78 protein-coding genes and 1 tRNA gene (1 of these 79 cut by a window edge) are annotated in these 92153 nt (G+C 64.1%); 43 read left to right on the top strand and 36 right to left on the bottom strand.

Translation table 11 applies throughout. The features are described from left to right. The 5 genes from B5V03_RS30675 to B5V03_RS30655 form a co-directional block, all read left to right on the top strand. Positions 1–280: chemotaxis protein CheW (locus B5V03_RS30675; protein ID WP_206736207.1), on the top strand; the 280-nt coding region annotated here is incomplete at its 5' end. 31 nt (positions 281–311) lie between these two features. Further along, positions 312–698: a response regulator gene (locus B5V03_RS30670; protein WP_129274121.1), complete on the top strand. Its 387-nt coding sequence runs from the start codon at positions 312–314 to the stop codon at positions 696–698. Positions 699–757: 59 nt separating this feature from the next. Beyond that, positions 758–1636 carry a CheR family methyltransferase gene (locus B5V03_RS30665; protein ID WP_129274120.1) on the top strand — a complete coding sequence of 293 codons (879 nt, stop codon included), beginning with the start codon at positions 758–760 and terminating at the stop codon, positions 1634–1636. 2 nt (positions 1637–1638) lie between these two features. Next, entirely contained in the window at positions 1639–1956 is a 318-nt protein-coding gene (locus B5V03_RS30660) for a hypothetical protein (RefSeq protein WP_008565131.1), read from the top strand. 140 nt (positions 1957–2096) lie between these two features. Next, positions 2097–2600, top strand: coding sequence for a response regulator (locus B5V03_RS30655; RefSeq protein ID WP_129274119.1), 504 nt, complete (start codon positions 2097–2099; stop codon positions 2598–2600). Between the two features lie 54 nt (positions 2601–2654). Here B5V03_RS30655 and B5V03_RS30650 read toward each other — a convergent pair whose 3' ends face one another. Continuing rightward, positions 2655–2975, bottom strand: coding sequence for a hypothetical protein (locus tag B5V03_RS30650; protein ID WP_129274118.1), 321 nt, complete (start codon positions 2973–2975; stop codon positions 2655–2657). 149 nt (positions 2976–3124) lie between these two features. Between B5V03_RS30650 and B5V03_RS30645 the strand changes: the two genes are divergently transcribed. Further along, positions 3125–3760 carry a response regulator transcription factor gene (locus B5V03_RS30645; RefSeq protein ID WP_129274117.1) on the top strand — a complete coding sequence of 212 codons (636 nt, stop codon included), beginning with the start codon at positions 3125–3127 and terminating at the stop codon, positions 3758–3760. Positions 3761–3943: 183 nt separating this feature from the next. Here the strand turns inward: B5V03_RS30645 and B5V03_RS30640 are convergent, their stop codons facing one another. After that, positions 3944–7540: a PAS domain S-box protein gene (locus B5V03_RS30640; RefSeq protein WP_129274116.1), complete on the bottom strand. Its 3597-nt coding sequence runs from the start codon at positions 7538–7540 to the stop codon at positions 3944–3946. Beyond that, on the bottom strand, positions 7518–7946 hold the full coding sequence (locus tag B5V03_RS30635; protein WP_129274115.1) for a response regulator: 429 nt from the start codon (positions 7944–7946) through the stop codon (positions 7518–7520). Before B5V03_RS30635 ends, B5V03_RS30640 begins: the two co-directional genes overlap by 23 nt. Before the next feature lie 341 nt (positions 7947–8287). On the opposite strand from B5V03_RS30635, the gene B5V03_RS30630 reads away from it, so the two are divergent. After that, positions 8288–10459 carry a HAMP domain-containing methyl-accepting chemotaxis protein gene (locus B5V03_RS30630; RefSeq protein WP_129274114.1) on the top strand — a complete coding sequence of 724 codons (2172 nt, stop codon included), beginning with the start codon at positions 8288–8290 and terminating at the stop codon, positions 10457–10459. 120 nt (positions 10460–10579) lie between these two features. Here the strand turns inward: B5V03_RS30630 and B5V03_RS30625 are convergent, their stop codons facing one another. Further along, complete coding sequence (locus B5V03_RS30625; protein WP_129274113.1) at positions 10580–11293, bottom strand: GntR family transcriptional regulator; 714 nt, start codon at positions 11291–11293, stop codon at positions 10580–10582. 94 nt (positions 11294–11387) lie between these two features. On the opposite strand from B5V03_RS30625, the gene B5V03_RS30620 reads away from it, so the two are divergent. The 6 genes from B5V03_RS30620 to B5V03_RS30595 all read left to right on the top strand — a co-directional run bounded on the left by B5V03_RS30620 (position 11388) and on the right by B5V03_RS30595 (position 17665). Further along, on the top strand, positions 11388–12407 hold the full coding sequence (locus B5V03_RS30620) for an ABC transporter substrate-binding protein (protein WP_129274112.1): 1020 nt from the start codon (positions 11388–11390) through the stop codon (positions 12405–12407). Next, positions 12407–13168 carry an ABC transporter ATP-binding protein gene (locus tag B5V03_RS30615; protein WP_129274111.1) on the top strand — a complete coding sequence of 254 codons (762 nt, stop codon included), beginning with the start codon at positions 12407–12409 and terminating at the stop codon, positions 13166–13168. The genes B5V03_RS30620 and B5V03_RS30615 overlap by 1 nt, the downstream gene beginning before the upstream one ends. An 11-nt stretch (positions 13169–13179) precedes the next feature. Beyond that, positions 13180–14034, top strand: a complete 855-nt coding sequence (locus B5V03_RS30610) for an ABC transporter permease (RefSeq protein ID WP_129274110.1) — start codon at positions 13180–13182, stop codon at positions 14032–14034. Then, the gene (gene araD / locus B5V03_RS30605) at positions 14031–15770 is read left to right on the top strand and encodes an L-arabinonate dehydratase (protein ID WP_129274109.1); all 1740 of its coding nucleotides are present in this window, start codon (positions 14031–14033) and stop codon (positions 15768–15770) included. Before B5V03_RS30610 ends, araD begins: the two co-directional genes overlap by 4 nt. Positions 15771–15780: 10 nt before the next feature. Then, entirely contained in the window at positions 15781–16500 is a 720-nt protein-coding gene (locus B5V03_RS30600; RefSeq protein ID WP_129274108.1) for a ribonuclease activity regulator RraA, read from the top strand. Between the two features lie 73 nt (positions 16501–16573). After that, on the top strand, positions 16574–17665 hold the full coding sequence (locus tag B5V03_RS30595; protein ID WP_129274107.1) for an SMP-30/gluconolactonase/LRE family protein: 1092 nt from the start codon (positions 16574–16576) through the stop codon (positions 17663–17665). A 162-nt stretch (positions 17666–17827) separates the two neighbouring features. On the opposite strand, the gene B5V03_RS30590 is transcribed toward B5V03_RS30595, so the two are convergent. After that, positions 17828–19927, bottom strand: coding sequence for a S9 family peptidase (locus B5V03_RS30590; protein WP_129274106.1), 2100 nt, complete (start codon positions 19925–19927; stop codon positions 17828–17830). A gap of 152 nt (positions 19928–20079) precedes the next feature. On the opposite strand from B5V03_RS30590, the gene B5V03_RS30585 reads away from it, so the two are divergent. Continuing rightward, entirely contained in the window at positions 20080–21516 is a 1437-nt protein-coding gene (locus tag B5V03_RS30585) for an MBOAT family O-acyltransferase (protein WP_129274105.1), read from the top strand. After that, the gene (locus tag B5V03_RS30580; protein ID WP_129274104.1) at positions 21516–22616 is read left to right on the top strand and encodes a hypothetical protein; all 1101 of its coding nucleotides are present in this window, start codon (positions 21516–21518) and stop codon (positions 22614–22616) included. The genes B5V03_RS30585 and B5V03_RS30580 overlap by 1 nt, the downstream gene beginning before the upstream one ends. Positions 22617–22772: 156 nt before the next feature. Here the strand turns inward: B5V03_RS30580 and B5V03_RS30575 are convergent, their stop codons facing one another. From B5V03_RS30575 to B5V03_RS30565, 3 genes are all read right to left on the bottom strand, one after another. Then, on the bottom strand, positions 22773–23960 hold the full coding sequence (locus tag B5V03_RS30575; protein ID WP_129274103.1) for a pyridoxal-phosphate-dependent aminotransferase family protein: 1188 nt from the start codon (positions 23958–23960) through the stop codon (positions 22773–22775). A gap of 107 nt (positions 23961–24067) precedes the next feature. After that, a complete protein-coding gene (locus tag B5V03_RS30570) occupies positions 24068–24808 on the bottom strand; it encodes a thermonuclease family protein (RefSeq protein ID WP_129274102.1) in 741 nt (246 codons plus the stop codon). 267 nt (positions 24809–25075) lie between these two features. After that, complete coding sequence (locus B5V03_RS30565) at positions 25076–26803, bottom strand: hypothetical protein (RefSeq protein WP_129274101.1); 1728 nt, start codon at positions 26801–26803, stop codon at positions 25076–25078. 412 nt (positions 26804–27215) lie between these two features. Here B5V03_RS30565 and B5V03_RS30560 point away from each other — a divergent pair, with 412 nt between their 5' ends. Beyond that, entirely contained in the window at positions 27216–28064 is an 849-nt protein-coding gene (locus B5V03_RS30560; RefSeq protein WP_129274100.1) for a caspase family protein, read from the top strand. Between the two features lie 163 nt (positions 28065–28227). On the opposite strand, the gene B5V03_RS30555 is transcribed toward B5V03_RS30560, so the two are convergent. The 3 genes from B5V03_RS30555 to B5V03_RS42080 all read right to left on the bottom strand — a co-directional run bounded on the left by B5V03_RS30555 (position 28228) and on the right by B5V03_RS42080 (position 30774). Next, entirely contained in the window at positions 28228–29115 is an 888-nt protein-coding gene (locus B5V03_RS30555) for an efflux RND transporter periplasmic adaptor subunit (RefSeq protein ID WP_129274099.1), read from the bottom strand. 282 nt (positions 29116–29397) lie between these two features. Then, positions 29398–30513 carry a lactonase family protein gene (locus B5V03_RS30550; RefSeq protein ID WP_129274098.1) on the bottom strand — a complete coding sequence of 372 codons (1116 nt, stop codon included), beginning with the start codon at positions 30511–30513 and terminating at the stop codon, positions 29398–29400. 123 nt (positions 30514–30636) lie between these two features. Next, entirely contained in the window at positions 30637–30774 is a 138-nt protein-coding gene (locus tag B5V03_RS42080) for a hypothetical protein (protein ID WP_206736206.1), read from the bottom strand. A gap of 133 nt (positions 30775–30907) precedes the next feature. Here B5V03_RS42080 and B5V03_RS41755 point away from each other — a divergent pair, with 133 nt between their 5' ends. Further along, positions 30908–31084 (top strand): hypothetical protein, encoded by a 177-nt coding sequence (locus B5V03_RS41755; RefSeq protein ID WP_164988364.1) that lies wholly within the window; start codon positions 30908–30910, stop codon positions 31082–31084. Between the two features lie 96 nt (positions 31085–31180). Then, complete coding sequence (locus tag B5V03_RS42795; RefSeq protein WP_283811550.1) at positions 31181–31303, top strand: hypothetical protein; 123 nt, start codon at positions 31181–31183, stop codon at positions 31301–31303. 153 nt (positions 31304–31456) lie between these two features. On the opposite strand, the gene B5V03_RS30540 is transcribed toward B5V03_RS42795, so the two are convergent. Both B5V03_RS30540 and B5V03_RS30535 read right to left on the bottom strand, forming a co-directional pair. Next, complete coding sequence (locus tag B5V03_RS30540) at positions 31457–33154, bottom strand: GMC family oxidoreductase (protein ID WP_129274097.1); 1698 nt, start codon at positions 33152–33154, stop codon at positions 31457–31459. 125 nt (positions 33155–33279) lie between these two features. Continuing rightward, on the bottom strand, positions 33280–34158 hold the full coding sequence (locus B5V03_RS30535; RefSeq protein ID WP_129274096.1) for an SDR family oxidoreductase: 879 nt from the start codon (positions 34156–34158) through the stop codon (positions 33280–33282). Positions 34159–34263: 105 nt separating this feature from the next. Here B5V03_RS30535 and B5V03_RS30530 point away from each other — a divergent pair, with 105 nt between their 5' ends. Beyond that, positions 34264–35154, top strand: a complete 891-nt coding sequence (locus tag B5V03_RS30530) for a LysR family transcriptional regulator (protein ID WP_129274095.1) — start codon at positions 34264–34266, stop codon at positions 35152–35154. A 3-nt stretch (positions 35155–35157) separates the two neighbouring features. Here B5V03_RS30530 and B5V03_RS30525 read toward each other — a convergent pair whose 3' ends face one another. From B5V03_RS30525 to B5V03_RS30505, 5 genes are all read right to left on the bottom strand, one after another. Continuing rightward, positions 35158–35463: a hypothetical protein gene (locus B5V03_RS30525; RefSeq protein ID WP_129274094.1), complete on the bottom strand. Its 306-nt coding sequence runs from the start codon at positions 35461–35463 to the stop codon at positions 35158–35160. A gap of 39 nt (positions 35464–35502) precedes the next feature. Beyond that, entirely contained in the window at positions 35503–35739 is a 237-nt protein-coding gene (locus B5V03_RS30520) for a hypothetical protein (protein ID WP_129274093.1), read from the bottom strand. 82 nt (positions 35740–35821) lie between these two features. Further along, positions 35822–36199, bottom strand: a complete 378-nt coding sequence (locus tag B5V03_RS30515; RefSeq protein WP_164988393.1) for a hypothetical protein — start codon at positions 36197–36199, stop codon at positions 35822–35824. 84 nt (positions 36200–36283) lie between these two features. Further along, positions 36284–39013: a bifunctional diguanylate cyclase/phosphodiesterase gene (locus tag B5V03_RS30510; protein WP_164988392.1), complete on the bottom strand. Its 2730-nt coding sequence runs from the start codon at positions 39011–39013 to the stop codon at positions 36284–36286. 123 nt (positions 39014–39136) lie between these two features. Then, a complete protein-coding gene (locus tag B5V03_RS30505; protein WP_433995351.1) occupies positions 39137–39835 on the bottom strand; it encodes a hypothetical protein in 699 nt (232 codons plus the stop codon). Between the two features lie 185 nt (positions 39836–40020). On the opposite strand from B5V03_RS30505, the gene B5V03_RS30500 reads away from it, so the two are divergent. Next, positions 40021–40983, top strand: a complete 963-nt coding sequence (locus B5V03_RS30500) for a LysM peptidoglycan-binding domain-containing protein (protein ID WP_129274091.1) — start codon at positions 40021–40023, stop codon at positions 40981–40983. Between the two features lie 267 nt (positions 40984–41250). After that, the gene (locus B5V03_RS30495; protein WP_164988391.1) at positions 41251–42534 is read left to right on the top strand and encodes a Spy/CpxP family protein refolding chaperone; all 1284 of its coding nucleotides are present in this window, start codon (positions 41251–41253) and stop codon (positions 42532–42534) included. Positions 42535–42596: 62 nt separating this feature from the next. On the opposite strand, the gene B5V03_RS30490 is transcribed toward B5V03_RS30495, so the two are convergent. The 3 genes from B5V03_RS30490 to B5V03_RS30480 form a co-directional block, all read right to left on the bottom strand. Next, positions 42597–43424 (bottom strand): hypothetical protein, encoded by an 828-nt coding sequence (locus tag B5V03_RS30490; protein WP_245502376.1) that lies wholly within the window; start codon positions 43422–43424, stop codon positions 42597–42599. Between the two features lie 264 nt (positions 43425–43688). Continuing rightward, complete coding sequence (locus tag B5V03_RS30485) at positions 43689–46136, bottom strand: adenylate/guanylate cyclase domain-containing protein (protein WP_129274088.1); 2448 nt, start codon at positions 46134–46136, stop codon at positions 43689–43691. A gap of 236 nt (positions 46137–46372) precedes the next feature. Beyond that, positions 46373–48466: an AsmA family protein gene (locus B5V03_RS30480; protein WP_129274087.1), complete on the bottom strand. Its 2094-nt coding sequence runs from the start codon at positions 48464–48466 to the stop codon at positions 46373–46375. 235 nt (positions 48467–48701) lie between these two features. On the opposite strand from B5V03_RS30480, the gene B5V03_RS30475 reads away from it, so the two are divergent. Next, a complete protein-coding gene (locus B5V03_RS30475; RefSeq protein ID WP_129274086.1) occupies positions 48702–49376 on the top strand; it encodes a Crp/Fnr family transcriptional regulator in 675 nt (224 codons plus the stop codon). Positions 49377–49450: 74 nt separating this feature from the next. Here the strand turns inward: B5V03_RS30475 and B5V03_RS30470 are convergent, their stop codons facing one another. The 4 genes from B5V03_RS30470 to B5V03_RS30455 all read right to left on the bottom strand — a co-directional run bounded on the left by B5V03_RS30470 (position 49451) and on the right by B5V03_RS30455 (position 56018). Beyond that, positions 49451–52594 (bottom strand): efflux RND transporter permease subunit, encoded by a 3144-nt coding sequence (locus tag B5V03_RS30470; RefSeq protein WP_129274085.1) that lies wholly within the window; start codon positions 52592–52594, stop codon positions 49451–49453. Continuing rightward, positions 52594–53523 carry an efflux RND transporter periplasmic adaptor subunit gene (locus tag B5V03_RS30465; protein WP_129274084.1) on the bottom strand — a complete coding sequence of 310 codons (930 nt, stop codon included), beginning with the start codon at positions 53521–53523 and terminating at the stop codon, positions 52594–52596. Before B5V03_RS30465 ends, B5V03_RS30470 begins: the two co-directional genes overlap by 1 nt. A gap of 158 nt (positions 53524–53681) precedes the next feature. Continuing rightward, positions 53682–54356 carry an OmpA family protein gene (locus B5V03_RS30460; protein WP_164988390.1) on the bottom strand — a complete coding sequence of 225 codons (675 nt, stop codon included), beginning with the start codon at positions 54354–54356 and terminating at the stop codon, positions 53682–53684. A gap of 147 nt (positions 54357–54503) precedes the next feature. Further along, entirely contained in the window at positions 54504–56018 is a 1515-nt protein-coding gene (locus B5V03_RS30455; RefSeq protein ID WP_129274082.1) for a caspase family protein, read from the bottom strand. Between the two features lie 370 nt (positions 56019–56388). On the opposite strand from B5V03_RS30455, the gene B5V03_RS30450 reads away from it, so the two are divergent. Continuing rightward, the gene (locus tag B5V03_RS30450) at positions 56389–57198 is read left to right on the top strand and encodes an N-acyl homoserine lactonase family protein (RefSeq protein WP_129274081.1); all 810 of its coding nucleotides are present in this window, start codon (positions 56389–56391) and stop codon (positions 57196–57198) included. Here B5V03_RS30450 and B5V03_RS30445 read toward each other — a convergent pair whose 3' ends face one another. Then, on the bottom strand, positions 57199–57741 hold the full coding sequence (locus B5V03_RS30445) for a MarR family winged helix-turn-helix transcriptional regulator (protein WP_129274080.1): 543 nt from the start codon (positions 57739–57741) through the stop codon (positions 57199–57201). A gap of 110 nt (positions 57742–57851) precedes the next feature. Here B5V03_RS30445 and B5V03_RS30440 point away from each other — a divergent pair, with 110 nt between their 5' ends. The 5 genes from B5V03_RS30440 to fahA all read left to right on the top strand — a co-directional run bounded on the left by B5V03_RS30440 (position 57852) and on the right by fahA (position 63510). Next, positions 57852–59468 carry an FAD-dependent oxidoreductase gene (locus B5V03_RS30440; protein WP_129274079.1) on the top strand — a complete coding sequence of 539 codons (1617 nt, stop codon included), beginning with the start codon at positions 57852–57854 and terminating at the stop codon, positions 59466–59468. 8 nt (positions 59469–59476) lie between these two features. Continuing rightward, on the top strand, positions 59477–59701 hold the full coding sequence (locus B5V03_RS30435; protein ID WP_129274078.1) for a DUF2783 domain-containing protein: 225 nt from the start codon (positions 59477–59479) through the stop codon (positions 59699–59701). A gap of 22 nt (positions 59702–59723) precedes the next feature. Continuing rightward, positions 59724–60680 (top strand): MBL fold metallo-hydrolase, encoded by a 957-nt coding sequence (locus B5V03_RS30430; protein WP_129274077.1) that lies wholly within the window; start codon positions 59724–59726, stop codon positions 60678–60680. Positions 60681–60682: 2 nt separating this feature from the next. Beyond that, positions 60683–62029: a homogentisate 1,2-dioxygenase gene (gene hmgA / locus B5V03_RS30425; protein WP_164988389.1), complete on the top strand. Its 1347-nt coding sequence runs from the start codon at positions 60683–60685 to the stop codon at positions 62027–62029. A 209-nt stretch (positions 62030–62238) separates the two neighbouring features. Then, positions 62239–63510: a fumarylacetoacetase gene (gene fahA, locus B5V03_RS30420; protein WP_129274075.1), complete on the top strand. Its 1272-nt coding sequence runs from the start codon at positions 62239–62241 to the stop codon at positions 63508–63510. A 119-nt stretch (positions 63511–63629) separates the two neighbouring features. On the opposite strand, the gene B5V03_RS30415 is transcribed toward fahA, so the two are convergent. Then, positions 63630–63941, bottom strand: coding sequence for a DUF1272 domain-containing protein (locus B5V03_RS30415; RefSeq protein WP_129274074.1), 312 nt, complete (start codon positions 63939–63941; stop codon positions 63630–63632). Positions 63942–64013: 72 nt separating this feature from the next. Beyond that, positions 64014–64493 (bottom strand): Lrp/AsnC family transcriptional regulator, encoded by a 480-nt coding sequence (locus B5V03_RS30410; RefSeq protein ID WP_129274073.1) that lies wholly within the window; start codon positions 64491–64493, stop codon positions 64014–64016. A 120-nt stretch (positions 64494–64613) separates the two neighbouring features. Between B5V03_RS30410 and hppD the strand changes: the two genes are divergently transcribed. Continuing rightward, a complete protein-coding gene (gene hppD, locus B5V03_RS30405; RefSeq protein WP_129274072.1) occupies positions 64614–65732 on the top strand; it encodes a 4-hydroxyphenylpyruvate dioxygenase in 1119 nt (372 codons plus the stop codon). Between the two features lie 126 nt (positions 65733–65858). Here the strand turns inward: hppD and B5V03_RS30400 are convergent, their stop codons facing one another. The 4 genes from B5V03_RS30400 to B5V03_RS30385 form a co-directional block, all read right to left on the bottom strand. Further along, the gene (locus B5V03_RS30400; protein WP_129274071.1) at positions 65859–66971 is read right to left on the bottom strand and encodes a CaiB/BaiF CoA transferase family protein; all 1113 of its coding nucleotides are present in this window, start codon (positions 66969–66971) and stop codon (positions 65859–65861) included. Between the two features lie 198 nt (positions 66972–67169). Continuing rightward, positions 67170–67970, bottom strand: a complete 801-nt coding sequence (locus tag B5V03_RS30395) for an FAD binding domain-containing protein (RefSeq protein WP_129274070.1) — start codon at positions 67968–67970, stop codon at positions 67170–67172. 13 nt (positions 67971–67983) lie between these two features. Next, the gene (locus B5V03_RS30390) at positions 67984–70326 is read right to left on the bottom strand and encodes a xanthine dehydrogenase family protein molybdopterin-binding subunit (protein WP_129274069.1); all 2343 of its coding nucleotides are present in this window, start codon (positions 70324–70326) and stop codon (positions 67984–67986) included. Positions 70327–70410: 84 nt separating this feature from the next. Next, on the bottom strand, positions 70411–70896 hold the full coding sequence (locus B5V03_RS30385) for a (2Fe-2S)-binding protein (RefSeq protein ID WP_129274068.1): 486 nt from the start codon (positions 70894–70896) through the stop codon (positions 70411–70413). A 359-nt stretch (positions 70897–71255) separates the two neighbouring features. On the opposite strand from B5V03_RS30385, the gene B5V03_RS30380 reads away from it, so the two are divergent. Together B5V03_RS30380 and B5V03_RS30375 are read left to right on the top strand one after the other, a co-directional pair. Next, positions 71256–73295 carry a methyl-accepting chemotaxis protein gene (locus tag B5V03_RS30380; protein WP_129274067.1) on the top strand — a complete coding sequence of 680 codons (2040 nt, stop codon included), beginning with the start codon at positions 71256–71258 and terminating at the stop codon, positions 73293–73295. 180 nt (positions 73296–73475) lie between these two features. Continuing rightward, positions 73476–75509: a methyl-accepting chemotaxis protein gene (locus B5V03_RS30375; RefSeq protein ID WP_129274066.1), complete on the top strand. Its 2034-nt coding sequence runs from the start codon at positions 73476–73478 to the stop codon at positions 75507–75509. 14 nt (positions 75510–75523) lie between these two features. On the opposite strand, the gene B5V03_RS30370 is transcribed toward B5V03_RS30375, so the two are convergent. Further along, positions 75524–75898 carry a DUF3175 domain-containing protein gene (locus B5V03_RS30370; RefSeq protein WP_129274065.1) on the bottom strand — a complete coding sequence of 125 codons (375 nt, stop codon included), beginning with the start codon at positions 75896–75898 and terminating at the stop codon, positions 75524–75526. 181 nt (positions 75899–76079) lie between these two features. On the opposite strand from B5V03_RS30370, the gene B5V03_RS30365 reads away from it, so the two are divergent. The 3 genes from B5V03_RS30365 to B5V03_RS30355 all read left to right on the top strand — a co-directional run bounded on the left by B5V03_RS30365 (position 76080) and on the right by B5V03_RS30355 (position 80089). Beyond that, positions 76080–77567 (top strand): MFS transporter, encoded by a 1488-nt coding sequence (locus B5V03_RS30365; RefSeq protein ID WP_164988398.1) that lies wholly within the window; start codon positions 76080–76082, stop codon positions 77565–77567. A 3-nt stretch (positions 77568–77570) separates the two neighbouring features. Then, entirely contained in the window at positions 77571–78392 is an 822-nt protein-coding gene (gene otsB / locus B5V03_RS30360; RefSeq protein ID WP_129274063.1) for a trehalose-phosphatase, read from the top strand. A gap of 233 nt (positions 78393–78625) precedes the next feature. Then, on the top strand, positions 78626–80089 hold the full coding sequence (locus B5V03_RS30355) for a trehalose-6-phosphate synthase (RefSeq protein WP_164988388.1): 1464 nt from the start codon (positions 78626–78628) through the stop codon (positions 80087–80089). A 178-nt stretch (positions 80090–80267) separates the two neighbouring features. Here the strand turns inward: B5V03_RS30355 and B5V03_RS30350 are convergent, their stop codons facing one another. Further along, positions 80268–80609, bottom strand: coding sequence for a hypothetical protein (locus B5V03_RS30350; protein WP_129274061.1), 342 nt, complete (start codon positions 80607–80609; stop codon positions 80268–80270). 196 nt (positions 80610–80805) lie between these two features. Between B5V03_RS30350 and B5V03_RS30345 the strand changes: the two genes are divergently transcribed. Beyond that, positions 80806–80895: transfer RNA gene (locus B5V03_RS30345), tRNA-Ser, on the top strand. Positions 80896–81087: 192 nt separating this feature from the next. Here B5V03_RS30345 and B5V03_RS30340 read toward each other — a convergent pair. Next, positions 81088–81900: a FadR/GntR family transcriptional regulator gene (locus tag B5V03_RS30340; RefSeq protein ID WP_206736205.1), complete on the bottom strand. Its 813-nt coding sequence runs from the start codon at positions 81898–81900 to the stop codon at positions 81088–81090. A 173-nt stretch (positions 81901–82073) separates the two neighbouring features. Between B5V03_RS30340 and B5V03_RS30335 the strand changes: the two genes are divergently transcribed. The 6 genes from B5V03_RS30335 to B5V03_RS30310 are packed head-to-tail and all read left to right on the top strand — an operon-like array spanning position 82074 to position 89285. Next, positions 82074–83039: a dihydrodipicolinate synthase family protein gene (locus tag B5V03_RS30335; protein ID WP_129274060.1), complete on the top strand. Its 966-nt coding sequence runs from the start codon at positions 82074–82076 to the stop codon at positions 83037–83039. A 23-nt stretch (positions 83040–83062) separates the two neighbouring features. Continuing rightward, the gene (locus B5V03_RS30330) at positions 83063–84175 is read left to right on the top strand and encodes a BMP family ABC transporter substrate-binding protein (RefSeq protein WP_129274059.1); all 1113 of its coding nucleotides are present in this window, start codon (positions 83063–83065) and stop codon (positions 84173–84175) included. A gap of 9 nt (positions 84176–84184) precedes the next feature. Next, the gene (locus B5V03_RS30325; protein ID WP_129274058.1) at positions 84185–85261 is read left to right on the top strand and encodes an ABC transporter permease; all 1077 of its coding nucleotides are present in this window, start codon (positions 84185–84187) and stop codon (positions 85259–85261) included. A gap of 3 nt (positions 85262–85264) precedes the next feature. Then, on the top strand, positions 85265–86191 hold the full coding sequence (locus B5V03_RS30320; protein ID WP_129274057.1) for an ABC transporter permease: 927 nt from the start codon (positions 85265–85267) through the stop codon (positions 86189–86191). 40 nt (positions 86192–86231) lie between these two features. Beyond that, complete coding sequence (locus B5V03_RS30315; protein ID WP_129274056.1) at positions 86232–87746, top strand: ABC transporter ATP-binding protein; 1515 nt, start codon at positions 86232–86234, stop codon at positions 87744–87746. A gap of 39 nt (positions 87747–87785) precedes the next feature. After that, positions 87786–89285, top strand: coding sequence for a CoA-acylating methylmalonate-semialdehyde dehydrogenase (locus tag B5V03_RS30310; RefSeq protein ID WP_129274055.1), 1500 nt, complete (start codon positions 87786–87788; stop codon positions 89283–89285). Positions 89286–89502: 217 nt separating this feature from the next. Here B5V03_RS30310 and B5V03_RS30305 read toward each other — a convergent pair whose 3' ends face one another. Then, positions 89503–90456: a LysR family transcriptional regulator gene (locus B5V03_RS30305; protein WP_129274054.1), complete on the bottom strand. Its 954-nt coding sequence runs from the start codon at positions 90454–90456 to the stop codon at positions 89503–89505. A gap of 98 nt (positions 90457–90554) precedes the next feature. Between B5V03_RS30305 and B5V03_RS30300 the strand changes: the two genes are divergently transcribed. Both B5V03_RS30300 and B5V03_RS30295 read left to right on the top strand, forming a co-directional pair. Next, a complete protein-coding gene (locus B5V03_RS30300) occupies positions 90555–91736 on the top strand; it encodes an MFS transporter (RefSeq protein WP_164988387.1) in 1182 nt (393 codons plus the stop codon). Positions 91737–91749: 13 nt separating this feature from the next. Then, positions 91750–92153: the 5' portion of an aldo/keto reductase gene (locus tag B5V03_RS30295; RefSeq protein WP_129274052.1), read on the top strand. It continues 631 nt past the right edge of the window; only the first 404 of its 1035 coding nucleotides appear in the window; its start codon is at positions 91750–91752; its stop codon lies off the right edge, out of view.

Raw genomic sequence — 92153 nt, 5'->3', positions numbered from 1 at the left:
CGACATGCGCGCCCGGCTCGGCCTGCCCAAGCCCGAGGACGGCAAGACCCCGATGGCGGTCGGCGTCGATTTGCGCGGTGAATCCTATGGCCTCTTGATCGACCAGATCGGCGAGGTGCTGCGGCTTTCCGAGGACGGCATGGAAGAGAACCCCGTCAACCTCGATCCCCGCATGGCCAAGCTCGCCGGCGGCGTCCATCGTCTCGACGGCCAGCTCATGGTCGTCCTCGACGTCGATCGTGTCCTCGAGCTCAAGACTGAAGTGCAGATGGCTGCGTGAGCCAACGAAACATCGAAGCCGGAGAACCAAAATGAAGACCTGTTTGGTGGTCGATGATTCCAGCGTCGTGCGCAAGATCGCGCGCCGGATCCTGGAAGGCCTGGAATTCCAAGTCACCGAGGCCGAGGACGGATCCAAGGCGCTCGAGATCTGCCAGCGCCAGCTCCCCGATGCGGTGCTGCTCGACTGGAATATGCCGGTCATGGACGGTTTCGAGTTCATGGGCCACATGCGCCGGCTGCCCGGTGGCGAACAGCCCAAGGTGGTGTTCTGCACCACCGAGAACAACGTGGCTCATATCGCTCAGGCGCTCAGTGGCGGCGCCAACGAGTACATCATGAAGCCCTTCGACAAAGACATCATCGCCGACAAGTTCGCTGAAGTTGGCTTGATCCCGGTCGGACAAGCCATGGTCTGAGTGTGTCTGGCCGCGTGCGTTGGCCAGAGTGTTCCAGTGCAGCTTCCGAGAGGCTATCCGTGACCCCGACCGAGTACGAGTATCTGCGCAAGTTCCTGAAGGCCAATTCCGGGCTCGACCTGTCCGCAGACAAGCAATATCTGATCGAAAGCCGTCTGCTGCCGCTGGCCCGCAAGGCCGGGCTCTCCGGCATTAGCGAGCTCGTGCAGAAGCTTCAGGGCGGCTCGCGACAGCTGATCACCAACGTGATCGAAGCCATGACCACCAACGAGACCTTCTTCTTCCGCGACAAGGTCCCGTTCGATCACTTCCGCGACCACATCATGCCTGAGATCATCAAGGCGCGGGCCGGCCGCCGCAGCGTGCGGATCTGGTGCGCTGCCGGCTCGACCGGGCAGGAGCCCTATTCGCTGGCGATGAGCCTGAAGGAGATGGGCGCAGCCCTCACCGGCTGGCGGGTCGAGATCATCGCGACCGACCTGTCGCAGGAGGTGCTGGAGAAGGCCAAGGCCGGCATCTACAGCCAGTTCGAAGTGCAGCGCGGCCTGCCGATCCAGATGCTGATGAAATATTTCAAGCAGACTGGCGAGACCTGGCAGGTCAATCCCGAACTGCGGGCGATGATCCAGCACCGCCAGCTCAATTTGCTGCACGATTTCGCCTCGCTCGGCACCTTCGACGTCATCTTCTGCCGCAACGTGCTGATCTATTTCGACCAGGACACCAAGATCAACATCTTCAACCGCCTGGCGCGCCAGATCGAGCCCGACGGCTTCCTGGTGCTGGGTGCCGCCGAGACCGTGGTCGGGTTGACCGACACGTTCAGGCCGATTCCGGAGCGTCGCGGCCTCTACAAGCCGAACGACCCGCGTGCGGCCGCAGCCAGGCCGGCTGTCGCCGGTGCCGCGCCGCGCGTCGCGGTGATGGCGGGACGGTAAGCATGGCCGAGGATGGAAAAGGCGCGGAGCGCGTCACGTTCAGTCGCGGCTATGATGTCTGCATCATGGCCATCGATGGCACCTGGCGCCGCGACTGCAAGCTCAACGCCATCTCCGACACCGACGCCATCCTCACGGTGGAAGGTTCGATTCAGGGATTGAACCTGAAGGAGTTCTTCCTGCTGTTGTCGTCCACCGGCCTTGCCTACCGCCGCTGCGAGCTGGTGCGGGTCAACGGTGCCGAGATGGACATCCAGTTCCTGCGCGGCAAGAACAGGAAGAAGCGCGGCGCGGCCGGAGGCCGTGACGAAGCGGCCTGACCGGCGCGTGGCGCAGCCCGCGCTTTCCGCCACGTTGCTTTATATTTGCTGAAACATCCAAACGAATTTGCCGTAGCGGTTTTACGTCGCCTAAGCGCGGCCCGTGTATCCATTGCCGGTCTCAATCTCAGGATACGGTAATGCCCAGAAGTTCCCTCTCCCCTGTCACGTCAAACCTGCCCGACGGCGCCGAGCGGCGTGCGCTTCAGCTTCTGGTGGTCGACGACGACGCCACGCAGCGCAGCCTGATCACGGTCGCCGCCAAGCAGGCCGGCCACGAGGTCACCGTGGCGCCGTCGGTGGCGGAAGCGATCGAAAAGCTGCGCGCCGCGCGCTTCGACTGCGTGACGCTCGATCTGGTGCTGGAGGATGGCGACGGCATCGACGTGTTGCGCGAGATGGCGGCGGCGAAATTCGCCGGCGCGGTGATCGTGATCAGCGGCATGGACGGCAAGCGCCGCAGCGCCGCCCGCAGCTTCGCCCGCTCGGTCGGGATCGAGCTCCAGAGCCTGCCGAAGCCGCTCGATCTGGCGGCCCTGCGCATCAGCCTCGCCAACCTCGGCAAGACCGCGATGGGGCTGCCGGCGATCCACACTTGGGGTGGTGTCGCCACCGACGCGATCGTGGAGCGGCACCGCACCTGACGCGCGGAGCTGCCATGCGACCGGATGCCGACGGTCGGCCGCGCTGGTCGCGGTCTATCTCGCGTTGCCAGATTCCGATAGACATTGCAGGGCGTGGCCAAGGCCCGCCCGACAGGCGTTGAGGGCGGCATTCGCTGTGGCATAACGCGGCGTGACATCGTCGAGAATGAAGACGTCGGCGGAACTTTCCGGATCGCCGCCGTGTTCTTGATCCAAGGCCGCATCCGAGGCTGCATCCGAGGCTGCATCCATGGCTATCCGGCGCATGCTGGTCTCGATTTGCGAGATCAGGCTGCGAAGGTCGGGCGCGATCAGCTGACGGCTATCGGCGTCGGGCATCGAGACGTGAGGTGGCGTACCGGCGAAATTTAGCATGGATATTCTCCGTCCCCTGCAATTAGGCGCCATGCCGCTACTTGTGCGTCAAGTCCATGTCCCGTACAAATACGGGTGGGCCGAATCCGCGCCGAACGCCATAAAGGTTGGCGCGGACGCGAGTCCGTAATGCCAACTGGATGTGGCACATGGCCGAGCAAACCTCTCGTGGTGAAATCTTTGTGGTCGATGACGACCCTGCCGTTCGCGACACCTTGTCGATGGTGTTGAAGGCGGCGGGCTATGAGGTGGTCTGTTTCGCGGACGGCGCAGCGCTGCTGTCCGTCGCGCGGAATCGCACACCGGCTGCGATCCTGCTCGACGTGAACATTCCCGGAAAGTCGGGCCTCGACATTCTGAAGGAACTGCAAGGCGAGGATTATCCGGCTCCGATCTTCATGATCTCCGGACAGGGCGACATCGCGATGGCGGTGGGCGCGATCAAGAGCGGTGCGCTCGACTTCATCGAGAAGCCGTTCCGCGGCAGCGAGATCGTCGGCCGCCTCGACGAGGCGATCGGAGCCTATGCACGCAGGCAGGCAGAGAGCGCATCGCCGAAATTCAACTCGCTGCACTTCCCCGGACGCGAGCCGTTGACCCGGCGCGAACGCGAGGTGCTCGAGCAGTTCGCCTCCGGTGCGTCCAACAAGGAAGCCGGCCGCACCCTCGGCATCAGCCCGCGCACCATCGAAGACCACCGCGCCAACATCATGAAGAAGCTCGGAGCGCGCAACGCCGCCGACCTGATCCGGATCGTGATGACCGCGGCCCAGCGCGCGTCGTAAAATGGTCGCGTGCCCCGGACGCGGTGCATCATGAAATGATGCACCGCTGAGCCGGGGCCCATCTCTCCAAATAAGCCCAAGCAGTTCTGGGTCCCGGCTCTGCGTCGCAGCCATAGCGCGTCGAAGACGCGCGTGAACGCGCTTATGGCATGCTGCGCCTTGTCCGGGACATGAGATGGCGCGCTATGCTTGCAGCGCCTTGCGGATGATCCGCGCCAGGTCCGACTTCCGATACGGCTTCGCCAGCAACAGCACGCCCGAATCCAGCCGGCCGTGATGGATGATCGCGTTCTCGGTATAGCCCGACGTGTAGACCACCCTGAGATCGGGGCGCGTCTTCATCAGCGCGTCGGCGAGCTGCCTTCCGTTCATCTTGCCGGGCATGATGACGTCGGTGAACAGCAGGTCGAACGGCTTTCCGGTGGCGACGATTGCGACGGCCTCTGCGGCGTTCGCGGCCTGCAAGGTGACGTAGCCGAGCGAATGCAGCTGCGCCAGCACGTAGTCGCGCACCAGACGGTCGTCCTCGACCACCAGGATCGTCTCGTGGCCGCCTTCGATCGGCGTCGGAGTCACGCCCTCGCTGATCGCCGTCGCGGTCTTGCCGGGCGGCAGGTACATCTTGATCGTGGTGCCGTGGCCTTCCTCGCTGTAGATCTTGATGTGTCCTGCGGACTGCTTGATGAAGCCGTAGATCATGGAGAGCCCGAGGCCGGTGCCCTTGCCCGGTCCCTTCGAGGTGAAGAAGGGATCGAACACCCTGGCCAGCATGTTGGCGGGAATGCCGGTGCCGGTATCGCTCACGGCGATCAGCACGTAATGGCCGGGCGGGACGTCATTGGCGCTGGCATAGGCTTCGTCGAGATAGGCCGCACCCGTCTCCACGATCAGCTTGCCGCCGCCGGGCATGGCGTCGCGGGCATTGAGCGCGAGGTTGAGGATCGCGGTGGTGAGCTGGTTGGGATCGACGATCGCAACGCAGTTCTCGTCCTCGAACACCGATTCGATCTGGATCTGCTCGCCCAATGTCGGCCGCAGCAGCTTTGCGGTGTCGACGATCAGCGAGTTGATGTCGATCTCGCGCGGCTGGAGCGGCTGTTTGCGCGCGAACGCGAGCAAATGCTGGGTGAGTTCGGCGCCGCGCCCGGCGGCCTCGTCGATCATCTTGGTGATCGCCACAAGCTCCGGCTCCCTGGCGACCGCATCGGCCAGGATCTCGATGGTTCCTGTGATGACCGTGAGGATGTTGTTGAAATCGTGCGCCACGCCGCCGGTGAGCTGGCCGACCGCCTCCATCTTCTCGGCGTGGCGGATGCGTTCCTCGGACGCGATCTTGTCGGTGAGGTCGCGGTAGAACACGTTGAACAGAATGCCCTCGCGGCGCCTCAGTGCCGTGACGCTCAACTCCGCCTTGAACTCCTTGCCGTCTTTGCGGCAGACCATCAACTCGCGGCGCCGATTGAGCGTCTGCACCTCTGCGGAGCCGAGAAAGCGCGCGAGGCCGGCCCTGACCCGTTCGCGCTCGCTCGGGGCGACGGTGAGGTCGACCGAGTTCTTGCCCAGCGCTTCGTCGCGCCGCCATCCGAACAGCTCCTCGGCCCGTGAACTCCATGCCAGGATCGTGCTGTGCTCGTCGGTCTGGACGAAGGCGTCGAGCGCGGTCTCGACGATGTTGCGCGCAAGCTGTTCGCTCTCGCGCAAGGATTCTTCCGCGAGCCGGGCCTCGGTCATATCGCGTCCGACGAAGAAGAAGCGCTTGGCGTGGTCGGACCAGTTGCCGAGCCAGGACAGCCAGACCTCGTGGCCGTTGCTGTGGAAGCACCTGGTGTCGGCGAGCTTGGGGTGTTCGCCGCGCCGCATCGCGCGCATCTCGTCGCGCGACCGGTCGAGATGGTCGGGGTGAATGAAATCCGCGCCGCTGCGGCCGACCATCTGCTCCGGCCGGTAGCCGAGAATGGTCTCGCTGCTCGGACTGATCTGCACGATATGGCCTCGCGCGTCCATGACCATGATCAGGTCCTGCGAGGTCTCGAAGATCTGCCGCCGCTCCTCGAGTTGCTGCTGCAGCGCCCGCTCGGCCCGCCGCGCGTCGGTCAGGCTGCGTGCGGAGCCGGAGACGCCGACGATCTCGCCTGACGGTCCCTTGATCGGGGACAGGCTGAGAGAGATCTCGACCGGCGAGCCGTCCTTGCGCAGGCGCACCGTCTCGAAGCGTTCGATTGGATCGCCTCGGGCGATCCGCCGCAGATAGTCCTTGCCCTGCTCGCGGCGGTCGGCCGGGACGATGATCGAGGTGGACTTCCCGATCGCCTCGTCCGCCGAATAGAGGTAGAGGCGCTCGGCGGCGGGATTCCATCCGGTGATGATGGCATCGAGCGACTGCATCACGATCGCATCGTCGGACGACTCGACTGCGGCGCTGAACAGGCGCTCGCGTGCCTCATGATGGATTCGCGCGGCCTCGGTTCGGCGATGCTCTTCGATCTCGCGTTCGAGAGCGGCCGTTTTGACCCGTGTCTCTTCGACCATCTGGGCAAAGGCCCGCGCCAGCACGCCCGTCTCGCCGCTGGCATCGACGGGAATGTCGACGAGACGCCCGCGGCCGATCGCCTCCACCGCCGCGGTCAGGCGTACAATCGGACGGGTCAATGAGCGCGCCAGCAACACCGCGAGCGCGGCTGCGGCGAGGACGGCAAGCACGCCGACGACCAAGGACGTCTTCTGAACGGCCGCAGGCACGCGGCCGAATACCGGCGGGGGAATGCTCTCGATGATGGCGATCCATTCCTTGCCCGCAAGCAGAGCCGGCGCCATCGCTGCCCCGCTCGGCTTACCGGACCGGTCGGTCGTGAGTTCCGTGGATCCATCCAGCGTGCCGGCCCGGGCCGCAAAAAAAGGAAAATCGTGGCGCCAGTCGGTTGGGTGGCCCCGCAATGAGCCGAATTCCTGCGCGCGATCGGGATGGACGAGATAGTCACCGCGCGAATTCACGACGTAAATTTCGCTCCCTGTGCCCGCGGTGGAACGGACACGGTCGAGTGCGGGACGCATGTCGATATTGGCGATGATAATGCCGAACGGCTTGCCGCCGGGCGTGAACAGAGGCGCCGCGACCCGCAATGTCGGACTATGAAGATCCGTCGTCCCGCCCTGGCGGGTGGCGAGCTCGATGGGAGAAACATAGATCTCGCCCGGCGGCAGTTGGATCGTGGCCTGGAAGTAGGTTCGCTCGCTCTTGCGCTCCAGCTCGCCATTGGGAACGATCCGTGCCGTTCCATTCGGGCCGGAGCGGTCGACGCGGACCAGCTCGCGCTGGTCGTCGTCAAGGCCGATGATTCGAAACTGCCCGTAGCTGGGCTTGGCGTCGATCTCGGCCGCGAGCCGAACTGCGATGCGCTCGCGCCAGGTTTGCTCCGAAACGCCGTCGAGAGCGTCGATGCCGCCCCCGATATGGGCGCGGATCAGGCCATTGATGGCTGCCGCGGAGCGATAGCCGAGCAGATCGCCGCGGGCTCCGGCAACGTAGGATTCGAGGTGGTTAGCCAGCAGCCGTGACTGGGCGTCCACGCGTTCCAGGACCCGCGGAATGACGGCTTGGGTGGTGTTGCGATAGGTCAGCCAACCGACTGCGGCCACAGTCACCGCGACCAGCAGAATCATTGCAATGGCCAGTCGGGTTGCGAGGGTCATGTTGGCCTTCGCGCCGCGTCGGGAATGCTCTCGACTGTTATGTGACTGCCCACCATGCATGGCTCTGTCATCGGCTGCCGGAGCCGGCATCGGGTTGCGGCAGGAATGATGATTGGGCAGATGTCAGGCAGCCATCAACCGCGGCGAGCAACACTTCAGGGCGGAACGGCTTCTGAAGGCTCGCCACTGCGCCGAGCTTGGTTGCCATCTTCAGGAAATCCGGTTCCGCATATGCGTCCGGCGTGATCGAACGGCCTGAAATCACGATGATCGGAATGGCAGGCTGGTGCGCCCGGATGTGGCGCATGGTCTCCAGGCCGTCCATGCCGGGCATGAAGATATCGAGGAATAGCAGGTCGAACTGGCTGGCCGCGAACAGCGCCAGCCCCTTGCGGCCATCACCGGCGACGGTGACATGATGACCGGCGCGCTCCAGGAGCAGCCGGATCGTGATCTGCACGGCCGGGTCGTCATCCACGATCAGGATGTTGGCCACGTCAAAAACCTCCGGATCGGGCAGGGACGTTCCCGGCGACCCAAATCAAAGCATTAAAGGTGAAATTGTTGCGCGGATTCCGTCCGGGCCGCAAGCGCTCTGCGTTTGGCGTCATTGCCTTTTTCGGGCGCCTGGCGAGGGCGGCGGGGTGTATGCACGCTTTCGTGCATATGAACATATAACTCTCGCCGTAGTTGTACGGTGAATGCATTTCACCAAGAGTTAAAGGCGACTGACCACAATCGCCGGCAGTTCCAGCACTCGTATTTTACCCATTGCATCGCTCGCGTTTCCACCCTCCGCGAGTCCAGCCGGTCGAAGCACCAGCCACGGGACGCCTGATGTTCAAATCGATAGCAAACACCGGAATTCGCACCCGGCTGCTCGGCGGCTTTGCGCTGATCTGCGCGTTGCTCGCGGCGACCGTCGTCTACACCGTCTTCGTCATCTCGGACATCTCGGCGCGTATCAAGCTTGTCGTCGACCGGCGGGCGCCGATTGCAATCGCAAGCACCGAACTCGTTGGCAATCTCTATTCGACGCTCGCGACCTTGCGCGGCTATCTGCTGACGGGCGATGAGCAGGCCAAGCGCGACCGAGCCGCGGTCTGGGCCGAGCTCAATCGCACCGCTGCCGCCATTGACGGCATGGCCGAAGGATTTTCCAGTTCGCAGAGCAAGGCCAATTGGCGCGAGGCCAAGGCGCTGATCGCGGAATTCCGTCAGGCCCAGGAGAAGGCGGAGAAAGCGGCCTTCACGCCGTCGGCCTATCCGGCGAGCGACCTGCTGGCGAAGGAGGCCGCGCCGCTGATCGCGACCATGTTCACGAAGATCACCGCGATGATCGACGAGGAGGAGGCGCTTGAGGCGACGCCGCAGCGCAAGCGCCTGCTCAAGACCTTTGCCGATGTCCGCGGCAATCTCGCCGCAGCGGGCTCGCAATTGCGGCTCTACCTGGCCTCGGGCGAAGGTGCCGACCGCGACAAGTTCGAAAAGCCGCTCGCGACCTTCAGCGCCGCGCTTGCATCGGTCGAAACGCAGGAGGAGCTGCTCACCGGCACGCAGAAGACAGCCTACCAGGCCATCATTCAGGCGAGCGATGCCTTCGCGCCGCTGCCGGAGCGGATCTTTGCGATCCGCCGGACGCCGCAGTGGAACGCGCCGGTCTTCATCCTGTCGACCGAGGCCGCGCCGCGCGCCGCGCGCATCCTCGATCTGCTCGACGGCCGGAAGGACGCGGAGGGCCGGCGCTCGGGTGGCCTCAAGAGCGACCAGCAGTCGCGGCTCGCCGGAGATGGCCGCAGCGTGGCCGAAGAGGTCGAGAAGTTGCTCCTGCTGCAATGGATCCTGCTCGCCGCGGGGCTCGCGCTCGGAATCGCAATCGCGATCCTGGTCGCACGTTCGATCACGCGCCCGATCGCCGAGCTGGTGGCGGACTCCGCGCGGCTTTCCGCCGGCGACACCAGTGTCGAATTCAGGACGGCGCAACGTGGCGACGAGATCGGGGGCGTCTCGCAGGCGGTGGCCAGATTCCGTGACAATGTGATCGCCCAGCAAGAGGCGGCGGCGTCTCTCGCGCGCGAAGCCGAGGCGCGCGAGGCGAGCAATCGCAACGTGGAGAGGGCGGTCGAGGAGTTTCGCGCGACCTCGGGCGATCTGCTAACCTTGGTCGCAGAGAACGCGGGCACGATGCGGCGGACCGCGGAGAGCCTTGGCGGCATCGCGCAGCATGCGACGAGCCAGGCCGCCTCCGCGGCATCCGCCTCGGAACAGACCGCGACCAACGTCCAGACCGTCGCGGCGGCGTCGGAAGAACTCGCCAGCTCCATCGTCGAGATCAGCCGGCAGATCGAGCTGTCGAACAGGACCGTGCGATCGGCGGGCGAGGTGACCGCGCGTTCCGAAGCCGAGATCGAGGGTCTCGCGCACGCCGCCCAGAGCATCAGTTCGGTCGTCGATCTGATCCAGGCAATTGCCGCCCAGACCAACCTGCTCGCGCTTAATGCCACGATCGAGGCGGCGCGGGCCGGTGAAGCCGGTCGCGGCTTCGCGGTGGTGGCGTCCGAGGTGAAGGCACTGGCCGACCAGACCCGCAATGCGACGCAGGAGATTGGCCAGCACATCGCGGCGATCCAGAGCTCGACCGGCAGCGCGGTCGCCTCCGTCAAGGAGGTCTCTGCGGCCATGCGCCGGATCGACGAGGTGACCGCCGCGATCGCGAGTGCAGTGGAAGAGCAGGGCGCGGCGACGCGGGAAATCTCACAGAACGTCCAGATGGCGGCCTCCGGGACCCGGACGCTCGCCTCCAGCATCGTCACGGTCTCCGGCGCGATTGACGAGACCAACCGATCGGCCGACCACGTGACGAGTGCGGCGAACCAGGTCTCGGGGGCAGCCGAGCGCCTCGCCGCCGAAGTCCAGAGCTTTTTCGTCAAGCTGCGCAGCGGCCCGACGGATCGGCGCAAGGCCGGCGATCCTCACTATCCCCGGCCGGAGCGGCGGAACGTCGCTTAGAGCAAGGTGGGCGCCGCGCCTAGAGCGTTTTCCAGCGAGTGGATACCGGTTCGCGTCAAGAAAACGCGTCAAAACAAAAAGCTAGAGCCCGGTTCTGATTTATCAGAACCGAAAAAGGCTCTAGTCGGTGAGGTACTCGGGATGGTGGCTTCGGATCGTGTCCAGTTCGCTGAGCGTCCCTGACAGATGCTTGCGCAGATGCTGTTGCGCGGCATCGGCGTCTCCGGCCTCGATCGCACGCGTAATCAGCTTGTGGTGGCGTACGATATTCTGGGCCTTGCCGGGCGAGGGCAAATGCAGCCGGCGCAGCCGGTCGATATGTCCGCTGCGGCTGCGCACGAGCGCCCACAAATCCTGCTTTCCGGCGGCGCTATAGAGCTGGGCGTGGAAGTCGTTGTCGCCGGCCATGAAGGCCTCGAAGTCACCGGCCTTGGCAGATTGTTGTTGCAGCGCAATGGCGTGATCGAGGCGGATTACCAGTGCGGCGTCGCTGTGGCCTGCGAGCAGGCGCACGATCTCCAGCTCCAGCGCTTGTCGCAGGAAATGCGCCTGCTCTGCGCGGCCGATGTCGATCCGGCTCACGACAGTCGCGTGCTGCGGAAAGACGTCGACCAGGCCCTCTTCCTCGAGCCGCATCAGGGCGTCGCGCACCGGCGTCGAGCTTACTCCGAACTGGCCGGCGAGCTCGGCGCGTGACAGCGGCGCGCCCGGCGGCAGCTCCAGGGCGATGATCGCATTGCGCAGTCGCTCGAACACCTGCGGCGCGGCTTGGCGGGCGCGGTCCAGCCGGGTGGCGGGTCGTGCCGCGCGCGGCGGGGTATGGGTTGCTTCCATGTCGGGTCCCGCGGGCTTGCCTTTGATGCACTAATATATTAGTGCATCAGCAGGGTCAACGCAGCTCGACGCTGGCCGGAGGAAACACACAACAATGATCAAGCATCTTCGTAGCCAGCTGGCGGCCGCCGCCCTGACCTCCGCGATCGCCATGACGGCGTTCGCCGCGCAGGCGCAGCAGAAATCCGAGATCTCGCTGTCGCGCCAGCCCGGCATTTTCTACATGCCGAGCCACATCATGGAGAAGCAGAAGCTGATCGAGAAGCACGCTGCCAGCCTCGGCGTCCCGGGCGTCACCACCAAATGGATCACCTTCTCCGGCGGCGGCGCGCAGACCGATGCGCTGCTCGCCGGCGGCGTCGACATCCTCAACACCGGCACCGGCAATCTACTGCTGCTGTGGGACCGCACCCGCGGCGGCGTGAAGGGCATCGTCGCGACGTCGGCGCAGCCGATGACGCTGATCAGCAGGGATCCCAACATCAAATCGATCAAGGATTTTGGGCCCAGCGACAAGATCGCGGTGCCGACGGTGAAGATCTCGACCCAGGCGATCGTGCTTCAGATTGCGGCGTCCGAGGCGTTTGGTGCCGACCAATGGTCGAAGCTGGATGCCAATACCGTGCAGCTCGGCCATCCCGACGCCTATGCGGCGCTCGCCAATCCCAAGCACGAGGTGCACAACCACTTCTCGATCCCGCCCTACACCTTCCTGGAACTGAAGAACGTGCCGGGCGCGCATGTCGTGCTGAATTCGCCTGACGTGATGGGCGGCCCGCTCAGCCAGGCGCAGTTCTTCACCACGACGAAATTCGCCGATGCCAATCCAAAGATTATCCAGGCGGTGCGCGACGCGACCAAGGAAGCGCAGGATCTGATTCGCAGCGATACGAAGCAGGCCGTCGAGATCTACAAGGAGATCACCGGCGACAAGACCTCGGTGGAGGAGTTGCTCGACCTGTTGAAGGAGCCGGGCATGATGGAGTGGAATCTCGAGCCGCAGGGCACTATGAAATTCGCCGCGCATCTGTTCAAGACCGGCACGCTGAAGAATCAGCCCAAGGTCTGGACGGACTATTATCTCCCCGTCGCGCACGACCTGAAGGGCAACTGATGGCCCTGCTCGATGTCAGTGGGGTGACGCTGCGCTACAAGACCTCCAGCGCCGTCGTCACTGCCACGGAAAGAGTGAGCTTTACGGTCGACAAGTCCGATCGCTTCGTGCTGCTCGGTCCCTCCGGCTGCGGCAAGTCGACTTTGCTCAAGGCGGTCGGCGGCTACATGAGCCCGAGCGAAGGCCGCATGACCATCGGCGATCGCGAGATCCGCGGTCCCGGCGCCGACCGCATGATGATTTTTCAGGAATTCGACCAGCTGCTGCCGTGGAAGAGCGTGCTCGCCAACGTCATGTTCCCGCTGCTGACCGCGCGAAAGCTGTCGCGCAAGGACGCTGAGGCCCGCGCGCGGGCCTATATCGAGAAGGTCGGCCTCACCCGCGTGGTCGATGCCTACCCGCATACGCTCTCGGGCGGCATGAAGCAGCGCGTGGCGATCGCGCGCGGCATGGCGATGGAGCCTGACATCCTGCTGATGGATGAGCCGTTCGCCGCGCTCGATGCGCTGACGCGCCGGACCTGCCAGGACGAATTGCTCCAGCTCTGGGGCGAGACCAAATTCACCGTGCTGTTCGTGACCCATTCGATTGCGGAGGCGATCCGCATCGGCAACCGCATCCTGCTGCTCTCGCCGCATCCCGGCCGCGTCAAGGCCGAGGTGGTCGACGTCGACAAGGTCTCAAACGAAGACGGTAGCGCCGGCCGGTTGGAGAAGGAGATCCACGATCTCCTGTTCGCCGGCGAAGCCACAGGGCATTGAGGGAGCCGGTCATGGCCGAAGCGAGAATATTGCTGCGTGATGCGCCGGTCGCCGCCGCTGCTGAGGTTGAGCGCAAGCTGAGCGTGCTCGAGCTGTTGTGGAACGACGGGTTTGTCCGCAAGACCGTCATCATCCTGTTCCTGGCCGCAATCTGGGAAGCTTACGGCGTCATCCTCGACAATCCGCTGCTGTTTCCGACGCTGCACGACACCATCGTCACCATGTATGATCGTGTGAAGGACGGCACCATCCCCATGCGCGCCTGGGCCTCGCTGAAGGTCCTGTTCATGGGCTATTCGGCCGGCATCGTGCTCGCCGCAATCTTCACGGTGCTCGCCATCTCGACCCGCATCGGCACCGATTTTCTTGAAACCGTGACGGCGATGTTCAACCCGTTGCCGGCGATCGCGCTGCTGCCGCTCGCTTTGATCTGGTTCGGCCTCGGCAATGGCAGCCTTGTTTTCGTGCTGATCCATTCGGTGCTGTGGCCGGTCGCGCTCAACACCCATTCCGGCTTCAAGAGCGTGTCCAACACGCTGCGCATGGTCGGCCGCAATTACGGCCTGCGTGGGCTGCCTTACGTCGCCAAAATCCTCATCCCGGCCGCCTTCGGCTCGATCCTCACGGGCCTCAAGATCGGCTGGGCGTTTGCCTGGCGCACGCTGATCGCGGCCGAGCTGGTGTTCGGCGTGTCCTCAGGCCAGGGCGGGCTCGGCTGGTTCATCTTCGAGAACCGCAACCTCCTCGACATACCTGCGGTCTTCGCAGGCCTCTTGACGGTGATTATCATCGGGCTCTTTGTCGAGAACCTGATCTTCCGCGCCATCGAGCGGAACACCGTCCAGAAATGGGGCACCCAATCATGACCAAGAAAAAAATCGCGCCCGACCAGCTCCGCAGTGCGCGCTGGTTCGCACCCGACGATCTCCGCTCGTTCGGCCACCGCTCCCGCACCATGCAGATGGGCTACGCGCCGGAGGAGTGGAAGGACCGCCCGATCATCGCGATCCTCAACACCTGGTCGGATGCGCAGCCCTGTCACATGCACTTCAAGTCGCGGGTTGACGACGTCAAGCGCGGCATCCTGATGGCCGGCGGCTTCCCGCTGGAGCTGCCGGCGCTGTCGCTGTCGGAATCGCTGCTCAAGCCGACCACCATGCTCTACCGCAATCTGCTGGCGATGGACGCGGAAGAGCTGTTGCGCAGCCATCCCGTCGACGGCGTGGTGCTGATGGGCGGCTGCGACAAGACCACGCCCGCGCTTCTTCTGGGCGCGACCTCGATGAACATCCCGGCAATCTATCTGCCGGCGGGTCCGATGCTGCGCGGCAACTGGAAGGGCAAGACGCTCGGCTCCGGCTCCGATGGTTGGAAATATTGGGACGAGCGGCGCGCCGGAAAAATCTCCGACAAGGACTGGCTCGATATCGAAGCCGGCATCGCTCGCAGCTATGGCACCTGCATGACCATGGGCACCGCCTCGACCATGACCGCGATCGCGGAAGCGATCGGCATGACGCTGCCGGGCGCCTCCTCGATTCCCGCCGCCGACGCCAACCACATCCGCATGGCCAGCGAATGCGGCCGCCGCATCGTCGAGATGGTGTGGGAGGATTTGACGCCGAAGACGATCCAGACCCGCAAGGCCTTCGAGAACGCGATTGCGGTCGCGATGGCGATGGGCTGCTCGACCAACGCGATCATTCATCTGATTGCGCAGGCCCGCCGCGCCGGCCAGGACATCGGGCTCGACGATTTCGAGATCGCCAGCCGCAAGGTGCCCGTGATTGCCAACGTGCGGCCGAGCGGCGATGCCTATCTGATGGAAGACTTCTTCTATGCCGGCGGCCTGCCGGCGCTGATGGGCGAGATCAAGCAGCATCTGCATCTCGACTGCATCACCGTCACCGGCAAGAGCGTTGGCGAGAACATCGACGGCGCCGAGGTCCACAATGCCGACGTGATCCGCTCGGTCGACAATCCCATTTACAAGGAGGGCGCGCTCGCCGTGCTCAAGGGCAATCTCGCGCCCGACGGCTGCGTCATCAAGCCTTCCGCCTGCGCGCCGCGCTTCCTCAAGCACACCGGGCCGGCGCTGGTGTTCGACGATTATCCGTCGATGAAGAAGGCGGTCGACGATCCCAATCTGGATGTCACCGAGGATCACATCCTCATTCTGCGCAATGCGGGGCCGCAGGGCGGGCCGGGCATGCCGGAATGGGGCATGCTGCCGATCCCGACCAAGCTCGTGAAGCAGGGCGTGCGCGACATGGTGCGCATTTCCGATGCGCGCATGAGCGGCACCAGCTACGGCGCCTGCATTTTGCACGTCTCGCCCGAATCCTACATCGGCGGCCCGCTGGCGCTGGTGCAGAACGGCGACCGTATCACCCTCGACGTTGCCGCGCGCACCATCAATCTCGATGTAAGTGAGGCCGAGTTGGAAAAACGCCGCGCCGCCTGGAAGCAGCCCGAGCGCCGCTTCGAACGCGGCTACGGCTGGATGTTCACCAAGCACATCAAGCAGGCCAATGACGGCTGCGACTTCGATTTCCTCGAGACCGACTTCGGCGCGCCGATCGGCGAGCCGTCGATTTACTAGAGAGTACACCATGACCAAACTCAGCGAAGCCACCCGCAACAAGCTCAAGACCGTCTCCACCGCCACGGTGGCCACCGCGCTGTTCAAGCGCGGTCTGCGCATCCAGATGATTCAGGACGTGCATCCGATCGGCCAGGACCAGCCGACCATGGTCGGCGAGGCCTTCACGCTGCGCTACATGCCGGCGCGCGAAGACCTCAACACCATCGACGTCTTCAAGGACCGCTCGCACCCGCAGCGCAAGGCGGTCGAGGATTGCCCGGCAGGCAACGTGCTGGTGATGGACAGCCGCAAGGACGCGCGCGCGGCTTCGGCCGGCGCGATCCTGGTGACGCGCTTGATGAAGCGCGGCGTCGCCGGCGTCGTCACCGACGGTGGCTTTCGCGATTCCGCCGAGATCGCCAAGCTCGGCATTCCCGCCTATCACCACCGTCCCTCGGCGCCGACCAATCTGACGCTGCATCATGCCATCGAGATCAACGTTCCCATCGGCTGCGGCGATGCGCCGGTGTTCCCCGGCGACGTCATTTTGGGCGACAGCGACGGCGTCATCGTGATCCCCGCGCATCTCGCCGACGAGATTGCCAACGAAACGTTCGAGATGACAGCGTTCGAGGATTTCGTCACCGAGGAAGTCAACAAAGGCCGCGGCATCTTTGGTCTCTATCCGGCGACCGATCGGCAGACGCTCACCGATTTTGCGGAATGGCGGAAGAAGAACGGCCGCTAGGCCGAGACTAAATCACGTCAACAAAGGCCGGCCACATCAAGAGCCGGCCTTTTATCAAGCAGGGAGGGCTACAATGAATTTCACGCGACGCAACCTCGTGGTTGGCGCTGGTGCAGCGGCGGTGTCTACACTTCTATCGCGCGCCGCTGGCGCCCAGTCGTTTCCGTTCACGCCGAACCAGCGCTACCCCGACCCCGCCGTCCAGATCCTCGATCCAAGCTTTGGCAAATACCGGCTCTATTCCTCGACGGTCGAGCAGGTCGCGTCGGGCATGCGCTGGGCCGAAGGCCCCGCCTATTTCCCCGAGGGCGGCTACCTGCTGTTCTCCGACATTCCCAACAACCGGATCATGAAGTTCGACGAGAAGACCGGCCAGACCAGCGTGTTCCGCGCCAACGCCAACTACGCCAACGGCAACGCACGCGACCGCCAGGGCTGTCTCGTCACCTGCGAGCACTCCGTCACCCGCCGCATTACCCGCACCGAGAAGGACGGCAAGATCACCGTGCTCGCCGATAAGTTCGAGGGCAAGCGGCTCAATTCGCCGAACGACATCGTGGTGAAATCGGATGACAGCATCTGGTTCACCGATCCCTTGTTCGGCATCAACGGCGAGTGGGAGGGCAAGAAGGAGAAGGCGGAGCAGGCCACCACCAACGTCTATCGCATCACCAAGGATGGCAAGATCACCGCCGTCCTCACCGATCTCGTCAATCCGAACGGCCTCGCGTTTTCGCCGGACGAGAAGAAGCTCTACATCGTCGAATGGAAGGGCACGCCCAACCGCAGCATCTGGAGCTACAATGTCGGCGACGACGGCTCGCTCAGCGGCAAGACCAAGCTGATCGATGCCGCCGACCAGGCCTCGCTTGACGGTTTTCGCGTCGACCGCGACGGCAATCTCTGGTGCGGCTGGGGCTCCAACGGCGCGCTGCAATCCGAGCCCGCCGACGTTGGCGGCCGCAAGGTGTTTCAGCTCAAGGGCAAGTCGGAAGATCTCGACGGCGTGATGGTGTTCAACGCGGACGGCAAGCCGCTCGCCTTCATCAAGCTGCCGGAACGTTGCGCCAATCTCTGCTTCGGCGGCCCGAAGAACAACCGGCTTTATATGGCCAGCAGCCATTCGGTCTATGCGCTGTACGTGGAGTCGCACGGGGCGGTGTGAGGTGCGCTCTTCGCCTCTCTCCGCTTGCGGGGAGAGGCCGTAATTCAAGGGCAGCTTGAATTACGGGTGAGGGGGAGTCTCCGCGAACTCTATGCCACCGTCTTTGCGGATAGAACCCCTCACCCCGACCCTCTCCCCGTAAGAACGGGGCGAGGGAGAGGATCACGCCTCCGCCATCCCCGCCGCCCACAGCGCGAACGCATACACGATCGCGACTTCATCAAGACGATCGAATCGCCCCGACGCGCCTCCATGGCCGGCGCCCATGTTGGTGCGCAGGAGAACCGGACCGCCGCCGCTCATGGTGGCGCGCAGGCGCGCGATCCATTTGGCGGGCTCCCAATAGGTGACGCGCGGGTCGGTCAATCCGCCCATCGCCAGAATCGCCGGATAGTCCTTTGCCGCGACGTTGTCGTAGGGCGAGTACGACAAAATGGTGCGAAAATCCTTTTCGCTCTCGATCGGATTGCCCCATTCCGGCCATTCCGGCGGCGTCAGCGGCAGCGTGTCGTCGAGCATGGTGTTGAGCACGTCCACGAACGGCACTTCGGCGACGATGCCGGCGAACAGCTCGCCGGCACGGTTGGCCACCGCGCCCATCAGCATGCCGCCGGCCGAGCCGCCATGGCCGACAATGCGCTTTGCGCTGGTGTATTTTGTATCGATCAGCGCGCGGGCGCTGGCCGAGAAATCGTCGAAGCTGTTCGTCTTCTTCTCGCGCTTGCCGTCGAGATACCAGCCCCAGCCCTTGTCGGCGCCGCCGCGGATATGGGCGATGGCGTAGACAAAACCGCGATCGACTAGCGACAGCCGGTTGGCGCTGAACGAGGCCGGCATCGCCATGCCGTAGGAGCCGTAGCCGTAGAGCAGCAGCGGCGCGGTGCCGTCCAGCTTGAGCCCGCGGCGGTACAGGATCGACACCGGCACTTCGGCGCCGTCCTGCGCCTTCGCCATGATGCGGGTGGTGACGTAGTCTGCCGCGTCATGGCCGGACGGGATCTCCTGGCGCTTGCGCAAGGTGCGCGTGCGCCTGACCATGTCATAGTCATAGACTTCCGACGGCGTTGTCATCGACGAATAGGCAAAACGCAAATTCGTCGTGTCGAATTCGTAGGAGCCCATCGTATCCAGCGAATAGGCGGCTTCGTCGAAGGCGATGGCGTGTTCTTCCCTGGTCGCGAGATCGCGGATAACGATCGACGGCAGCGCATTGGCGCGCTCCAGCCGGACCAGATGGCCGGCATAGAGATCGAGGTCGATGATGTAGATGCCGGGGCGATACGGGATCAAATCGCGCCAGTTCTTGCGCTCGGGTGAGGCAAGCGGTGCAGTAACGATCTTGAAGTCGATGGCGTCGTCGGCATTGGTGAGGATGAACAGCTCGTCGCCGCGGTCGGCGAGCGAATATTGCACGCCCTCTTCGCGCGCTGCCACTAGGCGTGGCGGAGCATCGGGATGCGCAAGGTCAATCAGCCGCTGCTCGCTTGTCTCGTGATCGCCGCCGGCGATCACGCAGAAGCGGCCGCTGGTGCTCTCGTGCAGATGGGTGAACCAGCCGGAATCCTGCTCCTCGTAGACCAGCGTGTCGTCGGCCTGCTTGGTGCCCAGCTTGTGTAGCCACACCTGCATCGGGCGATGGTTGTCGTCGAGCTTCACATAGAAGAAGGATTTTGCATCCGCGCTCCAGACCACGCCGCCATCGGTCTCCTCGACGAGGTCGTCAAGATCCGCGCCAGTTTCCCAGTCGCGCACACGGATCGAAAAATATTCCGAGCCCTTGGTATCTGCGCTCCAGGCTTGCAGCCTGTGATCGTTCGAGTGCCGGCTGCCGCCGAACTTGAAATATTTGTGATCCTTTGCGAGCGCGTCACCGTCGAGCACAATATGGCCCTCGCCGCCGTCGCGCGGTATGCGGCCGAACAGCTCGTGCTGCCCACCTTCGCGAAACCTGCGGAAATAGGCGAAGGGCCCATCCGGAGACGGCACGCTGGAATCGTCCTCCTTGATCCGCCCGCGCATCTCGCGCACCAGCGTCTTCTGCAAGCCAGCGGTGTGGCCGAGCAGGCTCTCGGTGTAGCCGTTCTCTTCATCCAGATATTTGCGGATGTCGGTATCGAGCACCGCGGGATCCCGCAGCACCTCCTGCCATTTCTCGTCCTTCAGCCAGGCATAGTCGTCGGTCACAGTGATGCCGTGGTGGGTGAAGGAATGCGGCCGGCGCGGGGCGACGGGGGGCTGGGAAGGGATTTTGGCCTGGGTCACTCGATCCTCGTCTTGATACGTGTTCCACCTTATATCGTCCCGATTCGGCGAATTGCCAGCGGGGCTGTGCCAAGGGCTGCGCCAACCCGCCGGGTTGTTGATCCGCCCCTTCTATGCTTTAGCCTCCATATTCCCGCCGCCGGTCCAGCCTGATGCTGTTCAATTCCTACCCGTTCATCCTGCTGTTCCTCCCCGTGGTGCTGGCCGGCTATTTCTGGCTCGGGCGGCGCAGCAATCTGACCCCGGTGATCTGGCTGGCGCTGGCCTCGCTCGCCTTTTATGCGATCGGCAGCTGGCAGTTCGTGGCCCTGCTGCTGCTATCGATCGCGTTCAACTATGGCGTCGGTCATCTCCTGATCGTGGCGGAGCTTGCTCCGCCGCAACGAAAGGCGGCGCTCGCGCTTGGCGTCGCCGGCGATCTCCTCGTGCTCGGGATTTTCAAATATGCAGGTTTCTTCACCGAGAACGTCAATGCGCTGTTCGGCACGCATGTCGCGGTCCATATCCTGCTGCCGGTCGGCATCTCCTTCTACACGTTCACGCAGATCGCGTTCCTGGTCGATGCGTATCGTGGCCAGGTCGCGCGTTACGCCCTGCCGCATTACGCACTGTTTGTGACCTACTTCCCGCATCTCATCGCGGGCCCGATCCTCCACCACAAGGACATGATCCCGCAATTCGAGCGGGAGGAAGCGAAGCATCCAGACGCGCACCTGATGCTGTGCGGAATCATCATCTTCGCCATCGGCCTGTTCAAGAAGACCTGTCTCGCCGACGGCATCCAGCCGCTGGTCGCGCTCGCCTTCGACGCGCGCTTCCCGAGTTTCGACCAGGCCTGGCTCGGCGCACTCGCCTACACCTTCCAGCTCTATTTCGACTTCTCCGGCTATTCCGACATGGCGATCGGGATATCGCTGATGTTCGGCATCTTCCTGCCGATCAATTTCAACTCGCCCTACAAGGCCACCAGCATCGTCGAGTTCTGGCGCCGCTGGCACATGACCTTGTCGCAATTCTTGCGCGACTATCTCTACATCTCGCTCGGCGGAAATCGTCGCGGCCGCGTGCTGCGCTACGTCAATCTGCTGATCACGATGCTGCTCGGCGGGCTCTGGCACGGCGCGGCCTGGACGTTTGTCGTGTGGGGCGCGCTGCACGGCGCTTATCTCTGCGTCAATCACGCTTTCAACGCGCTGGTGCCCAACATCCCTTCGGCTCTCGCGCGCCCGGTCCGCATTGCCGGCGCCGTGCTGACCTTCCTCGCCGTCGTCGTCGCCTGGGTGTTTTTTCGCGCGGAGCGGGTCGATTGGGCCATGCGGATCATCAGTGCCATGGCCGATCCCTCGACCATCGTCTCCGGCCGCGAAGAAATCGCGGCGCTGGTGCAGGTCTCGATCTATGCCGCGCTGGTGTGGTTCGCGCCAAACACGCAAGGCATCATGGGCTACGATCATGCCAATCGCAGCGTCGGCGAGGACTTGCGAGGCGGGCGGATGCGGCCGCTGTTTCTCTACGGGGCGTCGCTGGTGCTCGCGTTCGGGATTCTGGGCATCCAGAGCCACAGCGAATTCATCTATTTCCGGTTCTGATGCGCAGGCCGTTCACACATCTGAGGCGTCTTCTGCTCGCGAGCATCGTCTGCGTGCTGGGCGCGGCTGTGCTCACCTATGCCGTCGATCCCTTGCAGCTGTTCCGTCCCTCGCGTCTCGCCTTTTATTCCGACGACACGCGCGTGCAGAATGCCGGGCTGATCCGCAGCCAGTCGTTCGACACGGCCTTCATGGGCACCTCGCTCGCGATCCATTACCGCCAGAGCGACATTGACCGTGCGCTCGGCGTGCATTCACTCAAGCTGGCGATGACCGGCTCGAATTCGCGCCAGCAGGCTTTCGTGCTGGAGCAGGCGATCGATCGCGGCGCGCGGCGCGTGATCTGGGAGATGGACGATTTTATCTTCGTCGATGCGGCCGACATCGAGGCCGATCCTTATCTCTCCGTCGATCTCTATCGCAGGACGACGAAGGGCATCGCGTCCTATCTGTTCAGCGCGGCGATGGCGAAGGAATCCCTGTTCGCATTGCTGAGGTCGGTTCCACCATTGCGAGAGCCGCTGAAGCGCGCGGCGCCTTATCTGCCCGTCAAGTTCGCGCTGGCGGATGTCGACGACATCTACGCACTGCCGCGGGATTTCGACGTTGCGCGCGGTTACAACGCGGAGAAGACACTTGCCGCCTTCGCCTACATCACCAGCCCCGTGCGCAGCCGCTTTCTCGGCGAAGGCTATGGCTATGAGGCCATGGTGCGGCATTTCGAGCGCGATGCCGTCGCCCTGATCGCGCGCCACCCGGACGTGACCTTCGACATCTATTTCCCGCCCTATTCGATCCTGCAATTCGTCGCGATGCGCGATACCTCGCCTGAGACGCTGAAGATCGTCGCCGATCTCACGGCGGTGATTGCGCAGCGCCTGACGCCGCTTCCCAATGTGCGCCTTTATGACTTCCGCGCGATCAAGGCGGTGACGCACGACCTCAACAATTACGGTGATGTCATCCACCACTCGCCGGTGGTGGACGCGATGGTGCTGAAGTGGTTGGCTAGCGGGGAGTATCGGGTCGATCCGAAGCAGCCGACAGCATCGCTGGATCAACTGAAGGCCCAGGTGGAGTCTTATCGCGTAGCGCGCTGAACTTTTCTCCCTCTCCCCGTTTTTACGGGGAGAGGGTTGGGGTGAGGGGCTGCTTCCGCAAATGAATTGGCAATGAGACTCGCGGAGGCTCCCCCTCACCCGGATCGCTGCGCGATCCGACCTCTCCCCGCAAGCGGGGCGAGGTAAGCAAGCGCCTTACACCGCCACCTCTTCGCCGAGATACGCGACCGCCGCTTCGAGCCCGCCCTTGCCGTGCGGGATCTTCAACGCGTTCAGGGCGATCTCGACGACCCCTAACGTGCCGAGCAGCATCGGCGCATTGACATAGCCCATATGGGCGATGCGGAAGGCTTGGCCGGAGAGGTCGCCGATGCCGGTGCCGAGCACGACGCCGCATTTGTCCTTGCAATAGCGCTGCAGGATCGCCGGATCATGGCCGTTGCTCATGGTCACCGTGGTCACGGTGTTGGAGCGCTCGCTGGCTTCCGCAATATTGAAGCCGAGCACCTGGCCTTCCGACCAGGCGTTGACCGCGCGGCGCGCGGCCTCGCCGAGCAGGCTGTGGCGGCGGAAGGCGTTCTCCAGCCCTTCCTCATGCAGCATGTCGATCGCCTTGCGCAAAGCGAACAACAGGTGCACCGGCGCGGTGCCGGCATATTTGCGATAATTCTCGGTGCCCTCGCGCTCGCTCCAGCTCCAATAGGGCGTCGACATATTCGCCGTCTTTTGCACCTCGCGCGCGCGCGCGTTGGCGGCGACGAAACCGAGGCCGGGCGGCGTCATCAGGCCCTTCTGCGAGCCGGACATCGCGACGTCGACGCCCCATTTGTCCATCTCGAACGGCATGCAGCCGAGCGAGGCGACGGTGTCGACCATGTACAGCGCGGGATGGCCGCTCGCCTTGATCGCCTTGCCGATCGCCTCGATGTCGTTCTGCACGCCGGAGGCGGTGTCGACCTGGACGACGACGACGACCTTGATCTTGTGCTCCTTGTCGCGGCGCAGGCGCTCCTCGACCTCACTCGGCCGCACCGCGCGGCGCCAGTCGCCCTTGAGCACCTCGACCTCGGCGCCCATCAGGGCTGCCGCATTGCCCCAGCCGATCGCAAACCGTCCGCTCTCGAGCACCAGCACCTTGTCGCCGCGCGACAGCACGTTGCTCAAAGCGGCTTCCCAGGCGCCATGACCGTTGGCGATGTAGATGTAGGACTTGCCCTTGGTCGCAAACAGTTTTGAGATGTCCCCGAGCAGGCTGTCGGTCAGCTCGTGCATCTCCTTGGAATAGATGTCGATCGCTGGACGGTGCATGGCCCGCAGCACTTCGTCGGGCATCGTGGTGGGCCCGGGGATGGCCAGAAATTCCCGGCCCGCGCGAACGGTCATTGCTATCAGTCCTTGTTGGTTGAGAACAGGATGGTGGGTCGCTGATTCCTAGTTTTACGCGGCGCTGCGATGCAAGAAAAGCGCCTAAAACGCAGGCCAGACGGCCCCTATCGTTTGGTCTCCCGGCACCCGGCGGCCTCCGCCTCCTCGACCGAGCAGAACCAGCGGGTGCCCTTGCTGATCTTCATCTTGATCTGGGTGTACCAGCGGCTGGTCGGCTGGTGATAGATGCACTCGCCGGCTGTGTTGACATTGCCCTTGATGGTGCAGTCGGGCGAGGGGGCGACTGGGCCCGAGGCCGAGGCGAGCAGCACCGCATGCGCTCCCTCCGGCGGTTTGGTGGCACCCAATATCGTCGTCTTCTTGTTGCGGACGCGCCAGTCCCAGGGCGCGATGAAGGCGCCCTGCCACATCCCGGCCTTGGCCTCACGCGCGGCAGCTTCATCCGCGTCGTAATCATGGGAGACGCGGGTGTAGGACAGCGCCCAGCCGGCGCGCGCCAGCCATTTCTGGATGTCCTCGCCGCCGACGTCGCAGCGCGCCACGGTGCGGCCGCGGCGATCGATGGCGCGGGCATGGCAGACCCAGCTCTTGCCCTCGGTGTATTTGGCGAGCTCGTCGCGGGCCGCGATGCCGCAGGTCCAGCGCTCGCTCTTGGTGTTGAGGCAGAGCTGGTCGACCGCGGGCGCGTCGATGCCGCCGAGCCGGATGCGCGTGTTGCCGATCACGACGGAATCGCCGGAGCGGACTTTTGCCGTGCCGGTGATGTCGGCAGCCTCGGCCAGCGACGGAAGGGCGAGCCAGGACAAGCTGAGCAAAGACAGCGCAATCAGGAATTTCCGCAACATGCCGGTCCGCGTGTGATGAAAACCTCGATAGAGCCCGCAATTGTGGTCGGCTTTTGGCCTCCGGGCCAGCGTATGCCTAACGATTGAGCTTTCAACTTCCCGTCATTGCATGTCGCGCTGTCGGCTCGTGTCCCGGACGCGGTGCGGCGTGCAACGCCGCTCCGCAGAGCCGGGACCCAGAAAATCGCGGGCGACCTTCTGGCGACATGGGCGCCGGCTCTGCAACGCACCGCTTCGCGCTGCGCCGCGTCCGGGCACGAGACCACCTCACCCCCGCGCCATCGCCCGCCGCGCCACCGCCAGTCCCATCAGCACGAACGCCGACGTCACCTCCGGGCCGCCGACCAGAATCCGCGTCGGGGTCTTCATCTTGTTCCATTCATACGCCCGGAACGGGCCGCGGCGGCCGCCTTCGCCTAAGCCGGTAATGATGACGTTCAGCGCCGGCGCGAAGGCGCGCGGGTCGGCGCCGAGATGGCCGAGCGCGATCAGCGCCAGCGCGGCGTCGAGCACGTTCATCTCCGCGGCCATCAGCTCGCCCTTGACGTAAGAAAGAACGCGGTGGCGGATGAAGTCGAAATCCCCGTTGGGATCGATTATGGCCTGCGCCGCCAGCGGCAGCGCCAGGAAAGCGGCGTAGCAGCGGCCGAAATAGGCGCTGTACAGCTCCGGCAGATAATAGATGTGCGAGCGCGGATTGGCGAAGGCGCCGCTGGCCGCCAGCCGTTTCTGGAAACCGATGATCCGATGTACGGTTGCGAGCCGCGCCGGCGTCTCCAATACTTTCCAGCGGGCCAGGTTGCGAAAGCTCACCTCGAGAATGTCGAGATTGAGTGTCGGATCGAGATCGTTGCCGTAGGGCCGCTCGCCCCTGAGATTGTCGATCCAGGTCGCAACGCCGCCCTCATAGTCGATATTGTCGTTGATCGGCACGGTCACGCGCGGCTCGTTGACGCCGGCGCGTACCTGGTAGCCCGAATAGAAGTCCAGCAGCGGCTGGTCGAGGATTGGATCGGTGCAGCCGGCCTGCGTCGCCGCCGAAATCGAGCACGCCGTGGTGTCGCAATCCGGCACGTAGACGCCGAAGCCGAGGTCCTGCTTGATCTGTGCGAAATAGCGGGAAAAGCGCGGATGCGGCGCGGGCGCCAGCGCGGTGATGACATTGAACCGCGCACCGTCGGTCCCCTCGACCTCCTCGCGGCTGATGTTGACGCAGAAATCGACCATGTCGGCGACCGCGCGCTCGGCCGCGTTCTTGTCGGTGGGCGAGGCGAGGCCGGTCTCGACGAAGCTGAGCAGCGCCTCGATGAAGAACGCATCGTAATAGGCCGAGCGGTGACGAATCTGCACCGGCTCCCACATCGGCTCGGCGATGCCGGTCCAGGGCGGATTGACCACGGCACGTGCAGGCGAGCGCGCGATGAAGACACGGGCAAGGTTGAACAGCAGCGAGGAGTTCTTGTAGCCGCGCGCGTTCAGCCCGGTGAGCGCCATGATCAGCTCGCGGCCGCGAAAATCAGGATCGCCGATCAGGTTGAAAGCGGCATAGGTCGGCAGGAAACCGTTTTTGCGATACGAGCCGAGCAGATGCTGCGCGCAGTCGCGGATCACGCCGTCGATCTGCGCTTGCGGCGGCGCCGAGCCGGTGAACATCGCCGGCGGCGGTTTGGGATGATCGAGCGCGATGCTGTCGACGAGATCGGCGACGGGCTGGCCGACCGCCGCCCAGTCGGGCTCGGCCTCGTCGCGGGCACGGGCGAGCGCGGTGCGCAGTCGGCTCAGCTTCGCCTCGTTGCGCAGCTCGGGCAGGCCCGCGCGTCGCAGCAGCAGGCGCAATGCGGGATTGCCAAGCGCGGTCATGTAGAATTTGGCCAGATGCGGATCGCCGCCGGCCGTACCCGACAGGACGGGATCGCAGACATCGTAAAGCGAGGGCCCGTCCTTGCGCGCCGTCAGCGCCCGGCAGGCGGCGCCGGCAAAATAATGAAAGCTCATGAAATACCTGATCGCGGGGCCTTGCGCAGGGCCGGCGAGCGCACACCGCCCCCTGCAAGTCGTTGAAAAAGCTACCCGGATTCGCAGGAAATACAAATGTGATGGCAGTCACAGCAAAAGCCGGCACGAAGGCTGCATAGTTAAGTCCCGGAAGACTACTGGGGGATCAAAAAATGCCACTCTTCGGGGCGGAGGATTAACCAACACATTCAGCAACTTAGCTCAATTTTTGGGCGATCTATTGCCGGGGAGGAGATATCCGGTTAAGGGTTTGTTTGGTGCGGCGCCGCAAATTGCGCGCAGTTCGGGGGCACATCCCCGGCCAATCCCTCAAACCTGAAGACGCCATCGCGCTACTCAAACTGTGTGCGCGCGCTTGGCTGGTCTTTGGCACTGACAGGAATGAAGCGAGATGAATGTAACGCAGCTCGACATTTCCCGACGCACGATCGCGGTGGCCGCAGCCCTCATCGGCACGGTCTCGCTCGTGATCGGTGCTCATGCTGCCCTCAACATGCGCGCGCTCGATGCCGCCAAGGCTGTTACGACCGACCAGGTCACCGGCTCGATCGGCCAGACCTCGCGGCTCGCCCTCGTCATCGGCAATGGACATTATCCCGACGCCAGCGCGCCGCTGACGCAGTCGATCAACGACGCCCGCGCGCTGTCCTCGACCCTGCGCAAGAACGGTTTTGACGTCGACATGGTGGAAGACGCGACCAGGGACGACATGGTCCGCGCCGTCAACCGCCTGAAGTCGCGGATCAAGCGCGACACCACCGTCATGCTGTTCTTCGGCGGCTACGGCGTGCAGGCCGGCCGCGAGAGCTACATGCTGCCGGTCGATGCCGCGATCTGGAAGGAAAGCGACGTCCGCCGCCAAGGCGTCTCGATCGAGGGCGTGCTCGGCATGATGAAGGAGCAGGGCGCCAAGGCCAAGCTCGTCGTCGTCGATGCCTCCCGCCGTAATCCCTATGAGCGCCGCTTCCGCTCCTACAGCCACGGTCTCGCGCCGATCGGCACGCCCGACAACGCGCTGATCCTCTCCTCGGCCTCGCCCGGCAAGGTCGTCGACGACGGCAAGGGCGAGCACAGCGTGCTGGTCAGCGAGCTGCTCGCCAACCTCAATGCGCAGGGCAGCGCCGAGAGCGTCTTCAACAAGACCCGCGTTGCCATCTCCCGCGCCTCCGAAGGCGACCAGGTCCCGACCGTGTCGTCATCGCTGCTCGAAGACGTGAATTTCGACCAGGCCGGCGGGTAGGTTTCAAGCTTCGCGACGTCTCGTGCCCCGGACGCGGCGCATCATGCAATGATGCGACGCTGAGCCGGGGCCCAGTTTTTTGGCTTGTCGCTTTGTGATGATATGGGTCCCGGCTCTGCGCAGCAGCGTTGCACGCTGCAGCGCGTCCGGGACACGAGCAGCGTTACTTCGCCGCTTCCGCGGCCATCGCCGGGCGCACGGGATCGCCTTCGCGCAGCAGCGCGCCGGCGCGGGCGACGACGACGTCGCCTTCGTTGAGGCCGTCGCGGACCTCGATATTGCCGCCCGACATCAATCCGACCTCGACGCGCTTGGTCTCGACGCGATTGCGGCGGATCACCTGCACCACGGTGCCGGCGGATGAATATTGCACGGCGGTCAGCGGCACCGCGACATTGCAGCTCTGGCCGGTCTTGATCAGCGCGCGTCCGCTCGCGTTCAGCAGCAGCCGCTTCTGCGAGGAGATGCCGATATAGACCATGCCCTGCTGGATGTTCGGCTCGACGGTCGGACCGATGCGGCGCACCTTGCCGTCGAGATCACCGGCGCCGGCAATGCGCACGGTCGCCTGCTGACCGACCGCGAGCTTGCGAATGTCGGTGGTTGCGACCAGGCCGACGAGATCATATTCGCTGCGCGCCACGATCGTGAACAGCGCCTCGCCCTTGGCCGAGGCGAGGTTGCCGATCTGCGCGGTCGATGTCGCGATCACGCCCGCCACGGGCGCCGTGACCTGAAGCGTGCCGCCTTCGGGTAGCGCCAGCCGCGCCAGCACCTGGCCGGCCGTGGTGGTGTCGCCGGCTTCAGCCAGCACCTCGGTCACCTTCAGGCCGGGACGCTCGGGCCGCACCGAGGTCTCCTCGCGCGCGATGATCGTGCCGGTGGCCTCGACGATGTCGGAGAAGCAGGATTTTGCGACTTTCAGCACCGTGACCGCCGGCCCTTTCGGTGCGTCGTCTTCGGCGGCCGCTGCGGGCTGGGCGGACAGCAGCAGCAGTCCGGTGAGCGCAACGAATTTTCGCGAAAAGGAACACGCAGGCAATGGACGCATCGGTCATTCCGGTTGGGGCCCTGATGGCCTCATCGATAGCAGAAGCGCCAGCGGTGGGCCAAGAATAGATCATGGTCCGGCCGGATGAGAATGCCGCAGCACAGGCGGCGCGATGCCGCCTGTTGAATTAGTCTTTGGGAGCGGGGGTAAGGTTCGCTGGTGGCAGCCACCCGGTAAATTCGTTATGGCTGGGCTTGTCCCGGCCATCCACGTTCTTAGGTCCGCACTGCAAGCTCGTGGATGCCCGGGACAAGCCCGGGCATGACGGCTCCTATGCAAACCTCACGGCAAGCTCAAAAACTCCACCCAGTTCGGCTTCTTGCCGGTCGGATAGGATTTCGGCTTGGCGAGTGCACCGCTGCTCTGGTCGATGGCATAGACCGTCATGCCGTCGGAGAGCTCGCCGACCGCGGCGAGGTAGCGGCTGGAGGGATCGATGTTGAAGCCGCGCGGCTGCTTCTCGGTCGGCACGTTGCCGATGGTGGTCAGCTTGCCGCTTGTCGCGTCGACCTTGTAGGCGGTGAGCGTGTTGGTGGTGCGCTCGGAGGCGTAGAGGAAGCGGCCGTCCGGGGTGATGTGGATGTCGGCGGCCCAAGGTTTTCCCGAAAAACCTTCCGGCAGTGCGGTGGTGCGCTGGATCTCGGTCCAGGCGCCGCTCTTGGCCTCATAGATGAACGCGGCAACGTCGGCGTTCAGCTCGTGGATCAGATAGACGAACTTGCCATTCGGGTGGAATACGAAGTGCCGCGGCCCCGATTTCTCCGGCACCTTGATCGCAGGCGGATCGCTCGGCGTCAGCGTGCCGGCCGTGGCGTCGAAGGCGAAGGCCAGGATCTGGTCGGAGCCGAGATTGGTTGCGAACACAAATCGGTTGTCGGGCGAGGGCAGGAAGGCGTGCGCGTTCAGCCCGGTCGGGATCACCTGCTTCGGCTCGGCCACGACGCCGTTGGCTTGAAGCGGATTCAGCGCGACCTTGTTACCGCCATAGGAGGCGCTGAACAGCACCTTGCCGCCGCGATCGGTGGCGATATTGGCCATGCTGTCGGCGAGCGGACCGTTGCCGATGGGGCTGAGCTGGCCCGTCTTGGGATCGATCGCAAAACTCACCGCGAGGAACGGCTGCGAGCGCACGCCGGCAATCAGCACGCGATGGTCGGGCGTGATCGCGAGCGGGGTCGAGGATCCCGGCTTCTCGACGCCCGTGAAGGCGGCCGTCTGCACCGGTGTCATCTCGCCGCTCTCGGCCAGCTTGAACACGCTGATGTCGTTGCTGTCGGCATTGCCGACATAGGCGAAGGTCTCGGCCATGCCGGCGCGGACTCCCGAAATGAGGGTGAGAAAAGTGAGGGTGGTGGCGATCACAGCGCGGGACGCGCTGCGGGTGGTCGGTCTCAACATGGGCTCCTCCTGGATATGCGACGTTTTCGTTTTGCCGGGGAGGATAGCGGGAGCCGCGTCACCGCACCAAATTCCAATTGGGATTGATCGATGCCGAAATTGTATCGGTTGTGCCGTGGATGGCTAGCGTACCGCCGCCGTCAGGTCGCGGGAGGGCAAATGCGGGCCGGCCGGGCGATCCGGCGGACCGAGCACGGTCCATACGGCGACTGCGAGCAATGCCGAGGTCAGGATGGTCCAGGCGACGAGCCGTTTGCGCATGAGGCCAAATCCGTCAATTGAATGCACGGGGCACGCCAACGATTCTGCACTGCAACCGGCGACGATCCTATGAACTCGTTCACAGCCGCCGCCGCGATTGCGAACCAATGCCGCGCTGGCGCATTGACCCCTCATGCCCCGTGAAAACGACCTCGAAGGCAAGCCCGACATGGGCGGCAAGCATGGCGGCCAGGCCGGTCAGCCCAAGCCGCCGCAACGCCCGCGCCCGAATCCGCGCGATGAGGACGTCGTGGCAAAGCGCCACACCGGTCAAACCGATCGCAGCTCCCCGCCGACCAAACCAAAATAGCGCCTCGCTCGCGCCGCGCATGCGTTGGGAACAGCAGCCTTGCCTTGCCGTTACCTTGATCCTGCGGGCGGACGAGACCGAAACGGAGGCTGGCACGTGTTTTGGATTTATTGGGACACCGCCTGGTCGCTCATCATCAGCGGCATCATGTTCACCACCATCGTCACCCATCCCGACGCCGAGTTCGTCGAGATCCGGGCGGCGAAGCAGATGAAATGAGCGGACCGCGTTCGAGGCGTCCGTAGGGTGGGTTAGCGCACGGCTGCGCGAAGCGCAGTCCGTTAGCGTAACCCACCACGTCTATCTCCGCGGCAGAAGAGGTAGGTTAAGCTGGGCGGATTGCGCTTCGCGCAACCGCACGTCTAACCCACCCTACGACACCATCGCCGCCGCGATCTTCTCCGCCGTCATCAGCACAGGAAAATTGGTGTTGGCGCACGGCACCACCGGGAAGATCGAGGCGTCGACGACACGCAGGCCCTGGATGCCCTTGACGCGGCCCTGGTTGTCGACCACCGCCATCGGATCGCTGGCCAGGCCCATGCGGCATGAGCAGGAGGCGTGCCAGACGCCGATGGTTGCTTTGCGCACAAAAGCTTCCAGCGCGTCGTCGTCGTTGATCACCTGGTCGAAGGTGAAACCTTCGACGACGAAATTGTCGATCATGTAGTGGCGCAGCGCCGCCGGCCCGTCCATCAGCGTCGCGGCGATCTTGGTCAAAATCCTGTTCCTGGTGTTGACGACGCCGATCTTGCGGACCTTGTCGGTATAGGCGGCCGGAAACGGCTTGTCGGTCACCGCCTTGACCACGTCGCTCATCTGCACCGCCGCCATTTTGCGGAAGCCGCTCATCAGGCGATCGAGGTCGCGCCGGTCGGACAGCAGATTGAACTCGACGATCGGTTCAGTCGAAGGATCGCGCGAGGCGAGCTTGACCTGTCCGGTCTCCGAATAGGTCTTGTTGACGAAGGTCAGCAGCGAGCCGATCTGCTCGCCGACCGCGTGCCAGGCCGATTTGCTGAGCAGGACGACGAACATGTCGCCCTTCGGCACACCTGCGAGCCCGGAGGAGTAACGCAGGCCAAGCTGCATATGGCGCCTGGTGTGCTCGTTCATGCGCGCGCCGCGGCGGACAAAGGACGACAGCGAGATCGAGGGATGATCCATCAGGCGCTGGCCGACGCCTTGCAGCCCCATCAGGACGGGAATGCCGAGATCCCTAAGGTGACCAACCGGGCCGATGCCGGCGCGCAAGAGATGCGCCGGCGAATGGATCGCGCCCGAGGAGAGAATGATCTCGCGTCCCCGGAATTCCTGCTCGCGTCCGTCGACAAGGGCCTTCACGCCGACGCATTGCGTGCCTTCGAACAGCAGCTCTCGCACCTGCGTGCCGGTGGAGATCGTCAAGTTGGCGCGCTTGCGCGTGTCGCGATCGAGATAGCCCATCGCGGCCGAGACGCGTTGCTCGGCCTGGTTGGAATGCGTCACCGGGAAATAACCGTCGACGAACTCGCCGTTCTGGTCGGCTAAGAATTGATGGCCGGCCTGCTGGAAGGCGTCGGCGAAGGCCTGCGAATGCCGCGTCCAGTGCTCCCGTGGAATTCTGCGCACCGGAATTTTACCGTCCTTGCCGTGATAGGGACCATCAAAATCGAGATCGCGCTCGACCTTCTTGAAGAACGGCAGCACGTCGGCCCACTTCCAGCCGTCGGCGCCGCGGGCATCCCATTCGTCGTAATCGGTCGGTGCGCCGCGGTTGGCCATCTGGCCGTTGATCGACGAGCCGCCGCCGAGCACGCGCGCTTGCTCGTATTTGCGCAAAGGCGGACGCGCTTCGTTCGGATTGTTGTGGCTGACGACCTGCGTCGTGACCTTGAGCTCGGTCCAGTGGAAGCGCGGATCGAAATAGGCCGTGCCCGGATAGCTGTCCCTGATTTCGGCCGGCTCGTTGCCGGGTGGTGTGTCCTGTCCGGCTTCGCACAGCAGGACCTTGTTGGCACTCTTGGCAGACAGCCGGTGGGCCAGCACGGACCCCGCCGAGCCGCCGCCCACGATAATGTAGTCATACACGATTGGCGTTTCCTCTTGTTCTTGTCGAAAGAGGTTAGCGCGGTTTTATCGGGAGGTCACGTCATGGCCCCGGACGCCACATCGCGGCGACGTCCGGGTCATTGCGTGTTGGATTGCCGCAACCGTCAGGCTGTCTTCGCTGCTGCCGCGATCTCAGTCGCGAAGTCGCGGTAGGCGTGCAGCGGACGTCCCAGCATTTTGGTCAGACGCGCAACGTCGCCGTTACCGGGGATCATTCCGTCGCTGACAAAGCGCTCGGCCATCAGGCGCATTTCGTAGGCCATCCATTTCGGCATGAAGCTCGCCAGATTCTGCTCGAACGCGGCCGGATCATCACCGCCATAGGCGATCGGGCGGCCCAGCACGTCCGACCAGATCGCGGCCACATCGGGACCGCTCAGCGTGTCGGGGCCGACCAGATTGATGGTTTCGCTCGGCAGCTTGCCTGGCGCCTGCTCGCGGCGGATCAGCTCGATCGCCGCGACCTCGCCGATGTCGCGGGCATCGACCATCGCGAGACCCTTGCTGCCGATCGGCATCGGGTAGACGCCGTGGTTGACGATGACGTCCTTGATCGTGAGATCATTGTCGATGAAGTAGGACGGGCGCAGGATCGTGGCGCCAAAACCCATCTGCTCGAGCATCCGTTCGGCGCCGAACTTCACTGCGAAGTGCGGCACGTTCACGAAACGATCGGCGTGGATCACCGAGAGATAGACAACCCGATCGACGCCCGATTCGCGCGCGATGTTCAGCGTGATCAGCGCCTGGGTGAATTCGTCGCCGGTCACCGCGTTGAGCAGGAACAGCGACTTGATGCCGCTGAACGCCGCGCGCAGCGAGTCCAGATCGAGCAAATCGCCTTTCACGACCTCCACGCCGGCGGGGAATGCGGCCTTGGCGGGATCGCGGGACAGCACGCGCACATCGGCGCCGCGCTGGACGAGTTGCTGGACAACGTTGCGGCCGACACGGCCGGTGGCGCCGGTTACGAGGATGGTCATGGGGGTCACTCCTGTTTGGGGGGTAAGAGACACCCGACAAACTAATGATCCACATTCGTGCCGATAGCCGTTATATCTAGACGCATTGTCTCACTGGTGGAACAGATGGACCTGCTTGCCCTCGCCGATTTCAATCTGGTCGCCCGTCATGGAGGGTTCGGGCGGGCCGCCCGGGCCACTGGCCGTCCGAAGGCGACGCTGTCCCGCCGGGTCTCCGAACTCGAAAGCAGCCTCGATTTGCGTCTGTTCGAGCGCGGATCGCGCGACCTCAAGCTCACCCAGGAAGGGCGCGCGCTCCATGAGCGGACCGGCGCGCTGCTCGCCGAGTTGGATGAGACCGCGGCGGCCATCTCGTCAGGCGGCGACAGGCCGCGCGGAAGCTTGCGGATCAGCGCGCCGCTGCTGTTCTCGCAGACCGCGATGGGAAAGCTCGCCGCCGCATTCGCGTTGAAATTCCCAGAGGTGCGGCTCGAGGTCACGACGGAAGATCGCGCCGTCGACATGATCGAGGAGGGCTATGACCTCGTGATCCGCGTCAATCCGGATCCGGACGAAACGCTCGTGGGGCGAATCTTCCTGCGCGACCGGTTGGTGGTCGTGGCGAGCCCGAAGCTGCGTCGTCCTGCGAACGATGTCGCAGTCCCGGCCGTGGTGCGTGGCGCGAGCGAGCAAAATCCCAGCTGGGATGTGACAGCGCGAGACGGAAGCTCGACCATCGCAACCGAGTCGGTGCTTCGCCTGTCATCGATCATCATGGTCCGCGATGCGGTCCGGGCCGGCGTCGGCGCTGCGCGGCTTCCGATCTCGCTCGTGAGCCGCGACATCGTGGCCGGAAAGCTCGTGCATTGGGGGGATGTCCCAGCACCCGAGATCGCGCTCTGGGCGCTCTATCCTTCGCGGCGGCTGCTGAGCGCGCGCGTCTCCGCGTTCCTCGATTTCCTCAAGGAGGCGTTCCCGTCAGGGACGCCCGAGGAGTTCGCGGCCTTTGTCGACTGACCCCTATTGCAGAACCTTCGGCATCACGACGACGACGTCGACCTGCTTGTTCAGCACCCGCGATGCGACCGCCGCGATGAGCGGCGAAAAGCTGTCCTCGATGTCGGATGCGACGTCCTCGTTCCTGGCGAAGGCGTAGAGCATCGTGCTCTCGATTTCGTCGAAGCGGATGCCCGCGAAGACGCGATCGAATGTCTCGGCGCCGACGGCGCCCGCAACGAGCGCCTGGATCGCCTGGTCCTGAATGAGGGTGAGCTTCATCATGCCGATGAGATAAGGAACAGGCGTACGAATACAAGATGCGCACACGGCAACATCCTGCCGTTCATCCAGGCTTGTGCGATCTGGTCAGTGGTGGTGATGACGCCAGTTGCCGCGTCCGCGGTACCAACCATAGTGATGCCCGCGATTGCCGTGCCAACCGTGATGACCGTGGCCATGGCCATGGCCGCCACGGACCTGGATCACGGCCTCGTCCTGCGAGATGGCCGGGGGCACCATCCCCAGTCTGGCCGAAGCCGGCGAGGATGAACCCATCGTTGCGATCAGTGCCGCGGTCGCGGCCAGTCCGAAAAGCTTCATCATCGTTCTCTCTCGCTGCTCGTCCGATCCCGGCTCGCATCGCGACACGCGGGGCCGGGTCGCCCACGTGTCAAGATTTTCTGGCTCACCAACTTCCGAAGAGCTCGCGATGGTCGAGGGCCACGCGTCGCTCGAATATTCTGTGCGCCGTCCGGGAGTGGACGGCACGCTGATGCCTGGCGCGACGTTCGGAGCGGGCGGCTATCGGCCGCGTCTCGGCTGGGCGGTCCTGGGGCATCATCGCCAGAGCGTTTTGTGAATCGGATTCGCGCGGAGATCGTTCGTCGTGTTCCACGTCGACCGCGGCCGGCGGCGCCGGGACGGGCGAATGCGAGACGTCGAACACGATCTTTTCCGGGAGAGGCCGGTTCGAGGCGATCCGGATGATGTTTTTGTCGACCTCGGCTACAGAGGGCGCGTCACTGGCGAGCGGAAAATAACGATCCGCCGTGTAGAGCAGCAACAGCAGCAGTCCACCGACGACGACGAGATATCTGACGACAGGCATGAATCCCCGCGAGCACGCCCTATGGCCGAGCGCGGAGCCTCAACGGGAAAAACCGGCAATCGTTCCCAACGATATCGTGTCCAACGAAGCGCAGGCGCATGCCCGCTCCGCCGCGACCGCCTGCTTCGACAGCAATTGCTTCAGCTTCGCCGCCGGCACGGCCGGGCTGAACAGCCAGCCCTGCATCTGGCTGCATCCGAGCTTTTGCAGCACTTCGCGCTGGGCTTCGGTCTCGACGCCTTCGGCGGTCGTCGCCATGTGGCGGGCGGCGGCCATGTGGACCACGGCCTGGACGATCGGCGAAGAATCCTCGGACTGGCCGATGTCGCTGATGAAGCTGCGGTCGATCTTGATCTTGTCGAACGGGAAGCGGTGCAGATAGCTCAGCGAGGAATAGCCGGTGCCGAAATCGTCGAGCGCGATGCGCACGCCGAGCTCGCGCAGCTGCTGCAGGACCGTCAGCGCCTCCGCGTCGTCGCGGATCAGCACAGTCTCGGTGATTTCGAGCTCGAGCCGGCCGGGCGCAAGGCCCGACTCCGCGAGCGCGGCGGCGACCTTCAATGCCAGCGTCCGGGAGCGGAATTGCACCGGCGAGACGTTGACGGCGATGTGGATATCGCCGGGCCATGAGGCGGCCTCGGTACAGGCCTGCCTCAAGACCCATTCGCCGATCTCGCCGATCAATCCGGTATCTTCCGCGACTGGAATGAAGTCCGCGGGCGAGACCATGCCGCGCTCCGGATGGCGCCAGCGCAGCAGCGCCTCGCAGCCGTTCACGACATTGGCCGCGAGGTCGACCAGCGGCTGGTAGTGCACCTCGAACTCGCCGCGCGCGAGCGCCTGGCGCAAATCGAGCTCGAGCTGGCGGCGCTGCCGCGCCTTGGCGTCGTATTCGGGCACGAAGATGCGGAAGGTGCCGCGCCCTTCCGATTTCGCCGCGTACATTGCGAGATCGGCACGCTTGAGCAGCTCGTCGAGATTGTCGCCATGGTCGGGCGCGATTGCGATGCCGATGCTGGCATCGGTCTGGATTTCCTGATCCTTGCAGTTCACCGGCGTGCGCAGCACGTTGAGGATGGTGTCGGCGAGCGCCGCCAGCTCGGCTTGGTCGCTGGTTCCCGCCTTGATGATGGCGAATTCGTCGCCGCCTAACCGCGCAACGAGATCGTTGCCGCTGACGCAGGCGCGCAGGCGGTTGGCGACCTGACGGAGAAGCTCGTCACCGACCTCGTGGCCGAGCGAATCGTTGACGCCCTTGAATTCGTCGACGTCGATATAGAGGATCGCGAACGGCTTGCCTTGGGCAAGCTCCGCGACACGGCGCTCCAGATGGCCGCGCATCAGCACGCGGTTGGGCAGGTCGGTCAGCGCATCATAATGCGCCATATGCGCGATGCGCTCGTCGGCGCGGATGCGCTCGGTGACGTCGTCATGGGTGGCGAGCCAGCCGCCGGCGGCGCCCGGGTGGTTCTTGATCTCGATCAGGCGGCCGGCGGCGGTCTCGACGATCGCGCTCTGGGTCTGTCCGACGCTGCTCAAAACGCCGTCGCAATAGGAATCGACGTCGCCCTCGAACGAGCCGGTGTCGGCGCGATGCCGGATCACGTCGCGGAAATAGGCGCCGGGCTTCACCACGGCGGCCGACAGCCCGTACATCTCGATGTACCGGCGGTTGCAGACGATGAGCCGTTCGTCCTGGTCGAACATCAGCAGGCCCTGCGTCATCGTGTTCATGGCGGTGCCGAGCCGCTGCTTCTCCAGCGAGACGCGCCGCGTCACCTGGCGGAAGATCAGGAACAGGGTCAGCACCAACAGGCCGATCGACAGCACGGCGACGGTGACGAAGAACCTGGTTTGGGTGCGCCAAGTGGCCAGCGTTGCGTCCAGCGACTTGGTCGCGACCACGACCAGCGGTTCGCCGGTCAGGAGGCGCGAGGCGACGATGCGGTCCTTGCCGTCGATCGGGCTCGCGAGCCTGGTCGTGACGAAGGTGCGCTCGAACACCGCCATCTGGTCCGGCGTGCCTTCGCGAAAATTATGCCCGATCATGGCATCGACATGCGGGACGCGCGCGAGCAGCTGGCCGTTCTGGTGGTGCATCGCGATCGAGGATTCCTCGCCGAGCCCGGCCGAGGCGAAGAAGGATTCGAGCTGCTCGGGCGCGATCGCGCGCGAGACGATCCCGAGGAATTCGCCGTGCGGGCCGGAGATACGCCGCGCGAACACGATGGTGGGTCCGTTGCCGATCCGTCCGCGCACGACCTCGACCTCTTCCTGCGACGCAGGATCGTTCTTGAGGCGGTTGAAGTAGTCGCGGTCGGCAACGGAGACATTGGCAACCGGCCAGCGTCGCGACGAGTTGATCAGCATGCCGTTGGCGTCGAACACATTGGCGCCGGCGACGTCGGACCAGCCGCTGGTTTTTGCGCGCAGCACCTCATGCATCGCAAGGGTGGCCACCTCGCTGCGGAAGATATCGGGGGAGGCGATGCCGTGGCCTTCGAGCTCCGCGATCACGCTCTTCTGCAGCACCGCAAAATCCTCGAACTCGCGGTCGAAATGGCGGGCCAGCAGGCGGACGGCGTTTTCAAGGCTGTCGCGGCCGCTTTCGATCGCGTTCTGCCGGAAGCGGTCGACGGTGAGCGCGGTGCCGATCGCGGTCGCAAGCATCAGCACGAAGCCGCCGACGATCAGCCACGTCAGCGGCGCCCCCCGCCAACGGCGAAGCAGCGCGCGTAGTCGCGCGGTCCATCGGATCGATGCGCCCATCCAGCCCTCCCGTGGGATGCAAGATGCAGCAAAACCGACAAGAGCCCGTTACCAGTGAAGGTTAGGGAACTATGAATCGGAGCAGAATCAGGCAGTTGGCGCGCCGACCGGCGGAAAAAGCACTTACCGCCGGACCTCCCAGTTCAGCGCCTCTGCATTTTCCTTGGCGAACATCTTGGGCACGTCGAACTTGCCGGTCTTGAGGTCATAGCGGCATTGCCAGCCGCCCAGTCCTTTCACGGCGACGTTCTTCGGGTGCTTGTCGAATTCGCCGCCGAGCGAGATCACGAGGTAGCGGTTGTCGGGCCAGTCCACGCCGAGCCAGCGATAGCCCTCTTCCGTGCCCTTCATGAGATTGGCGGTGATGTGATAGTCGAGCTTGGCGAAATGCTTCGTCTCCGGCCGGGCGTAGAAATAGTCCCAGGCGAGATCGCTGAGCGATTTCTTCGTTGCATTGACGAAGGCGCCGTTCTCGACATGGTAGAGGAACAGATCCTGCTCGCCGGAGCCGGTCTTCTGCATCCGCACCAGCCACTGCGAATCGCTGGTGAAGCGGAAGCCGGCGCCATAGCCCTGCTCGGGCTTCAGCTCCGTCATCTGGTCGCCGCGCCGGGCCCAGACCTGCCATTTGACGTCGAAAAGGTCTTCACTGTCCTTCATATACTGCTCGAGCCTGGTGGCGCCGTCGGGCGAGGTGAAGGCGAGGTCCGCATTGTCGGTGAGCTTGAAGCCCGGCGGCGGGCCGGAGGCGGCGAGCGTGGGGGCGGCGGCGAGCATCAGGGCGAGCGCCAGCCATGGCGCCGGGTGGCGAAATGGGTTCACCGGGAAAATCCTTAGAAAAATGCCGCGTCGCGGCCTCGCTCGTTTGACTCCGGCAAGGCCGTGCCGGTTCATTTGAGGGGGCGATCATCCCTTTGAGCGTCTTGCTGCCGTTGCCAAATCGGCGCAATTTGCCGGCCTCGGCTGATTTGCAAGGTTCGTCTAGGCTTCGTTGAGGTTCGCTTCTGATGATCACCGCTACCAAGGCCTTCATTGCATTCTGTCTGCTCGCATTGGTCGGCACCGTGCTGGTGATCGGCCCCACCGAGCTGCGCCGCCTGTTGCCGGGCGGGACCAGCACCGAGGCCGCGCTGGCAGCGAAGCCGGACGCCAAGCCCGAACCAAAGTCGCAGCCGAAGCCCGACGAACCGAAACTTGCCGCCGCACAGCCTGCGGCGCCGCTCGCCGAGACCCAGAAGCAGGTCACGACCGCGCTCGCCGATCTCGCGCCGGTCAAGCCGCCGGCGGCGGTGGCGGATGCCGGTCCCCGCTTCGATGTTGCCCGCGTCGACGACCATGGCGAAGCCGCGGTGATCGCAGGCCAGGCCGCGCCGGGCGCCAAGGTCGAGCTGCTGCGCGACGGCAAGACGCTCGACACCGTGACGGCCGATGCCTCCGGCCAGTTCGTCATGACCCCGCCGCAGCTTCCCTCAGGCTCCTATGAATTGACCCTGCGCGCGAAGGCACCCGACGGCACCGTCACGCAGTCTGCCCGCACCATGCCGGTGACCGTCGCCGAAGCCGCGCCGCCGCCCGCGCGTGGTGCCGCGCCCGCGAAGCAGCAGGCAAAGCCGGACGACAAATCGGACGTCGTCGCATCCCTGCCGGCGCCGCGCCTGACCGCGACGCCTGATAGGTCCGCGGTTCGGCCGAGAATGATGGGCGCGCCCAAACCCAGGGTCATGGCGAGGGTGCCGGCCGCTGCGACGGTCGCATCGGCCTCGCCCGCTGACGTCTTCAACACGACGCCGGCGGAGACCGGCGGCAGCCGGGTGGTGTCCCGCGGCGATAGCCTCTGGACGTTGAGCCGGCTCGCTTATGGCGACGGTGCCCGCTACGCGGTGATCTTCAATGCCAACCGTGAGAAGATCCGCAATCCCAACCTGATCTATCCCGGCCAGACCGTCGTGCTGCCGCAAAAGACGCAGTGAAGCGCGACGGTTCGAGACTGGCGTCCTTCCTCCCCCTCGCCCCGTTCTTACGGGGCCGCGACGAGCTTCGCTCGCGCTGAGAGCGTCGGGTGACGGGCTCTCTCCGCGCGCGAGATTCATCAACAGACCTCAAGCGGGGCGGGGTAAGGCAACCGCGACGCTTTGGCAGTCGTCTCCCGGAACCTTTGGTTCCCTCGCGCGTCATTGGAATGTGCGGTGATACGCGCCTGGCGCTGGAGGAGGGCCAAGGTGGTGAGGTCAGCGATCATGTCGGGATCACGGATGCGACTGGCGTTGGCCGGCGCAGCCCTCGTGATTGCCGCAGTGCTGCTGCCTGACAGGGCCGAAGCGCAGTTCGGGATTCGCGGTGGCCCGCTCGGCGTGGCGCGCTTCGCTGTCGGCCACGTGATCGGCATGTCGCGATTGCGTCATGCCCGCATGGCGGTGCGGGGCGGGCGCTATCGCTCTGCCGCGTTGCGGTCGCAAGATCCTCGTCAGGATCCCCGCGGCGCCGAGCGCGAGCAGATGTCAAACCCCTACATCCTGCGCGCGGCGCTCTCAGCGCAGGCTGCGCTGTCGGGCTGGCGCGGCGGCCGCCGCCCGCAAGGCTGGTGGCGTCATCCCGACGGCAGCTATGGCTGGGCCGGCCCGGTGTTCTGGCCGTTCGCGCATGACGATCTGACCAATGCCGTGATCTTCGCCGATACCACCAGCATCTCGCTCTATGGCTATGGCGACATCTACGCCGCGATCTTCGCGCCCTATGCGGCCACGGAGCTTGCCGCCTACACCGCCCCGCAAAGCCGGCGCGCGCGCAAAATTCCGTCGGCGCAAGACATCTGCGATGTCAGCGATCCCACAGGCTTCCCCGCGGATCGCATCGCCGCCGCCGTGCAACTGAGCGAATTGCAGCGCACCGCGCTCGACGATCTCAGGGCCGCGTGGCTCGCTGCCCGCGACAGCATTCGCGCGGCCTGCCCGACGCAGGTGCCCGCAACCGCAGCGGATCGCCTCGGCCTGATGCGCGACCGCCTCGAAGCCATGATCAAGGCGACGGACGCGATCGCGCCGCCGCTCGCCAAGTTTGTCGATCTTCTCGACGACGGCCAGAAGGCAAAACTCGACGCGCTGGCAAACGAGCGCCGCGCCGCGCTCGCAGCCGGCCAGCGCAAGGACGCGCGGGCGGAAGCCGCCTGCGATCCGGACAATGATCCCCGCTATGACGTCAAGGTGCAGCGCCAGTATGAGCAGCTCGTGCAGCAGCAATGGCCGGCCAGCGACATCGCGTCCACGCTGAAGCTGGATGACACCGCCCGCGCGCGCCTCGACGTGCTCCAGGACACCACGCTGCGCACCATGGAGACGCTCAGCGCCTGCCCGACCAAGGCCGCCGCGACACCACAGGCCCGCCTCTCGGCCGTGAAGGCGCGGCTGGAGACGATGTTGCAGGCCGTGAAAGGCATCGGTGATGCGCTCGACGATTTCGAGGCGGATCTGAGCGACGAGCAGAAGGCCGGCTTCGAGGCGATGGGACCGAAGCGCGGGGTGTGACTAGAGCGTTTTCGAGCGAAGTGGATACCGGTTCGCGTCAAGAAAACGCGTCAAGCAAAAACCTACCCGCACGCCCAGTCGAATTTCATGTCCCTGAAATCGAGCTGCGCGTTGCCGCCGCCGAAATTATAGCCGCCAAAATATTCCTCGAACTCGATGTAGAACGGGCTCATCTCCGGCACCGCCTGGCACGGCCGCATGGTGCCGCCGAGATGGTTGTGGGCGTGGTCCTTGCCCCAGTCGTGAAGGCGGAAATTGTCGCGGCTCGGCACGCCGCCGACATAGTAGTAATAGGGCTGATAGCCGGTCGGCGGATTGCGGCTGGTGTGCTCGTCCTGCGGGCCCTTGCCGGCATTGGGATCGCTCGCGCGGGGTGTGAGCGCAATCGCGCGGGTCTCGCTGAGATCGGTGCGCGGCGAGGTGGCAAACATCTTCTTCGCATAAGGCGCTGCCGCCTCGAAGAACGCGCAGGCGCCGCCGACATCGATCCAACGCGGCCGATCGGCTGTCGCCAGAGCGAGCGGCGCCGGTGGCATCGCGAATGCGCCTTCGTATTCCGCGTTGGTCAGCAGCAGCGCCGCATATTCGTAATCGAGAATATCGGTCATGCGCGACAGCCGCGGATGCGTTGGCCGCGCCATCACCGCTTCGCGGATTTCAGGATCATCAGGCGCGCCGCCGTCATTGTGATCGGGCGCAGTCGCAAAGAACGACACCGCGACAATGTCCTCGCCATGGACGCGATAGTCCCCCGGCAGTTTTAGCGTAAAACCGTGCATCAACGGAAAGCCGGTGACGGGATCGAGCGGCCATTGCTCGCTCGCAATGCCCGGCGGCAACCCATAGACCCAGCCCTGGTCACGCGCGCGGTCAACGGGACGGTCCAGCATCTGCAAATCATACGCACGCGAAGGCAAGGCAAACGCCACAGGTCTCTCCCATCCGAAGTCCAGCCTCGCCGTTGAGGCGATGGTTAGTCGCAGGGAACCGCGATGTGGTTCGTGGGGGTATGGGAGATGATGCCATTCTGCCAGTGTTTTGCCCGACGTGCCAAAGGATATTTCGAAAAATCCGCATCGCTCAGGGATTCGCAAGACCAGCCAGTGCCTTGCCTACTGTGCATGGGGTTGTTTTCGAACTTTTGTTTCGGACGCCTATCCCCGCCGCCTTGCGGCCGAGGCATCCACAACATTCTCCCCCTCCTCGTGCCAGCTCAAGATCTCCATCGCCAGCACGGGGTGATTGAACCCCTTGAGCTGGAGATCATCGAGCGCGCGGGCTTCGACGAACGGCTCGACGATGCCGTAGACGCGGCGGCTGACCACGATCTGGTTGGGCTTGGCCTCGCCGCAGAGGCGGGACGCGAGGTTGGTGACGCTGCCGATCGCGGCGTATTCCAGCCGCTGCTCGAAGCCGACCTGGCCGAGCGTGGCATAGCCGAGCGCGATGCCGATGCCGAAGCCGAGGCTGTGCCCGCGGTTGCGCCAGCGCTCGGTCAGCGGGCCGATGGTGTCGCGCATCTCCACCGCCATCTTCACGGCGCGCTGGGTGTGGTCCTCGAACTGGATCGGGGCGTTGAACAGGATCATCACGCCGTCGCCGGCATATTTGTCGAGCGTGCCCTCATATTTGAAGATCAGCTTGCCGAGGGCTGCGTGATATTCGCGCAGCACGTTCATCGCCTCTTCCGGCTCGGTCGCTTCCGTGAAGGCGGTGAAGCCGCGCAAATCGCAGAACACCACGGTCACCTCGCGGCGCTGGCTGGTGAGCAACCCTTCGGGGCTGTCGGAGGAGGCGATCAGCTGCGCCACCTGCGGCGCCAGGAAGCGCTCGAGCTTGCGGATGCGCTCGATCTCGCCGAGCTGGGTCGCGACGCGCTCCTCCAGCGACTTGTTCCAGTCCTTGAGCTGCTCGGTCTGCTGCTTGAGCTTGTCGGCCTGGGCGCGCACGGTCTCGTGCGCCGCCTCCAGCGCATGGCTCTTGTGATCGACCTCGGTGAACAGCCGCGCATTGCGCATCGCCAGCACCGCCTGGTTGGCGAAGGTGCGCATCAATCCAGTGACGCTGCCGGCGAACTCGCCGCTGGCGCGGCGCAGCACCACCAGCGAGCCGAGCGTGCCCTGCTGGTCCACCAGCGGCACCACCAGCACCGAGTGGAAGCCGGCCTCGACCGCGACGTCGCGCAGCGGCTGCTCGGCGGCATGGTCGAGGTCGGCGATCGCGATCGGCTCACAGCTCGCGGCGGCATCGCTTAAAATGTTCTCGCCTTCGCCGATCGTGACATGCGCGCCCTCGGCCGATTTGTCGATGCCGTTGGCCTCGACCAGGTTGAAGCGGCGCGTCTCGGCATCGTAGCCGTAGATCAGCACGGCGTCGGCATGGGTGATCTCGATCGCGCGCGCGGCGATGGTCGGCAGCACGGCGTTGAGATCGAGCGAGGAGGCGACCGCGCGGCCGACCTCTTCCAGTACCTTCAATTCGTTGATCGACTGCGCGAGATCGCGGGTGCGTTCGTCCACCTTGGTTTCAAGATTGGAATAGGTTTCCTGGAGCTGGCCGGCCATGCGGTTGAACTGGCCGGCGAGATCTTCCAGCTCGTCGGAGGTGCGCACCTCGATGCGGTGGTTGAAATCGCCTTCGCCGAGCTTGTGCGCGCCGTCGCGCAGCGCCGTGATCGGGATGATCATGCGGCGCGCCAGCAGTGTGCCGGCGAGGATCGCGACCATCAGTCCCATGCCGATCAGCAGCGCGATGCGCACCAGCTGGTCGCGGATCGGCGTCAAGGCCTGCGTGGTCGGCTGCTCGAACAGCACGCTCCAGCCGAGTTTCGGCACGGTGCTCGCGGCTGATAGCACCGAATGGCCGTTGAAGTCGGTGCCCGACGTGTCGGGCGCGCCGCCGGGCGCAATCGCGGCCGCCACCTGCGGCAGCTTCGAAAGGTCCTTGCCGACATCGGGTCCCTTCGACGACGTCGCCAGCACGCGGCCGCGCGGATCGACCACATAGGCAAAGGCCGCCTTGCCGACCTGGGTGTCGGACAGGAAGTCGGAGAGGAAGTTGAGATCTATCTCCGCGACGGTGACGCCGGCGTTGAAGCCGGAATGCGCCACGGAGATTGACATCATCGGCCTCTGGTCGACGAACCAGGCCGGCGCATAGCTGACGCCGCGGGCAACCGTGTCGGTGAAGCGGATGTCGCGGGAGAGATCGGCATTGCTGCCGGTCGTGGTCGACTGGCGCGAGACGCGCAGCACCTCGCGGCCGTCGCCGTTGAGCTGGAACAGCTGGTTGACGACCGAGACCTGCTGCAAGAGCTGGGCGTAGTCGGCGCGACGCTTCTCGAGCGTGTCCCGGCTGGCCGTCGTCACCCAGCTGATCTGGCGCTCGAGCTCGGAGACGGATTGCTCCATCCGCCGGGCCGCGGCCTGCGCCTTGTCCTCGAGGCCGTCGGTCAGCTGTGTCTTGGTGGCGCGATAGGAGATCCAGGTCTCCATCGCGCCGTTGACGGCGAGCACGAACACGACGAGGCCGACGAGGGAGACGACATATTTGGCGAACAGGCCCTCGCGCAGAAACCGTGTCTTGTCGTTCGCTCCCGCCATCCCGTTCCTCTCGCGCCGCCATCGACGCCGGCGCTACGGGCCGTACGGCCCAGCCGTCCTTCTACCACAATTTGGGCCGGGGGGCGGGTGGACCGGCCGGCGTGGTTACCCGCTGTCGGCGCCGGTCTGGGCCGGAAGGGTGGTGAATTGTTGCGGTCTCATCCGTTCGGAGGAAGCCGCGGATGGGAGCGCCGATGTAAGGGATTGGCGTGGAGTCCAGAGCGTTGGTCCGCCCATCATCGATTAAAGAGCTGCCGCAGCACGTCGTTCATCGGCTGGCTGTCCTGATGCGCCACCGGCGGGTTATCCTGACCCTGACCTTGGGCCGGGGGCTCGGGCGAGGCCTGCGGCGCCGGTGTGGAGGGCGCTGCAGGCAGACTGCGGCTGCGGCCGGTGCCCGCGTTATTGCCCGTGCCAGTTGCCGCACCGCTGGAAAGCCCTTGCTGGATCAGATTGCCGATCGCTTCGCCCAAGGGGCCGCCGCCGAGCAGATTGTTCTGTCCCGGCTGCTGGGTTTGCGGATTGGCATTGCCGGCGGCGTTGCCGCCACCCGGCGCGGCTGCACCTCCCAGTCCGAGGCTACCCAAAATATTGCTGAGCCCGGCACCATCAGGGCCGAACAGGCCTTTGCCCATCTCGCGCAGCTTGGCATAGGCGGCGTCCGGATTGTCGAGCATGCCGGCCATGTCAGGATAGATCCGCGGCTGCGACCAGTTGCCCGTGATCATCACGGGGATGCCGAAGCCGACCGGCTCGTTAGTGCGGCCCTGGCCTTCGGTCGTCATCACCAGTTTTGGTTCGACACGAAAACCCATCATCTTGGTGTCGAGTGCGATCGTGCCGGCGCCGGTCACGCGCACCAGCGGCCCGATCAGATTGAGATCGGTCGTAACGGCCTGCCCCTTGTCGATGCGGAAGGAGGCCGAGAGCTGCGACAGGTCGGTGCTCTGCTCCTGGCTGTTGTTCTGGTTGCTGTTCTGGTTGTCTTGCCAGCCCGACAGCGTGCCCGATGTCAGCGAGCGGATCATCTGCGCGACGTTGATGCCGCGGATGGCGCCGTCCTGGAAAGCGACGAAGGCGGTGCCCTGCATGTTCGCCATCAGGGCGCGCTGGCTGGTGCCGGCGCTGCGCAATGCGAGCTTGGCTTGCAGCTTGCCGTCGATCCGGTCGAATTCGGCGAGGCCCTGGAGCAGCGGCAGCGCGCGCACGCCGGCGAGGTCGGAATGCATCGCAAAGCTCGGCGCGCCAGAGGTCGCATCCAGAATCACCTCACCCGAGACCTGGCCGCCATAGGCGCCGAGATTGGCGGTGCCAGCCTTCAGCACGCCGCCGGCGAGTTTCGCGTCGAGCGCCAGCGGCGCAAGGCGCGCATCGCCGATCACGGCCTCGTTCGCGGAGATCCGCAACTGCGCATCGACATAATTGAGCCCGGACACGTCAATCGGTGCATCGCTCCAGGGTTGCCCGGGCGCGCCGTTCGGCGACTTGGCCAGCGGAATTGTGAGCCGCTGGAAGTCGAGATCGACCTTGACGAGAGGCTTGCTCGCGATGTCGACCGAAGCCCAGCCATTGAACGCGCCATTGCCGAGGGTGCCGTTCACGCCATTGATCATCACGAGATCGCCGCTCAGCCGCATCTCGGCGTGACCTGCGAGCTGAGACTTCAGCACATCGGGCATGTCGATGGCGAAATCCACCGGAACGGTCGGCCGATCGGCGGGTGGCGCCGGCGTCGTCGCCTTGATGTCGAACTTGGTCGGGTGCTCGCCGACGCGCGCGGTGCCGGTGATGTTGACCTTGCGATCCCGGCCAACGATTGCGTCGGCGTTGATGGCGCTGATGCGGCCCTCGACGCGATCGCGCAGCCGCGCGAAGGCGACCTCGCCGTCGGTGACCTTGACGCGGTCGATGGTCGCACCATTGGCGTCGAGCGCGAGCGGCTTCGACGAGGCGCCCGCATTTGGCAGGCGCTCGCGCAGCAGCGGCTGGTAGAGCACGGGATGGGTGACGACGAGCTCGCTAATCTTCGGGCTGCCCGACCAAACGCTCGAGAGCGACATGTCGGCCTGCACGCTGTCGATCGTGAGGCGCGTGATGCCGCTGCGGTCCTTGGGGTCGGCAAGCGTCAGATCGTTCAAGGTGACGTTCAGCGTCGGCCACAGGCTGATCTTGGTGGTGCCCTCGATCGACAGGCGATAGCCGGTCGCGCTCTCGACGCGCGCGGCAATGGTCGAGGTCAGGAAGCCCGAGGGGATCCCGACCACGAGCAGAAGCGCGATTACGATGATGATTGCGGCGACCGCGGCACCGGCGAATTTCACTGCTCTCATGTCGACTTTCCAACGACGGACGAACGGCGCCGAACCCGGCCGCTTGCCCGCCCGTTGCGCGTGAGTTTATCCCGGGACGGCAAGCCGCTCCAAGCGGTCAAAAATAGTCTGGGGGTGCTGCAAAGTTATGTGACTTATGACACACTTCTCCGGCGCGGTTTTACGCGATTCTGACGTTGCCGGTTCCAGACGATTTGACGACGAAATTGACAAGCAAGTTCACAAGGAAGTTGAAATGAGCAAGCAGGCCGAATTTGCGGTCATCCTGAAGATGAACCCGATGTTCGCCGACCTCGGCGCGGACGAGCTCCAGCGGCTGTCCAATCTCTGCCACACCCAGCATCTGGGGAATGGCGAGGTGCTGTTCCAGAAGGGCGACGCCGGGGACGCGCTGTTCGGCGTGCGCCGCGGCCAGGTCCGCATCGAGACCGGAGCCTCGGACGGCAGCCGGCTGACGCTGAACTTCATGGGGCCGGGCGATCTGTTCGGCGAGGTCGCGGTGCTCGATGGCCAGAGCCGCACTGCGGATGCCACCGCAGGCGAAGCCAGCGAATTGTTCGTGCTGCGGCGCGAAGACTTTCTCGCCTTTCTCGAGCGCGAGCCGAAGGTCGCGATCAAGATCATCGCACTCTTGTGCCAGCGCATCCGCTGGCAGAGCGAGCGCATGGAGGAATCCATGCTGCAGCCGTTGCCGGTTCGCCTGGCGCGACGTCTCTGCGCGCTCGCCGCCGATTTCGGCTCCGAGGTGCACATCTCCCAGGAGCAGCTCGGCGTCTTCGTCGGCGCCGCCCGCGAGAGCGTCAACCGCCAGCTTCAGGCCTGGCGCAAGGAAGCGATTTTGGATCTCCAGCGCGGCCGCATCTTGCTGAGGAACATGACGAAGCTGACGGCGATCGCGCGGAACGAGTAGGTCGGGCAACTTCACTTCGCTGGGACGATGGGACTTGCGCCACCGTGTGCCTCTAAGCCGGCTCGTTCCGAGCCCTACTCCGCGGCGGGGTGCACGATGTTCCTCGGCGTTGGTGCCGCATCCGCAGCTTCGTGATGACCGGCGGTCTCCGCATCCTCACTATGCACGATCAGCCGCTTTCCAAAACGCCAGATCAGGGCGCCGAGATCGTCCATCACCATGAACATCGCGGGCACGAACACCAGCGACAGGATGGTCGAGAAGATCAGGCCGCCGATCACCGCGAGCGCCATCGGCGAGCGGAACTCGCCGCCGGCGCCGACCGCGAGCGCGCTCGGCATCATGCCGGCGGCCATCGCGATCGTGGTCATCACGATCGGGCGGGCGCGCTTCATGCCGGCGTCGATCATGGCCTCGTCGCGCGGCTTGCCGGCGTGGATGGCTTCGATGGCGAATTCCACCAGCATGATCGCGTTCTTGGTGACGATGCCCATCAGCATCAAAATGCCGATCCACACCGGCGTGGTGAGCTGCTTGCCGGTGATGAGCAGGGCCGCAATCGCGCCGCCGATCGAGAGCGGCAACGAAAACAGGATGGTGATCGGCTGGAGGAAGGTGCCGAACAGCAGCACCAGGACTGCATAGACCATCATCAGACCGGCGGTGATGGCGGTGGCGAAGCCACCTGACAGCTCGGCCAGGCTTTCAGCGTCACCCGAGGGGTTCACCTTCACGCCCGGTGGCAGGCTCTTCTTCACCGGCAGATCGTCGATCATCCTGGTCGCATCGCCAAGCGCGGCGGAACCGACGAGGTCGGCGGCGACGGTCGCTTGCCGTTCACGGTCGTAGCGGTTGATGCTGGTCGGACCCTGGTCGAGCTTGACGTCGGCGATGACCGAGAGCGGCACGCCGCCCTTCTCGCCGTGCTCGCCGAGCGGTACGCGCAACTGCTCGAGCGTCTTCAGATTGCCGCGCGCTGCATCCTCGAGCTGGACGCGGATCGGCACCAGGCGGTCGCCGACGTCGAACTTGGCGAGTGCAGGGCCGACGTCGCCGATGGTCGCGACGCGGATGGTTTGCGACAGACTTTCGGTCGAGACGCCGAGCCGTGCGGCGAGATCGGCGCGCGGCTCGACGCGCAGCTCGGGCCGTTCCAGCGTGGTTTCCGAGATCACGTTAGAGATAATCCGAATCCGCTTCATCTGCGTCGCGAGTTCGCTGGCGACATTGTTGACGATATTGGCGTCGGCGCCGGTGACGACGAGCGCGATCGCGCGCAGCCCGTTCTCGTCGAGGAACCAGAAACGGATGTCGGGAACGTTTTCCAGCTCCTGGCTGATCGAGAATTCGAGCTCGCGCTGGGTGATGTCGCGATCGGCCTTGGGCGTGTAGTTGATGATCAGGGAGGCGCGCCGGACTTCCTGGGTACCCGGTGGAACGCGTCCGCCATCGACGAAGATGCTCTTCACTTCGGAGCGCTTGCGCAGGCGCGCGACGATGTCCTCGGTGACCTTTTCGGTGTAGGCGAGCTGAGTGCCCGGCGGCAGCTCGAGGGCGAGCAGCGAGCGCGCGCTGTCCTGCGCCGGCAGGAAGCCCTGCGGCAGCAGCGTGATGCTCCAGATCGAGGCGGCGAAGATGCCGAAGCCGATCAGCACCGTGATGAAATAGTGCTTCACCGACCAGGCTACGATCCCGTGATAGGACCGCAGCACGCGCCCGGGCGGCGGCTCCTCGTGATTGCCGTGCTTGAGGAAGTAGGCAGCTAGTACCGGCGTCACGAAGCGCGCCGCAAGCAGCGAGAAGAACACCTGTACCGAGACGGTGATGCCGAACTGTTTGAAGAACTGTCCGGCGATTCCCGACATGAAGCTCGCGGGCGCGAAGATTGCGATGATGGTCAGTGAAATCGCGATCACCGCGAGGCCGATCTCGTCGGCGGCTTCCAGCGCGGCACGGTACGGCGATTTGCCCATGTTCATGTGCCGGACGATGTTCTCGATCTCGACGATGGCGTCGTCCACGAGAATACCCGTCGACAGCGTGATGGCGAGGAAGCTGACGAGGTTCAGCGAGAAGCCGAGCAGGTCCATCGCCCAGAACGCCGGGAAGATCGACAGCGGCAGCGAGATCGCGGCGATGATGGTGGCGCGCAAATCCCGCAGGAACAGCAGCACGATGACCACGGCCAGGATGGCGCCTTCGAACAGGGTCGAGATCGCCGCCTCGTAATTGCCCTTGGTGTATTCGACCGAAGTGTCGATCACCTTGAGGTCGACGTCGGGGTAGGCGGCCTTGAGCACGTCGATCCGCTTCTGAACGGCGGCTGCGACCACCACGTCGCTGGCGCCCTTGGATCGCTTGATGCCGAGCGCGACGATCGGCTCGCCGTTGAAGCGGGCGAAGGTGCGGCGGTCGGCGATGGTGTCGGTCACGGTGCCGAGGTCGTCGAGCCGGACCTCGCCGCCGCCGAACAGCGGGATCATGGTGCCGGCGAGATCGCCCAGCGTCTTGGCGCCGGCGAGGGTACGGATTGCCTGGTCGTTCTTGCCGATCTCGGCGCGGCCGCCGGCGACATCGACATTGGTGCCGCGCAGGCTCTGGCTGACATTGACGGCGGTCAACCCCATCGCCTGCAAGCGGTCGGGATCGAGCGAGACCAGGATCTCGCGCTCGACACCGCCGATGCGCTCGACCTGGGCGACGCCGCGCACGCCCTGCAGCGCGCGCTTGACGACGTCGTCGACGAAATAAGAGAGCTGCTCCGGCGTCTTGCCGGGCGAGATTGCGGCGTAGGTGACGATCGGCAGGCCGATCACGTCGACGCGCTGGATCAGCGGCTCGGTGACGTTCTGCGGCAGGTTGGAGCGCACCCGCGTCACTGCGTCCTTGACGTCGTTGAGCGCACGGTCGGTGTTGGTTTCCAGCGCGAACTGGATGGTGGTCACGGACAGGCCGTCGGTGATCTGCGAGGTGATGTGCCGGACGCCCTCCACGCCGGACACGGCATCTTCGATCGTCTTTGTGATCTGGGATTCAAGCTCGGCTGGCGCCGCGCCGAATTGCGACACTGCGACCGAGATGACGGGAATGTCTGCCGATGGCAGCCTCGTTACCGCGAGCTTGGTGAAGGAGGTCCAGCCGAGGATCAGGAGGATGATCGAAAACACCACCGACGGCAGCGGATTCCGGATCGACCATGCCGAGATATTGAGAGCCATTAGCGTACCCGCGTGCGATCGAGTTCATCGGCGAACATGGTCTTGATCTGGTCGCCGTCATGCAGCGAAGAGCCGGCGTCGGCCACGACGATTTCGCCGACATCGAGCCCTTCCAGGATTTCCGTGGCGGTGTCGGACGTCAGTCCGACCCGCACCTTGCGCGTTTCAACAATGTTGCCTTTGACGACCTGCACGGTGAGATGGTCGATCGCGGTCTTGGGAACCGCGACGCCGCAGCTTCGCTTGGCGTCGATGGACGCGCGGGCGAATGCGCCGACCTTCAGCGAGGGATTGTTGGTGACGCTGATGCGGACGCGGCCGAGTTGCGTGGCGCGGTCGATTTCGGGCGCGACCAGCCGGACCCGCCCGATCAGATCGGGCGCGTCGTCGCGGCTGATGCGGACGGTGGCGCCGACGCTGAGCTTGGGCATGTGCACGGCCGGGACCTGGGCGTCGAGCTCGATCTCGTTGTTGACGGCGATGCGGAACATAGGGCCGGCCTGCGGCGAGGCGGGCGCGCCGACGATGGTGCGCACCTCGGTGACGAGGCCCGGCGCAGGCGCCTTCAGCGAGATCGGGCCTTGCGGACCGGGTCGCTGCGGCTGGCCCGGGATCTGCGGCGGCGCCGTCAGGCGCGCCAGTTCCTGATTGTCGGTGACCATGGTGCCTTCGGTGACGAACAGGTCGGTGACCCTGGATCCCTCCTGGTCGGCGACGACCACGGCCTCGCGGCGCGGTACGAAGAAGCCGGTCACGCGGACGAGGTCGGAGAAGCAGGCATTGGTCGACTTCGTCACGATGACGAGCGCCTCGCCCGGCGTTTCCTTCGCCTCGGGGCGCTTCCGATGCTCGAACAGATAATAGCCGACGCCGAGGGCCACGACGAAGACCACGGTTCCGGCCGGCTTGAGATAGTCGGAGAGGTTCATCGCCGGATCATCCTGGCCTGGCTCACGGCCGTCCGCACGAGGCCCGCTGAGAGCATTTCCCTGAAACAAAGCAGCGTCCCGCAAGGCTGCGGGACGCGCTTTGGAAGCATGACTTTACACCACATCACGACGGGTCACTTCAAACGATTGCGTCGTGCTTACTTCGATGCGGTGGTCTTGTTTTCCATGTTGACGACCTGCACGCGGCGATTGACCTCCGCCATCGGCTGGCTCGGATCCTTCAGCTTGCTCTTGCCGTAGCCGACCGTGACGAGATCGGTCGCCGTGATGCTGTACTTCTCGACCAGATAGCGCTTGATCGAATCCGCGCGGCGCTCCGACAGATCCTGGTTGTAGCCTTCGCTGCCGGCGGCGTCGGTGTGGCCGGCGACCACGAAGGTCGAGCCCTTCAGGTCGGGGCTGGTCAGCGCGCGGCCGAGCGCCTGGACCGAGGCAAGCGACTTGGTGCTGATATTGGCGGAGTTGTAGTCGAAGGTGATCTCAAGATCGATGTTCGGCTTGTCCTTGGCGACTGAAGCGATTTCCTCGCGCTCGGTCGAGGACAGCGACCGGGTCGAGCGGCCGCGCACGGACTGGATCAGCTTGGTCTCAGCCGCGCTCGGGGCGGGATCGGCTTGCGGGGCGGCGATCGAGAGGCCGCGGGTCAGCGGCTTCTTCGGCGGCGGTGCCAGCGCGCGCACGATCTCGTCCTCGGTGACATTCTTGCTGTTGCCGTCATCGCCGGCGAACGCGAGCGGGATCGTCAGCGACAGAGCGGCGCCGACGGTGATGATGGACAGGATCGCGGTAAATCCTTTTGCAGCCAATCTCATTGCCAGTCCCTCCTGCGCAGCTAACCTGCTTGGTTCCAAAATTCCTGCAATAGGCCCCCCCGGAAAGGCCGCCTGCGGCATCCGTCCATTAGTCGGTCTCGGGCCGCCGAGGGTTCGAGGCGCCTCTGGCCTCAACTCAAAAAAATACTAGCGTACTCCGTAGCTTGCGAATTCCTGAACGATGTTCGGGTCCATCGCCTTGGCATTGGCGATGTCGAGCGCGCCTTCCTGGGCGGAGCCGTTGCGCTGCTTGGCGATGCCCCGTCCGAAGAGCGAGGAGGTCAGGCGCGGGTTGATCCGCAACGCCGCGTCGAAATCGGCGATGGCGTTCTTCACCGCACCCGACTTCAGATTGACGAGCCCCCGACTGTCCAGCGCATCAACGAAGTTCGGGCGCAGCCGCAGCGCCTCGTTGCAATCCTTCAGCGCGCCCTGGAGGTCGCCGATCACGGTGCGGGTCCAGCAGCGGTTGTTGAGCGCCTCGACGTCCTTCGAATTGATCCGGAGCGTGTCGTCGAAGTCCTTAATCGCGAGGTTGTAGGCACCCTTGCTGGCATAAACCTGACCGCGCCGGTACAGCGCGTTCACGTCGTCAGGGTTGGCCGCGATCTTGGCCGTCAGGCCCTTGATGGTGGGGTCCTCTGCCAGCACGGCCGGGTTCGGCCCGCTATCCGCGTTCGGCGCGGGAGCAGGATCGGCCGGTTTCGCCGGTGGCGGCGGCGGGGGCAGGGCGGCCTCGACCTGCGGCTTCGGCGAGGGGGCCGGTGCGGGCGGAGCCGCAGGAGCTGCAACCGGATCGGCCGGCTTCGGCGGCGGAGGCGGTGATGGCGGTGCCGGCGGCGGGTTGTTGGCGACCACCGGCGGCGGCGCGGGAGGCGGCGGTGCCGCCGCTGAAGGGCGCGACCCGGCAGCACCCGGAATGAACGAGAAATCTTCGGCCAATGAAGAGGATATCCACGGCACCTGCTCGCCGCGCGAGGCGCGGGTGACGCCCATCTTGGTGCGGTTCAGCGTTTCCTCGGCCATCAGGTCGGGGACGCGGATTTCCTTGAGCAGTTCCTGGACGAACAGGCTGTGCTCGCCGCCGGCATCCGACACCACCGAGGCCAGCGCCGCCGAATACATCACTAGCGTGCCGTTCGGCGCGATAACGGGCGTCAGGCCGGCCGAGAAACTGCGGAACCGGCGTTCGAACGGGTTGCGCCTGGAGGCGTCGACCAGCGCGATCTTGACGCCGGCGCCGCGGGTGTTGAGCTCGCCGAGCACGGTCTCGAGGCTGACGCCGTCGCGGCGCACGTCGGATTCGGTCCAGATCTGTGCATCGATCGGCAGCAGATAGCTCTGGCGCGCCGACTGGATGCCGAAACCGCTGAAGAACACCAGCGCCACCGAGCCCGGCTTGATCTTGCCGTAGAGCTTGTCGAAGGCGCGGCGCATGCCGTCGCCGGTCAGGTTCTCGCCGATCTCGACGGAAAAGCCGTCGCGCTTGAGCTCGTCGGCGACGTCGCGCGCGTCATTGAGCGGTTCCTTCAGCGGGGCATCCGCGTCCGGATATTTGGCGTTGCCGATCACCAGCGCAAAGCGGTCGCTGGCGGCCAGGGATGGAGCGGCCGGGACGAGCGAAGCGAGCAAGGGCAGAAGAACAAGGAAGCGAATTTTCATAATGAGCGCGGTCCAGCCAAAAAGGCGCCGTTACCAGCTTGCGCCGCGGCGACCTTAACTTACGCAAAGTGCATTATCAAACCGGGGAAGGAGGGCGTCAACCGCTTGGAGATTCGGCATTATCGCGACAATTGACCGCGATGCGTGGGCGCGCTGCGAGGGGAATGAACGAACTGTCATGGTTGCACTCGACACGACCCGGTTGGGCCTTACGGATGCCATGTTAGTGCAGCGACGGAGACGATAGTGTGATTGGTCTCACATTGCAGGCCTGCTTCTGTCGCAGCGCGCGGCGTTTGACCTTTCCGGCGGACAATGGCTTGGTGCGCGCGATCGTCCCGCAAGATCCAACATAGAAAAAGCAAGAGCCATGGGAAACGCCTACGAAATCTACGCCCTGCGCTATGCGACGATGTCGCCGCGCACACCCGCCATGAACTTCCTGTCGCCGCCCGATCCGCATGACAGCGCGGCGCAGGACCTCGACTATTTCGTCTGGCTGATCCGTGGTGGCGGCCGGGAGATCCTGGTCGATACCGGCTTCAATGCCGAGGAGGCGAGCGCGCGGGCGCGCAAGCTGACGCTTGATCCGGTCGATGCGCTGGAGCGCTTTGGCGTCGCGGCATCGAGCATTCGCGACATTATCGTGACGCATCTGCATTACGACCACGCCGGCAATCTCGATCGCTTCCCGAATGCGCGCTTCCATCTCCAGGAGCGCGAGATGGCCTACGCGACGGGCCGCTGCATGTGCAACGGACTGCTGCGACATCCGTTCTCGGTCGAACACGTCACGCAGATGGTGCGCCATGTCTATGGTGAGCGCGTCAATTTCTATTCGGGCGACGGCGAGATCGCGCCCGGAGTGACCGTGCACCGCGTCGGGGGCCATTCCGATGGCCTGCAGGTGGTCAAGGTCGAGACCGCGCGCGGGCCGGTGGTGCTGGCGTCCGATGCCGCGCATTACTACGCCAATCTGCAGCGCCGGAGCCCGTTTCCGATCGTCTACAATGTCGGCGACATGGCGGTCGGCTGGGAGACGATCGAGCGCCTCGCCGGCCATCCTGACAGGTTCATTCCCGGCCACGATCCGATCGTGACCGAAATCTATCCGCGCGCCAGCGACAAGGTCGATGCCTGGGCCCTACATCTGCCGCCGTCGCGGTCGTTTGCGAAGTGATCAATACGCCTGCTTGGCGTCGGCCTCTTCGCTGGTCTGGATCAAATCGAGACTCTGCTCGATCTTGCCGAGCAGCGCGGATAGCTGCTTGCGCTCCTGCGCGGAGAGGCAGGCGAGGATCTCGTCTTCCCGCCGCAGCAATTGCGGGAACAGCTCCTCGTAAAGTGCGCGGCCTTTCTTCGTCAGTTGCAGACGGAATTCGCGGCGGTCGGCTTCGTTCTCGACCCGCTCGATCAGTTGTTCATGCAACAGCGTGGTCACCGCGCGGCTGATGGTGGATTTGTGCGTGCGGGTGCATTGCGAGATGTACTGCGCGCTGCAGGCATCGTTGCGGAAGCCGAGCGTCGCGATCACGCGCCAGGCCGGAATGTCGAGGCCGTGACGTTCCTGATATTCGACCGCGAGCGCGGAGCTCACCTCCGCCGCGAGCCGGTTGAGGCGGAACGGCAGGAACCTGAACAGATCGAGCCGCGCCTTCGGTTGCGGCGAGGCCCCGTCCATCTCTCGTCGCTTCAGCGCCGGATCGCTGGATGTTCTCGCCAAGGCTTGCGCTCCGAATTCCAGTTGACGGCCGGCCGGCGCCGGTCCAAAATAGTTGCACGTGAGACTATCTAGCAGATCAGTCCGCTCCTGACCAGAGCCGAGGTTAGTGCATGGCGCAGGCCAATACGTATCAGGCCAAATCCCAGTTCGGCTATCGCCGCCACCCCGATCAGGACCGCCCCGGCCAAAGCCCGGCCGAGCACCCGGTCGTAGTCGTCGGCGCGGGCCCGGTCGGACTGTCGCTGGCGATTGATCTGGCCCAGCGCGGTCAGCGCGTCGTCCTGCTGGATGATGCCGACCGCATCGGCGAAGGCTCGCGCGCGATCTGCTTCTCAAAACGGTCGCTGGAATATTGGGACCGGCTCGGCGTCGCCGACCGCATGGTCGAGAAGGGCGTGGTGTGGAGCGTCGGCCGCATCTTTCATGGCGAGTCGCAGCTCTATCAGTTCAATCTGCTGCCGGAGGACGGCCACAAGCGGCCGGCCTTCATCAACCTTCAGCAATATTACGCCGAGGCTTATCTGGTCGATCGCATCAGCGATCTGCCTGCGATTGACCTGCGCTGGCGCAACAAGGTGACGGCGCTCGAGCAACGCAACGATTCCGTCGCGCTGACGATCGAAACGCCCGAGGGCGCCTATCGCCTGCACGCGCAATATGTCGTCGCCTGCGATGGCGCCCGCTCCTCGCTGCGGCAGATGGTTGGCGCCGACTTCGCTGGCCAGGTGTTCGAAGACCAGTTCCTGATCGCCGACGTCAAGATGACCGCGGAATTCCCGACCGAACGCTGGTTCTGGTTCGATCCGCCGTTTCATGCGGGACGCTCGGCGCTCTTGCACAGGCAGCCCGACGGCGTCTGGCGCATCGATCTCCAACTCAACCGCTACGCCGATCCCACGGTCGAAAAGAAGCCCGAGAACGTGCGGCCGCGGATCGCGCGCATGCTCGGGCACGACAAGTTCGAGTTTGAATGGATTTCGCTCTACAAATTCCAGTGTCGCCGGATGGACCGCTTCCTCCACGGTCGCGTGATTTTTGCGGGCGATTCCGCGCATCAGGTCTCACCCTTCGGCGCGCGCGGTGCGAACTCGGGACTCGAGGACGCGGAAAATCTTTCCTGGAAGCTCGATCGCGTGCTGCGCGGCACCTCGCCCGCGAGCCTGCTCGAAAGCTATCACGTTGAGCGGAGCCTTGCGGCCGATGAGAACATCCGCGAGTCCACCCGCTCGACCGATTTCATGGCGCCGAATTCGCACCAGGAAGCGCGGCTGCGCAAGGCCGTGCTGTCGCTGGCCAAGGAAACGGAGTTCGGCAAGCGCATGGTCAATGGCGGCCGGCTGTCGGTGCCGTGCAGCTATGATTCGCCGCTATCGTCACCCGATGCTGATGCGTGGGACGCTGGCCCGCGGCCCGGCTGTTCCATGCTCGATGCGCCCCTTGGCCAGCAGGTCTATCTAACGGATGCCTTCCGCAAGGGTGGAACGGACTTCACCTTGCTATCGTTCAGCAATGGCGCCGCAATCGACGCGCCCGATGGCGTGAAGGGCATCTGCATCGGCGGCGAGGGCGGACTTGCCGATCCCTCGGGCCTCGTCACGAAACGCTACGACGCCGAGCCGGGTGCGGCCTATCTGCTCAGGCCCGATGGCTATGTCGCGGCGCGCTTCCGCCACCCGACGCGCGACGCGATCGCCGTCGCGCTATCGCGGGCTCAAGGTTTGAATTGAGGTTTCGTATGCCGCTCTCCACCAGTTCCAACTTCGCGCGGCCCGATGACGCCTTTCGCGCCATCGTCGAGGCGCATCGTGGCCTCACGGAGGAGCAGAGCGCCGATTTCGATGCGGCGCTGGTCCTGATCCTCGCCAACCATATCGGCGACATCGACGTGCTGCGGGACGCGCTCGTGCTGGCGAAACGCCGCATGATCGACGGCCAGCAGCAACAACAGCAACAACAATAACCCAAGACTTGAGGATGAATTGATGGCGAAGAACTTCGCGTCCACCGGCGATCTCTCCGAGAAGACAATCACCTTCTCCGAGATCGGTACCGATCTCTACGCCTTCACCGCCGAGGGCGATCCCAACACCGCGATCATCGTCGGCGACGACGGCTGCCTGGTGTTCGACGCGCAGTCGACGCCGGCGATGGCCAACAAGGTGATAGAGCGTGTCCGCACCGTCACCGACAAGCCGATCAAATATGTCGTGCTGTCGCATTATCACGCGGTGCGCGTGCTCGGCGCCTCAGCCTACAAGGCACAGGGTATTGTGGCCTCGCAGGAGACCTATCGGTTGATCGAGGAGCGCGGCCAGCAGGATTGGGATTCCGAATATGGCCGCTTCCCGCGCCTGTTCCAGGATGCCGAGAGCATCCCCGGCCTGACGTGGCCGACGCTCACTTTCGAAGGCGAGATGTCGATCTATCTCGGCAAGCGTGAGGTGCGTCTGATGCAGCTTGGCGCCGGCCACACTTCGGGCGACATCGTAGCCTGGGTGCCGGATGCCGAAGTCATGTTCTCCGGCGATCTCATCGAATATCACTCGGCCTGCTATTGCGGTGATGCGCATTTGCGCGAATGGCCGCTGACGCTGAACGAGATCCGCAACTTCAATCCCAAGGCGATCGCGCCGGGTCGCGGCGATGCGCTGAAGGGCGTCAGCACGGTGCGCGAAGCGATCGCGATGACGCGCGACTTCGTCACCTCGCTCTATGGCGCAGCCGAAATCTCGGTCGCCAAGGGCCGCACGCTGAAGGAATCGATGGCCGCGACGCGCGAAGTGATGGATCCGAAATTTTCCAGCTTCGCCATCTACGAGCATTGCCTGCCGTTCAACGTGTCGCGCGCCTATGACGAGGCGTCCGGTATCGACGATCCCGTGATCTGGACTGACAAGCGCGACCAGGAAATGTGGGCGAACTTGCAAGGAGGAGGATAGTTATGAACATCAATACCTCGCCTGATCAGATCATCCGCAGCTCGGCCCAGGTGACGCCGGGCTACATGTCCGGCTTCGGCAATAGTTTTGAGACCGAGGCACTGCCGGGCGCGCTGCCGATCGGGCGCAACTCGCCGCAACGCTGCGCCTACGGGCTCTATGCCGAGCAGCTCTCGGGCTCGCCCTTCACCGCGCCGCGGGGCACCAACGAGCGCTCCTGGCTCTATCGCATCCGCCCCTCGGTGAAGCATTCCGGCCGTTTCGAGAAGGCCGATGGCGGCTTGTGGCGGTCGGCGCCGTGTCATGAATATGATCTGCCGATCGCGCAATTGCGCTGGGACCCGGCGCCGATCCCGAAGGAGGACACGACCTTCCTGCAGGGCGTACAGACCATGACGACGGCCGGCGACGTCAACACGCAGGCCGGCATGGCTGCGCATATCTACCTCATCACCAAGTCGATGGTGGACCAGCACTTTTATAATGCCGACGGCGAGCTGATGTTCGTGCTCCAGCAGGGCGTCTTGCGCCTCGTGACCGAGTTCGGACGCATCGACGCCGAGCCCGGCGAGATCGTGGTGATCCCGCGCGGCGTCAAGTTTCGCGTGGAGATCCCGAACGGGCCGGCGCGCGGTTATCTCTGCGAGAACTACGGCGGCGCCTTCACGCTGCCGGAGCGTGGCCCGATCGGCGCCAATTGCCTTGCGAACGCACGCGACTTCCTCACGCCGGTTGCGCATTACGAGGACAAGGACACGCCGACCGAGCTGTTTGTGAAATGGGGCGGCGCTCTGTTCAAGACGACACTGCCGCATTCGCCGATCGACGTCGTCGCCTGGCACGGCAATTACGCGCCCTACAAATACGATCTGCGCACGTTCTCGCCGGTGGGTGCGATCGGCTTCGATCATCCCGATCCCTCGATCTTCACGGTGCTGACCTCGCCGTCGGAGACCGCGGGCACGGCGAATATCGACTTCGTGATCTTTCCCGAGCGCTGGATGGTGGCCGACAATACGTTCCGTCCGCCCTGGTATCACATGAACATCATGAGCGAGTTCATGGGCCTGATCTACGGCGTCTACGACGCCAAGCCGCAAGGCTTTGTCCCGGGCGGCATCAGCCTGCACAATTGCATGCTGCCGCACGGCCCCGACCGCGACGCCTTCGAGCACGCCAGCAATGGCGAGTTGAAGCCGGTGAAGCTGACGGGGACCATGGCCTTCATGTTCGAGACCCGCTACCCGCAGCGCGTGACAGCGCACGCCGCGAATGCGTCGACGCTTCAGGACGACTACGCGGATTGCTGGAAGGGCCTGGAGAAACGGTTCGATCCCAACAAGCCGTAGTCTCTCTTACCCTCCCTGGAGGGGGAGGGTCGCTACGCATGCAGCGAAGCGAAATGCGTAGCGGGGTGGGGTGACGGTCTCTCCGCAAGGAACACTGCCCGTGTTGAGAGATCACCCCACCCCGTCTCATATTTCGCTGCGCTCAATTTGAGCCGACCCTCCCCCTCCAGGGGAGGGTGACACCGTCACCGCTGCGCCACGGGAAACCAATGCCCCACCCCAATGACCCCAGCCTCCGCTCCTTCATCGAGGTCGATCCCGCCTCCGACTTCCCGATCCAGAACCTGCCCTACGGCGTGTTCTCGACCGCGGCCAATCCGACGTCACGCGTTGGTGTTGCGATCGGCAATTATGTGCTCGATCTCTGGGAGCTTGAGCAGGATTCGCGCCTCGACGTCGGGCCGCTCGGCGTATTCGCCGGGGGCTCGCTTAATCCCTTCATGGCGCTGGGGCCAAAGGTCTGGGCGAAGACGCGGGCACGAATCAGCGAGCTGCTGCGGCACGATCATCCGGAGCTGCGCGACAACGAGGAACTGCGCCAGCAGGCCCTGGTGCCGATGCACGATGCAAAACTGCATCTGCCGTTCGCCGTCTCCGGCTACACCGACTTCTATTCCTCGAAAGAGCACGCCACCAATGTCGGCGTGATGTTTCGCGGCAAGGACAATGCGCTGCAGCCGAACTGGTTGCATATGCCGATCGGCTATAACGGCCGCGCCTCCACTGTTGTCGTGAGCGGCACCAAGGTGAAGCGGCCGCGCGGTCAGCTGAAGCCGCCGAATGTGGACGTGCCGAGCTTTGGCCCGTGCAAGCGGCTCGATTTCGAGCTGGAGATGGGCGTCGTTGTCGGCCAGCCCTCAGCCATGGGCGGCATGCTGACCGAGCAACAGGCCGAGGAGATGATCTTCGGCTTTGTGCTGCTCAACGACTGGAGCGCGCGCGATATCCAGCAATGGGAATATGTGCCGTTGGGTCCGTTCCTTGCCAAGGCGTTCGCGACCTCGATCAGCCCGTGGGTGGTGACGCGCGAGGCGCTGGAGCCGTTCCGCCTGAAGGGACTGGAGCAGGAGCCGGTGCCGCTCGACTATCTCAGGCAGGACAAGCCGCAGAACTACGATCTGGAGCTCGATGTCGCCTTGCGCGCCGCCGGCGCCAACGCGCCCGCGAACATCAGCCGCACCAATTTCAAGTACATGTACTGGTCCTCAGTGCAGCAGCTGATGCACCACGCCTCGAGCGGTTGCGCGATGAATGTCGGCGATCTCCTTGGCAGCGGCACCATCTCCGGCCCGGAGAAGAACCAGCGCGGCAGCCTGTTGGAGATCAGCTGGAACGGCACCGAGCCGGTCGAACTGCCCGGCGGCACCAAGCGCACGTTCCTTGAGGACGGCGACAGCCTCGTCATGCGCGGCTGGTGTCAGGGCAACGGCTATCGCGTTGGATTCGGCGAGGTCGAGGGAACGATTTTGGCGGCGGAGTAGGCCCGCGTCTTCTCCACATTCTCCGTCATTGCGAGGAGCTCTTGCGACGAAGCAATCCAGACCGTCACTGCGGCGGCAGTCTGGATTGCTTCGCTGCGCTCGCAATGACGGGGAGAGAGCTACCGCTTCTCCGGCGCCAAGTCCTTGACCCGCGCGCAATGCGCCGCGACGTCCTCGTGGCTGTACTTCAAATGCACCCGCTTGTCCGACGGCGCCTGCCTGGTCGTGCACACACCCGGTCGCCATTCCTGCGTCGGCCTGATCGGGCGCGGAGCAAAGCCGCCGCCGCAGTTCGGGCAGACGTTGGAAAGCTTTGTCTCCACGCACTCCGCACAGAACGTGCACTCATACGAGCAGATCCGCGCATCTGTTGCGCTTGGCGGCAGGTCGCGGTCGCAATATTCGCAGTTCGGTCGGAGCTGGAGGGCCATGAATGAGTCTCCCGGATTGGGCGGATCATCGCAGATCGCGCCTGCGGCGCGAATGGCGTAGTTCCCTCGATTTCAGCCAGCCTTCAAATCCTTCAGCGGCAGCTTTGAACTTTCCTTCAACCTGTCGAGCACGATCGAGGAGCGCACATGCGCCACGCTCTGGTGCGGCATCAGCACGTCGTTGACGAGGTTGGAGAGGCCCTTGAGGTCGCGCAGCACGGCCTTCAGCACGTAGTCGGCATCGCCCGTCAGCGAATAGGCCTCCTGGATCTCGTCGATCCGGTTGACCAGCGTGCGGAAGCGTTTTGAATTGTCGGGCGAGTGGGTCGCAAGCCCGACCTGGATGAAGGCGATCACACCGAAGCCGAGCGCCTCGCTGGAGAGATCGGCGTGGTAGCCGGCGATCACCTTCTCCTCCTCCAGCCGCATCCGCCGGCGCGAGCATTGCGAGGCCGAGAGACCTGCGAGGTCGGCGAGCTCCTGGTTCGTCAAGCGGCCGTCATCCTGGAGCGCGCTCAGGATCTTGAGGTCGAAGGTGTCTACCGGAATCATGCGTCATTTGCCCGTTTCGTGCACAAATCGTGCATATTATAGCTAAAGCGCGTGTCGTTTGCACGCTCCTTGCGCGTCTCATGAAGGATAGTTCCTTCCAGGCAGCAATTGGAGAGCACCATGGGTCCGTTTCCGCACGATGCACCGCCGGCCACGATCACTGCCGACAATCCGATGGGCACCGACGGGTTCGAGTTCGTCGAATATGCGCACCCCAATCCGGAAGAGCTGCATGCCCTGTTCAAGCTGATGGGCTATGCGCCTGTCGCGCGCCACAGGACCAAGACAATCACGGTCTATCGCCAGGGCGACATCAACTATCTGGTCAATGAGGAGCCCGGCACCCACGGTTTCGACTTCGTCGCCGCACACGGCCCCTGCGCGCCGTCGATGGCGTTTCGCGTGGTCGATGCGAAGGCGGCTTATGACCGCGCGATTTCGCTCGGTGCGGAGCCTGCGGATGTGTCATCGGCGCAGAAGACGCTCGATGTCCCCGCCATCAAGGGCATCGGCGGCAGTTTGCTTTATTTTGTCGATCGCTATGGTGCTAAGGGCTCGGCCTATGATGCCGAGTTCGAATGGCTGGATGCGCGCGATCCGCGGCCGGTCGGTGCCGGCCTGTTTTATCTCGACCATCTCACCCACAATGTTCATCGCGGCCGCATGGATGTGTGGACGGGCTTCTACGAAAAGCTCTTCAACTTCCGCCAGATCCGCTTCTTCGACATCGAGGGCCGCGCCTCGGGCCTGTTCTCGCGCGCGCTGACCAGCCCCGACGGCAAGATCCGGATTCCGATCAACGAGGACGCCGGCGATTCCGGCCAGATCGAGGAATATCTGAAGATCTATCGCGGCGAGGGCATCCAGCACATCGCCTGCGGCTGCCGCGAGATCCACGGCACGATCGAAGGCCTGCGCGAGGCCGGCCTGCCCTTCATGCCGTCACCGCCAAACACCTATTTCGAGAAGGTCGATGCGCGGCTGCCAAAGCACGGCGAGGACGTCGCACGTCTTCAGAAGAACGGCATCCTGATCGACGGCGAGGGCGTGGTCGACGGCGGCCAGACCAAGGTGTTGCTCCAGATCTTCTCGGCCAACGCGATCGGGCCGATCTTCTTCGAGTTCATCCAGCGCAAGGGCGACGACGGCTTTGGCGAGGGTAATTTCAAGGCCCTGTTCGAGTCGATCGAGGAGGATCAGATCCGGCGTGGGGTGCTGAAGGTGGAGGACGCGGCGTAGGCCGTCAGCCGAGCTGCCGTAGGGTGGGCAAAGCGAAGCGTGCCCACCACCTTTATCGGATTTGTGGAGAGATGGTGGGCACGGCGCTGCGGGCCTTTGCCTACCCTACGGCAACGTGCGCCGTGGTTACTTCCCCGCCTTCCACGCAGCCGTCACCGCCGCAATCTCGGCCCCTTCCGGCTCGCGCACCGCCGACGGTGTCCGCGAGAATCTTGGCGCCGGCGCGGGCTGTTTCACGCCGTGGCGCTCGATGAAGACCTCGCGCGCGACCATGTGCGGATGCTCGGTCGCTTCCGACATGGTCAGCACCGGCGCGAAGCAGATGTCGGTGCCTTCCATGATCTTGCACCAGTCCTCGCGCGTCTTGCTCTTGAACACCGCCTTCAGCTTCTCTTTCAGCGCGGGCCAGGCCTTGGGGTCCATCTGCGCGTCGAAATCGGGGTCGATGAGGCCGGCGTGCTCGCGCAGCAGCGCGTAGAACTGCGGCTCGATCGAGCCGATCGAAACGAAATTGCCGCAGGCGCATTCATAGACGCCATAGAAGTGGGCGCCGCCATCCAGGAAATTGCGGTTGCGGCCTTCAGTCCAGCGGCCGATCGTTTTCATGTCGAAGAAGAACGACATCAGCGATGCCGCACCGTCGCACATTGCGGTGTCGACCACCTGGCCCCTGCCGGACTTTTGCGCCTCAAGCAGCGCTGCGAGCACGCCGACGACCATATACAGCGCGCCGCCGCCGAAATCGCCGACCAGATTGAGCGGCGGCACCGGCGCTTCCTTAGGTCCGATCGCGGCGAGCGCGCCGGTGATGGAGATGTAGTTGATGTCGTGGCCGGCGGCATTAGCGAGCGGGCCTTCCTGGCCCCAGCCGGTCATGCGGCCGTAGACGAGCTTTGGATTGCGGGCGAGGACGACATCGGGGCCGAGCCCGAGCCGCTCCATCACGCCGGGACGAAAACCTTCGACCAATGCATCGGCGCTCGCAAGCAAGTCGAGCACCTCTGAGATCGCCGCCTTGTCCTTGAGGTCGAGCTCGATCACCTTGCGGCCGCGGCCCGCCACCGACTTCATGCTCTTCTTGGCGCCGACGCGGTCGAGCGTGACGACGTCGGCGCCCATGTCGGCCAGCATCATGCAGGCGAACGGGCCGGGTCCGATGCCGGCGAATTCGACGATGCGGAAGCCCGAGAGCGGGCCGGAGGTGCGGACGGACGCGGAGGGGGCTGATTTATCGAGCACGTTGTTGTTTCCTCGGGTCGCGGGCGGATGCCGGTGATGCGGCGACCGCCTCTGACGTTGCTCTTTGGGGCGAGTTAATTGGCTGATTAACTTTTCCCGCGTTCACGCCAGCGAGACAAGCGCTTTTCATGCCGCATAGCCGAAATAAAACGGCGCGCACCGAAGTGCGCGCCGCGGAAAATTTGCGTCGAGGCGCTATCAGCCCGCCGCAGCCACCGCGCGCTGCGCCATCACCTTGACAAGGTTGGCGCGGTACTCCGCCGTGCCATGGATGTCGGCCAGCAGGTTGCTCGCCGAAATCGTCACGCTGTCGATCGCCGACGGCGACCAGTTCGCCTTCAGCGCGGCTTCGATCGCAGGCACCCGCATCACGCCGCTCTGCGAAGCGCCGGTCGCGGCCACCCGGACTTCGCCCGACTTCGTCTTTGCGACGAACACGCCGGTGAGCGCGAAGCGCGAGGCCGGATGCCGCATCTTCTCGTATCCGGCCTTTTCCGGAACCGGGAACGACACCGCGGTGATGATCTCGCCGTCTTCCAGCGCGGTCGTGAACAGGCCCTGGAAGAAATCCTCCGCCGCGATCGACCGCTTGTTGGTCTTCACGGTGGCGCCGAGCGCGAGCAGCGCGGCGGGATAATCCGCAGCGGGATCGTTGTTGGCGATGGAGCCGCCGATCGTGCCGCGATAGCGCACGGCGGGGTCACCAAGGACCGAGGTGAGATGGGCAATCGCGGGGATCGCCTTCTTCACATCGGCATTCTGCATGATGTCGAAATAGGTCGTGCCTGCCTTGATGGTCAGCACGTCGCCCGAGAGCTCGACGCCCTGAAGCTCCTTGATCTTGCCGAGGTCGATCACATCAGAGGGGCTCGCGAGCCGCTGCTTCATGACCGGCAGCAACGTCTGGCCGCCGGCAAGGAATTTGGACTCAGTGCCTTTTGCGAACAGGCTGACGGCTTCGTCGACCGAGGAAGCGCGATGATAAGTGGTCTGGTACATCTTCGTTCCTCCCTCAAGCCGCGTGGATCGTGCGCCACACCCGGTCAGGGGTAGCGGGCATTTCCAGATTGTTCTTGCCGATCGCATCCGTGATCGCGTTGATCACGGCCGCTGACGCCCCGATCGCGCCGGCCTCACCGCAACCCTTGATGCCCAGCGGATTGCCCGGGCACAGCGTCGTGGTGTGGGAGAGGTTGAACGAGGGCACATCGTCAGCGCGCGGCATGGCGTAGTCCATGAACGAGGCCGTGACCGGCTGGCCGCTGGCGTCGTAGATGGCGTGCTCGAGCAGCGCCTGTCCGATGCCTTGCACAAGGCCGCCATGAACCTGGCCTTCCACGATCATCGGATTGATCAGCCGGCCGAAATCGTCGGCGGCGACGAAGTTGACGAAGGAGGTCTTGCCCGTGCCCGGATCGACCTCGAGTTCGCAGATATAGGCGCCGGCCGGGAAGGTGAAGTTGGAGGGGTCATAGAAGGCGCTTTCCTTCAGGCCCGGCTCCATCCCTTCAGGCAGATTGTGCGCGGTGTAGGCCGCGAGCGCGACCATCGGGAACGCAATCGCCTTGTCGGTCCCGGCCACCTTGAACTCGCCGTTCTCGATGACGATGTCGCCTTCCGACGCTTCAAGGGCGTGCGCCGCGATCTTCTTGGCCTTGGATTCCATCTTCTCCATCGCCTTCAGGATCGCGGTGAGACCTACGGCCGCGGAGCGCGAGCCGTAGGTGCCCATGCCGAACTGCACCTTGTCGGTGTCGCCATGGACGATCGAGACCTGGCTGATGGGAACGCCGAGGCGCTCCGCGACGAGCTGGCAGAACGTGGTCTCGTGGCCCTGGCCGTGGCTGTGCGAGCCCGTCAAGATCTCGATGGTGCCGACCGGGTTGACGCGCACTTCGGCGGATTCCCACAAGCCGACGCCGGCGCCCAGGCTGCCGACAGCCTTGGACGGCGCGATGCCGCAGGCCTCGATGTAGCAGGACACGCCGATGCCGCGCAGCTTGCCTTCCGTCTTTGCCTTAGCCTTGCGCCCGGCAAAGCCGGCATAGTCGATCGCCTTCATCGCGGCGTCGAGCGAGGCGTTAAAGTCGCCGGTGTCGTAGGCCATGATCACGGGCGTCTGGTGCGGGAACTGGGTGATGAAGTTGCTCCGACGCAGCGCGGCAGGATCGACGTTCAATTGCCGCGCGGCTGTTTCCATCAGACGTTCGATCAGGTAGCTCGCCTCGGGACGGCCCGCGCCACGATAGGCGTCGACCGGCGTGGTGTTGGTGTAGACGCCGACCACCTCGGCGTGGATCGCCGGGATGTTGTACTGGCCCGACAGCAGCGTCGCGTAGAGATAGGTCGGCACTGATGACGAGAACAGCGACATGTAGGCGCCGAAATTGGCGTAGGTCTTCACCTTCAACCCGGTGATCTTGTTGTTGGCGTCGAACGCCATCTCCGCATGGGTGACGTGGTCGCGGCCATGCGCATCGGTCAGGAACGCCTCGGTGCGGTCGCCGGTCCATTTGACCGGGCGGCCGACCTTCTTCGAGGCCCAGAGCGCCACCATCTCCTCGGGATAGATGAAGATCTTTGAGCCGAAGCCGCCGCCGACGTCGGGAGCGATCACCCGCAGCTTGTGCTCGGGGGCGATGTTGTAGAACGCCGACAGCACCAGGCGGGCGACGTGCGGGTTCTGCGAGGTCGTATAGAGAGTGAAGTGCTCCTCAGCCTCGTCGTAATCGGCGATCGCCGCGCGCGGCTCCATCGCGTTCGGGGCGAGGCGATTGTTGGTGACGTCGAGTTTCACGACATTGGCGGCCTTGGCGAAGGCGGCGTCCGTCGCGCCCTCGTCGCCGATCACCCAGTCATAGACCTGGTTGCCGGGAGCTTCGGGGTGAAGCTGCGGCGCGCCGGACTTGATGGCGGCGTGGACGTCAGCGACGGCCGGCAGCTCTTCATAGTCCACGACCACGGCTTCGGCGGCGTCGCGCGCGAGGTTCTTGCTGTCGGCGATGACGACCGCGACGGCCTGACCGACGAAGCGCACCGTCTCGGGCGCCATCGCCGGCCATGCGCCCATCTTCATCGGGCTGCCGTCCTTGGACGTGATGGCCCAGCCGCAGATGAGGTTGCCGACCTTGTCGTCGACGATCTGTTGTCCCGTGAGCACCGCGACCACGCCCGGCATCTTCAGCGCGGCGGAGGAGTCTATCCCCTTCACCTTGGCGTGCGCGTGCGGGCTGCGGATGAAATGGGCATGGGTCATGCCCAGCAATTTGATGTCGTCGACGTAGCGGCCCTTGCCGGTAATGAAACGCTTGTCTTCCTTGCGCACGACGCGCGCGCCGATGCCTTCAACACCCATGGCTGGTCCTCCCGACCGGAATTGTTTTGACTGCGCTTTCCCTCGAAAGCAGCAGCGGTGGTTCTTTATTCGAGGCGCGCCGCTTTACTCGGCCGCCTGCGAGACCTTCATGCGTCCGGCTGCATCCAACACGGCTTTGACGATGTTGTGGTAGCCGGTGCAGCGGCAGATATTGCCTTCGAGCTCCTGGCGGACCGTGGTTTCGTCGAGCTGGCCACCATGGCGGTGCACGATGTCGATCGCCGACATGATCATGCCCGGTGTGCAATAGCCGCACTGCAGGCCGTGATTGTCGCGGAACGCGGCCTGCATCGGGTGCAGCTCGTCGCCCTTGGCGATGCCCTCGATGGTGGTGATGTTGGCGCCGTCGGCCTGTCCCGCCAGCATGGTGCAGGATTTGACCGCCTTGCCGTCCATGTGCACGACGCAAGCGCCACACTGGCTGGTGTCGCAGCCGACATGGGTTCCGGTGAGGTTGAGGTGGTCTCGCAGCAGCTGGACCAGCAGCGTGCGGTCCTCGACGTCGACAGCAACGGCCTTGCCGTTCACTGTCAGTTTGACTGTAGACACGGTGAAGTCCTCCCGGGGATTGATTTTGATTGTTTCTAATTAGAGACCGCGGCCCCCGGACTTGGCAACTGGGATTTTGGTTGCTGCGGTCATGGAAAAGTCATCGATCCCGCCGGGGTCGCAATGACTTGGGAGGGCAAGTCGGGGGACTTGCCGTCCGGACCGGCTGGGGGCGTGGGATGCCAGCCGTCATCTCATCGGTCGGCCTTTGGCCGATGAAGCCATGTTCGGACAGGTCTGGATTGCACCAGCGTGCCGAATTTACCGCCCCTTATCCATTGTGCCCTAGTTTTGCGCATCCGGGTTTGGAGGCGGGGCGCCTCTGGACCACGGCTGAATAGAATAAATGGGGGTTGGGAATGTCCGGGCGTACCGCGTCGCCGTCCAAGCGCACAATATTTCCGACCCTCCGGTTCCGCGCCAAGATCATCCTGGGCTTCGCCGCCGTGCTGGTGATCTCCGCCGGCAGCATGGCCTTCTCCTATTTCGGCTTCGAGCGGGTCTCGTCCGGGGTCGGGTCCTACCGCGCCAGCGTTACGGAGGCCGACCTTGCCCGCAACATCGACCGCGAGCTGCTCGCCTACCGTTCAGTCGTCAAATATTTCGTCGTCACCGGCAAGGAGGACGACGCCAAGGCGGCGCTGGATACCGAAGCCAGCCTGAAGAGCGCCATCGACCAGGCCATCAAGGGTGCCAAGAAGCCGGCGCGGCAGGAGAGCCTCGACAAGCTCGCCAAGGAGTTCTCCAACTTCGCCGCGACCTTCGCAAAAGTCCTCCAGGCCAAGCGTGACAGCGCGCTGCTGGTGCAGAACCAGCTTACGCGCAACGCCAACCTGCTGAAGTACAAGCTCGATGACATCGGCAACAACGCCTCCGATTCCGAGGCGCAGGCGATCGAGTTCGGCACCAAGCAGGTCAATGCCCAGTTCCAGACCGCAAGCTCGGCTGCGACCAATTTCGTGCTGACGTCGGATCAGGCGATTGCCACCAGCGCGCTGGCCCGGCTGAAATTCGTCGAAAACTCGCTCGGCGCCGTCTATTCCATGGACGACAAGATCGTCGCCGGGCTGAAGGACGCCAAGGGGCTGCTGACGGCCTATCGCGAATCGCTGGAGAAGCTGATCGCCAACGCCAAGATGGTCGATGACCTCGTCACCGAGATGAGCGGCTCGGCGAGGGCGATCCTGCAAGGAGCGACCGCCATGAAGGCGGATCTCGTTGCCGAACAGCAGCGGCTGGATTCCGAATCGGAAGCGACCATCGGGAAGACCGAGCAATTGGTGCTGATGCTGGCCGTTGGCGGCACGCTGTTAGGAGCGATCCTCGCCTTCCTGCTCGGCACCGGAATCTCACGTCCGATGATTGCGATGTGCAAGGCGATGCGTGAGCTCGCCTCGGGCAATTTCGACGTCGTGCTGCCGGGTCTCGGCCGCAAGGACGAGATCGGCGAGATGGCCGGCGCGGTCGAGGAATTCAAGGTCCAGGCCGTCGCCAAGGCCGAGCGCGATGCCGCCGCCAGCGAAGCCCAGAACAAGGAGGCAAGCGCGGCCCGCCGCTCCGAGCTGATTCGTTTCGCCGATGATTTCGAAAGCGCCGTCGGCGCCATCGTGTCGAATGTCTCGGCTTCCGCCGTGCAGCTGGAATCGTCCGCGTCCACGCTGACCCGCACCGCCGAGATCACGCAGACGCTGTCGAGCCAGGTCGCGGGCGTGTCCGAGCAGGCCTCGAGCAACATGCAGTCGGTCGCGACCGCGACCGAAGAGCTCTCGGCCTCGGTCGAGGAGATCGGGCGCCAGGTCCGCGATTCCAACCGCATCGCCGAAGCCGCCGTGGTGCAGGCCAAGGAGACCGACGGGCGTATCGGCAAGCTCTCGCACGCGGCCCAGCAGATCGGTGAAGTCGTCAAGCTCATCACGGCGATCGCCGAGCAGACCAATTTGCTGGCGCTGAACGCCACTATCGAGGCGGCGCGCGCCGGCGAGGCCGGCCGCGGCTTTGCGGTGGTCGCCAGCGAAGTGAAGTCGCTGGCGAGCCAGACGGCGAAGGCGACGGACGAAATCTCCTCGCATATTGCGGGCATGCAGGGCGCCACCGCCGAATCGGTCGCCGCGATCAAGGAGATCGGCGCGACCATCGGCCAGATCTCGTCGATCTCGACCTCAATCGCCAGCGCCGTGGAAGAGCAGGGCGCGGCGACGCAGGAGATTGCCCGCAGCGTCCAGACTGTCGCCCAAGGCACCCAGACCGCCGCCACCGACATCGGTCAGGTCAACCGCGGCGCCGCCGAGACCGGCTCGGCCTCGGAAGAGGTGCTGAATTCGGCCAGGACGCTGTCATCCGAAAGCACCCGCCTCCGCGCCGAGCTCGACCGCTTCATGGGGAATATCCGGGCGGCGTAGGTCCCGGACCGAGAGCTGCCGCCCGGTGGGCGGGCGGCCCGTTCCCGCGTCACCTAACCGCAAGTTGCGGCTTGGCAAATTTACCGGCGCTTATCCTTTGCCCGTTACCGTGCTCGCGAGTCGGGAAGCGGGCTGCTTTCGGGCTGCGCCTGGTTTTCCGCGAATGGAATGGGGTGGGGAATGCCCGTCAAGTCGAAGCCGAACACATCGAAGCTGCTCACCTTGCGTTTTCGTGCAAAAATCATCCTCGGCTTCGTGGCGGTGCTGGCCATCCTCGCCGTCAGCATGGCTTTCGCCTATTTCGGCTTCGAGCGGATCCAGGCCGCCGTGGCCTCCTACCGGGCCAGCGTGGCGGAAGCGGATCTCGCGCGGACGGTCGATCGCGAGCTGATCTCCTATCAGGGGCTGGCGCGGGCCTATACGCTAACCGGGGCCGCCGATGACGAGACCGCGGCCAAGGCCGCCGAAGAGAATCTGAGGGGCGCGATCGCCAAGTCCATGGCGGCCACATCAGGCGCGGCGCGCCGCGAGCAGGTCGGCAAGCTCGAGGCCGAGTTCCAGCGCTTTACGAAGGTGTTCAGCGAGATCATCACGCTGACGCGCGAGAACAACAAGATCGCCGCCGACGAGCTCAACAGCGTCGGCAACAAGATCCGCTTCAAATTCGACGATCTTGCCGATACTGCCGCGCTGGCCGGCCTGAACTCGGTCCAGACCACGGCCAAGGACGTCACCTCGCAATATCTGGCGGTCTCCACCTCGGTCAGCGCCTTCGTCGCCAAGCCCGAGCCGAAGACGGCGGATGGCGTGATCGCCCGCATCAAGTTTTTGGAGACCCTGCTGGTCTCGATCTATGCCAACGAGCAGAAAATCACCGACCGCGTCACCGAGATCGGCAATCTGCTGAAGCAGTACCGCACCTCGTTCTCGAAGCTGACCGAGAACGTGAAGATCATCGTCAAGTCGAACGGCGAGATGACCAAGACGGCGACGGGCATCCTTAAGCTCTCTGGCGAGCTGCGGTCGGATTTGACTGCCGATCAGCAGCGCATCGAAGCCAGCGCCAATGCCACCATCATTGAGACCGAGCGGCTGATGCTGATGCTGGCGCTGGGCGGTCTTGCCATCGGCGCTGCGCTGGCCCTGATGCTCGGCAACGGCATCTCGCGTCCGATGATCGCGATGTGCAAGGCGATGCGCGAGCTCGCGTCGGGCAATTTCGACGTCGTGCTGCCGGGTCTCGGCCGCAGGGATGAGATCGGCGAGATGGCCGGCGCGGTCGAGGAATTCAAGGTTCAGGCCGTCGCAAAGGCCGAGCGCGATGCCGCCGCCAGCGAAGTCCAGAATCGGGAGCAGGCCGCAAGCCGCCGCTCCGAGCTGATTCGCTTTGCCGATGATTTTGAAGGCGCCGTGGGCGCCATCGTCTCCAACGTCTCGTCCTCCGCTGTTCAGCTCGAATCGGCGGCGTCCACGCTGACCCGCACCGCCGAGACTACGCAGAGCCTGTCGAACCAGGTCGCCAGTGTCTCCGAGCAGGCCTCGAGCAACATGCAATCGGTCGCAACCGCGACGGAAGAGCTGTCGGCTTCGGTCGAAGAAATCGGCCGCCAGGTTCGCGATTCCAGCCGTATCGCCGAAGCCGCCGTGGTGCAGGCCAAGGAGACCGATACGCGGATCGGCAAACTGTCGCATGCCGCGCAGCAGATCGGCGAAGTCGTCAAGCTGATCACCGCGATCGCCGAGCAGACTAATCTGCTTGCGCTCAACGCCACCATTGAGGCAGCACGCGCCGGCGAGGCCGGCCGCGGCTTTGCGGTGGTCGCCAGCGAAGTGAAGTCGCTAGCCAGCCAGACTGCGAAAGCGACGGACGAAATTTCCTCGCACATCACGGGCATGCAGGGCGCTACCGCTGAATCGGTCGCCGCGATCAAGGAGATAGGTGCCACCATCGGCCAGATCTCGTCGATCTCGACCTCGATCGCGAGCGCCGTCGAGCAACAGGGTGCGGCGACGCAGGAAATCGCCCGCAGCGTTCAGACGGTTGCGCAGGGCACCCAGACCGCGGCCACCGATATCGGTCAGGTCAACCGTGGCGCCGCTGAGACCGGATCGGCTTCGGAAGAGGTGCTGAATTCGGCAAAGTCGCTCTCCAGCGAAAGCACCCGCCTGCGCGCCGAGCTCGACCGCTTCATGGGGAATATCCGGGCGGCGTAAGGTTCGAGCGAGGGTCACTCCCGCCCGAACGCCCGCTTCAATTCCACCTTCGCCCGCTCCAGCCGCGTGCGCTCTGTCTTTGGCAGCGTCTTGCCGACGCGGTTGATGTAGAAGGTCAGCATCGACAGCGCCGAGCGATAGGCGCCGGTCTTGCGACGCGCGCTGTGCTCGGCCGAGCGTTTCAGCGAGGCCGCGATCCTCTTCGCGCTGGTCAGCTTGAACACACCTTGCTTGAGGTCGAGCGCGTCGCTTTCCTTCGTCACCCGCTGCGACCAACGTTTTGGCGCCGCGCGTTTCGTGCTCTTGCGCGCGCTCGTGCTGGTTTTCCCGCGTGCTGTCCTCCGCGTTCCCGCTTTCCGTGAATGTGTCGTCTTTCTGACATGAGCCATGCGTCAACTCCTGGCGGCTCCGTCGGAAACGGCCGGCCCCAGGGGGCGTTCCTGAGGGAACTTGCCTCCGTCGCAGACGTTGTCGCAGGTGGCAGGCGGAATGCCGCACCCAACGATCGGATCGACCCCGTCCCCATCAGGTGAACCGGGGCTGCTTCCATTGATCAGACCCAACAACGCGATGGAATTGCAGCAAAGCCCAGCGCTGAATTATGGACCTGCGGTCTCTGCGGCGGTCGCGACCGACCGCATCATCGAGACCAGCATTCCCGCGCGGCTCGATGCGTTGCCGTGGAGCGGTTTCCATACCCGCGTCGTGCTCGCACTCGGCATCACCTGGACTCTCGATGGGCTCGAAGTGACGCTGGCCGGCGCGCTCTCGGGCGCGCTGAAGCAAAGTCCCACACTGCAGTTCTCCAATCTCGATCTCGGTGTCGCCAACTCCGCCTATCTCGCCGGCGCAGTGCTCGGCGCGCTCGGCTTCGGCTGGCTCACCGACCGGATCGGCCGCAAGAAGCTGTTCTTCATCACGCTTGCGCTTTATCTCTCGGCGACGGCTGCGACTGCTCTGTCATGGGATATTGCAAGCTACGCGCTGTTTCGCTTCCTCACCGGCGCCGGCATCGGCGGCGAATACACCGCGATCAACTCGACCATCCAGGAGCTGGTGCCGGCGCGCTATCGCGGCTGGACTGATCTGGTCATCAACGGCAGCTTCTGGATCGGCGCCGCGATGGGCGCGGTCGCGGCCATCGTGCTGCTCGACCCCGCTGTGATCGGCCAAGATCTCGGCTGGCGCCTCGCTTATCTCATCGGCGCGGCCATCGGTCTCGTCGTGCTGTTGATGCGGATGTGGATTCCGGAAAGTCCGCGATGGTTGATGATCCATGGCCGGCCTGACCAAGCTCATGCGATTGTCGACGAGATCGAACGCTCGGTGATCGGACACGGTCAGAATACGAGCGACGGCCGCTTCCCCAAGATGCGCCTGAAGATGCGCGATCACACGCCGATCAGGGAGGTCGTGCACACCTTGTTCGTCACCTATCGCCAGCGCGCGATGGTTGGGCTGGTGTTGATGATTGCCCAGGCTTTTTTCTACAACGCCATCTTCTTTACGTTCGCGTTGGTGCTGACCGATTTCTACGGCATCAGCGCCGATCATGTCGGCTGGTACCTGCTGCCATTTGCGGCCGGAAACTTCCTTGGCCCGCTCTTGCTCGGCCGTCTGTTTGATACCCTCGGCCGCCGCACCATGATCACGCTCACTTATGGCGTGTCGGGCCTGCTGCTGGCTCTGTCGGGCTATCTGTTCTCGATCGGCGCGTTGAGCGCACAGGGACAGACGATCGCCTGGATGGTCATTTTCTTCTTTGCCTCGCCCGCGGCCAGCGCGGCCTATCTCACCGTCAGCGAGACATTTCCTTTGGAAGTCCGTGCGCTGGCGATCGCGGTATTCTACGCGGTCGGCACCGGCATCGGCGGCGTCGCGGGCCCCGCGCTGTTCGGCGTGCTGATCGATACGGGGTCACGCACCAGCGTGTTCGCCGGCTATTTGCTGGGGGCCTTCCTGATGATCGCGGCCGCGATCGTGGCGTGGCGCTACGCCGTCTCCGCCGAACGAAAATCGCTGGAAGATATTGCGCGGCCGCTAGCTTCGATGGAGTAGACTATGAAATCCGAACTTGCTGAACTGGATCAGAAGCCCGCCATGCTCGACGATGAAGCGCCCGACGCGGTGCCGGTGCCACATGCGCTCGTGCCGCATCTGGGCGAGACCGCGATCCTGCTCGATATCGACGGCACGCTGCTCGACCTGATGCCGACGCCGCGAGAGGTGTGGGTGCCGCCGGGCCTCTCGGAAACGCTCAACAAGCTGACCGAACTCACGTCGGGCGCGCTGGCGATGGTCAGTGGCCGGTCGCTCAACGACATCGACCTGATCTTCGCGCCCGACGTGTTTCGCGCGGTCGCAGGTCACGGTGCGGAGATGCGGCTGTCGGTGGACAATGAGGCCGACGACGTGCATGCGCCACCGCTGGACAAGGAGCTGAAGCGGCGGCTGGCTGCGATCGCCAAGCTCAGCCCGGGTATTCTGCTCGAGGACAAGGGCTATTCGCTGGCGCTGCATTATCGTCTCGCGCCGCATGCGGAGAAGGCGATCTACGAGGCAGTATCGCTGATCCGTGCCGATCTGCCCAATGCGCCGATCGAAATTTTGCCCGGCAAGTTCGTTTGCGAGATCAAGCATTCCGGTTTCACCAAGGCAACCGGCGTGCACGAGTTGATGAAGCATGAGCCCTTCAAGGGGCGCCGTCCCATCTTCATCGGTGACGACGTCACAGATGAAACCGTGTTCGCGATCATGCCCGACATGAACGGGCTTTCTTTCTCGGTTGGCCGCCGCGCCATCGGCGTCAACGGTCATTTCGATGCGCCGAAAGATGTGCGCGCGTTCCTTGCGCGCCTGCTCGACGACACAAGGTTGGAATAAGGCGTCGACACCCCGAAGCCACATTGCGCGTTCGGTGTTCCACTGCACGCGCAATTCGTGTTGAGCAAAACAGCCGCCAAAACTCGGTTTCTCAATTAAATCGTCGGGTTCCCTCAAGGAAACCAGTTCCAACGCGCACGCCCGATTTTGGTTTCATTTCGTAGAAATGATGACAGGAACCATATTGATGAACATCAGTTAAACAGGGTGGAATGAACAGGAGGGGACGACCTGTGAACTTGATCGTCGTTTCGAATCGCGTCGCACGCGGCAAACCCAACGAACCCATGACGGGCGGCTTGGCTGCGGCATTGCTTCCCGTTGTCGAGCATTCGGGCGCAATCTGGGTGGGTTCCTCAGGCCGCGTGCGGGATGGCCATCAGAAGGAGCCGTTTGCCGAGATCGAAGCGCTCGGAACGGGTGCGATTGCAACGCTGGATCTGCCGGCGGCGCATTACGGCGGCTATTACGAAGGCTTTGCCAATTCGGCGCTGTGGCCGGCGCTGCACTCTCGCAGCGATCTGATCCGCGTCTCGCGGGACGATTATGTCAGCTATCGCGAAGTCAACGCCTTCATGGCGCGCGCCTTGATGCGCTTCCGGAAAGAGAAGACGGCATTCTGGGTGCAGGATTATCATTTCCTCGCACTCGGCGCGGAGTTGCGCGATCTCGGCGTCGACGATCCCATCGGCTTCTTCCTGCACACGCCGTGGCCGGTTGCCGCGGTGATGCAGGGCGTGCCCAATCATCGTGAGCTGATCATGGCGATGCTGGCCTATGATCTGCTCGGCTTCCAGACGAACGAAGATTGCCAGAATTTTCTCGCCTATGCCGGGAGCGAACTCGACCTCACCATCGACGACGGCGTGGTGCTCTCGCAGCATGGCCGCACGCGCTGTGAAGTCTTCCCCATCGGCATCGACGCTGAAAAGTTCGCAGCTTACGCCGCCAAGTCGGCGTCGCACCCTGATGTGTCGCGCCTGCGCCGCAGCCTCAACGGCGAGCGGCTCGCGATCGGCGTCGACCGGCTCGACTATTCCAAGGGCCTCGTCAATCGCATCAGCGCGTTCGACCGGCTCTGGACCGAGCAGCCGCAGTTTGCGCGCAGCATCTCGCTGCTCCAGATCGCCAACCCCTCGCGCGGTGCGATCGAGGCCTATGGCAATCTCCAGAACGAGGTCGCGCGCCTCGTCACCGACGTCAACGGTCGCCATGGCGAGGTGGACTGGACGCCGATCCGCTATCTCAACAAGGGTTTTAGCCAGGCCGTGCTCGCGGGCCTCTACCGCACCGCGCAGATCGGCGTGGTGACGCCGCTGCATGACGGCATGAACCTGGTTGCCAAGGAATATGTCGCAGCCCAAAACCCGGCCGATCCCGGCGTGCTGGTGCTGTCGAAATTCGCCGGCGCCGCCAACGAACTCGACACCGCGCTGCTGGTCAATCCGCACGACATCGACGGCATGGCCCGCGCGATCGCGGTCGCGGCCGCGATGCCGCTCACCGAGCGCAAGATGCGCTGGGACGCGATGATGAAGAAGCTGCGCGGCCACACCATTCAGCAATGGTCGGCCGATTTCGTCGCCGAGCTGGAGAAGTGCCGGACCGAAAAGGCCGCGGTCGCGCCGCTCGCAGCCCAGCCGCCGCAGGCGCTGCGCTGGCTGAAATCGGCGATCTCAGGTGTAAGGTTGATTTAGCTTTTCTTCTCCCTCGCCCCGTTCTTGCGGGGGCGAGGCGAGCTTCGCTCGCTCTGAGGGTTGGGGTGAGGGGCTCTCTCCACACGGGAGATTGTCGAGGGACCTGTGCCCCCTCACCCCGGATCGCAAGTGCGATCCGACCTTTCCCCGCAAGCGGGGCGAGGTGAAAACGAGGCCCTCAATAACAATACGATACGCCATCCAGAATCGCGCATTGCCGCTTGTTTGGCGCATTCGGATCATCCATCGGCACCATGCCCTTGCCCTGGCCGACGAACACGCCGGGCCCGATATGCACCGAGCTCTTGTTGCCGATGATCACGCTCTGATGCGGCGTCGAGCTCGAGCGCGTTCCGTCCGGCCAGAGGATGGCATCACCCGAAAGCATCCCGTGCCGGCCGTCGTCACAACTGACGTCGACACCTTGCCGGGTGCAGACCTGCGCGTGAGCCGGCACGGCAATGGCGGAGCCAAGGGCGGAAATCAGGCTAAGTGTAGCGACTGTCTTGCGGATCATCATGGCGTGCCCAGTCGTGTTTGGTGGTCTCGAGTGAATCGTCGCGCCAAACCCGCTTCCGGTTCAGCCCGCGGATGGTTCCCAAGCGCTCATCAGCGCTGCATATTACCATTTAAATACAATGTCTTACGGAAAATTCACCCGATTTCCCTGCGATCCCTTGCAAAATCATCGGCGCCCCTTCAAGAGAGGGCGCTCCGGAGAGATGGCCGAGTGGCTTAAGGCGCACGCTTGGAAAGCGTGTGTGCGGGAAACCGTACCGTGGGTTCGAATCCCACTCTCTCCGCCAGTTCTACGATTTTGTACGCCAAACTACGATTTCGTGCGATTTCGCGCGTTTGGGTTCGTTAGTCGTGTCGGACGACCTCCATGCGATGAGGTAATCATCTTCATCAATCGCTATTCGGGGAGAATCCTGCACAGGGTCTCCCCGGTTTAGCGACTCCATAAACGCTGACTACGAACTAGGTGCTGCGTTCCCTCACGACAGCGGCCGCAGACGCGGTGCCATTTCCGAGTCGAGGATCAGACGGCCATCGAGACGGCCGTCTAAACGCTTCACGTATTCCGAAGCTTCCTCCATATGCGCCTTCATAAGGGTACGCACGCGCTCGCTGTCTCTGGCGCGAGCGGCTTTCGCGATCTCCGCGTGAATCTTGACATTGGCGCACCCGAATTTCGTGTGTTCTTCCGGAGGCGTCTGCGTGCTGAAGACCACCAGGCGTCGGAGCATTTCGTTGATCAGCTCGCAAGCGAAGCGCAGGAAGGGATTGGGGTTTGCGGCAGCCAGGATGTCGTGGAAATCCAGATCTGCCTGGCGTTGACGGACCAGAAGAGAAGGCTCCTGCGAGGTCGGTTGGCAGGTCTCGATGTTGTGCTCAAGAGCGTCGAGCTGCTCGTCGGACAGAAATGGCACTGAGCCGGCAGCCAGTTCCGGCTCGAGCAATCGGCGCGCTGCATAGATGTCCTCCATGCTGACTTCTTTGAAGAACAGATAATTCTGCAACAGTTGAAACGTCCGGGCGAGCGGCACCTCGATAATGGTTGCGCCGCCGGTCGGACCGGTGCTGACCGTGATCAGTCCTTGCACCTCAAGCGATTTTAGCGCCTCGCGGATGGTGCTCTTGCTGACTGAAAACAGCCGCTGAAGCTCCCTTTCCATCGGAAGTTTGGCTCCCGGGAGAAGGTTCTTCTGCGTGATCAACTGCTTGATCTCTTCGGTGACGAGATCGGCCCGTTTTTGGATTTTCAGCCGCCCGGGCTGCTTCGGCATTTTTTCAAAGTCTACCGTCATCTGAATTCCCCAGAGTCATCAATGGGTTCCAATGCGTGTTCCGGGCGGTTTGAGCGCGGGCCCGCGAAAAAGAACCGACTCGTCGATTGACACTTCTCCCATAACAAGCATATTCATGCAAATCCGGTTTATCATGATAAATAGAATGAACCGGTCAATAAGCGGAAACGGGCATGGTGATCGGGCAGAACATCCCTGAAATCTGGGCGGCGATTCACACGCCTTTCGAAAATTCCGGAGCCGTCGACGAGGCCGGGGTTCGCCGGAATGTCCGCCACTACATCGCGACTGGCCTTGCGGGAGTGTTCTGCAATGGACTGATCGGCGAGGTCTGGTCGCTCACGTTGCAGGAGAGGAAGCGCGTTATCGAAGTGATCGCCGATGAGGCCGGAGGCCGTCTCGGGATTTCAGTGGTGATCTCGGGTCCTTCGGTTGAAGAGACCGTCGAGCTTGGCGAGCACGCACGTCGGCTCGGCGTCAGTCACGCCGTGCTGATGGTTCCGACCTCCGGCCCGCGATCCCCCGCGCAGCAGCTCGCGTATCTGCACCACATCTGCACGCGTCTGGAGATGCCGATCGTCATCTTCAACGCCCGAACCGCTGCAGGCAGCCCATTGGATCCTGTCGTTTTCACGCAGCTTTGTTCGCTGCCCAATCTCAAGCTGCTGAAGACCACCGGCACTTCAGCCGAGAACGCTGCGCTTCGCCAAGCCGCGCGCAATGGCGTGCTCGTCTCCGATCCTCTGGAAGAGAACTTCTTCGGTAACATGCAGCGCGAAGGTCAGTCGATCCTGTATGCCGACCCTGAGCCCTACCTGTACCAACGCGGGGACTTTCGGCCGATCGCGAACTACGTGGCGCTGCTGGCGTCCGGACAAACGGAAGAGGCGGCGCGCGTTTGCGCGTCACTCGCACCGCAACGGACCGTCTTCAACAAGTGGATCATGGACCCGCTGAAGAGCGGTCATATGCCGAACGCGGCGGTCAAGCACTGGTGCGATCTGATTGGAATTGCCGGTGGCGCCGTGCGCGCGCCCGTCACCCCCCTGTCCGCCGCCGAACGGAGAGAGCTGGAAGCAGACCTCGTCGCATGCGAGGCGCCGGGCCTGCTCTCTGCCGCCGAACGAACCTCGTCATAGCCTGATCATCCAGGGAGAGAAAAATGACCTTGAGACCCTTCGACCGTCGCTCGTTCCTTCAGATGCTGGCCGCCGCCGGCTCCGCACCATTCGTTCTCGATATTCCGGCTGCGCACGCGGAAACGCCCCTTACGGTCGGGATCCTCTATTCCGGTTCAAAACAGGATTATGGCTTCAACCAGTCTCATGCGCAGGCCGCAGCCGCGCTGAAGAAGCTACCCGGCATCAAGGTGGTCGAAGAGGAGCGCGTTCCCGAAACGATCGCCGCCCAGCGCAGCATGGAAGGGATGATCCGCCAGGATGGCGCGCAGCTCATCCTGGCGACGTCCTTCGGCTACTTCAAGCCTCACGTTCTGGAGATGGCGGCCAAATATCCGGATGTCACCTTCGCTCATACCGGCGGCGTCTGGACGGCAGGCATGCCCGAAAACATCGGCACGTTCTACGCCTACATTTTCGAGGCGCAGTACATTTCGGGAATCGTCGCGGGCCACATGACGAAAAGCAAGAAGCTCGGCCTCGTCGCTGCAAAGCCGACGCCCAATCTTCTGCGCAGCATCAACGCGTTCGCGATCGGCGCCCGTTCGGTCGATCCCGCAATTCAGGTGCAGGTCATCTTCACTGGCGATTGGGTGCTTCCCGTGCGCGAAGCGGAGGCGACGAATACGCTCGTCGACCAGGGCGCCGACGTCATCGCGGCCCAGGTGGATAGCCCGAAGGTGGTGATCGAGACGGCCGAGAAGCGCGGCGTCATGTCGTGCGGCTACCATTCGAGCCAGGCGGATGTCGCTCCCAACGGCTATCTCACAGGAGCCGAATGGAACTGGATCACGCCATATCTTGTGTATGCCGGCAGCGTCCGGGGTGGCAAAAAGCCCGAGCACTATCTGCGTGCCGGCATCTCCGACCATTTCGTCAAGAACAGTCCTTTCGGAAAGCTCGTCACGCCCGAGGCCCGCGCTGCGGCCGAGAAGGCAAGAGCAGATCTTATCGGCGGCACGCTCGTGATCTACAGCGGTCCACTCAAGGACAACAAGGGCAACGTCGTTGTTCCTGCCGGCGTCACGCAGAACAGCAACGACCGTGTCCTCGACGGCATCAACTACCTCGTCGAGGGAATCATCGGCCAAGTCTAGGAGGCGAGCTTGTCTTCGATCTCGGGAGTCGAGTCCGTGCCTTCGGGCCAGCCGCGAACCGCAGCCCAGCTCAGCGTGGCCTTGCCCGTCCTGGCGGTGCTGCTTGCATCGGCGGTCTTCGCGGCCTTCGTTGCCCTGTATGGGCAGAACCCTTTCACGGTATTCGGCTTGATCGTTCAGGGCGGCTTCGGCAGCAGCTTCGCCTGGCAGGATACCTTGTCGCGGGCCGCACCGTTGATCTTGGTTGGCTTGGCCGTTGCCATACCTGCGCAGGCAGGGCTGGTGATCATCGGCGGCGAGGGGGCTCTGGTGCTCGGAGGACTTGCAGGGGCCGTCGTGACGTTGCCGTTTGCGGGGGCGCACGCATTTCCGATGCAAGTCACCATGTTAGCCGCAGGCGCTCTCGCCGGAGGACTCTGGTTCGGTCTGGCCGCTGTGCTCCGGCAATATCGCGGTGTGAATGAAACGATCTCGAGCCTGCTCCTGTCCTACATAGGGATCGCGATCTTTCACCATCTGACGGAAGGCCTGCTCCGGGATCCGGCGAGCCTGGACAAGCCGTCGACCCATCCGATCGATCCGTCCTACATGTTGCCCATGCTGCCGGGCGTTGGCGTTCATGCCGGGCTTGCGGTCAGCCTGGCGCTGGCCATCATCGCCCACGTCGTGCTGCGCTACACACGGTGGGGCTTTGGGCTACGCGTGGTCGGCGGTAGCGCCAGAGTCGCGAGGATGGTCGGCCTGGCCGTGAATCGCTGGGTCATCGGTGCGACGTTTGTGGCCGGTGGAATGGCGGGAGTTGCCGGCGCGATCGAAGTGGCGGCCGTGCAGGGGACGGCCAACTCCTCACTCATCGTTGGCTATGGCTACAGCGGAATCCTTGTCGCGTTCCTGGCGCGCCACCAGCCGCTCGCGATTGTCGCAGTCGCGCTCTTGATCGGCGGCATGCAGGCAAGTGCCAGCCTGCTGCAACGGCGCCTCGAGCTTCCCGACGCGACGATGCTGGTGTTTCAGGGCTTGATCTTCGTCTGCGTCCTCGTTGCGGATGCAATTGCGCAACAACTCCGAGAAAACACGCGGAGGTAAAGCATGGACGTGACATCAATCGGCTGGCTCACGCTGCCACTCGCAATTCTGGGAGGAGCGATCCGTGTTTCCACGCCCTTCATCTTCGTCAGCATCGGCGAGCTCATCACCGAAAAATCGGGGCGCATCAACCTGGGTCTCGAAGGCACGCTCATGCTGGGCGCCATGGCGGGATATGGGGTCTCCTATCTTTCTGGTTCGCCCTGGCTCGGCGTGCTCGCAGCGGGACTGGCCGGAACCACCTTCGGCCTGCTGCACGGTCTCCTGTGCAGCGTGAAGCGCGTCAACGATACGGCGATCGGTATCAGCCTCATCGTGCTCGGCACTGGCCTGGCGTTCTTCTTCGGCAAACCCTTGATCGAACCCAAGGCGCCAGCGCTTCCTTCGATATCTCTCGGATTCTGGTCGAGCATGCCGCAAGTGCGAGCAGCGTTGGACGTGAACGCGCTGTTCTTTGTCGGAATTTTACTGGCCTTTGCCGTCTATGTCTTCCTGAACAGGACTGGCTGGGGACTGATGCTGCGCACCGTCGGAGACAGCGAGGATGCGGCACGTGCGCTTGGCTTCTCCGTATTGCGGGTGCGCATCCTGGCGACAATGGCCGGCGGCTTCCTCGCAGGCATCGGTGGCAGCTTCCTGTCGCTCTCATATCCCGGGAGCTGGAGTGAAGGTCTGTCCAGCGGGCAGGGGATCATGGCTGTGGCGCTCGTCATCTTTGCGCGTTGGCGTTCCATCAACGCCCTCGGCGCATCACTTCTGTTCGGCGGTGCAGGCGCCCTCGGGCCGGCGCTACAGGGTGTTGGCGTCACCGGCTATTACTACCTGTTCAACGCGGCTCCCTACATCCTGACCCTGGCGATCATGGTGGCCTCGACGTCGCGCGCGGCGCCGTTCGCCGATGCGCCCGGCGAACTCAAGCTGCACCGATGAGAAGCGCTGTGACGGGAATACATCCTCTGAGGATCGTCCGATGACCGCTCCGCAAGTCGAACTCAAGAACATGACGAAGCGTTTCGGAGCGAATCTCGCTCTGAACAACGTGTCGCTGCTGATCCGGTCGGGCACCGTCCATGCGCTGCTCGGGGAGAACGGAGCCGGGAAGAGCACGTTGGTCAAATGCCTCGTCGGCTTTTACCATCCGGACGACGGCCACATCCAAGTGGATGGGCGCGAGCACCGGCTGAACTCGCCCAAGGATGCCGACGCGCTCGGCATCGGCATGGTGTACCAGCATTTCACGCTGGTTCCGTCCATGACGGTCGCGCAGAACCTCGTTGTCAGCGGCGCGAGACTGCCGGCCTACATCAACTGGCAAAGCGAGCTGAAGCGGCTGGCCGAAGTCACCAAGAAGCTTCCGTTCCACGTCCCGCTCGACGTGCGAGTCTCGCAGCTCTCTGCGGGCGAGAAGCAGAAAGCCGAGATCGTCAAGCAGCTCTATCTCGGGCGCAAGCTTCTCATCCTGGACGAGCCGACGTCCGTACTCACGCCGGCAGAAGCCGATGAGGTGCTCGGCTATGTTCGCAGCCTGACGCGGGCGGGCGAGCTCAGCGCTGTTCTGATCAGCCACAAGTTTCACGAAGTGCGCCGATACGCCGACGACGTCACGGTACTGCGCCGTGGCGCGTCAGTTCGAACCGGAGCGGTCGCGAATCTGTCAGACGATGCCCTGGCCGAAGCAATGATCGGAGAACCCGTCAGCAAGGCCGTGCAGCACGCACCGAAATTGCCGCCGAAGAGCAATATTGTCCTTTCCATGAAACAGGTGTCCGTGAACGGGGACAACGGACTACCAGCCGTGAAGGATCTCTCACTCGAGGTTCGCGAAGGTGAAATTGTCGGAATTGCCGGCGTGTCCGGGAACGGACAGTTGGAGTTGGTCGAGACCTTGATGGGCCAGCGCGATCGCAGCGGTGCGATCGCCGTATCCGGCGTCGCGTTCAACGGCACGCGGAGGGAAATTGCCCGACTCGGCGTCTACGGGTTGCCGCAGGAGCCGCTGAAGAATGCCTGCATTGATCGGATGTCGCTGGCAGAGAACCTCGCCCTGCGCAATTTCGATCGGGCACCACTCTGTCGCGGTATCGCGATGAACTACGGAGCGCTCACGGAGCAGGCCGCGAAGCTCGTAAAGCAATTTCGTGTCAAGGCCCCCGGCTTGACCGCAAGCATGAGCGCGCTGTCCGGAGGCAACGTGCAACGGGCGGTCTTGGCGCGAGAACTCACCCAAAACGTCCGATTGCTGATCGCGTCCAATCCAACCTTCGGACTCGATTTCGTCGCTTGCGAAGAAACATATCGCCGGATCGTTGAGGCGCGGAACGGCGGAGCCGCGGTGCTGCTCATCTCGGAAGACCTCGACGAGTTGCTTGGCTTGGTCGACAGGATCCTCGTCATGAGCGCGGGCCGCATTGTCCATGAGGTATCGGCCGACGGCGCTGACAAGCGCGTGATCGGAAAATACATGGCGGGAATGAAAGCGGCCTGACTCAGGTCGCGTCAGATCAGAATCGAGAAGGAGATGCTCGTGGTCAAGCAGATCAATCATTTCATCAATGGCAAGCAGGTCCCGGGTGACACGGAGCGCAGGCTGCCGGTCTTCAATCCGGCAACGGGCGAGCAGACCGGGCGCGTTGCGGCCGCCGACGGGACCCTCGTGGCGGACGCGGTGGCCGCGGCCAGCCGGGCAGCGCAGGGCTGGGCCGATACGACGCCCTTGCGACGGGCGCGGGTATTGAATCGCTTTCTGCGGATCCTTGAAGACCGCGCAGGACAGCTCGCCGACGTGATCGTATCGGAGCACGGCAAGGTTCATTCCGACGCGCTCGGGGAAGTTCAGCGCGGGATGGAGGTGGTCGAGTTTGCCACGGCTGCTCCACAACTGCTCAAGGGCGAACTAACCGAGAATGTCGGGACCCGCGTCGACAGCTATTCCACGCGCCAGCCACTCGGGGTGGTCGCTGGAATCACGCCCTTCAATTTCCCGGTCATGGTCCCGATGTGGATGTTTCCGGTCGCGCTCGCCTGCGGAAACACCTTCATCCTGAAGCCGTCGGAACGTGACCCCTCTGCCTCACTGGTCATGGCGGAATGGCTGAAGGAAGCCGGCCTGCCGGATGGCGTCTTCAACGTGGTGCAGGGTGATAAGGAAGCCGTCGACGCGCTGCTGCATCATCCAGACGTCTCGGCAGTCAGCTTCGTAGGGTCCACGCCCATCGCGCAGTACATCTATTCGACCGCCGCGAATACCGGGAAGCGTTGCCAGGCGCTCGGCGGCGCCAAGAACCATATGATCGTGATGCCCGATGCCGACATGGATCAGGCGGTCGATGCGCTGATGGGCGCCGCTTATGGCTCCGCCGGCGAACGTTGCATGGCGATCTCTGTTGCCGTACCGGTCGGCGAGAAGACCGCGGATAAGCTGATCGCCGCCTTGGAGCCGAAGGTTCGGGGCCTGAAGGTCGGGCCGGGTACCGATCCGGAAGCCGAGATGGGTCCTCTTGTCACAAAGCAGCATCTGGAGAAGGTCCGGAGCTACATCGATGCGGGCCTTGCGGAGGGGGCAAAGCTGCTCGTGGACGGGCGCAAGTTCAGGATGCAGGGCTATGAGGACGGCTTCTTCCTAGGCGGGACCCTGTTCGATCATGTCAAGCCGAGCATGAAGATCTACAAGGACGAGATCTTCGGGCCAGTGCTGTCGGTCGTGCGAGCGCCGGATTATGCGACTGCCGCGCGACTGATCAATGAGCACGAATTTGGCAACGGAACATCGATCTTCACGCGTGATGGCGATGCCGCGCGTGAATTTGCTCATCAGATCAAGGTCGGCATGGTCGGCATCAACGTGCCGATTCCGGTGCCGATGGCTTTTCATTCGTTCGGCGGTTGGAAGGCGTCTATCTTCGGCGATCACCACATGCATGGTCCGGAAGGCGTTCGTTTCTACACGCGAATGAAAACGGTCACCAGCCGCTGGCCAACCGGAATACGAGCCGGGGCGGAATTCGTCATGCCAACCATGTCATGATGGCGCCCGACACTACGTTGTTCTCCCAGACTACGAGGGCCATCGGCCCTCGTTCTTTTCATAGGTCATTCCAGTGGCCGCACTCTTAGAGAAATGCCCGAGTATGCCGCTGACAGTTGTGTTCGGCAGTAGCTCGAATGGTAGGTTTTGGCTCAAGAAGATCAAAAATGCTTTATTTTTCAACGGGGATTGACTGACACTCTCTCCGCCATCAGCCTCACACCACCACCCGCCACTTCCCATCCCCCGCCCGCTTCAGCGCGGGATCGCTCACCCGCACATGCTCGGCGAGAAAATCGATGAACGCGCGCACGCGCGCCGGGAGTGGGGCGGTGTGGCCGACATAGACGGCGTGGATGTCTTCGCGGTCGCCTGGATTGTAGTTTTGCAGCACAGGGACGAGGCGGCCGGCTTCGATGTCGGGGCCGATGTGGAAGAGGGCGAGGCGGGCAAGGCCGACGCCGCCGAGCGCGAGGCGGCGGGCGATTTCGCCGTCGCTGGCGCGGGCCGCCGGTGGCGGCACCGCTTCCTCGGTGCGGTCTCCGCGGCGGAACGGCCAGCCGCCGCGGATACGCGGAAATGTCCAGCCGATGCCGCGATGCTCGGCGAGATCCGTCGGGCTTTTCGGAGTGCCAAAGCGCGTCAGATAATCAGGTGTGCCGACGATGACCATGCGGCTGGTGCCGAGTTTTCGCGCGACGAGGCGTGAGGCGCGCAACGGGCCGACGCGGATCGCGACGTCGGCGCGCTCCTGCATAAGGTCGATCAGCGTGTCGGTCAAAACGAGATCGAGCGTGACGTCGGGATGTGTTTCCAGGAAGCGCGGGATCAGCGGCATCACATGCAGCATGCCGAAAGGGATGTTGCAGTTGACCGTCAGCCGACCACGCGGCGCCGCGCCGGATGCGGCTTCGCGCTCGGCCTCCTCCATCTCGCCGAGGATGCGCAATGAGCGCTGGTAGAAGGCCTGGCCCTCCTCAGTCAATGTCAGTTTACGCGTGGTGCGGTTGATCAGCCGCGAGCCGAGCCGCGCCTCCAGCCGCGAGATCAGCTTGCTCACGCCCGACGGCGTCAGGCGCAGTTTTCGCGCGGCCTGGGTGAATCCGCCGAGATCGACGACACGGACGAAGACCTCCATCTCGGCGGAGCGGTTGGTGTCGAAACGGGCCATGTTGAATTCACGTCATAAATGATTGGATTGCGGACATTCTAATGGTTTTGCTGCGGTACGGCTATCTGCGTGGCTCGTCTCATCCATTGGAGCCACGCATGCCTCCCGCCGTTCTCGCGCTCACCGCCGGTGCCTTCGGCATTGGCACCACCGAATTCATCATCATGGGCCTGCTGCTCCAGGTCGCCGCCGACATGCATGTCTCCGTGCCGGTCGCGGGCCTGCTCATCTCCGGTTATGCGCTCGGCGTGTTCGTCGGTGCGCCGGTGCTGACGCTGGCCACGCGACGGATGCCGCGGAAAACCGTGCTGCTGGCGCTGATGGCGATCTTCACGCTGGGCAATGCGGCCTGTGCGCTGGCGCCCAACTATGAACTGCTGATGGCGGCGCGGGTGCTGACCTCGCTCGCCCATGGCACCTTCTTCGGCGTCGGTTCGGTGGTGGCGACCAGCCTGGTCGCCGAGGACAAGCGTGCGTCGGCGATCTCAACCATGTTCATCGGCCTGACGGTCGCAACCCTGCTTGGCGTGCCCTTCGGCGCATGGTTCGGCCTGATGCTCGGCTGGCGCGCGGCGTTCTGGGCGGTGACCGTGATCGGTGTGATTGCCTTCGCGGTCGTGGCGGCGCTCGTGCCCGGCCATGTCGGCAATGGCGACAAGCCGATCTCGCTTGCCGAGGAAGTGGCGGTGCTCGGCCGTCCGCAGGTGCTGCTCGGCCTTGCCATGACCGTGTTCGGCTTTGCCGGCCTGTTCGTCGTCTTCACCTATATCCAGCCGATCCTGACCCGATTCACCGGCTTTTCGGAAGCCGCGGTCTCGCCGATCCTGCTGGTGTTCGGCGCAGGCCTCGCGATCGGCAATGTCGCCGGCGGCAAGCTCGCCGATCGCGGCCTTGCGCGTGCCCTGATCGGCACGCTCGCCGCGCTCGCGATCGTGCTGCTTGGCCTTGCCGCGGTGCTGTCGGTCAAGATCCCTACAATCGCGCTGATCCTGCTGCTTGGAATCGCCGCCTTCGCAACCGTCGCGCCGCTCCAGCTTCGCGTATTGGAGGCAGCGGGCCCCAGCGGCCGCACGCTCGCCTCAAGCCTCAACATCGCCGCGTTCAATCTCGGAAACGCGCTCGGCGCCTGGGCCGGCGGCGTCGCCATCGATCGCGGGCTCGGCCTCTCCGCGCTGCCGCTGGTCGCGGCCGGCATTACGGCGATCGGCCTCGTACTCGCGTTGTGGAGCCTCCAGCTCGATCGCAGGCAGACTGTGATCGCAGCGTGCCCGGCCGAATAGAAGGAGAGCGATCATGGACTACCGTAATCTCGGCGCCTCCGGGTTCAAGGTCCCCGTCCTCAGCTTCGGCACCGGCACCTTCGGCGGCCAGGGCCCGCTGTTTTCGGCCTGGGGCCGCAGCGGCGCTGAGGAGGCGCGCAGGCTGGTCGACATCTGCCTCGATGCCGGCGTCAATCTGTTCGACAGCGCCGACGTCTATTCGAACGGCGCCTCCGAGGAGATCCTCGGCGCGGCGATCAAGGGCCGCCGCGACAAGGTGCTGATCTCGACCAAGATGAGCCTGCCGGTCGGCGACGGCCCGCTCGATGCCGGCTCGTCGCGGCATCGGCTGCTGATGTCGGTCGACGCGGCCCTGCGCCGGCTTGGCACCGACACGATCGACCTGCTTCAGCTCCACGCCTTCGATGCGTTCACGCC

This window comes from Bradyrhizobium betae, assembly GCF_004123905.1.
GTDB classification, from domain to species: Bacteria; Pseudomonadota; Alphaproteobacteria; order Rhizobiales; family Xanthobacteraceae; genus Bradyrhizobium; species Bradyrhizobium betae_A.
The sequence above is the reverse complement of the archived record's forward strand: the minus strand, read 5'-3'. Positions and strand labels throughout refer to the sequence as shown.

What these genes read in the sequence shown, in the direction of transcription:
- araD (WP_129274109.1), top strand. Translation starts at nt 14,031, where the DNA reads ATGACCAAGAAAAAAATCGCGCCCGACCAGCTCCGCAGTGCGCGCTGG.
- fahA (WP_129274075.1), top strand. Translation starts at nt 62,239, where the DNA reads ATGCCCCACCCCAATGACCCCAGCCTCCGCTCCTTCATCGAGGTCGAT.
- B5V03_RS30335 (WP_129274060.1), top strand. Translation starts at nt 82,074, where the DNA reads ATGGTGATCGGGCAGAACATCCCTGAAATCTGGGCGGCGATTCACACG.
- B5V03_RS30575 (WP_129274103.1), bottom strand. Translation starts at nt 23,960, where the DNA reads ATGACCGTTCGCGCGGGCCGGGAATTTCTGGCCATCCCCGGGCCCACC.
- hmgA (WP_164988389.1), top strand. Translation starts at nt 60,683, where the DNA reads ATGAACATCAATACCTCGCCTGATCAGATCATCCGCAGCTCGGCCCAG.
- B5V03_RS30560 (WP_129274100.1), top strand. Translation starts at nt 27,216, where the DNA reads ATGAATGTAACGCAGCTCGACATTTCCCGACGCACGATCGCGGTGGCC.
- B5V03_RS30415 (WP_129274074.1), bottom strand. Translation starts at nt 63,941, where the DNA reads ATGGCCCTCCAGCTCCGACCGAACTGCGAATATTGCGACCGCGACCTG.
- B5V03_RS42080 (WP_206736206.1), bottom strand. Translation starts at nt 30,774, where the DNA reads ATGCGCAAACGGCTCGTCGCCTGGACCATCCTGACCTCGGCATTGCTC.
- B5V03_RS30550 (WP_129274098.1), bottom strand. Translation starts at nt 30,513, where the DNA reads ATGTTGAGACCGACCACCCGCAGCGCGTCCCGCGCTGTGATCGCCACC.
- B5V03_RS30305 (WP_129274054.1), bottom strand. Translation starts at nt 90,456, where the DNA reads ATGGCCCGTTTCGACACCAACCGCTCCGCCGAGATGGAGGTCTTCGTC.
- B5V03_RS30595 (WP_129274107.1), top strand. Translation starts at nt 16,574, where the DNA reads ATGAATTTCACGCGACGCAACCTCGTGGTTGGCGCTGGTGCAGCGGCG.
- B5V03_RS30630 (WP_129274114.1), top strand. Translation starts at nt 8,288, where the DNA reads ATGTTCAAATCGATAGCAAACACCGGAATTCGCACCCGGCTGCTCGGC.
- B5V03_RS30520 (WP_129274093.1), bottom strand. Translation starts at nt 35,739, where the DNA reads ATGATGAAGCTTTTCGGACTGGCCGCGACCGCGGCACTGATCGCAACG.
- B5V03_RS30620 (WP_129274112.1), top strand. Translation starts at nt 11,388, where the DNA reads ATGATCAAGCATCTTCGTAGCCAGCTGGCGGCCGCCGCCCTGACCTCC.
- B5V03_RS30365 (WP_164988398.1), top strand. Translation starts at nt 76,080, where the DNA reads ATGGAATTGCAGCAAAGCCCAGCGCTGAATTATGGACCTGCGGTCTCT.
- hppD (WP_129274072.1), top strand. Translation starts at nt 64,614, where the DNA reads ATGGGTCCGTTTCCGCACGATGCACCGCCGGCCACGATCACTGCCGAC.
- B5V03_RS30580 (WP_129274104.1), top strand. Translation starts at nt 21,516, where the DNA reads ATGCGCAGGCCGTTCACACATCTGAGGCGTCTTCTGCTCGCGAGCATC.
- B5V03_RS30495 (WP_164988391.1), top strand. Translation starts at nt 41,251, where the DNA reads ATGTCGGGATCACGGATGCGACTGGCGTTGGCCGGCGCAGCCCTCGTG.
- B5V03_RS30395 (WP_129274070.1), bottom strand. Translation starts at nt 67,970, where the DNA reads ATGTACCAGACCACTTATCATCGCGCTTCCTCGGTCGACGAAGCCGTC.
- B5V03_RS30555 (WP_129274099.1), bottom strand. Translation starts at nt 29,115, where the DNA reads ATGCGTCCATTGCCTGCGTGTTCCTTTTCGCGAAAATTCGTTGCGCTC.
- B5V03_RS30350 (WP_129274061.1), bottom strand. Translation starts at nt 80,609, where the DNA reads ATGATGATCCGCAAGACAGTCGCTACACTTAGCCTGATTTCCGCCCTT.
- B5V03_RS30485 (WP_129274088.1), bottom strand. Translation starts at nt 46,136, where the DNA reads ATGGCGGGAGCGAACGACAAGACACGGTTTCTGCGCGAGGGCCTGTTC.
- B5V03_RS30570 (WP_129274102.1), bottom strand. Translation starts at nt 24,808, where the DNA reads ATGTTGCGGAAATTCCTGATTGCGCTGTCTTTGCTCAGCTTGTCCTGG.
- B5V03_RS30460 (WP_164988390.1), bottom strand. Translation starts at nt 54,356, where the DNA reads ATGAGATTGGCTGCAAAAGGATTTACCGCGATCCTGTCCATCATCACC.
- B5V03_RS30465 (WP_129274084.1), bottom strand. Translation starts at nt 53,523, where the DNA reads ATGAACCTCTCCGACTATCTCAAGCCGGCCGGAACCGTGGTCTTCGTC.
- B5V03_RS30650 (WP_129274118.1), bottom strand. Translation starts at nt 2,975, where the DNA reads ATGCTAAATTTCGCCGGTACGCCACCTCACGTCTCGATGCCCGACGCC.
- B5V03_RS30640 (WP_129274116.1), bottom strand. Translation starts at nt 7,540, where the DNA reads ATGCCGGCTCCGGCAGCCGATGACAGAGCCATGCATGGTGGGCAGTCA.
- B5V03_RS30375 (WP_129274066.1), top strand. Translation starts at nt 73,476, where the DNA reads ATGCCCGTCAAGTCGAAGCCGAACACATCGAAGCTGCTCACCTTGCGT.
- B5V03_RS30390 (WP_129274069.1), bottom strand. Translation starts at nt 70,326, where the DNA reads ATGGGTGTTGAAGGCATCGGCGCGCGCGTCGTGCGCAAGGAAGACAAG.
- B5V03_RS30600 (WP_129274108.1), top strand. Translation starts at nt 15,781, where the DNA reads ATGACCAAACTCAGCGAAGCCACCCGCAACAAGCTCAAGACCGTCTCC.
- B5V03_RS30315 (WP_129274056.1), top strand. Translation starts at nt 86,232, where the DNA reads ATGACCGCTCCGCAAGTCGAACTCAAGAACATGACGAAGCGTTTCGGA.
- B5V03_RS30320 (WP_129274057.1), top strand. Translation starts at nt 85,265, where the DNA reads ATGGACGTGACATCAATCGGCTGGCTCACGCTGCCACTCGCAATTCTG.
- B5V03_RS30300 (WP_164988387.1), top strand. Translation starts at nt 90,555, where the DNA reads ATGCCTCCCGCCGTTCTCGCGCTCACCGCCGGTGCCTTCGGCATTGGC.
- B5V03_RS30430 (WP_129274077.1), top strand. Translation starts at nt 59,724, where the DNA reads ATGGCGAAGAACTTCGCGTCCACCGGCGATCTCTCCGAGAAGACAATC.
- B5V03_RS30670 (WP_129274121.1), top strand. Translation starts at nt 312, where the DNA reads ATGAAGACCTGTTTGGTGGTCGATGATTCCAGCGTCGTGCGCAAGATC.
- B5V03_RS30380 (WP_129274067.1), top strand. Translation starts at nt 71,256, where the DNA reads ATGTCCGGGCGTACCGCGTCGCCGTCCAAGCGCACAATATTTCCGACC.
- B5V03_RS30535 (WP_129274096.1), bottom strand. Translation starts at nt 34,158, where the DNA reads ATGACCATCCTCGTAACCGGCGCCACCGGCCGTGTCGGCCGCAACGTT.
- B5V03_RS30565 (WP_129274101.1), bottom strand. Translation starts at nt 26,803, where the DNA reads ATGAGCTTTCATTATTTTGCCGGCGCCGCCTGCCGGGCGCTGACGGCG.
- B5V03_RS30585 (WP_129274105.1), top strand. Translation starts at nt 20,080, where the DNA reads ATGCTGTTCAATTCCTACCCGTTCATCCTGCTGTTCCTCCCCGTGGTG.
- otsB (WP_129274063.1), top strand. Translation starts at nt 77,571, where the DNA reads ATGAAATCCGAACTTGCTGAACTGGATCAGAAGCCCGCCATGCTCGAC.
- B5V03_RS30475 (WP_129274086.1), top strand. Translation starts at nt 48,702, where the DNA reads ATGAGCAAGCAGGCCGAATTTGCGGTCATCCTGAAGATGAACCCGATG.
- B5V03_RS30615 (WP_129274111.1), top strand. Translation starts at nt 12,407, where the DNA reads ATGGCCCTGCTCGATGTCAGTGGGGTGACGCTGCGCTACAAGACCTCC.
- B5V03_RS30340 (WP_206736205.1), bottom strand. Translation starts at nt 81,900, where the DNA reads ATGACGGTAGACTTTGAAAAAATGCCGAAGCAGCCCGGGCGGCTGAAA.
- B5V03_RS30440 (WP_129274079.1), top strand. Translation starts at nt 57,852, where the DNA reads ATGGCGCAGGCCAATACGTATCAGGCCAAATCCCAGTTCGGCTATCGC.
- B5V03_RS30450 (WP_129274081.1), top strand. Translation starts at nt 56,389, where the DNA reads ATGGGAAACGCCTACGAAATCTACGCCCTGCGCTATGCGACGATGTCG.
- B5V03_RS41755 (WP_164988364.1), top strand. Translation starts at nt 30,908, where the DNA reads ATGCCCCGTGAAAACGACCTCGAAGGCAAGCCCGACATGGGCGGCAAG.
- B5V03_RS30655 (WP_129274119.1), top strand. Translation starts at nt 2,097, where the DNA reads ATGCCCAGAAGTTCCCTCTCCCCTGTCACGTCAAACCTGCCCGACGGC.
- B5V03_RS30660 (WP_008565131.1), top strand. Translation starts at nt 1,639, where the DNA reads ATGGCCGAGGATGGAAAAGGCGCGGAGCGCGTCACGTTCAGTCGCGGC.
- B5V03_RS30435 (WP_129274078.1), top strand. Translation starts at nt 59,477, where the DNA reads ATGCCGCTCTCCACCAGTTCCAACTTCGCGCGGCCCGATGACGCCTTT.
- B5V03_RS30470 (WP_129274085.1), bottom strand. Translation starts at nt 52,594, where the DNA reads ATGGCTCTCAATATCTCGGCATGGTCGATCCGGAATCCGCTGCCGTCG.
- B5V03_RS30490 (WP_245502376.1), bottom strand. Translation starts at nt 43,424, where the DNA reads ATGCTGGACCGTCCCGTTGACCGCGCGCGTGACCAGGGCTGGGTCTAT.
- B5V03_RS30455 (WP_129274082.1), bottom strand. Translation starts at nt 56,018, where the DNA reads ATGAAAATTCGCTTCCTTGTTCTTCTGCCCTTGCTCGCTTCGCTCGTC.
- B5V03_RS30610 (WP_129274110.1), top strand. Translation starts at nt 13,180, where the DNA reads ATGGCCGAAGCGAGAATATTGCTGCGTGATGCGCCGGTCGCCGCCGCT.
- B5V03_RS30330 (WP_129274059.1), top strand. Translation starts at nt 83,063, where the DNA reads ATGACCTTGAGACCCTTCGACCGTCGCTCGTTCCTTCAGATGCTGGCC.
- B5V03_RS30625 (WP_129274113.1), bottom strand. Translation starts at nt 11,293, where the DNA reads ATGGAAGCAACCCATACCCCGCCGCGCGCGGCACGACCCGCCACCCGG.
- B5V03_RS30370 (WP_129274065.1), bottom strand. Translation starts at nt 75,898, where the DNA reads ATGGCTCATGTCAGAAAGACGACACATTCACGGAAAGCGGGAACGCGG.
- B5V03_RS30480 (WP_129274087.1), bottom strand. Translation starts at nt 48,466, where the DNA reads ATGAGAGCAGTGAAATTCGCCGGTGCCGCGGTCGCCGCAATCATCATC.
- B5V03_RS30500 (WP_129274091.1), top strand. Translation starts at nt 40,021, where the DNA reads ATGATCACCGCTACCAAGGCCTTCATTGCATTCTGTCTGCTCGCATTG.
- B5V03_RS30530 (WP_129274095.1), top strand. Translation starts at nt 34,264, where the DNA reads ATGGACCTGCTTGCCCTCGCCGATTTCAATCTGGTCGCCCGTCATGGA.
- B5V03_RS30510 (WP_164988392.1), bottom strand. Translation starts at nt 39,013, where the DNA reads ATGGGCGCATCGATCCGATGGACCGCGCGACTACGCGCGCTGCTTCGC.
- B5V03_RS30410 (WP_129274073.1), bottom strand. Translation starts at nt 64,493, where the DNA reads ATGATTCCGGTAGACACCTTCGACCTCAAGATCCTGAGCGCGCTCCAG.
- B5V03_RS30645 (WP_129274117.1), top strand. Translation starts at nt 3,125, where the DNA reads ATGGCCGAGCAAACCTCTCGTGGTGAAATCTTTGTGGTCGATGACGAC.